Origin of the sequence: Bartonella sp. B1099, assembly GCF_944801835.1 — a bacterium.
In the GTDB taxonomy this organism is placed as follows: domain Bacteria; phylum Pseudomonadota; class Alphaproteobacteria; order Rhizobiales; family Rhizobiaceae; genus Bartonella.
This window is the reverse complement of record NZ_CALYLN010000003.1, coordinates 1-115,343: the sequence shown is the minus strand read 5'-3', so window position 1 is coordinate 115,343 and position 115,343 is coordinate 1. Positions and strand designations below refer to the sequence as shown.

89 protein-coding genes and 2 pseudogenes (1 of these 91 running past the window's edge) are annotated in these 115,343 nt (G+C 37.7%); 46 read left to right on the top strand and 45 right to left on the bottom strand.

Annotation, left to right across the window (positions count from 1 at the left end; genetic code table 11):
* Both NNJ73_RS09090 and NNJ73_RS09085 read left to right on the top strand, forming a co-directional pair.
* On the top strand, positions 1-645 hold the 3' portion of the coding sequence (locus NNJ73_RS09090; protein ID WP_254493782.1) for a folate-binding protein YgfZ. It extends 228 nt beyond the left edge of the window; 645 of the gene's 873 nt are visible here — the last part of the coding sequence; the start codon falls outside the window, past its left edge; its stop codon occupies positions 643-645.
* A complete protein-coding gene (locus NNJ73_RS09085) occupies positions 638-1,255 on the top strand; it encodes a YfbR-like 5'-deoxynucleotidase (protein ID WP_254493781.1) in 618 nt (205 codons plus the stop codon). Before NNJ73_RS09090 ends, NNJ73_RS09085 begins: the two co-directional genes overlap by 8 nt.
* A gap of 594 nt (positions 1,256-1,849) precedes the next feature.
* Here the strand turns inward: NNJ73_RS09085 and panB are convergent.
* The 11 genes from panB to rpoZ all read right to left on the bottom strand — a co-directional run bounded on the left by panB (position 1,850) and on the right by rpoZ (position 11,251).
* Positions 1,850-2,665: a 3-methyl-2-oxobutanoate hydroxymethyltransferase gene (gene panB, locus NNJ73_RS09080; protein WP_254493780.1), complete on the bottom strand. Its 816-nt coding sequence runs from the start codon at positions 2,663-2,665 to the stop codon at positions 1,850-1,852.
* On the bottom strand, positions 2,662-3,522 hold the full coding sequence (gene panC, locus NNJ73_RS09075) for a pantoate--beta-alanine ligase (RefSeq protein ID WP_254493779.1): 861 nt from the start codon (positions 3,520-3,522) through the stop codon (positions 2,662-2,664). Before panC ends, panB begins: the two co-directional genes overlap by 4 nt.
* 28 nt (positions 3,523-3,550) lie before the next feature.
* Positions 3,551-4,297 (bottom strand): DNA repair protein RecO, encoded by a 747-nt coding sequence (recO, locus tag NNJ73_RS09070; protein ID WP_254493778.1) that lies wholly within the window; start codon positions 4,295-4,297, stop codon positions 3,551-3,553.
* A gap of 7 nt (positions 4,298-4,304) precedes the next feature.
* Complete coding sequence (era, locus tag NNJ73_RS09065; protein ID WP_254493777.1) at positions 4,305-5,210, bottom strand: GTPase Era; 906 nt, start codon at positions 5,208-5,210, stop codon at positions 4,305-4,307.
* Positions 5,203-5,910 (bottom strand): ribonuclease III, encoded by a 708-nt coding sequence (rnc, locus tag NNJ73_RS09060; protein WP_254493776.1) that lies wholly within the window; start codon positions 5,908-5,910, stop codon positions 5,203-5,205. Before rnc ends, era begins: the two co-directional genes overlap by 8 nt.
* Entirely contained in the window at positions 5,891-6,703 is an 813-nt protein-coding gene (gene lepB / locus NNJ73_RS09055) for a signal peptidase I (protein ID WP_254493775.1), read from the bottom strand. The genes rnc and lepB overlap by 20 nt, the downstream gene beginning before the upstream one ends.
* A gap of 80 nt (positions 6,704-6,783) precedes the next feature.
* Positions 6,784-7,185, bottom strand: a complete 402-nt coding sequence (acpS, locus tag NNJ73_RS09050) for a holo-ACP synthase (protein ID WP_139413014.1) — start codon at positions 7,183-7,185, stop codon at positions 6,784-6,786.
* Between the two features lie 20 nt (positions 7,186-7,205).
* Positions 7,206-7,796, bottom strand: a complete 591-nt coding sequence (locus NNJ73_RS09045; protein ID WP_254493774.1) for a DUF2062 domain-containing protein — start codon at positions 7,794-7,796, stop codon at positions 7,206-7,208.
* Between the two features lie 107 nt (positions 7,797-7,903).
* Entirely contained in the window at positions 7,904-8,482 is a 579-nt protein-coding gene (pyrE, locus tag NNJ73_RS09040; protein WP_005773772.1) for an orotate phosphoribosyltransferase, read from the bottom strand.
* A gap of 16 nt (positions 8,483-8,498) precedes the next feature.
* Positions 8,499-10,721: a bifunctional (p)ppGpp synthetase/guanosine-3',5'-bis(diphosphate) 3'-pyrophosphohydrolase gene (locus tag NNJ73_RS09035; protein WP_254493773.1), complete on the bottom strand. Its 2,223-nt coding sequence runs from the start codon at positions 10,719-10,721 to the stop codon at positions 8,499-8,501.
* 131 nt (positions 10,722-10,852) lie between these two features.
* Positions 10,853-11,251 (bottom strand): DNA-directed RNA polymerase subunit omega, encoded by a 399-nt coding sequence (gene rpoZ / locus NNJ73_RS09030; RefSeq protein WP_254493772.1) that lies wholly within the window; start codon positions 11,249-11,251, stop codon positions 10,853-10,855.
* A gap of 565 nt (positions 11,252-11,816) precedes the next feature.
* Here rpoZ and NNJ73_RS09025 point away from each other — a divergent pair.
* A complete protein-coding gene (locus NNJ73_RS09025; protein ID WP_254493826.1) occupies positions 11,817-12,485 on the top strand; it encodes a uracil-DNA glycosylase in 669 nt (222 codons plus the stop codon).
* Between the two features lie 24 nt (positions 12,486-12,509).
* Here NNJ73_RS09025 and smpB read toward each other — a convergent pair whose 3' ends face one another.
* Entirely contained in the window at positions 12,510-12,986 is a 477-nt protein-coding gene (smpB, locus tag NNJ73_RS09020) for an SsrA-binding protein SmpB (protein ID WP_254493771.1), read from the bottom strand.
* 18 nt (positions 12,987-13,004) lie between these two features.
* Entirely contained in the window at positions 13,005-13,889 is an 885-nt protein-coding gene (gene dapA, locus NNJ73_RS09015) for a 4-hydroxy-tetrahydrodipicolinate synthase (protein ID WP_254493770.1), read from the bottom strand.
* Positions 13,890-14,141: 252 nt separating this feature from the next.
* Here dapA and NNJ73_RS09010 point away from each other — a divergent pair, with 252 nt between their 5' ends.
* Positions 14,142-16,232, top strand: coding sequence for a lytic transglycosylase domain-containing protein (locus NNJ73_RS09010; protein ID WP_254493769.1), 2,091 nt, complete (start codon positions 14,142-14,144; stop codon positions 16,230-16,232).
* Positions 16,233-17,251: 1,019 nt separating this feature from the next.
* Here the strand turns inward: NNJ73_RS09010 and NNJ73_RS09005 are convergent.
* A complete protein-coding gene (locus NNJ73_RS09005) occupies positions 17,252-18,031 on the bottom strand; it encodes an energy transducer TonB (RefSeq protein WP_254493768.1) in 780 nt (259 codons plus the stop codon).
* Between the two features lie 254 nt (positions 18,032-18,285).
* On the opposite strand from NNJ73_RS09005, the gene NNJ73_RS09000 reads away from it, so the two are divergent.
* From NNJ73_RS09000 to NNJ73_RS08980, 5 genes are all read left to right on the top strand, one after another.
* Positions 18,286-20,463: a TonB-dependent hemoglobin/transferrin/lactoferrin family receptor gene (locus NNJ73_RS09000; RefSeq protein ID WP_254493767.1), complete on the top strand. Its 2,178-nt coding sequence runs from the start codon at positions 18,286-18,288 to the stop codon at positions 20,461-20,463.
* 265 nt (positions 20,464-20,728) lie between these two features.
* Positions 20,729-21,772 carry a hemin-degrading factor gene (locus NNJ73_RS08995; RefSeq protein ID WP_254493766.1) on the top strand — a complete coding sequence of 348 codons (1,044 nt, stop codon included), beginning with the start codon at positions 20,729-20,731 and terminating at the stop codon, positions 21,770-21,772.
* Between the two features lie 11 nt (positions 21,773-21,783).
* On the top strand, positions 21,784-22,689 hold the full coding sequence (locus NNJ73_RS08990) for a hemin ABC transporter substrate-binding protein (protein WP_254493765.1): 906 nt from the start codon (positions 21,784-21,786) through the stop codon (positions 22,687-22,689).
* A gap of 20 nt (positions 22,690-22,709) precedes the next feature.
* On the top strand, positions 22,710-23,789 hold the full coding sequence (locus NNJ73_RS08985) for an iron ABC transporter permease (RefSeq protein ID WP_254493764.1): 1,080 nt from the start codon (positions 22,710-22,712) through the stop codon (positions 23,787-23,789).
* Complete coding sequence (locus NNJ73_RS08980) at positions 23,786-24,619, top strand: heme ABC transporter ATP-binding protein (protein ID WP_254493763.1); 834 nt, start codon at positions 23,786-23,788, stop codon at positions 24,617-24,619. Before NNJ73_RS08985 ends, NNJ73_RS08980 begins: the two co-directional genes overlap by 4 nt.
* A gap of 386 nt (positions 24,620-25,005) precedes the next feature.
* On the opposite strand, the gene NNJ73_RS08975 is transcribed toward NNJ73_RS08980, so the two are convergent.
* Positions 25,006-25,980, bottom strand: a complete 975-nt coding sequence (locus tag NNJ73_RS08975; RefSeq protein WP_254493762.1) for a phage tail protein — start codon at positions 25,978-25,980, stop codon at positions 25,006-25,008.
* 1,379 nt (positions 25,981-27,359) lie between these two features.
* Between NNJ73_RS08975 and thiC the strand changes: the two genes are divergently transcribed.
* From thiC to NNJ73_RS08930, 9 genes are all read left to right on the top strand, one after another.
* Positions 27,360-29,180: a phosphomethylpyrimidine synthase ThiC gene (gene thiC / locus NNJ73_RS08970; RefSeq protein WP_256478114.1), complete on the top strand. Its 1,821-nt coding sequence runs from the start codon at positions 27,360-27,362 to the stop codon at positions 29,178-29,180.
* Positions 29,177-30,127 carry an FAD-dependent oxidoreductase gene (locus NNJ73_RS08965; RefSeq protein WP_254493761.1) on the top strand — a complete coding sequence of 317 codons (951 nt, stop codon included), beginning with the start codon at positions 29,177-29,179 and terminating at the stop codon, positions 30,125-30,127. The genes thiC and NNJ73_RS08965 overlap by 4 nt, the downstream gene beginning before the upstream one ends.
* A gap of 3 nt (positions 30,128-30,130) precedes the next feature.
* The gene (gene thiS, locus NNJ73_RS08960; protein ID WP_254493760.1) at positions 30,131-30,328 is read left to right on the top strand and encodes a sulfur carrier protein ThiS; all 198 of its coding nucleotides are present in this window, start codon (positions 30,131-30,133) and stop codon (positions 30,326-30,328) included.
* Positions 30,329-30,333: 5 nt separating this feature from the next.
* On the top strand, positions 30,334-31,107 hold the full coding sequence (locus tag NNJ73_RS08955) for a thiazole synthase (RefSeq protein WP_254472778.1): 774 nt from the start codon (positions 30,334-30,336) through the stop codon (positions 31,105-31,107).
* Positions 31,104-31,709, top strand: coding sequence for a thiamine phosphate synthase (locus tag NNJ73_RS08950; protein ID WP_254493759.1), 606 nt, complete (start codon positions 31,104-31,106; stop codon positions 31,707-31,709). Before NNJ73_RS08955 ends, NNJ73_RS08950 begins: the two co-directional genes overlap by 4 nt.
* Entirely contained in the window at positions 31,700-32,458 is a 759-nt protein-coding gene (locus NNJ73_RS08945; protein WP_254493758.1) for a hydroxymethylpyrimidine/phosphomethylpyrimidine kinase, read from the top strand. The genes NNJ73_RS08950 and NNJ73_RS08945 overlap by 10 nt, the downstream gene beginning before the upstream one ends.
* A 387-nt stretch (positions 32,459-32,845) precedes the next feature.
* The gene (locus NNJ73_RS08940; RefSeq protein ID WP_254493757.1) at positions 32,846-33,685 is read left to right on the top strand and encodes a uracil-DNA glycosylase family protein; all 840 of its coding nucleotides are present in this window, start codon (positions 32,846-32,848) and stop codon (positions 33,683-33,685) included.
* A 69-nt stretch (positions 33,686-33,754) separates the two neighbouring features.
* On the top strand, positions 33,755-36,382 hold the full coding sequence (gene pepN / locus NNJ73_RS08935) for an aminopeptidase N (protein WP_254493756.1): 2,628 nt from the start codon (positions 33,755-33,757) through the stop codon (positions 36,380-36,382).
* Between the two features lie 286 nt (positions 36,383-36,668).
* Positions 36,669-38,990 (top strand): PAS domain-containing sensor histidine kinase, encoded by a 2,322-nt coding sequence (locus tag NNJ73_RS08930; protein ID WP_254493755.1) that lies wholly within the window; start codon positions 36,669-36,671, stop codon positions 38,988-38,990.
* Here the strand turns inward: NNJ73_RS08930 and NNJ73_RS08925 are convergent.
* The gene (locus NNJ73_RS08925; protein ID WP_254493754.1) at positions 38,977-39,522 is read right to left on the bottom strand and encodes a methylated-DNA--[protein]-cysteine S-methyltransferase; all 546 of its coding nucleotides are present in this window, start codon (positions 39,520-39,522) and stop codon (positions 38,977-38,979) included. The two genes, NNJ73_RS08930 and NNJ73_RS08925, sit on opposite strands and share 14 nt — an antisense overlap.
* A 705-nt stretch (positions 39,523-40,227) precedes the next feature.
* Between NNJ73_RS08925 and carB the strand changes: the two genes are divergently transcribed.
* From carB to NNJ73_RS08910, 3 genes are all read left to right on the top strand, one after another.
* Positions 40,228-43,713 (top strand): carbamoyl-phosphate synthase large subunit, encoded by a 3,486-nt coding sequence (gene carB, locus NNJ73_RS08920; protein ID WP_254493753.1) that lies wholly within the window; start codon positions 40,228-40,230, stop codon positions 43,711-43,713.
* 258 nt (positions 43,714-43,971) lie between these two features.
* The gene (locus NNJ73_RS08915) at positions 43,972-44,181 is read left to right on the top strand and encodes a cold-shock protein (protein ID WP_005773801.1); all 210 of its coding nucleotides are present in this window, start codon (positions 43,972-43,974) and stop codon (positions 44,179-44,181) included.
* A gap of 322 nt (positions 44,182-44,503) precedes the next feature.
* The gene (locus NNJ73_RS08910) at positions 44,504-45,706 is read left to right on the top strand and encodes a pyridoxal phosphate-dependent aminotransferase (RefSeq protein ID WP_254493752.1); all 1,203 of its coding nucleotides are present in this window, start codon (positions 44,504-44,506) and stop codon (positions 45,704-45,706) included.
* Positions 45,707-47,374: 1,668 nt separating this feature from the next.
* On the opposite strand, the gene NNJ73_RS08905 is transcribed toward NNJ73_RS08910, so the two are convergent.
* The gene (locus tag NNJ73_RS08905; protein ID WP_254493751.1) at positions 47,375-48,280 is read right to left on the bottom strand and encodes a LysR family transcriptional regulator; all 906 of its coding nucleotides are present in this window, start codon (positions 48,278-48,280) and stop codon (positions 47,375-47,377) included.
* Between the two features lie 42 nt (positions 48,281-48,322).
* Positions 48,323-49,279 (bottom strand): thioredoxin-disulfide reductase, encoded by a 957-nt coding sequence (gene trxB, locus NNJ73_RS08900; RefSeq protein ID WP_254493750.1) that lies wholly within the window; start codon positions 49,277-49,279, stop codon positions 48,323-48,325.
* A 326-nt stretch (positions 49,280-49,605) separates the two neighbouring features.
* On the opposite strand from trxB, the gene NNJ73_RS08895 reads away from it, so the two are divergent.
* Entirely contained in the window at positions 49,606-51,000 is a 1,395-nt protein-coding gene (locus NNJ73_RS08895) for a TrkH family potassium uptake protein (protein ID WP_254493749.1), read from the top strand.
* A 1,186-nt stretch (positions 51,001-52,186) separates the two neighbouring features.
* Here the strand turns inward: NNJ73_RS08895 and NNJ73_RS08890 are convergent.
* Together NNJ73_RS08890 and greA are read right to left on the bottom strand one after the other, a co-directional pair.
* On the bottom strand, positions 52,187-53,245 hold the full coding sequence (locus NNJ73_RS08890) for a glycosyltransferase family 4 protein (protein ID WP_254493748.1): 1,059 nt from the start codon (positions 53,243-53,245) through the stop codon (positions 52,187-52,189).
* A gap of 14 nt (positions 53,246-53,259) precedes the next feature.
* Positions 53,260-53,733 (bottom strand): transcription elongation factor GreA, encoded by a 474-nt coding sequence (greA, locus tag NNJ73_RS08885; protein ID WP_005773808.1) that lies wholly within the window; start codon positions 53,731-53,733, stop codon positions 53,260-53,262.
* Positions 53,734-54,068: 335 nt separating this feature from the next.
* Between greA and NNJ73_RS08880 the strand changes: the two genes are divergently transcribed.
* From NNJ73_RS08880 to NNJ73_RS08870, 3 genes are all read left to right on the top strand, one after another.
* A complete protein-coding gene (locus NNJ73_RS08880) occupies positions 54,069-54,374 on the top strand; it encodes an SH3 domain-containing protein (RefSeq protein ID WP_254493824.1) in 306 nt (101 codons plus the stop codon).
* 275 nt (positions 54,375-54,649) lie between these two features.
* A complete protein-coding gene (gene uvrB, locus NNJ73_RS08875) occupies positions 54,650-56,785 on the top strand; it encodes an excinuclease ABC subunit UvrB (protein ID WP_254493747.1) in 2,136 nt (711 codons plus the stop codon).
* Positions 56,786-57,688: 903 nt separating this feature from the next.
* Positions 57,689-58,411: a BA14K family protein gene (locus NNJ73_RS08870; RefSeq protein WP_254493746.1), complete on the top strand. Its 723-nt coding sequence runs from the start codon at positions 57,689-57,691 to the stop codon at positions 58,409-58,411.
* A gap of 64 nt (positions 58,412-58,475) precedes the next feature.
* Here the strand turns inward: NNJ73_RS08870 and NNJ73_RS08865 are convergent, their stop codons facing one another.
* The gene (locus NNJ73_RS08865; protein WP_254493745.1) at positions 58,476-59,126 is read right to left on the bottom strand and encodes an MBL fold metallo-hydrolase; all 651 of its coding nucleotides are present in this window, start codon (positions 59,124-59,126) and stop codon (positions 58,476-58,478) included.
* Positions 59,127-59,278: 152 nt separating this feature from the next.
* Between NNJ73_RS08865 and NNJ73_RS08860 the strand changes: the two genes are divergently transcribed.
* Both NNJ73_RS08860 and NNJ73_RS08855 read left to right on the top strand, forming a co-directional pair.
* Positions 59,279-59,983 carry a response regulator gene (locus NNJ73_RS08860; protein ID WP_254493744.1) on the top strand — a complete coding sequence of 235 codons (705 nt, stop codon included), beginning with the start codon at positions 59,279-59,281 and terminating at the stop codon, positions 59,981-59,983.
* 7 nt (positions 59,984-59,990) lie between these two features.
* A complete protein-coding gene (locus NNJ73_RS08855; protein ID WP_254493743.1) occupies positions 59,991-61,331 on the top strand; it encodes an ATP-binding protein in 1,341 nt (446 codons plus the stop codon).
* Positions 61,332-61,377: 46 nt separating this feature from the next.
* Here NNJ73_RS08855 and NNJ73_RS08850 read toward each other — a convergent pair whose 3' ends face one another.
* A complete protein-coding gene (locus NNJ73_RS08850; protein ID WP_254493742.1) occupies positions 61,378-61,878 on the bottom strand; it encodes a YbjN domain-containing protein in 501 nt (166 codons plus the stop codon).
* Between the two features lie 379 nt (positions 61,879-62,257).
* Positions 62,258-62,515, bottom strand: coding sequence for an accessory factor UbiK family protein (locus tag NNJ73_RS08845; RefSeq protein WP_254493741.1), 258 nt, complete (start codon positions 62,513-62,515; stop codon positions 62,258-62,260).
* A gap of 286 nt (positions 62,516-62,801) precedes the next feature.
* Between NNJ73_RS08845 and lgt the strand changes: the two genes are divergently transcribed.
* The 4 genes from lgt to NNJ73_RS08825 all read left to right on the top strand — a co-directional run bounded on the left by lgt (position 62,802) and on the right by NNJ73_RS08825 (position 67,192).
* Entirely contained in the window at positions 62,802-63,680 is an 879-nt protein-coding gene (gene lgt / locus NNJ73_RS08840) for a prolipoprotein diacylglyceryl transferase (RefSeq protein WP_254493740.1), read from the top strand.
* Positions 63,655-64,770 carry a class I SAM-dependent methyltransferase gene (locus NNJ73_RS08835; RefSeq protein WP_254493739.1) on the top strand — a complete coding sequence of 372 codons (1,116 nt, stop codon included), beginning with the start codon at positions 63,655-63,657 and terminating at the stop codon, positions 64,768-64,770. Before lgt ends, NNJ73_RS08835 begins: the two co-directional genes overlap by 26 nt.
* 56 nt (positions 64,771-64,826) lie before the next feature.
* Positions 64,827-65,606, top strand: a complete 780-nt coding sequence (gene pgeF, locus NNJ73_RS08830) for a peptidoglycan editing factor PgeF (protein WP_254493738.1) — start codon at positions 64,827-64,829, stop codon at positions 65,604-65,606.
* Positions 65,607-66,259: 653 nt separating this feature from the next.
* Positions 66,260-67,192, top strand: a complete 933-nt coding sequence (locus tag NNJ73_RS08825; RefSeq protein WP_254493737.1) for a ribose-phosphate pyrophosphokinase — start codon at positions 66,260-66,262, stop codon at positions 67,190-67,192.
* On the opposite strand, the gene NNJ73_RS08820 is transcribed toward NNJ73_RS08825, so the two are convergent.
* Positions 67,189-68,688, bottom strand: coding sequence for an ATP-binding protein (locus tag NNJ73_RS08820; protein WP_254493736.1), 1,500 nt, complete (start codon positions 68,686-68,688; stop codon positions 67,189-67,191). The genes NNJ73_RS08825 and NNJ73_RS08820 overlap by 4 nt on opposite strands.
* A gap of 286 nt (positions 68,689-68,974) precedes the next feature.
* Here NNJ73_RS08820 and NNJ73_RS08815 point away from each other — a divergent pair, with 286 nt between their 5' ends.
* Positions 68,975-69,604, top strand: a complete 630-nt coding sequence (locus NNJ73_RS08815) for a 50S ribosomal protein L25/general stress protein Ctc (protein ID WP_254493735.1) — start codon at positions 68,975-68,977, stop codon at positions 69,602-69,604.
* Between the two features lie 76 nt (positions 69,605-69,680).
* Positions 69,681-70,262, top strand: coding sequence for an aminoacyl-tRNA hydrolase (pth, locus tag NNJ73_RS08810; RefSeq protein ID WP_254493734.1), 582 nt, complete (start codon positions 69,681-69,683; stop codon positions 70,260-70,262).
* A 353-nt stretch (positions 70,263-70,615) separates the two neighbouring features.
* Here the strand turns inward: pth and NNJ73_RS08805 are convergent, their stop codons facing one another.
* Positions 70,616-71,359, bottom strand: a complete 744-nt coding sequence (locus tag NNJ73_RS08805) for a L,D-transpeptidase (protein ID WP_254493733.1) — start codon at positions 71,357-71,359, stop codon at positions 70,616-70,618.
* Between the two features lie 251 nt (positions 71,360-71,610).
* Here NNJ73_RS08805 and ychF point away from each other — a divergent pair, with 251 nt between their 5' ends.
* A complete protein-coding gene (gene ychF, locus NNJ73_RS08800; protein ID WP_254493732.1) occupies positions 71,611-72,714 on the top strand; it encodes a redox-regulated ATPase YchF in 1,104 nt (367 codons plus the stop codon).
* A 175-nt stretch (positions 72,715-72,889) separates the two neighbouring features.
* Here ychF and NNJ73_RS08795 read toward each other — a convergent pair whose 3' ends face one another.
* The 4 genes from NNJ73_RS08795 to petA form a co-directional block, all read right to left on the bottom strand.
* The gene (locus NNJ73_RS08795; RefSeq protein ID WP_254493731.1) at positions 72,890-73,330 is read right to left on the bottom strand and encodes a PRC-barrel domain-containing protein; all 441 of its coding nucleotides are present in this window, start codon (positions 73,328-73,330) and stop codon (positions 72,890-72,892) included.
* A gap of 110 nt (positions 73,331-73,440) precedes the next feature.
* Positions 73,441-74,334, bottom strand: coding sequence for a cytochrome c1 (locus NNJ73_RS08790; RefSeq protein WP_254493730.1), 894 nt, complete (start codon positions 74,332-74,334; stop codon positions 73,441-73,443).
* Positions 74,328-75,584, bottom strand: a complete 1,257-nt coding sequence (locus NNJ73_RS08785; protein ID WP_254493729.1) for a cytochrome b N-terminal domain-containing protein — start codon at positions 75,582-75,584, stop codon at positions 74,328-74,330. The genes NNJ73_RS08790 and NNJ73_RS08785 overlap by 7 nt, the downstream gene beginning before the upstream one ends.
* A gap of 4 nt (positions 75,585-75,588) precedes the next feature.
* On the bottom strand, positions 75,589-76,137 hold the full coding sequence (petA, locus tag NNJ73_RS08780; protein WP_139412966.1) for a ubiquinol-cytochrome c reductase iron-sulfur subunit: 549 nt from the start codon (positions 76,135-76,137) through the stop codon (positions 75,589-75,591).
* 488 nt (positions 76,138-76,625) lie between these two features.
* On the opposite strand from petA, the gene NNJ73_RS08775 reads away from it, so the two are divergent.
* Positions 76,626-77,102: a tRNA (cytidine(34)-2'-O)-methyltransferase gene (locus NNJ73_RS08775; RefSeq protein ID WP_254493728.1), complete on the top strand. Its 477-nt coding sequence runs from the start codon at positions 76,626-76,628 to the stop codon at positions 77,100-77,102.
* A gap of 687 nt (positions 77,103-77,789) precedes the next feature.
* On the opposite strand, the gene NNJ73_RS08770 is transcribed toward NNJ73_RS08775, so the two are convergent.
* Positions 77,790-79,043, bottom strand: a complete 1,254-nt coding sequence (locus NNJ73_RS08770; RefSeq protein WP_254493727.1) for a CCA tRNA nucleotidyltransferase — start codon at positions 79,041-79,043, stop codon at positions 77,790-77,792.
* Between the two features lie 250 nt (positions 79,044-79,293).
* Here NNJ73_RS08770 and NNJ73_RS08765 point away from each other — a divergent pair, with 250 nt between their 5' ends.
* The 5 genes from NNJ73_RS08765 to NNJ73_RS08745 all read left to right on the top strand — a co-directional run bounded on the left by NNJ73_RS08765 (position 79,294) and on the right by NNJ73_RS08745 (position 87,903).
* Positions 79,294-80,325: a MoxR family ATPase gene (locus tag NNJ73_RS08765; protein WP_254493726.1), complete on the top strand. Its 1,032-nt coding sequence runs from the start codon at positions 79,294-79,296 to the stop codon at positions 80,323-80,325.
* Positions 80,326-81,237: a DUF58 domain-containing protein gene (locus NNJ73_RS08760; protein ID WP_254493725.1), complete on the top strand. Its 912-nt coding sequence runs from the start codon at positions 80,326-80,328 to the stop codon at positions 81,235-81,237. It begins immediately after the preceding gene.
* Positions 81,234-84,032 (top strand): DUF4159 domain-containing protein, encoded by a 2,799-nt coding sequence (locus NNJ73_RS08755; protein WP_254493724.1) that lies wholly within the window; start codon positions 81,234-81,236, stop codon positions 84,030-84,032. Before NNJ73_RS08760 ends, NNJ73_RS08755 begins: the two co-directional genes overlap by 4 nt.
* Entirely contained in the window at positions 84,029-86,125 is a 2,097-nt protein-coding gene (locus NNJ73_RS08750) for a hypothetical protein (RefSeq protein WP_254493723.1), read from the top strand. Before NNJ73_RS08755 ends, NNJ73_RS08750 begins: the two co-directional genes overlap by 4 nt.
* 893 nt (positions 86,126-87,018) lie before the next feature.
* On the top strand, positions 87,019-87,903 hold the full coding sequence (locus NNJ73_RS08745) for a metallophosphoesterase (RefSeq protein ID WP_254493722.1): 885 nt from the start codon (positions 87,019-87,021) through the stop codon (positions 87,901-87,903).
* Between the two features lie 1,404 nt (positions 87,904-89,307).
* Here the strand turns inward: NNJ73_RS08745 and NNJ73_RS08740 are convergent.
* The 12 genes from NNJ73_RS08740 to NNJ73_RS08685 form a co-directional block, all read right to left on the bottom strand.
* Entirely contained in the window at positions 89,308-90,132 is an 825-nt protein-coding gene (locus NNJ73_RS08740) for an outer membrane protein (RefSeq protein WP_254493721.1), read from the bottom strand.
* A gap of 771 nt (positions 90,133-90,903) precedes the next feature.
* Positions 90,904-93,849 (bottom strand): bifunctional [glutamine synthetase] adenylyltransferase/[glutamine synthetase]-adenylyl-L-tyrosine phosphorylase, encoded by a 2,946-nt coding sequence (locus tag NNJ73_RS08735; protein WP_254493720.1) that lies wholly within the window; start codon positions 93,847-93,849, stop codon positions 90,904-90,906.
* A 74-nt stretch (positions 93,850-93,923) separates the two neighbouring features.
* Complete coding sequence (locus NNJ73_RS08730; RefSeq protein WP_254493719.1) at positions 93,924-95,306, bottom strand: HAMP domain-containing sensor histidine kinase; 1,383 nt, start codon at positions 95,304-95,306, stop codon at positions 93,924-93,926.
* Positions 95,303-95,989 carry a response regulator transcription factor gene (locus NNJ73_RS08725; protein ID WP_254493718.1) on the bottom strand — a complete coding sequence of 229 codons (687 nt, stop codon included), beginning with the start codon at positions 95,987-95,989 and terminating at the stop codon, positions 95,303-95,305. Before NNJ73_RS08725 ends, NNJ73_RS08730 begins: the two co-directional genes overlap by 4 nt.
* A gap of 81 nt (positions 95,990-96,070) precedes the next feature.
* Positions 96,071-97,582, bottom strand: coding sequence for a Do family serine endopeptidase (locus NNJ73_RS08720; protein WP_254493717.1), 1,512 nt, complete (start codon positions 97,580-97,582; stop codon positions 96,071-96,073).
* A gap of 172 nt (positions 97,583-97,754) precedes the next feature.
* The gene (locus NNJ73_RS08715; RefSeq protein WP_254493716.1) at positions 97,755-98,225 is read right to left on the bottom strand and encodes a cytochrome c-type biogenesis protein; all 471 of its coding nucleotides are present in this window, start codon (positions 98,223-98,225) and stop codon (positions 97,755-97,757) included.
* 1 nt (position 98,226) lies between these two features.
* Complete coding sequence (locus tag NNJ73_RS08710) at positions 98,227-100,206, bottom strand: heme lyase CcmF/NrfE family subunit (protein WP_254493715.1); 1,980 nt, start codon at positions 100,204-100,206, stop codon at positions 98,227-98,229.
* Positions 100,207-100,213: 7 nt separating this feature from the next.
* The gene (gene ccmE / locus NNJ73_RS08705) at positions 100,214-100,693 is read right to left on the bottom strand and encodes a cytochrome c maturation protein CcmE (RefSeq protein ID WP_254493714.1); all 480 of its coding nucleotides are present in this window, start codon (positions 100,691-100,693) and stop codon (positions 100,214-100,216) included.
* A 268-nt stretch (positions 100,694-100,961) separates the two neighbouring features.
* The gene (locus NNJ73_RS08700; protein ID WP_254493713.1) at positions 100,962-101,738 is read right to left on the bottom strand and encodes a tetratricopeptide repeat protein; all 777 of its coding nucleotides are present in this window, start codon (positions 101,736-101,738) and stop codon (positions 100,962-100,964) included.
* 266 nt (positions 101,739-102,004) lie between these two features.
* Entirely contained in the window at positions 102,005-103,423 is a 1,419-nt protein-coding gene (locus NNJ73_RS08695) for an ATP-binding protein (RefSeq protein WP_254493712.1), read from the bottom strand.
* A complete protein-coding gene (locus NNJ73_RS08690) occupies positions 103,420-104,088 on the bottom strand; it encodes a response regulator transcription factor (RefSeq protein ID WP_254493711.1) in 669 nt (222 codons plus the stop codon). Before NNJ73_RS08690 ends, NNJ73_RS08695 begins: the two co-directional genes overlap by 4 nt.
* 18 nt (positions 104,089-104,106) lie before the next feature.
* Positions 104,107-104,343 (bottom strand): hypothetical protein, encoded by a 237-nt coding sequence (locus NNJ73_RS08685; protein ID WP_254493710.1) that lies wholly within the window; start codon positions 104,341-104,343, stop codon positions 104,107-104,109.
* 347 nt (positions 104,344-104,690) lie between these two features.
* Here NNJ73_RS08685 and NNJ73_RS08680 point away from each other — a divergent pair, with 347 nt between their 5' ends.
* The 5 genes from NNJ73_RS08680 (at position 104,691) to NNJ73_RS08660 (ending at position 110,574) form a co-directional block, all read left to right on the top strand.
* Positions 104,691-106,841, top strand: a complete 2,151-nt coding sequence (locus NNJ73_RS08680) for a transglycosylase domain-containing protein (RefSeq protein WP_254493709.1) — start codon at positions 104,691-104,693, stop codon at positions 106,839-106,841.
* Between the two features lie 17 nt (positions 106,842-106,858).
* Positions 106,859-107,455 (top strand): DUF1214 domain-containing protein, encoded by a 597-nt coding sequence (locus NNJ73_RS08675; RefSeq protein ID WP_254493823.1) that lies wholly within the window; start codon positions 106,859-106,861, stop codon positions 107,453-107,455.
* On the top strand, positions 107,448-107,987 hold the full coding sequence (locus NNJ73_RS08670) for a hypothetical protein (protein ID WP_254493708.1): 540 nt from the start codon (positions 107,448-107,450) through the stop codon (positions 107,985-107,987). Before NNJ73_RS08675 ends, NNJ73_RS08670 begins: the two co-directional genes overlap by 8 nt.
* Positions 107,988-108,631: 644 nt before the next feature.
* Positions 108,632-109,432, top strand: coding sequence for a DUF1499 domain-containing protein (locus tag NNJ73_RS08665; protein WP_254493707.1), 801 nt, complete (start codon positions 108,632-108,634; stop codon positions 109,430-109,432).
* A gap of 971 nt (positions 109,433-110,403) precedes the next feature.
* Entirely contained in the window at positions 110,404-110,574 is a 171-nt protein-coding gene (locus tag NNJ73_RS08660) for a hypothetical protein (protein ID WP_254493706.1), read from the top strand.
* Positions 110,575-111,075: 501 nt separating this feature from the next.
* Here NNJ73_RS08660 and NNJ73_RS08655 read toward each other — a convergent pair.
* Positions 111,076-111,669 (bottom strand): hypothetical protein, encoded by a 594-nt coding sequence (locus NNJ73_RS08655; protein ID WP_254493705.1) that lies wholly within the window; start codon positions 111,667-111,669, stop codon positions 111,076-111,078.
* Between the two features lie 243 nt (positions 111,670-111,912).
* Here NNJ73_RS08655 and NNJ73_RS08650 point away from each other — a divergent pair, with 243 nt between their 5' ends.
* Positions 111,913-112,521 (top strand): ABC transporter transmembrane domain-containing protein, encoded by a 609-nt coding sequence (locus NNJ73_RS08650; protein ID WP_254493704.1) that lies wholly within the window; start codon positions 111,913-111,915, stop codon positions 112,519-112,521.
* On the opposite strand, the pseudogene NNJ73_RS08645 reads toward NNJ73_RS08650, so the two are convergent.
* Positions 112,489-113,463: pseudogene (locus tag NNJ73_RS08645) on the bottom strand (portal protein); the annotation flags it as partial. The gene NNJ73_RS08650 and the pseudogene NNJ73_RS08645 overlap by 33 nt on opposite strands.
* Positions 113,448-113,747 (bottom strand): annotated as a pseudogene (locus NNJ73_RS08640) (PBSX family phage terminase large subunit); the annotation flags it as partial. The pseudogenes NNJ73_RS08645 and NNJ73_RS08640, both read right to left, overlap by 16 nt.
* Between the last annotated feature and the right edge of the window lie 1,596 nt (positions 113,748-115,343).

Here is a 115,343-nt window from a genome sequence, read left to right as displayed (position 1 = left end):
GCCGATACACTCTACAAGCGTCTGTTGCTCTATAAACTGCGTAAAAAAGTAGAAATTACACAACCATTACAAGAGCTTATTACAGTTTCTTGGAAGAATAAATCAGATACTTTAAGTTTTGATTCAAATTTTGTTGATAAACGCTTTCCACAACAAGAAAAAGTAATACGAATCTATAGCAAAGTTCCTTTTTTGGCTTCAGAAAATTATGACACATGGAATCAATTGCGAATTCGTTATGCAATTGCAGAAAGTGATCAAGACTATGAAGTCGGCAAAGTTTTTCCTCATGATATTAATTACGATCAAATCAATGGATTAGCATTCAACAAAGGATGTTATATTGGACAAGAAATTGTTGCACGAATGCACCACCGACGTGCAGCACGTCGCCGTATCTTGATTGTAAAAGGCCAGCGTGATCTCCCCCCTCAATCGAGCCTTGAAGCAGGAACAAAAGTACTTGGACACTTGGGAACATGTGTTGCAAATGAGGCTCTCGCTTTAATGCGTATTGACCACGTCAAAGATGCCATGGATCATAACATTCCCTTTACTGTAAAAAACATTCCTGTCACTATAAGCATTGCTGAAAATATGAATTTTACCTTTCCTGAAAGTACGATAGAAAATACACATGGCTAAAGCTGAATTATTAAAAAGTGGAGAAGCACGCGCTTGGCAAAGAATGCTCTCTGGACGCAGACTTGATCTTCTCAATCCTTCTCCTTTTGATATTGAAATTGAAGATATTGCTCACGGACTTGCGCGTGTAGCACGTTGGAATGGTCAAACACGAGGAGAGTATGCCTATTCTGTTGCACAGCATTCACTTTTGGTTGAACAAATATTTCAAAAACTTTTTCCACAGTCGCTGAAGCATGAATGTCTCTGTGCTCTTCTTCATGATGCACCAGAATATGTCATCGGCGATATCATTTCACCCTTTAAAGCTGTCATAGGAAAACAATATGAACGCATTGAAAAACGCATCCAAGATGCAATCCACATGCGCTTTTCTCTTCCCGTTGATCTTTCTCAAAAACTTTTAAAAAAAATTAAACAAGCCGATCGTATTGCGGCATATCATGAAGCGATCACATTTGCTGGATTTAATACAGAAGAAGCCCTTCGCTATTTTGGCTCTCCCAATAATATTTCACCCGATGATCTAAATTTACAGCCCTCCTCTACTCAACAAATTGAAAACGCATTTTTAACGCGCTTTAATGACTTAGATGGCCAAAAATTATAGACTCTTCGCATTGTTGATTTTTTGTCATTACAGACTCATCACACTGATTTATAATAATAATTTATCGTTTTTTTTTATATTAAATGAGTCCCCCCTCATATGGTAAGACTCACTCATTTCAAATCTATTTATCTTAAATCAATCAAAATCATTTGCTCGCATATCATAAGCAAGGAAAGCCCTAAGGATAAAAACTGTACAAGAAGATTAAAAATGCCGCTTATGAGCCCTCTCAAGTGGCAAGCGCTCATCAGCAACATTGGTAGTTAGCACAATGTGTAATGCTACCCACTTGTTTTTTATGAAGCGTAAAAATGGTCGTACTTTCTAAATTTTATACAGTTCCTGAGGGCTTTTCCATTATAGTATTCACGAGTGCCGTCGCAAAATAGAATGAGGTGTCTAAATATTTCTTTTAAAAAGTACGTAAATTAGCATTCCAATGACATTCTGTTTTACATCAGAAGACTGCCTCCATTAAAGCAATAAAAAAATCACAGCTAAAATTTCATACAAAAATATATGAAATAATGCACATTCATTACAAAAATAAACAAATGTTCTCTTATCGAACTTTTTCGCTTAAGCTAAGATTTATTTCAGTTTATAAACTTCCCTATCCGTTGGAAAAGAACGGGATGTAACATCCTCTGCATAGTTTTTGATTGCGGTTTTCATGGCTTGTTCAAGGCCTCCATAACGGCGTACAAATTTGGGTACGTGAGCACCATAGCCCAACATATCTTCCATCACCAAGACTTGTCCATCACATTGATTAGATGCGCCAATACCGATTGTTGGAATAGAAAGCTTTTCTGTCAATTTTACGGCTAAAGGTTCGACAATCCCTTCCAAAACAATAGCAAAAGCTCCAGCCTCCTCAATCGCTGCTCCGTCGTCTTCAATTCTTTGCCAATCACTCTCTTTCCGTCCTTGTGTTTTAAAACCACCAAAACGATTGACCGCTTGGGGAGTAAGACCAATATGTCCCATCACTGGTATGCCACGTTTACATAAAAAATCTATTGTTTCTGCTATATAAACTCCACCTTCAAGCTTAACGGCCCCACACCCCGTTAGTGCAAGAATACGCGATGCATTTAAAAAAGCCTGTTCTTTACTTTCTTCATAAGAACCAAAAGGCATATCAATAACGACAAGAGCTTTTTGAGATCCACGCACCACAGCCTGCCCGTGTAAAATCATCATATCTAAATTAACAGGAAGCGTTGTCTCAAACCCATATACCACCATACCAACGCTATCACCAACCAAAAGGATATCGCAATAGGGGTCAGCAATCCGCGCAGTATAAGCTTGATAAGCTGTTAAAGAAACAATCGGCTGTTGTCCCTTTCTTTCGCGTATTTGAGAAGATGTTATACGCTTTACAGTTTTATGTACACTCATTTTCCACCCTTCTCTTGCAATATGTATTGATCAATAAGTCTTACCTCGCCAAAGCGAACAGTAAGAAGTAAAACCGCTGGTTTATTCAATGTTCCTTTGACCTCGCATAAAGTTTCCATATCCCGTAAATCTATTGCTTCAACGATTGCACGCGTTTCTTTTTGTAAAATATTGCGAACAATTTTGCATAGCTTATCAACCGACCGCTCACCTTCATGGTAAAGCTTTTCAGCAGCTTTTCCACTTTCAAGAATAATTTTGGCGGCTTTACGATCTTCTAATGTTAAAAGTTTATTCCGCGAAGAGTAGGCAACACCATCTGCTTCACGTAAAATAGGGACTCCAATAATTTCAACAGGAAAAGCTAAATCTTCAACCATACGCCGAATAATTAAAATTTGTTGAAAATCCTTTTCTCCAAAAAAAGCTTTATCGGGCTGAACAATATTAAAAAGCTTAGCAACCACACTCGTTACACCACAAAAGTGCCCTGGACGTAATTTTCCCATCAACATACCTGATAATTTTTCCACTTGCACAATTGTATCATTTCCCAAGGGCCACATTTCATCTACAGAAGGCGCAAAAACACATTCAACACCCGCTTTTTCCAATAAAGCACAATCGCTTCTCAAGTCTCTTGGATATTTATCAAAGTCTTCATCAGGTCCAAATTGCTTTGGATTGACAAAAATAGAAACCAATACGCGATCACACGTTGCTTTTGCACGCTGTACTAATGCTAGATGCCCCTCATGAAGAGCTCCCATTGTTGGAACAAAACCAATTGAAAAGCCTAAACTTCGTTCTTCTGAAGTATATTGGCGAACTTCAGCAATTGTCTTTAAAATTTTCATTTTCCCATTCTATTCAATTATAATCACATCAAAAAATGAATGCCTGTATACCAAATCGACGCTCAAACAACTGTATCAAATTCATGCGCACTGATGGCTGTTTTATATCTCGTGGCTCCCAGACATGACGCATAAGAAAAAAACCCGTTAAGTTAAAACCATTTATTATATCCCTAAAATCAGTAGGACGAGTCGTTCTTTGCACAAGAAACTGTGGAAGAATAAGAAGCTTTTTTTTCCAAGGTTCCCCTGCTTCTTCACAGACAGCCCGTCCGGATTTTGGCGATACGTAATAAAGTTTTTCCTGACGACCTGTTACAGCACAACAAGATAAATCAAGACCAAAACCAAGTTCTTCAAGAAACCGCATTTCAAAACGTACCAGCAATTCCGCATTTATAAAGGATTCATCAAAATTCCGCATAAAAAGGTGTAAAATATCATATAAAGTGGGGTGCGGATCACGCTCAGGAAGAAGCCGCAAATGAAAAGCGATCAATTGCAAAGCATAAAGCGCTTCTGGTAGACAGATTAATCGTGCCGCATGTAAATCAAGTGCTTCAAGGCGAAAAAGTCCCAAATGTTCTTCTAAACGTGCACTCCATTCAGCCTCCACAAAATTTCCGGGCTGAAGAAGAGCAGCCATACGACGCGAACGCCCTCCTTTTACCACGCCCATATAACGACCGCGTTCGCGCGTCATAATCTCAAGAATAACACTTGTTTCACCATATTGGCGTGCTCCAAGAATAACTGCTTGTTCTTTCCACTTCATTTTTTCATTATTTTAAAAAATCCAATCCCATTTCGCGATAACGTTCTGGATCGGTATCCCAGTTATTACGCACTTTCACAAAGAGAAAAAGATGAACCTTTTGATCCATAATTTCCATAAGCTCCTTGCGTGCTGCTTGACCAATCGTTTTAATTGTATCGCCTTTTGCTCCTAAAACAATTTTCTTCTGACTCTCACGCTCTACATAAATAACTTGATTAATTTTAACGGAACCATCTGAACGCTCTTCAAAGCTTTCTGTTTCAACCGTTGAGGAATAAGGAAGCTCATCATGAAGACGAAGAAAAAGTTTTTCACGCGTAATTTCAGCAGCAAGATGACGCATGGGCATATCGGAAATTTGATCTTCCGGATAATACCATGGCCCCTCCTGCATCATGTTACTCAACGCATGAAGTAAATCCTTGCAACCAGAACCATTTAGAGCAGAAATCATAAATGTTTGCGCAAACTTTACACGTTCATTTATTTGAGTGGTTAACGCTAAAAGAGATGATTTAACAACTGTATCAACCTTATTGAGAACAAGAACTTTTTCTTGTTTCATAGTGTTTACACTCTCTAACATCATCTCAACTTCATCCGAAAGACCACTTTGAGCGTCAATTAAAATGAGCAGAACATCAGCGCTCTTAGCCCCTCCCCAAGCAGCAGAGACCATGGCACGTTCTAACCGCTTATGGGGACGAAAAACACCCGGAGTATCGACCAACACAATTTGCACATTATCATGAATAACAATACCACGGATTAAAGTTCGTGTTGTTTGTACCTTATGCGTTACAATTGAAACCTTTGTTCCGACCAATTGATTAACCAATGTCGATTTACCGGCATTAGGCATACCGATAAGCACGACAAACCCAGAACGCGTTTTCATAACGTCACTCATGATCGCTTTTTCCTACGTTTTTCCATACTCCCTCTCGTCGCAAAATTTTTTCAGCGGCCATTCTTTCAGCATATCGTTTAGAGCTCCCCTGCCCAATCTCTGAAGCAAAACCTGAAATACTAACCTCTACCATAAAAACAGGATCGTGATCTGGACCTGAACGTTTGATTACCTGATAATGTGGCTGTGCATTGCCTTGGATATGCGCCCATTCTTGTAATTCTGTCTTAGCATCACGTCGAGCTGCATTCATTTTCTTTGCCCGACTTTGCCAATATTTTTGAATAAAAGGACGAACGCTTTCCAATCCTCCATCAAGATACATAACAGCAATCAAAGCCTCTACGACATCTGCATGCATATTGATGAGTCGACGCCCTTCAAAATTTCTCATCTCAAAACCAACTTGGATCATATCAGGTAGCCTCATTTCACGTGCAATATCAGCACATGTCTGCGCATTAACCAGATGATTCAAACGGACTGATAATTCACCTTCACTTGCTTTCGGGAAAAGTTGATACAGCATCTCTGCAATCAAAAGTCCTAGAACCCGATCTCCTAAAAATTCTAATCGTTCATAATTCCCTTGTTCCGAATCTTGCACACTCGCGTGTGTTAATGCTCTTTTTAATTTCTCTTCATCTTTAAAACGATGCCCCGTCAGCTTGCAAAGCTGATCAATCACGAGACGTTTCATCGTTTTTTCCTTGTTTGATAAGCGGCAAATCATGAACCTTATTTATAAAAGAAAACAAACGTTTCCAACGTACATCAAATGGCCAGCGCCAAATCTGCCAAGCACTTGAACCGTTACTGATAGAAAAGAAAATCACGCTCGCGCGACCAATAAGATTTTCTTCTGGAACATAGCCTACATCCAAACGACTATCATCTGAATTGTCACGGTTATCTCCCATCATAAAATAATGCCCCTGAGGAACCTCAAAGACTTTCGTATCATCAACTTTTGGGATGAAAGCTAAATCAAGCGTATCGTAGCGAACACCATTCGGCAATGTCTCGCGATAGACCTCAACAGGATAGTTCACTTCCGTTATATCAGAATTATCAATCTCTCCCATAAAGTGACGTGAAACAGCCTCATCATTAATATAAAGAACACTTTGACGAACTTGTATACGATCACCTGGCAGCCCAACAACGCGTTTTATATAATCGATCTTTGGATTACTTGGTAAACGAAAAACGACCACATCTCCCCGTTGAGGTTGAGACGCCCAAATACGTCCAGAAAAAAGGGGCGGTGAAAAAGGAATGGAAAAATGAGAATACCCATATGCATACTTAGAAACAAAGAGATAATCCCCCACAAGCAAAGTAGGACGCATGGAACCGGAAGGAATACTAAAAGGCTGGAAAAAAAGTGTCCGAATAAACGCTGCTAAAAGCAGAGCCTGTGTTAAAACAGAAATTAATTCAAGAACCCCACCTTTTTTTTCTTTTTTATGCACTTTATCTTTTTGGACCATCACCAACTGCCTTCCCATCACAAATATAACTTTTTTTCATCATAATATTCAAATAACAAAAGCACAATCTCTCACGCCATCTATCCACGTGGAAGTGCTTCAATAATAACAAATGCCTGCGCCCAAGGGAAATCATCTGTTATACTGAGATGAATAACCGCCTCATGATGAGGAGGTAATAGCTTTTGAAGTTGCCCTTGCGCACGATTTGTTAATTGCATGATTGGTTTCCCAGAGGGCAGATTAACCACCCCCATGTCTTTCCAATTGATACCACAAGCGATTCCCGTCCCTAAAGCTTTAGCACACGCTTCTTTAGCGGCAAATCTTTTCGCATAAGAAGAAGATTTCTTTTTGAGATTTTCGGACCTATTCCTTTCAATATCCGTAAAAATGCGCTGGATAAAACGCTCGCCATAACGAACCAACATTCTCTCAATACGTCGTATATCAACCAAATCATTTCCAAGACCAACAATCATAAGATATTATCCGATCTTTCTTACGATGAACGCTTCTTTAAACGCCTTTTTTTTATAATCTTTTGATATCGCTTTTGTTTAAAACGAACCGTTGCTCTGTAAACACCTATATAAGATAAACCACCAAAAACAACACCTAAAAGAGTTCCTCCTAAAATCATAGGACTCATAATTGTATCCCATGCCCCTTTAAAAAGGAGAGAGAGATTTGACACTGTCAAACCGTTAAAAAGAGAACGAATTTGAGAAAGAGAGATCTCATTGACATCGCTAAAAAGCGATAAACAAAAATACCCTACTTTATAATCAGCCATGACAATCAATAAAAATGTGAGTGGATTAGAAAAAACCGTCCCAATGATTGCAGCCGCAAAGTTTGCACGCAAAATCCAAGAAAAAAATATTGCCAAGATAATATGCACCCCGAAGACAGGAGAACAGGCTAAAAAAATACCAATAGAAAACCCTAGTGCAACCTCGTGCGGTGTTGCTGATATACGCAAAATACGTTTATAGATGTAAGAAAATGAGCGGGAAAATGAACGACGCGGCCATAACCAAAGTCGAATACGCGTTACAAGATCTACTGGTTCTCGACGACGAAAAAGCATATGACTCTCAATATACATCTTTTGATGATAAAATAATCTATATCATCCAAATTAATTTTTTTAAGTTTTTGCATAAAAAAAAATAGAAAGACAATTAAATATTTCGACTAAATGTTTCGACTGCCTGGTTTAATCGCTGGAAGAGCAGAAAGATCTGCAGGAAGTTCATCACTCGCATAAGAAGCGATCTCATATTCAGCTAGCGCAATCAACGGAACGCCAACATCAACCTTACCACCAGAACGATCAAGGATGCATGCACTTGCCAAGACCTCTGCTCCTGCTGCCGCCAACGCCTCAACGGTCTCACGAATAGAAAGACCCGTTGTCACAATATCTTCAACAATAACAACCCGCGCACCCTTCTTGATTTCAAAGCGACGCAATTCAAAGACGCCATTGACACGCTCTACCCAAAGAGAAGGAACACCAAGGTGACGTGAAGTCTCATAGGAAGGAATAAGACCACCAATTGCGGGACCAACAACATAATCAATTTGTTCCTTGATAGATTCTTTGATTTTTTCAGCCAATCCACGACAGAGCTTTTCCGTCAAATCAGCATGCATAAACACTTTTGCCTTTTGCATATAAGTTGCACTATGGCGTCCCGATGTTAAAATAAAATGCCCTTCTAGAATAGCATCTGCTTGTTTAAAAATATCAATGACATCTTGTGTATTCATTGTAAAATCTTCCTTGTTATCCATGAACCCGACGTACTGTACTAACTGAATCTGCCTTTTTTAACTGAGAAAAAATACGATTCAAATGTTTTAAATCCCAAACTTCCAAATCAATCATCATTTCTGTAAAGTCTGGTGCTGTTCGGATTAAAGATAAATTTTGAATATTGGCATCGTTAGCAGAAATTATTTGCGTAATTTCAGCTAACGAACCAGGACTATTGACAATCAAAATATTTATTCGTGCAGGAAAACGTTCATTCATTTGGGCATCAATATCCCAGCGGACATCAATCCATCGTTCTGGCTGATCATCATAGGCCATCAAAGCCGAAGACTGAATTGGATAAATAACAATCCCAGCGCCTGGTTGCATAATACCAACAATCCGATCCCCAGGCACTGCTCCTTCTGGTGAAAAACGGACGGGTATATCTCCACGGGTTCCTCGAATAGGTAAGGCTTTAGATTGTTGATTCTCAACCATCGTATCCTTTTCATTTTCCGGAACTTTAAAAATCATCCCTTGAGCATTTTCAATATTGAACCACCCTTCTTCCCCAGGCTTAAAAGATGACTTTTGTACCACACGCTCTTGATAATCAGGATAAACCGCTTTAATCACATCAGCGGAAAATAACTCTCCACGCCCAACAGCAGCCAAGACATCCTCTACATCTTTACGTGCCAAACGTGGCAAAACTTTCTTTAAAATATCTTTTGAAAATTGTTTTCCCATATATTCAAATGAACGCTCAAGAATACGATATCCTAAGCCTGAATATTGCTTACGCACCGCTGCTCTGCTTGCGCGTCGAATAGCTGAACGTGCTTTACCTGTGACAACGAGAAATTCCCACGCAGCTGGCGGAATTTGAGCGTGTGAACGGATAATATCAACTTCATCACCATTTTTTAATTTAGTCATTAAAGGCATAATACGGCCATTGATTTTTACGCCCACACAAGAATCGCCGATATCTGTATGAACGGCATAAGCAAAATCAATAGGTGTCGCGCCTTTAGGAAAAGCAATTAATCGACCTTTTGGCGTAAAACAAAAAACTTGATCTTGAAAAAGCTCAAGTTTTGTATGTTCTAAAAATTCTTCCGGATTATCTCCATCAGATAAAGATTGTATCGTTTGACGTAACCATGCATAGGCATTCGTTTCGCTTGATAACTTCGAAGTCGAATAATTGGAACCCTGCTCTTTATATATGGAATGGGCAGCAACCCCATATTCAGCAACTTCATTCATGGCAGCCGTTCTAATTTGCAATTCAACGCGTTGTCTCGAAGGTCCCACAATGGTTGTGTGAATAGAACGATAATCATTTTGCTTTGGTATGGAGATATAATCTTTAAAACGACCAGGAACCATCGGCCAAGTCGTATGAATGACACCAAGAGCACGATAACAATCATTCACGGATTCAACAATCACACGAAATCCAAAAATATCCGATAACTGTTCAAAAGATAATGCTTTACTTTCCATTTTGCGAAAAACGGAATAGGATTTTTTCTGACGGCTTTTAACATCTGCTTTAATGCCATTTTCCAAAAAAAGTTTTGTCAATTCATTTTCAATTGTGGAAAGCAAATCACGATTACGCTTTGATAATTCAGAAAGTCGATTGGTAATCGTACGATGGCCTTCTGGATTTAAATAAAAGAAAGAGAGATCCTCTAATTCCTCGCGCATATCCTGCATCCCCATACGGCCTGCAAGTGGCGCATAAATATCCATTGTCTCCTCAGCAATTCTTCGACGCTTATCATCGCGCATAACACCAAGGGTACGCATATTATGAAGGCGGTCTGCAAGTTTAACTAAAAGAACACGGACATCATCAGAAATGGCAATAAGAAGTTTACGAAGATTTTCTGCCTGTACAGCTTTCTTTGATACAAGATCAAGCTTATTAAGCTTTGTAAGCCCCTCAACCAACTTCCCGATTTCAGAACCAAAAAGCTGATCAATTTCTGCTCGTGTAGCACTTGTATCTTCAATTGTATCATGCAAAAGAGCAACAGCAATCGTCGCCTCATCCAACCGCATATCCGTTAAAATAGCAGCAACTTCCAAAGGATGAGAAAAATAAAGATCACCTGAAGCACGCTTTTGATGTGCATGCTTTTTCATTGCATAATCATAAGCTCTGTTTAAAAGAGCCTCATCTACGTCAGACTTGTAACGTTGAACACGCCCAACAAGCTCACACTGACGCATCATACGAGCATATCCTTTATCTTTTCACACCCCTACTCACCCTTATTGAACACGCCTTATCAATAAAGGACAAGAAAAATAACCGCTCCTTATATGACAATCTATCTTCACTCCTGTAATATCAACCGCCGTAATTAATAGTCATCACTTTTTTCTGGAACGACCAAACCTTCAATCCCCGCTAAAAGCTCTTCTTCTGACATATGATCAAATGAAGTTCCTTCTTCTTGCGATGATGTATTAAAAACACTTTCAGCTTCACTTGAATGGGTGATAAATTCACTTGCCATTTCTGGCTCATCTACTTCCACATGCTTTTGTAGCGAATGAATAAGATCTTCTTTTAAATCAGCAGGCGACAACGTTTCTTCTGCTATTTCACGCAAAGCAACAACTGGATTTTTATCATTATCACGATCGACTGTAATTTGCGCTCCTTGTGAAATCTGACGCGCCCGATGACCTGCTAAAAGTACCAATTCAAAGCGGTTATCAACTTTATCAATACAATCTTCTACCGTTACGCGGGCCATTTATGCCTCTTTCTCAAATAAAAAAATTTAATAGTGGATTAGGAGAGTATATACAATAATCAAAATAAAACACAAGAAAAACAACACACGCTTTCATATTTTTTGCTTAAAGAACTTACTTGAGAAAATTCTTGGAAACTTTATAAAAAAATGTATATCCTATTCATGCTTGTTATCAAAGCTGCGCTTCAAACAATTCCAATAGATTAGATTTGAGCAAAGGAAGGTGTTTCTTGACAAAATATCTCTTTGAGGTCTTTATTCTTTTAACAGAAAAACCAGCTCTTAACAATCCTTTCTAATAACAACAATCTTATGCATACTTTTTATGATACTATATTTATGAAAGACGGAATTTTTTCTTTAAACATTATATATATTGTACTCTTATTCATCGAATGAATTACGGAAAGATTGCCTTTCGTTCCATCATTATTAGCCATAAGTTCATATTAAAATTTCTTCTAAAACAGTTTATTGATATTTTGGATTTTTTATCAAAACATGATCCATCATATACGCCATAAAAGACTTAAAAGAATAAAAACAATTGATGCCTAACGTCATGAACAGCCCATTAACATCGCTTTGCCCAGAGCCCCCAAAAAATTGCAATTTATGCCCTAGGCTCCATCAGTTTATCGCTGACTGGCGTGTGAAAGAACCAAGTTGGCATAACGCACCGGTCCGCCCTTTCTTTCCCTATAAAGGAGCAGACACAACGCGTCTTCTCATTGTTGGTCTTGCTCCTGGATTACGCGGAGCCAATCGAACTGGACGTCCATTTACGGGTGATTATGCTGGGCACTTACTTTATTCTACTTTGAAAAAATTCGGATTTGCCCGAGGAACTTTTGAAGAAAGAGCAGATGATACTCTTGAACTGATTGATGCTGCAATCGTTAACTCTGTTCGTTGTGTTCCACCAGAAAACAAACCCACCGGTGCGGAAATTAATACGTGCCGCTCTTTTTTTTCGCCTCTTTTAACAAATCTTCCCAAACTTAAAGTCGTTATTACCTTAGGTACCATTGCACACCATTCAACCGTACGCGCTCTTAATGCAAAAGTTTTAGCGCATCCTTTTGGACATGGCACAATCAATAACATTGGTAGATTACGCATCTTTTCCAGCTATCACTGTTCTCGTTATAATACGAATACAGGCCGCTTGACAGACGCTATGTTTCACCAAATTTTTCAAGAGGCAAAAACATACTTAGATCAATGCTAAATCAATAAAGCATATCCAAGCTGATCATCCATATCTTTTTAAAAGTCTTGCTTTTTCACGTCCCCAATCACGTTTTTTTTCCGTTTCGCGCTTATCATGAAGTTTTTTTCCACGGGCTAGAGCAATCTCTAACTTAACGCGCCCACATTCATTAAAATAAAGTTTGAGAGGAACAAGTGTCATTCCCTCACGGGATGTTGCATTAAAAAAACGTGCCATCTCACGTTTTGAAAGTAATAATTTACGCAAACGTCGCGGCTCATGATTAAAACGATTAGCCTGCGTATATTCAGGAATATAGCTGTTGACTAACCATAATTCCCCATTTTCAAAACTGGCATAGCTTTCAGCAATATTAGCATGATTAGAACGTAAAGACTTTACTTCCGCTCCTTGAAGAACAAGACCCGCCTCAAGATTATTCAGAATTTCAAAATTAAAACGTGCTTTACGATTGTCAGCAATTATTTTTCGCACAGACGCGTTCTTTTTTTTATTCATGGCTTTGTCAATATCATTTTATGCTTTTAAAAGACCCGCATGACTAAGAGCTGCATCAATAACCTTCTTGGTGCTCTGTGTTAATGGAACAATCGGAGAACGCACAGTTTCACCACAAAACCCTAATTTTGCAGCAGCATATTTAATCCCTGCAGGGCTAGGTTCAATAAACACAGCTCGATTGAGAGGCATGAGGCGATCATTTAATTCCCGTGCTGTTTTATAATCCCCATGAAAACAAGCGGCTTGAAGCTCTGCACACAGTTTTGGAGCAACATTGGAGGAAACTGAAATACATCCGACACCTCCATGGGCATTAAAACCTAATGCTGTACAATCATCACCAGAAAGCTGCACAAAATCTTTGCCACATTTTTCACCTTGTTCACTCACGCGCTCAATTCTGCTCGTTGCATCCTTAATACCAATGATATTGTTAAAGTCTTGATAAAGGTCTCTCATCGTTTCCACAGCCATATCAATAACAGAACGACCCGGAATATTATAAATTATAATCGGGATAGAAACAGCTTTGGCAATGGAAGAAAAATGCTTATATAAACCAGACTGATTAGGTCTATTATAATAGGGTGTAACAACCAAAACGGCATCTGCACCAGCTTTTTGCGCGTGTTGTGCGAGCTCTATAGCCTCACTTGTGCTATTGGATCCTGCTCCAGCAACAACAGGAACACGCTTTGCGACCTGCTCAACACACAATGCTATAATTCGCTTATGTTCTTCATGACTTAAAGTTGCTGATTCACCTGTCGTCCCAACAGGGCTTACACCGTTAATCCCTTGTGTGATTTGCCATTCAACAAAATCACAAAACGCTTTCTCATCAATTGCACCCTTCTGATCAAATGGTGTAATAAGCGCAGTTATAGCTCCCTTGAGCATGATCAACTCCCTATAATGTTCGCTTTTATTTTTTTAATAATCGCCTTTATAAATTTTAAATAGAGCATAATCTTGCTCTATCATCGAAGCAAGATGAATTTCAAAAAAAGCCTTCATAAGATCAACATATTCTTCCTTAGATTTTGAACATTTCTTTAAAATAAGCCGTCTGTATTAACGTGTTTTTCATGCTTGTATTCTATAAAGCCTTAGGTTTTTTTACAAAAAGCAAGGTCTCAAGGTCTTTTCTCTATGCGTGTATTTTCCACCTCTCTTTTCGTAGCAACCTTTACTACACTTATATTGGCAATAAGAATTTTATTTTCAAATGCCTATGCACAAACACCTCTTTTACATGGGAAAGCACCAATCCCTTTGGCACGCCCTACCGCCCTTACTGTCAAACAAACAGCTCAACCTCTTCAACAAAGACACACGACATCGCACAATACTGCGACACTCAAACAACTAAAAGCTGGGCTAGATGCCCTTGCAAACAATAATATTGCAAAAACAATAAGTCTTCGTAATTCACTGGAAAAACATAGCCTTGATCGTTATATTTTAACATGGGCGCTGGGGCTATCAAACCAAGATAATATACCAAGTTCTGAAATATATAATGCCATCAACATGCTAAAAGGATGGCCCGGTATAGAAACGATGCAACGCAATGCTGAGCGTGCTTTTCTTAACGAAACCAATGTCACACACGCCATTATCCAAAAATTTTCTCATCATCCCCCTCTTACAGCACAAGGTATGGCTCTCTTCGCTAAAGCACTTATTGCGATGGGGCAAACCACTCGTGCTCAACATGTTCTTGCACCGTGGTGGCATAAAACACCGCTTAATGCAAAAGAAGAAGTGTTCGTTCTTAAAAGTGCAAGTGCTGCCTTAAAACCTATAGATCATTTAAAACGCATGCAGTTCATGCTGTATACACATCGTTTTGATTCAGCATCACGCGTTGCAAAATTAGCCCATGCTCAATCTCTTTTTGATGCTTTTGTAGCTGTTGAAAAAAATGATCCTAGAGCAACACAAAGATTACGCGCTGTCGAGAGAATATGGAAAAAAGATCCTCTCTTCCAGTTTGCTCGAATGCGCCACCTTCGGCGAACAGAGCAATATGATGCAGCCGCAACACTTATGATGAAAACAACAAAAGATGCCTTCCATCTTATGAACCCTCATTCTTTGTGGAAAGAGCAACGCGCCCTTTCTCGCGAAATGCTCGATTTAAACAAACCCAAAATGGCTTATCAACTCGTTGCGATGCACACTGGCATGACATCTGCATTAGCCGTCGATGCTGAGTTTCATGCAGGATGGTATGCACTACGATTTCTTCATAACCCTAAATTAGCCATGCAGCATTTTTCACGTATTCCTCAACTTTCTTCTTTACCTTTTTCTGCATCACGTGGATATTACTGGATGGGACGAACAGCAGAAACGCTAGGAGAACATAAAAATGCTCAGCACTACTTTCATCGCGCAGCGCATTTTGGTGCAACTTATTATGGTCAATTAGCCGCTGCACGACTCAACCAAAAAAGGCTTAACATTGTCTTTCCTAAACCAACAAATGCTGAGCGACAACATTTTAGTGCACGAAAAGCTATCAAAGCAATTCAACGTCTTGAAGAAGCTGGCTATACTGATTTTGCTAAAATTTTTTATAGAGAACTCGGAAAAAAAATAGAAAGCCCCGGTGAATTAGCTCTTCTGGCTGTTATGGCAGAAAAAAATGGTGACTATTATACCAGCCTCAAAATCGGAAAAATGGCTGCTTTTCAGGGTAAAAATGTCGGGGCACTTTCTCATCCTCTGGGAGCTATACCGGCTTCTGCTCATATTTCTGTAGAAGAAAAATCGCTTATCTATGCCATTGCACGCCAAGAAAGCGAATTTAATCCAACAGCTATATCAAAAGCAGGTGCACAAGGGATCCTCCAATTGCTTCCTACAACAGCAAAAGCACTAGCAAAAAAATACGCAATCGCATGGTCTCCTAAAAAATTCGGCAGTGATGCTCATTATAATGCAACATTAGGGGCCCATTTTCTCAATGAACAATTGGAACGTTTTAATGGATCCTATATCTTAACGCTTATTGGCTATAATGCGGGGCCCCGCCGAGTCAATGAATGGATAAAACGTTATGGCGACCCTCGAGAACAATCTCTCGATAACGTCATTGATTGGATTGAGCGCATTCCTTATACAGAAACACGGAATTACGTGATGCGCGTCATGGAAAATTATGGCGTCTACAAAGCAAGACTCACTGGGAAAATAGATATAAAAACCGACCTGCTTTCTGGTCGATGGAAATAATATACCTTAACCTTTCCAAATACTCGTACATTCTTAAGAGGATTTTTATTTCTCCCTAAAAGAGTATCGATATACAGACTCACTTGTAACGTGCAAGCTCAGTGATTTTAATAGATTCAGTATCAATAGAGCTGAAATAGGAAAATCCTACGCTATTCTGGGCTCTCATTCCAAATATAAATAATGATCATTATAAATCATCATGTTGCGCAAATAGTTCATTTCTTCTCAATGCATAAACGATAATATTATAGAGATTATCAATATAAGAAGAGTGAAACGAATAGCGTATCCTTTTATTGTTACTTATTCATCAACATTCAAATCTTGTACAATAGCATGTTTTGAAAGTGTTTTTTCTGCTTGCAATATTTCTATACCCCATAGAGGTGCGTTATAACTATACCTGTTTGAATCATCTCTAAAGAAAAAGTATAGACTCATTGAGTAAGACAACCTTAAAGATAAAAAATATCCTCCTGCACCTTCCCTTTTCATTCAGCTTTACGTCTTTCAAACATATTAATATTTTAGGAATGAAGGTGAAACTTTACCTTTTATTTTTCTCATTTTTATGTATAAGCCCATATCCTTCGCACAAAACAGAATATCTAGCCCAAATAGTATGTATTTCTTATGCCTATTTTTGATTTAAAAAGGCATTTTGTAATGTTTCTAAGTTCACATTTCACAACGATGAACCTGAAAAGTGCTTATGAAAATCTTCTCATGAATGGTATATCGATTAGATATATTGCTTTTAATGAGATAAAAGCGATAGCCTTATCATCCCCTCATGCCCAATATTGCAACAGCCCTTTCATGTTAGAGTATTCATAAGAAATATGTTCATTCCTAAAACTTTTTATCTATGTTCTCTCCTGTGTCGTCTTTAAGCGAATGATTTTGATTGATTCAACGTCAAAAAGATCTAGAAAAAACTATATTTCATTCAAATTATAAAATGATGAGTAATCATTCTAAACCAATATATTATCTAAACAGAGCTCCCCATAAAATCAGCTAAATATTAAGGATACTCTAATCGTTTTATTCACTTTTGATGGTGGAGGGGGAGGAAAAGAACCAATACGTTGAAGGGCTGCCATAGCCAATCGATCAAGTTCCGGATCTCCGGCAGAAACGACGACACGGCTAGAAAAAATATTCCCCTGCTCATGCACCCTAAATTCTAACTTCACCATTCCTTTTGCTCTACTGGTACGCTGTCCTACAACATAATTTTTTTGCTTTTCTAATTGCGACTGTACCTTTGCTAACCACTCCATTAACACCATATTTTCAAGCCCTGCGGTACTGCCGCTCTGTCTAGCGGTAGATGAGCGCGCAACCTTTACAGATGACTGCTTTACAACTGTCTTTGGTTTTGTTTTTTTTTCAAATATTTTATCTTCTACTTTTTGAGGAAGAGATTCTTCCAAAGATTTTACTGTAAAATCATCTTTTTCGACAGTATGCTGGAGCTTTTCCGGTTGAATTTCATCCGCCGTTTCCAATATCTCTGGCTCTTGCTCAGCAAGATCCGGCTGTAATAATTCTGATTTTGTGCTAACATTTGATAAATCTGTATTATGATCTGGATTCGAGGAATCTCTATCAGCATCCATATATACACTCTCTTGAGCAAGAGTTAGCATAACCGTCGATGAGAGCATACCGTTACTGACACCAGTCTTTCGAAAATAAAACTGTGCTCCCAATACTATATGTAAAGAAAGAGCGCCAACAAATGCACCAATCCAAAGAGTTGATAACTGCCTCGTATTTGCAAAGTTCATCGTTTCTTCCGCCGCTATTCTAAATGCAATATTGGTCTTTCATCTCATTAAAACAAGCTATTTGGAAATTGCAACTTTTTTCTTGACTGATTTTATCATGTTTAATATGGTTCCTCTGTGATTTTATATTGTTAAATCATTCCTGCTTGGTTGGCTAACTTTTGATAGGGTTAAGTCAAGTGTTTTTACGGGCATTTATATGTAAAGTTTCAAGCTTAGAGAGGGGATGTTTTTAAAAAAGGTTATAATGTGTTATGCGAATAAGACGAGAAAATATCCATAAAAGCTGTGTGATTTTAGGTGTGTTGTCGGTCTGTATACCTTCATTTGTTTTTGCACAAAACAGTGATAAGAATGTCGTGACTGAACTCAAACCAATCCTTATTAAAGGAAAAAAAATAGAAGACGCTTCAAATTCAATAACCATTCTAACTGATCGTAAAACCAATAAGAATATTGATGAAAAACAAATCACTGATGTTTATGATGTGAGTCGTCTTAATCCTTCTGTCTCCTATAACTCAGAAAATAACAGTTTTGTTGTTCGTGGTTTAGATGCAAACCGTGTTCTTACGACAATGGATGGTATTTCTCTTCCATGGTTTAATGATATATTCCGTGGTGGTGGCGGAAACACAACTTTTGATTTTAATGCTCTTTCTACATTTGACACTATTCAAGGATCAGATTCTAGTCTTTATGGTTCTGGTGCCCTAGGGGGAATAATTGCACTGCGGACCCTTAATCCTGAAGACCTTATCGTGGAAGGAAAAAATTGGGGAAGCCTTATAAAAGGTGGTTATCACTCTGTTGATAATAGCTGGCGCATCGATCAAGCTTTTGCTGTGCGCAATTACCGAACATTTTTACTTTTCCAAGGATCTTATGTAGAAGGTCATGAACGCAAAAACATGGGAACCGTGGAAGGATATGGAGAACGCACGCGTAAAAACCCCTCTCACTTTGACAAAAATAACTTGCTTTTTAAAATTCATCAATATTTGAGTGATAATCACCGGCTTGGTTTGACCGCAGAACGTTTTGGTCATAATCGTAATACACATGCATTAGATTCGTCTAAAAGATATGCTCCAGGTTCCGTTTATGAGCGGGATAATAACCTTCGTGAGCGCTTTTCTCTTTCTTATAATTATAATGGTAATGGCGATGCGGTTCTTGATGCGTTTAATGGGCTGCTTTATTGGCAAAGGCAATCAAGTCGTCACGTTATGACTGGCGTTCGTGTTGCAGCTCCCAAAGGCGATTATCTGAGAGATAATTTTTTGCGTAATATCAATTATGGTTTCAATGCTGATGCTCTAAAAAAAGTGGATTTTGGTACTGTTAGCCATATGTTGAAGTTTGCGACAAATGTTTCATCATCTAAATTTCATCACTATTTGTTAGGTAAAGATAATTGTCATATAAAAGAATACGCGCGAGGATGCCTTTTTGTTCCTGCTAATCGATCAGATTCACCAGATACAAATGGTTACAATTTAGGTTTTGTTTTTGAAGATGAAATTGGTTTGGTTGATAACCGTTTTCGTATAACCCCGGGAGTCCGGTACGATTGGTACAAATATGTTCCTCAGAAAACATCTTCTTATGAGAAAGCTCTGATTTCTGATAAATTCCCTCCAGAAAGAAGCGGCTCACGCTTTTCTCCTAAATTGCGCATGGAATGGGATGTTCGGGATCAAGTGACACTCTATGCTCAGTGGGCGCAAGCTTTTCGTGCGCCACGTATTTCAGAGCTTTATGTCTCTTATATCAAACCTTCTGCTTATTACGTGAAAGGAAATCCTGATCTTCAACCAGAAACAAGCAATGGCTATGATGTTGGTCTACGGTATGGAAATGCAAATTTCGGTGCTTCCTTCAATGCCTTTATCAACCAATATAAGAATTTCATAGATACTGAGGATAGAGGGCCATCAGAAGAATTCAAATTTGCGCGTCGGCATTACATGAATCGTTTCCGTGTGCAAATTTTTGGTGTTGAAACAAAAGCACATTTAGTTCTTAAAAATGGTTTTCATGGCTCTGTTGCTCTTGCTTATTCACAAGGAAAAGATCTTGATAAAAAAGAGTATCTTAACTCAATTCCTCCTTTGAAAGCCGTTATCGGATTAGGATATGCAAAAGAGGTTTGGGGAAGCGATATTGCCCTTACTTTAGCAGCCAAACGTGACAAAGTAGCTAAAGAATCTGATTACCAAAAAATTCCAGGATATCATGTCGTTGATATGACAGGGTGGTGGAAACCATTCGGTGAAACAGGACCTATCTTGAGAGCCGGTGTTTATAATCTTTTCAATACAAAATATTGGAATGCATCAGAACTTCCTTCAAGTAAGAGTTCAACACCGAAGGATTATTATAGCCAGCCTGGTCGTAACTTTAAAGTGTCGTTCGTACAAAAATTTTAGTCACTTCTATTAACGATTAGCTCAATAAAATCATATCGATAAAAGGATTAGTTATTGTGTTTCTATTTTCAACATCTTTAAAATTACAAGGATTTGATAGAAAAACTTTAATTCTTTCTGTTTTATCATTTTTTGATTGTTCGGCTGTTGGCGATAGAACATTATTTTGTGATAGATTAAATTCTTAAAAGAATTTAATCTATTGCCTTGGGATTGTAAAATTTGAAAGTTCGTTTTTGAATTAAGTAACATAAAGGTAAAGTCCATGGCACAGACAGCTGAAATGATTCTTCGTTTGCGTGAAGAAAAAAAAGAAATGCGAAACCGCGATTTTGCGGTTTCGATTGGTATATCTGAAGCAGAACTTATTGCCGCCTATTGTACCGTTGGAAAGGCAAAAAGATTACAAGCTGATGTTGCTACTCTCTTGGAAAGTGCTCCTCGGCTTGGAACGGTCATGGTCTTAACACGCAACGAGCATGCCGTTCACGAAATAACAGGACGTTTTGAAAAAATTGTTCAAAATGAACATATTCCTATCACACTTGGTGAAATTGATTTGCGTATTTTTGCAAAACAATGGAAGTTCGGTTTTGAATATGATGTCATTATCCTTGGAAAGCCTGCAAAAAGTCTACAATTCTTTGATGAGCATGGCGTTGCTATTTTAAAAGTCTATTCTAAAGATATGACCAACATGGAAGAGTGGAATAAACTTGTTGAAAAGCTCCTTCTTGAAGATCAATCCTCTGTTCTTGACATTCTTCCCGTTTCTCTTCCAGTTCAATGTGACATAACAGAATTGGATATTGAGAATTTTCGGGATCGTTGGCGTAAAATGACAGATGTACACCAACTTCACGAAATTATTTCCGAATTTAAAATTAATCGGCATCATGCTGTAAAATATGCTGGAAATGAATTTGCCGATGAATTACAGGCAGATGCTGTTGAAATAATGCTTACCCAAGTTGCAAAACAAGAACTGCCTATTATGTGTTTTGTTGGTAATAAGGGGTGTATTCAAATTTTTAGTGGAACTGTAAAAAATATTAAGCAAATGGGACCTTGGCTTAATGTTCTTGATCCAGGGTTTGACCTCCACTTACTTACGTCTGGGATTGCTAGTGTATGGCATGTTCGCAAACCTACCCGTGATGGTTATGTCAGTTCACTTGAAGTTTTCGATAAAAATGATGGTATGATTGTTCAATTTTTTGGCTTGCGTAAAGAAGGTCAAAAAGAGCGTGAGGATTGGCGTGCTTTATTGAAGTCTCTTCCTCCTTATCAAGAATTAGTCGTCGCTTAGAAAGATAAAATATGCTTATACTTCTTTTGCGTAGACACTTCAGTTTTTTTCTTCTTTTTATACTGCTTTCTCTTAGCTTTTTTTCTCAACGTGTCATTGCTGAACCTACCACACATTTTTCTGAAAATGCACGGATTGTTTCCATTGGCGGTTCTCTGACGGAAATTATTTATGCATTAGGCGCACAAGATCAACTCGTTGCCCGCGATAGTACAAGCGTTTATCCTAAAGAAGCCCTCAAACTTCCTGTGCTTGGCTACATGCGTGCTCTTTCACCTGAAGGTGTTCTGTCTCTTGCTCCAGAAGGTATCTTGCTCGTTGAAGGAAGTGGGCCTCCTTCAACAATTGAAATTCTCAAAAAAACATCAATCCCTATCGTGATCATACCAGAAAACTATTCTCGAGAAAGTGTCATAGAAAAAATTCGCCTCGTTGGAAAAGCTATCCATCGTGAAGCACAAGCCGCTGCATTAATTCAAAAAGTAAGCCGTAATTTTGTAGACAATGATGCTCTTTTGGCAAAAGTAACGAAACCAAAGCGTGTCCTTTTCATTTTATCCGTACAAAATGGGCGCGTTATGGCATCTGGAACAGATACAGCGGCTGATGGTATCATAAAACTTTCAGGGGCTATCAATGCCATTACCGATTATAAAGGGTATAAACTTCTCAATAACGAAGCGTTACTAAAAGCAGATCCTGATGCTATTTTGCTTATAACACATAGTGGAAAATCTATTAATCTTGAAAAGCTTTTAGCTATACCAGCAATTCAAGCAACAACCGCTGCCAAAAATCATGCTATTAAACAAATGGATGCTATGTACCTTTTAGGATTTGGTCCACGCACTGCGGATGCATCAAGAGAGCTTATTCATATGCTTTATGGTACAAACCAAAACGATAAAAACGGATAAAATTGGTAGAGAAGCTGTCCATGGTTTATGCGCCTGAAACAGAAAAACATAAAAAAATAAAGCGCGAAAATTTGAGAAAAATACTCTTATTCGGTCTCATAATATTCCTCATCTTTAGTATTTTAAGCGGACTTTTAAATGGCGCTTCAAATGCTTCATTCTTTGATTTTCTTTATAGCCTGTTTACGCAAGAATTTTCTGTCAGTAGAAAAACACGCGATTATCTCATATTTATTGATATAAGGCTTCCTCGTGTTATCTTAGGGCTATTAATCGGAGCAGCTTTGGCTGTCTCGGGTGTTCTGATGCAAGGACTTTTCCGTAATCCTCTTGCAGATCCTGGAATCGTAGGTGTATCAGCAGGAGCCGGTCTTGGCGCTGTTTTAGCCATTGTTGTAGGTTTTGCCTTTCCTATTTCATTTGCACCTTTTCTAGAGCCGTACAAAGTTATCATAGGCGCTTTTTTGGGGGGGCTTTTATCAACGATTGTTCTCTACATAATAGCAACACATCATAGCTTTACCTCTATTGCAACCATGTTGCTTGCCGGTATTGCCCTTGGAGCCTTAAGCAGTGCAGTTGTTGGAACGTTGATTTTTATCGCAAATGACCAGCAATTACGCGATATCACTTTTTGGAGTCTTGGCTCTCTTGCGGGTGCGACATGGCTGAAAGTATGGCTTGTTCTCCCTTTCATCTTTGTTGGTCTTCTTTTAGCCCCCTTTTTATCACGAGCACTGAATGCTCTTGCGCTTGGTGAAGCCGTTGCTGGTCATATTGGCTTCCCAGTTCAGCGCGTTAAAAATATTGCTATTCCCCTTGTCGCTCTTATGTGTGGAAGTGCTGTTGCTGTCAGTGGTGGTATTGGTTTTATTGGGATTATTGTTCCTCATATTTTACGTCAGCTCATTGGTCCTGATCACCGCTATCTCATTCCTTATTCTGCTCTCTTGGGAGCCGCATTACTTATTTTTGCTGATACGTTTGCACGCTTAATTGTTGCCCCCGCAGAATTGCCAATTGGAATTGTAACAGCACTTTTTGGGGCTCCCTTCTTCCTGTGGATCCTTATATGCAAACGAGGAACAGACTTTTCATGATTGAAGCGGTAAATATTTGCGTTCAGCGCGGGAAGAAACAGATTCTTAACCACATTAATCTTCAAGCTAAAAGTGGCGCTTTTACCATCATTATCGGTCCCAACGGATCAGGGAAAAGTACTTTCGTCAAAGCATTAAGTGGAGAAATTCCTTACAGTGGGAAAATAACCTTAAATGGTTATGATGTACGCCAAACAAAGACTTATGAAATGGCAAAAATGCGAGCTGTTTTACCACAATCAACAACACTCGTATTTCCATTCTTAGTCCATGAAGTTGTAGGGCTTGGCCTTTCTGTAAACCAAATTACCATTGCCAAAGCCGAATTACACAATCTTATCCAGGAAGCTTTAGAACGCGTTGATCTTTCTGATTACGGCAACCTGTATTATCATCAATTATCAGGTGGAGAACAAGCGCGTGTACAACTTGCGCGTGTTCTTTGCCAAATCTGGAAACCCATTTATAATGGAGTTCCTCGTTGGATGATATTAGATGAACCTATTGCTAGCCTCGATATTCAACATCAAATTATCGTTATGGACATTGCAAAACAATTTGCCCATTCTGGTGGTGGCGTTCTTGCTGTTCTTCACGATCTCAATCTCGCAGCACATTATGCAGATAACATGATCTTGCTCAAGAAGGGTGAGATTTATTGCGAAGGAAATGCCTCTGCCGTTTTGACAACACAAAATCTCCGCAATGTTTATCATTGTTCCTTAAACGTTTCTGAATTACCTAAAGAAGATATCCCATTTATACTCCCTCAAACAGCATCCTCCTGTGAAGTTAGATCTCAAAGCTATCGGCTTCAATCTAAAAATTAAAATCCATGAAAAAAATAAAATACGAAAAGATCCAAGAGTCTGTTTTATTTTTAAATGAACCCTTTTCTCTAAATCCATAGAAGATTTATTTGTGATTTCAGTGGCATTATTTTTTTCATAACGCATGTGTTTTAGCTGTTTTTATCAATAGATAAATACTGATTTATAATGATCATTTACCTCCCTCTATAGCCAATAAGAAGATCAAATATGATCATATTTTTCACTTTTCTTCCTCTATTTTAAAAATTGTTTTTTTGACTCTCTTAAGTATCATATAAACCGTATAGAGGTTTCCTCTTTAAATATATAAAAAATAACGCGGAATTACTCCGCGTTAATAAAATTTATCAAATGTATATAGATTCTGTATTTCCCAATCATACTCATGATTTTATAGCATAAACGACTGTTGTATTAACAGGGCGCGTTTCAGCCTCACCCGTATGGGCAAGAGTTACCTTGTGTGTATGAGCACCAGCAGAACCTGTTGTTCCTTGAAAGGAAGCATCATAGGTATAACATTTCGGTATTCTCCCATTAATACCATTTAACCATCTAACGCCTTTATACTGAAAATTGTGTGTATGCTCACCTGATTCTTCAATGGTTCCAATATGTGTATGTGATTTTATGCTATCTTGTTGTTCATCTGCAAATTTTCTATCACCATCTAAACCCCGACCATCATCAAAGCCACGTAAAAACATGCCTCTAAAGTCTGGAACTTTAAAAGTTGTATCACTGTCTTTTCCCCATTTATCCCCTATTGCCTTGAATAACTGCGGATAATCTTTGCGCTTATAGACCTTACCATCACATAAAAGCCAACCGGTTGGTATTTCTTGCATAGCAAATGTCGCAATAAATCCAGTAGGAAAACTTTCTATCTTTGGTGGTGTAGGATTTAATAAATACCAACCATCTCGACCTTCCGTTGAAATATTGCCATTATATACCATTTCATAAATACCGTTTGTTTGTAGCTCTCCCCCTTCTAACGGTATAACACCTGTATTCGTCGCTTTATAAATAGGCTTTTCTTCCATGCTATTAACTTTTATTGTCGTCTTGCCAACATTCACGCCATGGGCCTTAAAACGTATGATGATATCATTGTTGTATTTCTTTATCGGTGAAACTGTCTTTAAGGTAATTAATGTTGTTTTATCTTCCGCATTGATTATAAAGCCTGAATCGATAGATCCACCATTATCTGCAAGATATTCACGCACGCGCTGCATCATCGCCCTTGCACTATCATTGACAGAACTAGGCGGCTGGCCTTCTGACCAATTAATAATATTATCTGTATGAGCATTTTCATCAGCCTTTAACGACCAATCGTAAATATTAGACATTATAAATCCCCCATTATTTTCATTGTTTTTCTAATAATTTCTCGTTCTGTGCTTTAAAATGTGTCCATCGCATTGGTACATCATAGCCACTGACCATCCGTATTTTACGCATTCTTTCTCTCTTTACTCCTTTCAATTTAATAAGCTGATTTCATCAGACTTTTTTCATAATATCCGTCTTAATGCTTCCACTTCTCATGTGTAATGTAGCACCTCATCTGATGTTATTTGGTATCTTGTTTTGTTGCTTTGCTATCGTTATACAGTTGTATTTTTAAATCTTGTATCTTGTTGCAAAATTTTACAAATACCGTTCAAACTTTTTCTTACTGTGGATTTCATATAACCATTATTAAATGCAATAACTTGTCATTTGCATAGAAAGTCGCTGATTTAAATTTTTTCATGAGACATTGTTATTTTTTAATTGTTAAGTCTCTCTTTTTATTATGATTTGTATTTAAAAAATTTAAAAGTTAGCTTCAAATTCTTTGCATACCTCATTATGTTTTTATTGACATGAGGGTGCTTTATTCTATTTCATTCAATTTATTTCTGAATTTGTATTACGAGATCAATACGAATGTTTTTTGAACAGAAATCTTGTTCAACCTCAATGCATCATAGAGAATATATTTAAATGATAATTTCCCCCTTCAGTAAACTGAAATACTAAGGAAAGATCACAGACTTTCCTCAAGTCCGAAGGTTGCATCCGATCCGGATATTAAGAAATATACCCTCGCCCCCAAGCGTTTATGAATACATCTCACCAGCTCTTTAAAACCAACGCCCTGTAACCGCCTGCTCTCTTCCCTTACTTAGAACAGCTCTCTCCGCGTATATATTTTATTATAGGTATATTTTTTTTGCAAGAACAATAAATCCTTTTGAACATGATCTCGCAATTATTGGTGTTCTCCTTAATTGATTACGATATAAAAGTAAGCACTCTCGTAAACTATTTTGCTAACTCATCTGCCTCATCAATCCAAACAACAAATGCCCGATTGATTTACATTTTCTACCCCCTCAGCTATCAAAGACAATTTCTTAATATATAAGTTTATCACTTCATAATACCCCTTTTTATTCTTAAAAAATACACCAAAATCGTTTAAAATATATCTTTGTGATTGACAATGTCCGTATTTACGCCAATCATACTAGTGCTAACAGAAGTGTTTATATGGGGGAGTGCAGATATTATTTAGATATTGCATTAATCTTTTCAAAATAAATTTTCTTAAACTTTATTGAAGATCACTGACTATAAAATGTTAGAAACATTTCTTCATTCAAGAATATATAATTGATCATTTGAATATATCCCCATGCCACCTTAGTTTTTGAACTCTGTGTTTAGAAGGAAAAAATTTGTGCCAAAAAATATTCCATCAATCAGTTGCAGCCCCTTTCCCGCCTCACGCAAAATTTATCAACAGAGTCCTCTTTTTTCTGATGTGCGTGTTCCATTGCGTGAAATTTCATTAACCAATGGGAGTGGTGAAAAACCTTTAAATGTTTACGATACTTCTGGTCCCTATACCGACAAAGATGCAATCATTGATCTTACAAAAGGGTTACCCGCAATTGGCTCATCTTGGCTCTCTAGGCGTGATGATACTGAACCTTATCCTGAACGTCCCATTAAACCTGAAGATAATGGATTAACGCGCTCTCCTATACCCGCTTTTGAAAAAAAACGGTCTATTTTGCGCGCAAAAAATGGTAAAGAAATTACACAAATGGCATATGCACGTGCAGGTATTATTACAGAAGAAATGGAATATGTTGCTATACGAGAAAATGAAGGGCTCTCAATAAAAGATCAACAACAAGTGCAACCCAATCCATTGAGTGGAGAAATACCAGAAATTTACACTGCGGAATTCGTTCGGAATGAAATTGCCTGTGGGCGTGCTATTATTCCTCAAAATATCAATCATCCAGAATGTGAACCAATGATTATTGGGCGCAATTTTCGTGTTAAAATTAATGCCAATATTGGCAATTCAGCCGTAACATCTTCAATGGCAGAAGAAGTTGATAAAATGGTTTGGGCTATTCGTTGGGGTGCAGATACAGTGATGGATCTCTCGACGGGGCGAAATATTCACAATATCCGTGAGTGGATTATTCGAAATTCTCCTGTACCCATCGGAACTGTTCCTCTTTATCAAGCTCTCGAAAAAGTACAAGGTATTGCTGAAAATTTAACATGGGACATTTTTCGCGATACTCTTATAGAACAAGCAGAACAAGGGGTTGATTATTTTACTATTCATGCTGGCTTAAGATTACCATTTATTCCAATGACCATTGATCGTGTAACAGGGATTGTGTCTCGGGGTGGTTCTATTATGGCAAAATGGTGTCTTCATCATCATAAAGAAAGCTTTCTCTATGAACATTTTGATGAAATTTGTGATATTGCAAGCACCTATGATATTTCTCTTTCCTTAGGAGATGGATTACGCCCTGGCTCTATTGCTGATGCTAATGATGAAGCCCAATTTGCTGAACTTAAGACTTTAGGAGAACTAACAAAAATTGCTTGGGGAAAAAATGTACAGGTTATGATTGAAGGACCAGGACATGTCCCAATGCACAAAATTAAAGAAAATATGGAACAGCAACTCGATCTTTGTCATGAAGCCCCTTTTTATACTTTGGGACCTCTTACAACTGATATTGCTCCTGGTTATGACCATATTACATCCGCCATTGGTGCGGCTATGATTGGATGGTTTGGAACCGCTATGTTGTGCTATGTAACACCTAAAGAACATCTAGGGCTTCCCGATAAAAATGATGTCAAAACGGGAGTTATCACTTATAAAATTGCCGCTCATGCTGCTGATCTTGCAAAAGGTTTGCCCAGCGCACAATTACGCGATAATGCTCTCTCACGAGCACGATTTGACTTTAGATGGCATGATCAATTCAACCTTTCTCTTGATCCAGAAACGGCTTGTGCCTTTCATGATGAAACAATGCCTAAAGATGCGCATAAATTGGTGCATTTTTGTTCTATGTGTGGACCAAAATTCTGTTCTATGCGTATTTCTCATGATATTCGTGATGCTGCATCACTCAAAAAAACAAAAGGTGAAGGTATGGTTGCTATGGCTGAAAAATATCAAGAAAGTGGTGACCTGTATGTCGAAGCCCCTCAAAAAAAGAGAGTCAACAGTTGAAGAATATTCTTATCAAAGGTGCGGGGGTCGGTGGTTTAACCGTTGCTTTTATGTTACAACAAAAAGGCGCCCATGTTACTGTATCGGCCCCTCCTTCTTCTCCTATAGGAACAGCAAGTTGGTATGCAGGCGGAATGCTTGCGCCTTACTGTGAAAGAGAAAATACTGAACAGATCGTTGAAGATCTTGGTGTACAAGCCATACAATGGTGGTTTAAAACATTTCCAGATCTTGTTATACGAAAAGGAACTTTCGTTGTCGCACCAGCACGAGATAAGGTAGAACTTGAACGATTTTCAGCGCGGACACATCATTATAGAATTATAAACGGTGAAGAAATAGCGCGTCTTGAACCTGATCTTGCAGAACGTTTTAACCATGCGCTTTTTTATGAAAATGAAGCCCATCTTGATCCTCGTAAAGCGCTCATTGCTTTAAAAGAAATCTTGATAAAAAATGGTGCCTGTTTTGTTGATGTCAAAACATCTGAAATAAATTTTGATATGATCATTGATGCAACAGGAATAGCACGTTTAGGAAAAGATAAAAATATACGGGGGGTGCGTGGTGAAATGCTGCTCGTACGCTGTAGGGATATTAAACTTTCCCGCCCCATTCGTCTTCTTCATCCACGCATCCCACTCTACATTGTTCCGCGACAAGATAATATTTTTATGATTGGCGCAACAATGATTGAAAGTGACTTTGACGGTGCCATCTCTGTGAGATCAATGATGGAATTGCTCAACGCAGCCTATACATTGCATCCTGCTTTTGCTGAAGCAGAAATTGTTGAATCTGGCGTTGGAGTCCGCCCAGCTTATCCTGATAACTTCCCTTCTGTATACAAATATGGTAATCATATTTCTATAAACGGATTTTATAGACATGGTTTTCTTTTATCTCCAGAAATGGCAAAACGAGCGGTAAAATTGGCATTGGAATAAAATATGCAAATCTTTGTTAATGGTGAAAAAATTCAAACAGAAACCACTTTTCTCAATCTCTTGCTTGAGGAATTGGGGTATGAAGGAAATTGGCTCGCAACTGCTGTTAATGCGGAAGTTATTCCTGTAGAAGCACGCGACCAATTTATTTTACATGAAGGAGATAAAGTAGAAATTTTAAGCCCAATGCAAGGAGGCTAATATTTATGTTGAATCTTTATGGACGTGAATTCTCATCTCGTCTTATGTTAGGTACAGCGCAATATCCCTCACCTGCTGTTCTTCGTGATGCTGTTCATAAATCGAATACAGAAATTGTAACCGTTTCATTACGCCGCGAAAGCGCTGGTGGCAAACAAGGGGGACAATTTTGGCAATTCCTTCAAGAGCTTGATATAACGATACTTCCCAATACCGCAGGTTGTTACACTGTTAAAGAAGCTGTAACAACAGCCCATTTAGCACGAGATCTCTTCAAAACCTCTTGGATTAAACTCGAAATTATCGGGAATGCCGATACCTTACAGCCCAATGTTTTTGCCCTCATCGAAGCAGCGCAAATTTTAAATAGTGAAGGTTTCCATATTTTTGCCTATACAACCGATGATCTCATTGTTGCTGAAAAACTTTTAGATGTTGGTTGCCAAGTTATTATGCCTTGGTGTGCGCCTATTGGCTCTGCCAAAGGTCCTCATAATACTGATGGACTGCGTTCTATTCGCGCTTATCTTCCTGATGTTACTCTTGTGATTGATGCCGGCATTGGACGTCCATCTCATGCTGCTGTTGCTATGGAAATGGGTTATGACGCAGTGCTTCTTAATACCGCAGTTGCTAAAGCAGGTGATCCTGTCTTGATGGCTGAAGCATTTTCTAAAGCTATCCAGGCAGGGCGTATGGGATATCAAGCAGGCATTCTTGAAGCACGCAATGTCGCCGTTCCTTCAACACCCGTTATTGGAAAAGCAGTATTTTCATGAAATTGGATCCATTTTACCTCATCGTTGATAATGCTGATTGGGTTGAACGCTTGGTTCCTCTTGGTATCAAACTCATACAACTGCGTATGAAAGACGAAGATCTTCAAACAATCCGTCAACATATCAAACGCGCAAAAAACATCTGTGATAAATGGGGAGCACAATTCATAATTAATGATCATTGGCGTATAGCCATTGATGAAAAATGCAATTTTATTCACCTTGGGCAAGAAGATCTAAGTAATGCTGATCTTCCTGCAATTCGCAAAAATGGTATAAGATTTGGTCTTAGCACCCATGATGAACATGAATTGGATATCGCCCTCTCTGTTCATCCTGACTATATTGCTCTTGGTCCTATTTATCCGACAATCTTAAAAAAAATGAAATGGCAACCTCAAGGATTAGAAAAAATCAAACAATGGAGAAAACGGATTGGTGCTTTACCTTTCGTTGGCATTGGTGGTTTAAACCCAGAACGCGCAATAGATGTTTTGAAAGTAGGAGCCAATAGTGCTGCTGTTGTCACAGACATTATCCTCCATAAAAAACCTGAAGAGCGGGTAGAACAATGGCTCAAGGTGACCCAGCCATGGCGTTAACACCTTCTGTTCTCATTGTTGCAGGCACCGATCCAACAGGAGGAGCTGGAATTGTTCGTGATATAGAAACAGCTGCATATTTTCATATCAAAGCCAATTTAGCCATTACTTGTGTCAATGTACAAGATGATCATCACGTTGCTGAAATTGTGCCCATGAATGAAAAACTTGTTGCTGCGCAAATGCGCATTGCCCTAGAGGCTCATTCAATCAGCGCAATAAAAATTGGTATGACAGGAAATCAAGCCATTATAGCAGCAATTTGTCGTGTGCTCGAAGATTATCCCCATATTCCTGTTATTCTTGATCCTGTACTGATTGCCTCATCGGGGGGAAAACTAACAACGGAAAAAATCATAGAAATTATGATCAACCAGCTTCTCCCATATGTTACTCTCTTAACACCAAATAGAGATGAGCTCGCTCTTCTTAGCCAAACCCCACTGGCATTTCATCATGAAGAGACAATACAACAAGCAAAAAAACTTTTGTCATTTGGCGCTCGTTCTATTTTAGTAAAAGGGGGGCATGCAGAGGGACCTCTTGCAATTGATAGCTTCATTGACAAAATGGAAGTCATCAATATTTCTGCTCCACGTTTAAAAGGAACAATGCGTGGAACAGGGTGCATTCTCTCAAGTGCTATTGCAGCCCATTTAGCACTCAATGAATCGCTTATTTCAGCTGTAAAAAAAGCAAAAGCATATACCCATACAGTTCTTTTAACCCATTGTAAAAACAGTTTTTAAATAATATAAGCTTATATAAAAGTAATATTTATGTATTTTATTTATATAAATAATATTTTATACTTAAATTTACTATAAAATATAATTTTCATTAATTATTAAATATAAAGTATAATGATAAATATTTTATTATTTAATCACTTGCATAAAAGTTAAAATTCTTTTACTATGACTAAATTAGTTTGTTTAAAAAGCTAAAATAGCGTATCTAAGTAAATTGTACATTTAACAATGTATATAATCGCGAACTTCCACATTTTATGATGTACCTTTTTTATGAAAAGAGAAAATGCTATCAGCGTTTTTAGGTACGAACAAACAGATTTATAAAACTTGAAGGATAATTTTGTTTGATCTATAAATACTAGATCATTAGAAAAAAATAAAATGTTAAATCAAACGCCGTACTCAATTTCTTATGAAGAACTTTTGAACTTTTATAAAGAAAGTGGTGTGGATGCTGTTCTGACAGACTTGCCTATTGATCGCTTTAAGCAGCTTCCTTCTTCCGAGAGAAAATTAGCACCTGTTGTGAACATTTCTCATAATCAACAAACATCCCCCAAAACATCTCCAACTATAAAATTAGATCATCATCCGCTCCATGACTCGAGGGCTATACAAAACGAACCTGCTGCTATAGAGAGTGCCAAGAATGCAAAAACACTTGATGAATTAAAATCTGCTCTTCTTGCATTTAATGGCTGTTCATTAAAATTGACAGCAAAAAACACCTGTTTTTCAGATGGAACAGCAGGAAGCCCCCTGATGCTTATAGGCGAAGCCCCAGGACGAGAAGAGGATATACAAGGCATTCCTTTTGTGGGAAAAGCAGGAATGTTACTGAATAAAATCCTCGCATCAATTGGCTTAACAAGAAACAATGTGTACATTGCTAATACTATTCCTTGGCGTCCTCCAGGAAATCGTACACCAACACCAAGAGAAATTGCCTTGTGCCGCCCTTTTATTGAACGACACATTTATTTAGCACGTCCTCGTGTGCTTATAGCACTGGGAGGCGTTGCGGCACAGTTCCTTACCGGATCTCAAAATGGGATCATCCGAACACGAGGAAAATGGCATGTTTATGAAAGTGAGGATAATATAAAAATACCTGTTATGCCAACTTTCCACCCCGCTTACCTTCTTAGAACCCCTAGTCAAAAGAAGCTTACATGGATAGACTTCTTAGAAGTAAAAAATCGTCTCAATAGCCTTTTGTAATTCTTTAATCTTCTTTGACACTAAAATTAAAAACCTTCTTTAACTCTTAAAACACGAATGGGAAAAACTATGGAACAGCCAACAACAGCTCTTTATCGTTTGGAAGACTATCAGCCAACCCCTTACGCTATCCCTAAAACACAACTTTCTTTCCAATTGGCACCAACAAAAACCTCTGTTACAGCCATATTGTCTATTGAACCCCGTCATGATACAAAAGAATTAACACCTCTTGTACTTTCAGGCAATGACCTTACTTTAATCTCTGTTGCGATTAATGGTGAGGTATTGCTCCCAAACGCTTATAAAGTTACGCCTTCACGTTTAGAAATTACCACGCCACCAACAGCTCCTTTTACCTTACAATTGGTCACGGAACTAAACCCTGAAAGCAACCGTCAGCTTATGGGGCTTTATCTTTCAAATGGTGTTTATTGCACACAATGTGAATCGGAAGGTTTTCGTCGTATGACTTATTTTTACGACCGCCCAGATGTTCTTTCTACCTATAGAGTGAAAATTGAAGCCGATTCCCAAACAATCCCTATCTTGCTTTCAAACGGTAATCTGATGGAAACAGGAACTTTAGAGAATAATCGCCATTTTGCCGTTTGGGAAGATCCTTATCCTAAACCATCTTATCTCTTTGCTTTGGTAGGTGGTGATCTTGATAAGTTAGAGGACCATTTTACGACTGCATCTGGACGACGTGTCGAACTTGGTATTTATGTAGAAAAAGGAAAAACCAAACGCGCTGCTTATGCTATGGATGCGCTCAAACGTTCCATGCGTTGGGATGAACAATGTTTCGGACGCGAATATGATCTTGATGTTTTCAATATTGTTGCTGTTTCAGACTTTAACATGGGAGCAATGGAAAACAAAGGTCTTAATATTTTTAATGATAAATATGTTCTTGTCGATCCTGAAACAGCAACCGATCAGGATTATAGAAATGTTGAACGCGTCATTGCTCACGAGTATTTCCATAATTGGAGCGGTAATCGTATTACCTGTCGCGATTGGTTTCAACTCTGTTTAAAAGAAGGATTCACTGTTTATCGTGATCAAGAATTTTCATCAGATCAAAATGTACGCAGCCTACAGCGAATTGAAGATGTAAAAACATTAAAAGCGACGCAATTTGTCGAAGATGCAGGACCTCTTGCTCATCCGGTCCGTCCTCGTCAATATAGCCAAATTAATAATTTTTACACCACAACGGTTTACGAAAAAGGTGCTGAAGTTGTTCGCATGATACGAACAATTTTAGGTCCCTCTCTGTTTCGTAAAGGCACTGATCTTTATTTTCAACGGCATGATGGACAAGCTTGTACCATTGAAGATTTTATCACCTGTTTTGCTGAAGTGTCTGGCCGAGATTTCTCCCAATTTATGCTGTGGTATGAACAAGCTGGAACCCCCAACGTAGAAATCGATAGTCATTATCGTGATGGTGTTTTAACAATTCATGCAAAGCAACATATTCCCGCAACCCCACAACAAAATACAAAAAAGCCCATGCTTCTTCCTATTGGATTTGGCTTGCTGGGATCTAATGGAGAACGCCTCGCTTATGAAGCGGAGACAGATATTCAATCAGACGTTATGCTGTTGTCCAAGGAAAGCCAAACCTTTACATTAAAAGGGCTTTGTGAAAAACCTGTTTTATCACTGCTGCGCGATTTTTCTGCGCCAATCATTCTACACACCCCATTCAATGAAAGCGAACTTATTTTTCTTGCGCAACATGATGACAATCATATCAATCGCTGGCAGTCTCTTAATCAATTAATGACACAAGCTTTGATTGAAAGCATTCAAGATAAAACACAGACAAAAGCAACACTCCCCTCTGCTTTGCTAAAGCTGATTGAAACGATCATAACAGATGAAAACTTAGAGCCTGAATTTCGTGCCTTCTGTTTAAATTTACCTAGTGAAGTTGAGCTTGCTCATACAATTGGTAAAAATATTGACCCAGATCGTATTCATTATATCCGCAATCAGTTTTTAGCTTCACTTGCAAAAACACATCAAAAGCTCTTAACAAAGTTCTATGGGCAAATGCAAACCCAAGAACCCTATTTACCAAACACTATACAAGCTGGAAAGCGAGCATTCAAGAATATCATACTGGATTATCTTTCCATCGCCGAAGCCAATCCAAATCGCGCTGCTCTACAATATGCAACAGCTGATAATATGACTGATCGAATGGCAAGTATCGCTGTTCTCGTGAAGCATTTTAATGAAAGTGAGCAGGCACAAAATGCTTTAAATGATTTTGAAAACCGCTATCGGCATGACCCTTTGGTCATGGATAAATGGTTTTCTATTCAAGCAATGGTTGCTGGCGCATCAACACTCGAGAATGTTCAAAAGCTCATGCAACACCCGCTGTTCTCACAAGATAATCCTAATCGTGTACGGTCCTTGATCGGTGTCTTTGCCTCTCATAACCCCACAGGCTTCAACAGAATGGATGGAGCATCTTATCATTTTCTTTGCCAAATCATTTTAGAAATTGACAAAACAAATCCACAGCTTGCTTCACGATTATTAACCATGATGCGCTCGTGGCAACAATTAGAACCCATTCGGCAACAAAAACTTGAAACTGAATTAAAAACAATTGCTGCTGCGCCAAAATTATCAAGCGATGTCGCTGATATCATCAACCGTCTGCTCACTTAAAATAAAAAAATATTTTAAATCAATATGATATTATTTTTTTAAATAAATTCTAAAAACACCTCGATCACCATTAAACCGATAAATAGGCAATCCAAGCCTGTTTATCGGTCATGTTTCAAATACCTTTTTCCTTTTCATATTCCACATTCATAAAAGTAAAATACTTTTTTTTAAAAAAAGACTGGACAGAAGACTCCTGTTTTGATTCACTGCGCTTTGATGGGGTTACTCATGAAGATCGAAGCAATTTTTAAATCACATTATTTCGGAATTAGAGGAACAAGAGATGACTAAATTGGACGCATATAATGCGCCAACGGAAATATATGCTGATTCAAAATCGAGCGCTCAAAATCTTAAAGCGCAGACAAAACCTATTCATCTGCTTTCTGGCTCTGCTTATCAAAAGCTTCTCTTTATTGAACCTTGGTTACGACGCTCACTTCCATTTGTCATTGTCGCATTTCTCATTGTTCTTGCAGTCATTCGTTTTGTATCAATCTATGATTGGCGCAATACAATTGATAAAAGCACGCGTTCTACCCTCACGCTCTTAGCTTCTCATATTACCAATACAATTGATCATGACTTATTGGTTATTTCTCAGAAAGGAAAAGTCTCTGTCCTTTCTCATGATCATTTGCAAAATATCCTCACCACTTTTCGCAATCAAGATCTTATCAATCCCAGCACTCTCATCGCCGTTGTTGATCAAAAAGGCAATATCTTGGCTTCATCTAGTTCAGAAATCATCTTAGGAAAACCTTTACAAGATTTTATCTCTGACAGCATTGCTTTACAATCTCTTGGACAACACGCTGGAATTATGAAAATTACAATAGGCAAGGATACCCCTGCTCTTGCTTCATTTCATCAAACAAAAAACGGGCAATATGGCGTATTCATTAGCGAAAAGATGCAAGATAGCACTATGGAATGGCGCAGATTTTTTTCGCTTAATATAACCCTCTTCATTGGAACAAGCGGTATTATTCTTGTTCTTCTTTATGCTTATTATAATCAACTTTTACGAGCACGTAAGACAGATCTTGTTTCAGAAAAAATTCAAAACCGTATTGATATGGCAATGATGCGTGGGCGTTGTGGATTATGGGATTGGAATATGGCAAGTGGACGCGTCTATTGGTCACGAGCAATGTATGAAATGCTTGGCTATGTCCCTCAAGATGCATTGCTCTCCATTTCCCAAATTAGCGCCATTATCAACCCTAATGATGCCAATTTTTTTGACCTTGCTCAAGAATTAATGGGAGGCAAAAAAAAACATATCGATATCAATGTTCCCATGCGTCATGCTGATGGTCATTATGTATGGATGCGGCTTCGCGCCGAAGTTACTGAAGAAGAAGAACCCCATTTGGTTGGTATTTCCTTCGACATTAGTGAACAACAACAATTGGCTGAACAAACAGCGCAAGCCGATCTTCGTATCCGTGACGCGATTGAAAATATTTCAGAATCTTTTGTCTTGTGGGATGCTGAGGGACGTTTAGTCATGTCCAATAGCAAATTTTGCGAATATGCCGCTATTCCTCAACAAATTCTACAATCAGGGATCCAACGTGCAACCGTCGAAGCCATGGCTCGCCCTGCACTCAGTGAATACCCTCTCAAAGATGACGGTCACGGTAACTTAACCAGTATTCGCCAAACAGCAGATGGTTATTGGCTTAAAATTAATGAACGGCGAACCCAAGACGGAGGATTGGTTTGTATTGGTACGGATATTTCTGAGCTTAAACAACAACAGGAAAAATTTGAAGACAGTGAAAGGCGTCTTTTTTCTTTTATTCAAGAACTCAAACGCACTAGAGGGAGTGCTCAACAACGCGCAACAGAAGTGGAAAAACTTAATAAAAGTCTGAAAGCAGAAAAAGAGCGTGCCGAAAGTGCAAATAAAGCTAAATCAGAATTTTTAGCCAATATGTCTCATGAATTGCGCACACCTCTGAACGCTATTCTCGGCTTTTCAGATATCATGTTACAATCGACTTTTGGCCCTCTTGGTTCACAGCGCTATAAGGAATATATGCATGATATTTACAATTCAGGAACCCATCTTCTAACTCTTATCAATGATATCCTTGATATGTCAAAAATCGAAGCTGGAAGATTTACGCTTGATTGTAAAAATACCGATCTTGAGCCCATTATTAGTGAAGCAGTACGAACGCTTACACCACAGGCTCAAGAAAAAAATATTGCTGTTACAACAAACATTACACCAGAACTTCATGCTGAAGTCGATGGGCGTGCAATGAAACAGATTTTCCTTAATCTCATCTCTAATGCGGTTAAATTTACGCCTTCTGGTGGAAATATCGATGTCTGCGCTTTCAAGAAAAAAAATAACCTTATTTTTAAAATTACCGATACAGGTGTTGGTATTCCGCAATCAGCCATCAAAAAACTTGGGCAACCTTTTGAACAAGTTGAAAATCAGCTGACTAAATCTCATACGGGCTCAGGTCTTGGATTAGCCATTTCACGCTCGTTATTAGAACTACACAAAGGGAAACTTGAAATTACTTCAAAAGAAATGAAAGGAACAACCGTAACGATTATAATGCCCATCACACAAGATTAAATTTGTTTTTAATCTCCTCTGTTTGTTCCCGTTGTAACAAAATCTGTTTCCGTTTAATACCCCAACGATATCCTGAAATAAAACCATTTTTACGGACAACACGATGACAAGGAATAATGATAGCCAATTCATTACGCGCACATGCATTAGCAACGGCACGAAAAGCTTTTGGCATCCCCAAACGACATGCTAATTCCTCATATGAAATTGTTTCACCACACGGTATATCGCATAATTGTGCCCATACTTGCCGTTGAAAAACGGTACCCTTTATATCTAGGGGTAAATTATATTTTTTTACCAACTTAGGCGTTTCTATCATGGCTATAATATGGGCAACCTCTCTCTTAAATGCATTGTCACCCACAACTTGTTGTGCACCACCAAAGCTTACCGTAAACTCCTGTAATAATTGCTCTGTGGTATCTCCTAATGCAGTATAACAAATCCCCTTTTGAGATTTAGCCACTAAAAGTTTTCCTATGGATACATCTTCCAGATAGAATATTTTCTTTTGGGAAATATTCAGCATTTTAACTTTCTCTCTATTTTAAAAAACTTTGAACATAACCTATAATAAAGGGAGAGTAGTTACATCTTTTAAAACCAAACATGATTATCCTGAAATTATCTTCTTCGTTATTGTACTAAAATACACTCTCACGATTTTATGGTCTGAAAACAGACAGAAATTGGCTTTCTTCTTCCCCTAAAAAAAACAAGACTGCAACCAGAGTCAATCTTGAAATAAAACAGCTTTTTCTCTCACAGTTTCCAGCCCTAAACACTTCAATATAGTTCACTTCATAAATTCTCCTGAAATCCTAGATTGAATTTTATCACATACTCTAACAAAAAATACTTCATATATCATTTTCATGCCCTATATCATCCTCTAAACAGCAGTGTTTTACAAAACAAAAAGATAAACTTCCCCTTTCATTTTACGAAACTTCATCAAAACATAATGATTTATGTTTTATTCCCCACGAATGCTTGAATATTCTTGTTTTTTTGAGCACTCTTATTTTCTTACCAAATGTTATCCTTTTGATATACTGATCAGGTAATTCAACCCAAAAAAGGAATTTATTTTCAATTTTATGAAAAAAAGCATGGAAAAGGCATTTTAGTGCTTACTTTCTTTGTCACTTAACTTATAAAATGACTATAGCCTCAAAACTTAAATATTTTTCTTGCCACAATCGTGTACGGATATTTGTCATAGGAAAAAACCATGCCCAAACGCACAGATATAAAATCTATTCTTATCATCGGAGCAGGACCTATTATTATTGGTCAGGCATGTGAATTTGACTATTCAGGCACACAAGCCTGTAAAGCATTAAAAGAAGAAGGATACCGGATTATTTTGGTCAATTCTAATCCTGCCACGATTATGACAGATCCAGATCTCGCTGATGCAACTTATATAGAGCCCATTACGCCTGAGATTGTTGCTAAAATTATTGCTCATGAACGTCCCGATGCCCTTTTGCCCACCATGGGAGGACAAACAGCTCTCAATACCGCTTTATCATTAAAGCGTATGGGGATTTTAGACCGCTATCATGTTGAAATGATAGGAGCCAATGCCGAAGCGATTGATAAAGCGGAGGATCGTGCTTTATTCCGCCAAGCGATGGCAAAAATCGGTTTGGAAACACCACGGTCTATGTTAGCCAATGCCACAGAACTGAAAGAAGAAAATCGCCAGCAACATGCAAAAACGCGTGCTGAACTTAAAGAAAAACTTTCTGGTGCAGCCCTTGAAAAAGCCCTCGAAGAACTTGAACGCAACTGGCGACATACCGAAGTTGATCGCAAACAGCATTATATCGCCCATGCAACAGCAAAAGCAGTTCAAGCGCTTGATGTTGTTGGGCTTCCAGCTATTATTCGTCCTTCATTTACCCTTGGTGGAACCGGGGGTGGAATTGCGTATAATCGCTCTGAATTTTATGAAATTATTGAACGGGGGCTTGAAGCTTCTCCTACAACAGAAGTTTTAATTGAAGAAAGTGTTTTAGGATGGAAAGAATATGAGATGGAAGTTGTTCGTGATAAGAACGACAACTGTATCATTGTTTGTTCTATTGAAAACATTGATCCGATGGGTATTCATACCGGTGATTCGATCACTGTAGCCCCTGCTCTCACCTTAACCGATAAGGAATATCAACGTATGCGCAATGCTTCGATTGCGGTCTTGCGTGAAATTGGTGTTGAAACGGGAGGATCCAATGTACAGTTTGCTGTTAATCCTGAAAATGGGCGTCTCATTGTTATTGAAATGAATCCGCGCGTTTCTCGCTCTTCAGCACTTGCTTCAAAAGCAACGGGTTTTCCCATTGCCAAGATAGCTGCAAAACTCGCCGTTGGCTATACACTTGATGAATTGAAAAATGATATCACAGGTGGTGCGATACCAGCATCATTTGAGCCTTCTATTGACTATATCGTGACCAAAATTCCTCGTTTTGCTTTCGAAAAATTTCCTGGATCATCATCTGTCCTTACGACTGCGATGAAATCTGTAGGAGAGGTCATGGCCATTGGACGTACTTTTCAAGAATCATTACAAAAAGCACTCCGTGGACTTGAAACAGGACTTACTGGTTTTGATGAAATTATCATCCCAGAACATGCTGAAGGTGATGAAAAAAGTTCTATACGCTCAGCCATTGCCATACCAAGTCCTGACCGTCTACGCTATGTTGCTGAAGCTATGCGCGCGGGCTTACCCTTAAATGAAATTCACCAAATCAGCAAAATTGACCCATGGTTTTTAGAACAAATAGCCTCCATCGTTGAAATGGAGCAGCGTATCCGCATCCATGGATTACCTCAAGATCAAGATAACTTACGTATGTTAAAAGCTATGGGATTTTCGGATGCGCGATTAGCTACCCTTACCGGAAAAGAACCCGATGATATCGCCGCTTTACGTAAATCACTGAATGTTAAACAAGTCTTCAAACGGATTGATACTTGTGCTGCTGAATTTTCTTCTCCTACAGCCTATATGTATTCAACATACGAAGTTCCCTTTGCCGGTATAGAGCGCTCAGAGGCACAGATTTCTGAACGCAAAAAAATTGCGATTTTAGGTGGTGGTCCCAACCGCATTGGACAAGGAATTGAATTTGATTACTGTTGCTGCCACGCGGCTTTTGCCCTACGTGATGCAGGCTTTGAAGCGATTATGATTAACTGCAATCCTGAAACCGTTTCAACTGACTATGATACCTCTGATCGTCTTTACTTCGAATCTTTAACAACAGAAGATGTTATCGCTATTTTAGAAGCAGAACAGGAAAAAGGTGAACTCGTTGGAGTCATCGTTCAATTTGGTGGACAAACCCCCTTAAAATTAGCAAGCGCTCTCGAAAAACACAACATTCCCATCTTAGGGACTTCACCTGACGCCATCGATTTAGCAGAAGATAGAGATCGCTTTCAAAAACTATTATTTAAACTTAACTTAACACAACCTAAAAATGGAATTGCCCACTCTATCGAACAAGCACGCCTCATTGCCCATGAACTAGGATTCCCATTGGTTGTGCGTCCTTCTTATGTTTTAGGAGGGCGTGCTATGCAAATTATCCGTGACGAGCGAAGCTTGCAAAATTATTTACTTGAAAGTGTTCCTGAATTAATTCCAGAAGATATCAAAGCTCGTTATCCCAACGATAAAACAGGACAAATCAATATATTGCTTGGTAAAAATCCGCTTCTCTTTGACACTTATCTAACAGAAGCCATTGAAGTAGATGTTGATTGTCTGTGTGATGGCAAAGAAACACTGATTGTGGGAATTATGGAACATATTGAAGAGGCTGGGATCCACTCCGGTGATTCAGCATGTTCTTTACCAGTTCATACGCTCTCACAGAACATCGTCACTGAATTAGAGCGCCAAACAAAAGCATTAGCACAAGCACTTCATGTTCGTGGCTTAATGAATGTACAATATGCCATTAAAGATGACACTATTTATGTCTTAGAAGTTAATCCCCGCGCTTCGCGGACAGTTCCATTTGTTGCGAAAACAATTGGTCGCCCTATTGCTAAAATGGCTGCACGTATTATGGCAGGAGAAACACTGCACAATGCTCTCCAAGCTTATGGTGGATTACCTTCTTCGCAGAAAAAACAACATATTGCCGTCAAGGAAGCCGTGTTTCCTTTTGCCCGTTTTTCAGGTGTTGATACGCTTCTTGGTCCAGAAATGCGCTCAACCGGTGAAGTTATGGGACTTGACTATGAGTTTGCGCTTGCTTTTGCTAAAGCGCAACTTGGAGCTGGTGTAAAACTCCCTAAGGAAGGAACTTTATTCGTTTCTGTAAGAGATGAAGACAAAAAACGCATCTTAAATCCTGTAAAACGTTTAACAGAGCTTGGCTTTTCTGTTGTTGCCACAAGTGGAACACAAAAATTTCTCGCTGAACATCATGTTGAGGCAAAAAAAATCAACAAAGTTCTAGAAGGTCACCCGCATATTGAAGATGCTATTCGTAATCGCCAAATTCAATTGATTTTTAATACAACCAGCACAGCCAGTGCTATCTCAGACTCCAAATCATTACGCTATGCCGCACTCATGCAAAATGTCCCCTATTATACAACAATAGCGGGAGCCAAAGCTGTCGTAGAAGCGATCAAAGCACTCAAAAAAAAGCGTCTTGAGGTACGTTCTCTGCAAAGTTATTTCAGTTGAATTCCTTACCATGTGGAAAAGCACACGCTTTTTGATAGTCTTTCTTGATTTTTTCTTTGTGTAAAAAATAGTAATTAAAGCTTGCTTTTTATGCTAAAGGCTTTTATATGCGGTCTATCGAATTTTCGGTTACGTGACTTTCTTTCCTGTGCGTTCTGCACTTTTGACGAAACTTCTCCCACCTAATTTCGATTTACAACCGTAGTGAAGAATTATATCTTCAGTACACAATATAATTATATATCTAAGGAGTTTCCTATGTCTACAGGAACAGTTAAGTGGTTTAATACAACAAAAGGTTTTGGATTCATTCAGCCTAGTGATGGCAGTGCAGATGTATTTGTACACATTTCCGCCGTTGAGCGTTCTGGTCTAACCAATCTTAATGAAGGGCAAAAAATTTCTTATGATGTTCTTCAAGATCGTCGTTCAGGAAAATTTGCTGCTGGCAACCTTGCAGCCCTTTAAAGTTTAAATTCTGCAATATTTTATTTAAAAATCTTCGTCTATAACGACGAAGATTTTTTTACTTTGTATAAAGCAAAATTGATCTTAACAAAAGAAAACACTGCTTATCTATTTTGCACAATTTATCAAGATATTTCTCTCCTTCCTCTAATACTTTTATAGTCCTTAAGAGAAGAATTCCTTGTCAAAATTCTCAAAAAACAACACTATAAAAAACCATATCAAAGTATTTTAGAAGTTTTTTATTGCATACAATATAATCTCTTATAGAATATCCTTAAAGCAATAATCATCTATTGATATAATATAAGGATTTTTAATTATGGCTTTTATTGCCGACAAGCTGTCTCGTATCAAACCTTCTGCAACAATTGCTGCTTCCCAAAAAGCTCGTCACTTAAAAACATTAGGACGCAATGTTATTGCCTTAAGTGCTGGAGAACCAGACTTTGATACCCCAGACAACATCAAAAACGCGGCCATTGAAGCTATTCGAAGGGGAGAAACAAAATACCCTCCTATATCTGGAATTCCAGAATTGCGCCAAGCAATTTCTGCAAAGTTTAAAAGAGAAAATAACCTTCTTTATCAACCAGAACAAATTATTGTTGGGACCGGTGGAAAACAAATTCTCTTTAATGCATTGATGGCAACTTTGAATAAAGGAGATGAAGTCATCATTCCATCCCCTTATTGGGTGAGTTATCCAGAAATGGTCGCACTTAACGATGGTACGCCTGTCTTTTTAGAAACAAAAGCCGAATTTTCTTATAAACTCCAACCACAAGAGCTTGAAGCGGCCATTACCCCCAAAACAAAATGGTTCATTTTTAACTCTCCTTCAAATCCATCAGGGGCCGCTTATACATATCATGAATTGAAAAAACTCACAGATGTTTTAGTAAAATATCCTCATGTCTCTATCCTTTCAGATGATATTTATGAACATCTCACGTATGAAGGTTTTACCTTTGTGACTCCCGCTCAAGTAGAACCAGCGCTTTATGAGCGTACACTCACAATGAATGGTGTTTCCAAAGCCTATGCGATGACGGGCTGGAGAATCGGTTATGCAGGGGGACCACAAGAACTCATTAAAGCTATGGATATCATTCAAGGTCAGCAAACATCTGGCACGAGTGTTATTTCACAATGGGCTGCTGTTGAAGCACTCAATGGACCTCAAGACTTTATCGCTAAAAATAAAAGTATTTTTCAAGCACGCCGTAATCTCGTTGTTTCCATGCTAAACCAAACTCCTGGCATTCATTGTCCAACACCTGAAGGTGCTTTTTATGTTTATCCTTCTTGCGCAGAACTTATTGGCAAAAAAACACCAAACGGCCAATGTATTCAGAATGATGAAGACTTTGCTATAGCGCTTCTAGAAACAGAAGCTGTTGCTGTCGTCCAAGGATCTGCTTTTGGACTTGGGGCAGCTTTTCGTATCTCTTATGCAACATCAGAAAAATTACTGGAAGAAGCTTGCACACGTATCCAGCGTTTTTGTAACAGTTTAATTTAAAATTTTTAACATCATCTCTTGTGAGAGTTTTTTGCAGAATATCAATCTATCCAACATACTATCGAAAGCTATATTAAGGACAGGGCCTATCGATTCAGCAAAAATATTCATGAATAAACATAACAAAAATAGAAGCTGCAGATAAAAATCAAAAAAATCCAGCAATCAAATAAATGAATCAGTCTGTTGTCATGAGAGATGAAAAACCTGTTTAGCCTCCTCTATCCAATTTATAACACTAAGAAAGACCTCGTGCTTTTCAACATAATCGCCCTGTATAATGAAACCTTTTCTATTACTTGGCTTCCTTTTCGCCAGAAAATGAAGAAAAGTCTATCCTTCTCCGTTGTGTAAATAGTCCAATTTCTCTTAAGTTTTCGCTATTAACCGCTTGATTAACTTTACAGGTTTTATGAACAAGCCTTTAATATTCATCCTCATAAACTTATAAAAAACACTTCATGTATAAAGTTTTACATGCTTTATAGCCCCCTAAAACAGAATTTTATGGTATAATAGAATAAATCTCTTTTAAATTCCTCGTTGAACTTTTAGTCTACCTAACGAATTTTTTTGATATTCATAAATTTTGAAATTTTCTCTTATCAATTTTCCCATGCGTTGCAATTTCTAAGCACTCTTTTAGGAATAAAAAAAAGCCGGACAAATGTCCGGCAAATCTGGAAAATCCTCAGAGATAAAATCAATCTGACAGATCTTCGTAAGGGAACACTCAAGAAAATGCAATGGGAGGCAACATAATCAAGAGATAGCATTCTATGTCATTTTATAAGCAGAAGCACAATAAAGACTTAAGCGTATCTGCTATGCAATAAACACATAGCTCTAATTTTTTCTCAATCTTGTATCTTTTTCATTAAATAGAAAGAGATCATCCTCATACGATTGTCGATTGTCCAATTTTCAATGTTACAATAGCCTTCACATTTGAGAGAATTTATAAGGGATATTTTATCCCTTTCTGCAAGAGTATTTATCCACACAAATGCCCTTCCACCGTATGACCTAAAATGGTTTTAGCAACCTTATGAGGGATATCGGTTGGTTCAAAAAGCTAATCCCGTAAACTAGAGTAAAACCTATGCAAACAAGCTCCAAGTTTATTTTTCTCATATCCTTTGATATACAGCTCTCAGCAAAGTAACTTTAACCTCTAACAGAAAAAAATCTTTGTGAGATAAGAGGTCTGTCTCAAGCCCCCCAACTCGCGACAGCGCTGTGTGGATGTTATAACGATAAAAGCCATTGAACCCCTCCATCTTTGTACTTGTTAAGGAGCCACCCCGGGCACCAACCATCACACATTTTGCCAGCCCCCATGTTTCGACAGCCCTTGGAACTTGAGATGGTTCAAAAGAGCATGCCTTTACAATTTTTATCCACACGTCCTACCCGCTTGTAACGTGCTCGCAAATGAATTGATTGACGATATAAATGGGTTTGGAATGAAAGAAGCTTAAAGTACTCAAGCTTCTAACTCAATATGAATAATGCTATACTATTATAAATCAATAAGTTGTATACTTACAACATCATGCAATGAATGATTTTATTGATTCAATATGGGAAAATTTGAAACAAAAAAATATTACGAGAGCCTTAAGGTGCAAAACAACTCATTGTTGCTTATAAATTAAGGCATGAATATTAAAAAGACCACTGACGCGCTTTTAAAAAAATATAATCTCGAAAAGCATTCAACCTTGCTAAATTCTTTAAATTATAAGGATAACAAAAAAAAGTATCAAAAGAAGGAATATCAACCATATCAGGAAAAAGACGCACCAAGCGCTCATCATTATTGACAATATAATCGGGCAGTACAGCAATCCCAAGATCACGCATAAGTGCATTCTTTATTGAAATAATATTGTTGATTTGTAGAATTGAAACACGCAATGATCCATCACTTCTACCAGCTTTTTCTAACCAATTTAAACCAGATAAATAAGGGGGAACAGGTTCACCAAACGAAATAATACGATGCCCATCGAGCTCAGACAATTTTTCCGGTTTTCCATAATTTGCAATATACTTTTCCGAAGCATAAACATGCATATGAATTGTAAATAATTTTCTTTGTATAAGATCGGGTTGTTGGGGTTGATGGAGGCGAACAGCACAATCTGCATGACACATTGTCAAATCAAGCTCTTCATCGGAAAGTAAAAGCTGAACCTGCATATCAGGGTAAAGACTGAGAAATTCTGGCATACGCTCTGCAATCCACCCAGCTCCCATTCCAAAGGTCGAGGTCACACGTAAATGCCCCCTTGGTTTTGCATAGCTTTCACTTAATTGTAAACGGACACTTTCAAGCTTCATCAAAACATCATGAGCTGTACGATAAAGAGTTTCTCCCTGTTCTGTAAGAATTAAACCACGCGCATGACGCAGGAATAAAGATACCCCAACCTCTTGTTCTAAAGCCGATACCTGTCGGGAAACTGCTGATTGAGATAAATGAAGTTTTTGAGCAGCATGCGTAAAAGATCCTGCTTCCGCTGCAGCATGAAATACCCTCAACTTATCCCAATCCAATGGTGACGCCACAATTAATTCTACCTTTAGATTCTCTATATTCTCAATGAATTATTAACGCTTAGATATCTCTAAAAACCGTTCTGCTTCCAATGCTGCCATACATCCCCTTCCCGCAGCTGTTACAGCTTGACGAAATGTTTCATCTGTTACATCCCCTGCAGCAAAAACACCAGCAATACTTGTTGCTGTTGAATCCGGTGCTGTCCATAAATAGCCGCCTCTTTTTTGTTTCAGTTGCCCTTCAAACAGAGAAACAGCAGGATCATGCCCAATGGCAATAAATATTCCCTCTGCTTCCACTTTCATCTCATGACCTGTTTTAACATTTTTCAAACGTGCCCCTGTTACAATAGCTCCCTTTGTTCCCTGAGCTGGCAGTCCTACAATTTCTTCAACCACATGATCCCAAAGAACACGTACATTATTACAAGCAAATAACCTATCTTGCAAAATTTTCTCTGCCCGAAACTGTTCTCGCCGATGAACCACGCTTACACTTTTTGCTATATGCGATAAATAAAGGGCTTCTTCAACGGCCGTATTTCCTCCCCCTACAACAATAACATCCTTACCCCGATAAAAAAAGCCATCACATGTAGCGCAAGCAGAAACACCACCGCCCATAAAGGTCTGTTCGCTTTCTAAACCAAGCCAGCGTGCTTGGGCTCCTGTTGCAATAATCAGTGCATCACAAGAATATTGTGTCCTTGAATCCCCATGTAAGACAAAAGGATACTTCAATAAATCTGCCTTTGTAATCGTATCATAGACAATTTTTGTCCCCATATTCTCAGCTTGTTTTGCCATTTGTTCCATCAACCATGGTCCTTGAATGGGGGCAGAAAAACCTGGATAATTTTCCACATCCGTTGTAATTGTCAATTGTCCACCCTGCTGCAACCCTGTTACTAATACCGGCCGGAGCATCGCTCTTGCCGCATAAACCGCCGCTGTATAACCAGCCGGACCTGAGCCAATAATCAGTAAACGAATATGCGATTGTAGCATTAAATCCCCTTCATTTTTTACAACTTAATTATTTTACAACTTAATAATTCTATAAATTCTAACGGAATGTAAGTCTTTTAAAAAAATATTTTTCAATAGGCTCAATTGTGTTATATATACTTCTTTTCAAGTTTTATGAAAAGGTCTGATTATCAATTCATCAAGGCATGCTAATGTTAAAGGCTAATCTTTATCCTATAAAGAGAAAAACATAAATTCTTATGAGCACAAAACCATAATAAAAAGAGATACAAAGATAGGGAACGGTCATTTTTCAGTTTATTATCAATGTCTGTGCACGTTTTGCGTTGATCATGGGAGGAGCAATGCTTTTGCCAATTTTGGTGGATTTGCATGACAATAACCGTGATTGGATAATCTTTCTTTATTCTTGTGCCATAACCACCATGTTAGCAACGCTGATTCTTCTAGCAACGAAGGGAGCTACTTGTCGTTTTTCAGCACGGCTTGGCTTTATGCTCACTGTTTGTCTTTGGCTTACAGGAAGCATTGTAGGTGCTTTGCCTCTTTATCTTTCCCCTCTTCCCATTTCTCTCGCAGGAGCCATTTTTGAATCGGTTTCTGGAATTACAACAACAGGCTCCACAGTCCTTTCTGGTCTTGATCATTTATCGCGAAGTATTTTGTTATGGCGCTCTATTATATGCTGGATTGGGGGCATTGGTTTTATCGGTTTAGCCCTCTTGCTTTTGCCTTCATTGCGTGTGGGGGGCGTACGACTTTTTCATATGGAATCATCTGATAAATCTGAAAAAATATTGCCCCGTATCAACCAAATTGCGAATGGAATTATCATTGCTTATGTTGGACTCACATTGGCTTGTATGCTTTCTTATTTTGCTGCAGGCATGAATTTATTTGATGCCATTAACCATGCAATGAGTACAGTAGCAACGGCGGGGTTTTCAACACATGATGCTTCTTTTGGCTATTTTTCTGATACCCCAGCCATCTTAATTATTTCAACAATCTTCATGTTACTTTCTGCTTTGCCCTTCGTACTTTATGTTAAGTTAGTCCTTCCTGGACACTCCAAGCGCTTCCTTGACCCACAAGTGATTGTTTTTCTCCATATCGTTCTCCTTTTCAGCTTTGCTTTAGCAGCGTGGCTACGGTTTCATGATCATCGTGCTTTCCACTTGATTTTCCTTGATGTCATTTTTCATCTTTCATCCATTATTAGCACCACAGGTTACAGTGCTGAAGATTATCAACTTTGGGGACCCTTTGCGCTTGGAATTTTCTTCATTGTTTCTTTTACAGGCGGGTGTGCTGGTTCTACTTCTGGTGGCATGAAAATCAATCGCCTCATTATTCTTTGGCGTATTACACAAACAAATATAGAAAAACTTCTTTCTCCTAATGTCATTGTAAAGGCGCGCTACGATCACTCAAATATATCAAACGATGTTGCTCAAGCCGTTTTGTTTTTTGTCTGTCTTTATATGTTCTGCCTTGTTATCGGCACTGCACTTTTGCTCACAACCGGTCTTGATTTTACCTCTGCCTTTACAGGCGTCTTAACAGCACTTTCAAATGTTGGTCCAGGCTTTGGAGAGATTATTGGCCCCGTTGGCAATTTCTCTACAATCAACGATAATGCCTTATGGATTTTAAGTTTTCTGATGTTAGCTGGACGCCTTGAAATCATAACAATATTCGTCCTTTTTATTCCCGCTTTCTGGCGTGAACAATTCTAATGCACAGAGCATTTTATTTTATCATGATAAAAAAACTAATAAAATAAAAAAGGCGCGAACATTGCGCAGGGTAATATTTAATCTTCAATCAATCAACTGAAAATTTTCTAAAATTTCAAATATCGTATAAATGATTGACATAAAAATATTTCGGAAAAAACAATCAAGTGACAACAGCTTTCAAAGCCGTAACATAACATATGGCACTTTACATGACATTCTTGAGTTTCTTTATCAAATAAAATGGATTTATAGAACATCCTTTTTTACGAATAATCGCTCATGCAAAAAATATGAATATTGGCTGATAAAAATGCTTTTTCTTTAATAAGTCATGGTCTTATAAAAAACAAAATACCATTTACTATAAATTCGCAATCGTATTAAAAAAAAACTCACAGCACTCATCACCCGCATTTCACGACAGTCCTCATGAAAGGCACAAAATGGGTATTATTACACGCCAGTACCACAAAACAAAATATAAATTAACACCACCATATTATTTTCTTTTTATGAATGTTGCAACAGCTTGCATTTCAGACAATTTATAAAAAACTTCTTTACAGCTCTTGTCTTTAATAGTTTTTATCCACCCCATACCATCTTCCAATTGTGATGTGCAAAAGAAAAGCTCTCATTGATTTAATATCAACAGATTTGACATGTAAAAATCTTAAAATATTATTCAAATTGCAAAGGTAGATTATCTATATGAATTGATATATTGATCTTAGATTTATCTTATTATGAATTTGATGAAAATATGTACGACTATCTCATCCATGGCGATACCATCATTATTTTTTTTAAGAGAAGAAAACATTTTTTTGCACTCTATTGGAGTCTTACAAAACAAACAATATCAGGACAAAACTGTTAAGATAGTCCATAAATCTATAGATTTGAGCTAAAACATCGTTTTCTTATTCTAAAATATCACTAGAATAAAAATAGCTTTCCTCCCTTCTCGTATGCTTTATTATAAGCCTCATATCGCTCTCAAGCGTATACATTTTTAATTTTTTTATCCAAATTTTGAAAAATTCTTATAGCATTCTACTAAAGACAAAATAAATTTTGCAAAATAGCATTTATATCTTTGAGCTATTTTTTTGATGATTACGAAATGATCCTTAAGGAACGCACTTTTTATCATTCCTCAAGAAAACTTTCGATATAACATTTAAAGTGTTTTTCCCGCAAACAGTTCTTTGTAAACACTTTCAATCTCGCTTACCTCTTTTTCCAAAGGAAAGTGGGTACGAACATGCGCTAAAGCTTTTTCCCCTGCTGCCAATGTTTTTTCTATATCAGCAAAATAAGGTTCAATGGCTGCCGTTAAAGCTTCCCCATCTCCTGCTTTTACAACCGTTCCTGTTGCTTCTACAACCAATTCTTTATAAGCGCCTGCATCACTCGTTACAACCGCAACCTGTGATGCCATGGCCTCTAATGGTGTTAAACCAAAGCCTTCTGTCCGAGAAGGTGCAATATAAAGCGATAAACGACGATACCACAAAGGAATGTCCAGAATTTCACCAAGAAAAATAATGCGATCATCGAGACCAGCCTTAGCAACTTTTCGGCGTAATTCTTTTTCAAAACGATAATGTTGTTCTGTCGTACGACCAGCGATAAGTGCTGTCCACTCTGGATAGAGTGGTAATAACGCTATCATGGAATCAACAAATAAATCTGTTCCCTTTGAGCTGCGCAAACGGCCAAAACACCCTACCGCATATTTTCCTGGAAATCCTGTTGAAGAAAAGTAATCATCAAGAGTCCGTGGTGGCGTAAAACGCCTCACGTCCACCCCATGCATAATAACCTTATGAGAAACTTCTAGATAAGCCCCCGTACGTGTACTGGTAGCAATAACCCTATCCATACGGCGAATCAACCATTTGGTAAAAGGCTTATGATGACGCTGTGAAGCCGATGTAAAGATAAGTTTCAGCTTCATTTTCAAGATATCGCGCAAAAAGATCCCACAAAGCATCTCAATATTGCGCCTTGCATGCCAAATACGGAACGACTTCCCTTTCGGACTTTTCCAAAGTCCGAAAAGGTCCCAAAAGGCAAGAGCCGGAAATTTTCTTGGTAAGCCAAACCCCAAGGTGGCTATACGCACTCCCTGTTGACGTTGCAGTGGAATAAGCTGAATAATCGTGGATGTTACTCCCGATAAACGCCTTTTAAAGTGGGGCGCAATAATCTCAGTTTCTTCCAAAGACACACGCATAACTATTTAGATATTTAAATGTACTGAACCTTAATGATTTCGTAATTATGTGCACCACCAGGCGCATTCACTTCAATCACATCACCCTCTTGCTTGCCAATGAGTGCACGTGCAATCGGCGAAGAAATAGAGATTTTACCAATCTTTACATCAGCTTCTTGATCCCCTACAATCTGATACACCTTTTTTTCTTCAGTATCCTCATCTAAGAGTTTAATAGTCGCTCCAAATTTGATTTTGTCACCTGAAAGACGAGAGACATCTATAACTTCTGCTCTTGCGATATAATCTTCAAGCTCATTGATACGCCCCTCATTATGACTTTGAGCTTCTTTAGCAGCATGATACTCGGCGTTTTCTGACAAATCACCATGGGCACGCGCCTCAGAAATTGCTTCAATAATTCGTGGACGTTCCTGTTGTTGACGCCAACGCAACTCTTCTTTAAGACTTTCAAAACCAGCTGTAGTCATCGGAACTTTTTCCATAATCCGTCCCTTTCTATTACACGGAAGGTTTAATAAAAATACAAAAAACGGCTTCCAAAATTACTTTTGGAATCCGAAAACTACGATATTTTTCATTATATAGCACAGTATCCCTGTTTTCCATATAAAAATAAATAAAGGGAACAAAACATGCACTAATAGTGTTTAAAACATCTCATTTTGGTGTTTAAAACGTTAAACTTCGCTCTCCTCTTTAAAGTCTTATAAAGAAGAAAGAATTGTATTTTTTTTTGTTTTATCATAGTCTAGCAACAGAAATCATATGGGATATCAAAGAGAGAAGGATAATTTCTAAAGAAATTCTTTGTAGAAAAATGAAAAAAATTGTCATTTTTTTTATGTTTGGCTCTTTCTTTTTAGCCACGACAATATCTAAAGCAGCAGACGCTTTTGTGACAACAAATCTTAATTTTAGAACAGGACCGAGCACTCAGTATGCAGTTTGTGGCTTAATCTCTGCTGGAGAATTAGTTTTTGTTAAAAACTGTGAAGGAAATTGGTGCCATATCCGATATAACGCTCAAATAGGTTGGGTATCATCGCGTTATCTTTCATTTAAAGATGGCAATAACCTTTATCACACATACACAATGTCTTTAGCTCCAAAACAGACCCCATAGGATTATTCTTCATAACAGCCATAATAACTTATGCCCTCTTGAAGATCATCATGGCAAGAATGCAATAATATCCCACGAGCGACCACAAATATGCCCCTATCAAAGAAACATTTCGAAGAACTCGTCTCATAGAAAAAACTTGATCAACATGCTTATGAAAGTGCCAATAAACCAAAACAAACCACTCAATAACGTTTTGCTGTTCTCGTAATAAAATTGTAAAAATTAGTATTTTCTTTAAAATCACCAGCACTTTTCTCTCAAAGGATACAACAATGAAAAATGGTGTTACTGCAACCGTAGAAGCTCTTTCTGCTCTCATTGCTTCAGGTAATCCTCTTTTTAAAAATGGTGCATTATGGACACCTCATCGCCCTATCCGTCCTGAAAAATCTGAAGGTGGTATTCCATTTCAACTCGAAACATCCTTTAAACCGGCGGGAGATCAGCCTCAAGCCATTAAAACTCTGGTTGAAGGAATTGAAAAAGATGAACGTACACAAGTGCTTTTGGGGGTGACTGGCTCGGGAAAGACCTATACGATGGCGAAAGTCATTGAAAAAACACAACGTCCAGCTCTCATCTTAGCCCCCAATAAAACGCTTGCTGCACAACTTTACGGAGAATTTAAAAACTTTTTTCCTCACAATGCTGTCGAATATTTTGTTTCTTATTATGACTATTATCAACCAGAAGCCTATGTTGCACGCTCTGACACTTATATTGAAAAAGAATCCTCTACTAATGAACAAATCGACAGGATGCGCCATGCTGCAACACGCGCCGTTTTAGAGCGTGATGACGTTATCATCGTCGCATCTGTCTCCTGTATTTACGGAATTGGTTCCGTAGAAACCTATACGGCCATGACCTCCCAAATAGAAAAAGGGAACAAACTCAATCAACGAAAATTCCTGGCTGATTTAGTTTCTCAACAATATTATCGACAAGATATTAATTTCATTCGTGGTTCCTTTCGTGTGCGGGGAGATACCATTGAAATTTTTCCTGCTCACCTTGAAGATCGTGCTTGGCGTATCTCGCTTTTTGGTGATGAAGTAGAAAAAATTACTGAGTTTGATCCTCTAACGGGACAAAAAACAGATGACCTTCAATCTATTAAAATTTATGCCAATTCACACTATGTAATACCACGTCCAACCTTAAATCAAGCAATGAAATTGATCAAACGAGAACTCGTTCAACGTCTTGATGAATTGAATGACGCCGGTCGTCTTTTAGAAGCACAACGCTTAGAACAGCGTACAATTTTTGATTTAGAAATGTTAGAAACAACAGGTTCATGTCCGGGAATTGAAAATTATTCACGTTATTTAACAGGACGAAATCCTGGTGAACCACCACCAACCTTATTCGAATATATTCCACTCAATGCTCTTGTTTTTATCGATGAAAGCCATGTCACGATTCCCCAAATTGGTGGCATGTATCGCGGTGACTTTCGCAGAAAAGCCACTCTAGCAGAATATGGTTTTCGCCTCCCTTCCTGTATGGACAATCGTCCTTTACGCTTTGAAGAATGGGACGCTATGCGCCCACAAACAATTGCTGTCTCCGCAACACCTGGACGCTGGGAAATGGAACAATCCCATGGTGTTTTTGCTGAACAAATTATCCGCCCAACTGGGCTTGTTGATCCAGAAACAGAAGTTCGTCCAGCACGTACTCAAGTCGATGATGTTGTCAATGAAATTCGTAAAACAATTCAAAAAGGCTACCGTACATTGGTCACGGTCCTAACCAAACGTATGGCCGAAGATTTAACGGAATATCTCCATGAACAAGGTATTCGCGTACGCTATATGCATTCCGATATTGATACGTTAGAGCGCATTGAAATTCTTCGTGATCTGCGGCTTGGCACCTTTGATGTCCTCATTGGAATCAACCTCCTTCGAGAAGGTTTGGATATTCCAGAATGTGGTTTTGTTGCCATACTAGATGCCGATAAAGAGGGTTTTTTGCGCTCAGAAACCTCGCTCATCCAAACCATCGGTCGTGCAGCACGTAACGTAGATGGTCGCGTTATTCTTTATGCAGATACAATGACGGGCTCTATAGAACGTGCTTTACAAGAAACTCAAAGACGTCGACAAAAACAAATAACCTACAATAAAGAGCACCATATCACACCAACCAGTATCAAAAAAAATATCGACGATATTCTCAATGCAGGAAGTGAAAGCCGCCAAACTTTTACAAATATCTCTCATTTTATCACGCAAAATAATATAGATCGTAACAATTTAGCAAGCCATATTCAATCTCTGGAAAAATCAATGCGTAAAGCAGCAGCGGATCTTAATTTTGAAGAAGCAGCACGATTTCGTGATGAAATAAAACAACTCCAGAAAATAGAACTCGCAATCTCGGATGGACCCTTAAAATAGTATCGCGAACACCTTTCTCCCATGTTCCCCCTTTAACTCTTAAGTGACGTAAATCTTGATGAGGAAGGTTCATCCATAGATATCAACGTTTTGAAAAATCAAAAAAAGAAAAAGATCTTACAAAAATACTTTTAACAAAACGGCAAAAAACAAAGAAACATTTTGTCCAACAAATAATCTAAAAATCTCAAAGACTCTCAAATAAACCTTTAATTTCTGAAAGCCTACACGAAATACTCATAAACGAAACATGCTTTATACTTCAATAAAAATTGTCTCATATAAAGAAAAAAGGATCCATTAAAAAACTCAAATATGAGTCTTTTTAGAAAATTTTCTAAATTCTCAATCAATAATAATAAATTAAAGAGAATATTTTTTATGACCCCAAAAATTTATTTATAAAGATAATTTATCGTTTTTTATAGTGCATAAGAACCAAAAACGCCGTAAAATTTTCTCATTTCAAACCTGTTTATGGTGAAACAAAAAACGTCCGACTTACACCTAATAAAAAAATGAACAATGATCTATGAATTCAAAAATATAACATATCTCCTTATTATAAAAGTATAAGTTTATAATAGTATTAATGATATTTTTGATTCATATTTTTATTTTTTAAGTTATACGGAATCATATAATGCAAGAATTCTCTATCCAATAAAAAGTTTTTTTACTCTTGTAAAAATGAGATTTTATAAAATAATTTTTGTCAATCAACATCAAGAGAATATTTTTTATGAAAAAGGATCTTTATTCTTTGTTTATTTTATCATTTTTTGTCAACCAAATAGCTCTTTATTCGTTTTGTCAAAATAAAGTCAAAAGTTGTTCAGATTATATTCAGTTTGTCACGTGTATGATGTGAAAAAATATGGATTTAAGTTAAGGAGTGTCGCTATGAAAAAATCTAGTAAATTAGCGGTATTATCAGTGGTATCAGCAACAACCGTTTTGATGCCACTCAGTACAGCGCTTGCCAATATGAAATGGATGCATAGTGAAAGTCATATTGATCAACAAATAAATGATATGAGAAGAAGTATGGATAAGCAAATGGAGGATATGAAGAAAGGAATGCATTCCTATTTTCCTTCTTATCATTCTAACAGCCATTCTACTTTTGAAAGATATCATTCTTCTCATACGCATCCCCACCATCATGTTGACCATAAAAGACGAGAACATAATCGTCATCATGTTGAACGCAAAACATATCGTTATGTTGAACGCAAAAAGACAACACATCGTCATATACATGAGCATCATGTAACACGCGATAACTCAGGGGATGCTGTAGCAGCAGGTATTCTTGGTCTCGCAGCAGGGGCGATTCTTGGCAATGTTTTGAAAAAACCAGAACAGCCACAAATTATCTATCAACCTATGCCACAAAGACAGGTTGTGTATCAAGAGGTTCCGCAAGTGGTGTATCAACAAGTTCCACAAACCCAAATCCTTTATGAATCTCAGTCAACAGCCACATACCAGCCGTTCCAGCAACCATGGACTCGTGGATGGCTTCAATATTGCAAGAAAAAGTATCGTTCATTCAACCCCAAAACAGGTACTTTTAGAGGCTATGATGGACAAGACCACTTTTGTTATGCTCCATTGAATTAGTATTTTTGCGTTGCTAAGAAAATTTTAAGTAACCCCAAAAAAACGCTTTAAAGCGTTTTTTTGGTTATATGCTGAGATCTTGAAGAAAAGGATTCCATCGATGCTCATAGCCTATATGGCTTCCAGGACCATGACCACAGATGAAACGAACATCATCGCCTAAAGGCAAAACTTTTTCTCGAAGTGATTTCATCAATTTTTCATGAGAACAAAAAGGAAAATCTGTACGTCCGATAGAACCACGAAAGAGAACATCACCCAATAAAGCAAAGCGTTCTTTTTCATTAAAATAAATAACATGACCAGGAGAATGCCCTGGTGTATGAAAAACCCTGAACACATGTTCAGCAAAATGGACACTATCACCATCTTCTAACCATTGATCCGGAATACACACAGAGGCATCCGTGATACCATAGCTTCTTGCACTCTCAACCACAGCATCCATCACAGGCTTATCATCGCGATGTGAACCGATAATTTTTACGCCAAGTGCTTCTTTTACTTGCATCGCTGCTCCCACATGATCAAAATGACCATGTGTTATCCAAATTGCCTCAACGGTAATACCCATCCTTTTAATGACTTCTTGAATTCGAAGCCACTCTCCACCAGGATCCACTAAAACCCCCACTTTTTGTTCCTTATCAAAAAGCAGAGTACAATTTTGCTGAAAAGGCGTAACCGGAATAATATGTGTACTAAAATGACTCATGAAACCTTTTTCAAAAATAAATCTTTTCAAGCTTCCTTTTTTCAAGCTTACAAGGAACATTTCCTGCCTTCTATAGGATAGCCTGCTCGACAGCTTTATGCAACTTATGTAAAGTTAAATCTTTTGAAAAAATAGTTTAAAGGTTTTGAAGCATGACCAATCACGTTCAAGTTTTGTGTGACGATGCCCCTCACCTTCTTGTGATTGATGACGATACACGTATTCGCAATCTTTTATTTCAGTTTCTCATTAAAAATGGATTTCGTGTTTCAGTTTCAGCCAATGCTGATGAAGCAAGGCGACTGTTGGCAAGTTTAGATTTTGATCTTCTTATCGTTGATATCATGATGCCTGGTGAAAACGGTATCAACCTTACCCATTCACTCCGTCAAACAAAAGATGTTCCTATCCTCATGCTAACAGCTTTATCAGAAACAGACAGTCGTATCCGTGGATTAGAAGCAGGTGCCGATGATTATCTGGCTAAGCCATTTGATCCTCGTGAACTTCTTCTTCGCATCAACGTCATTTTACGACGCGGCTTTCCCCTTAGCCAACCCAAAATTGAGCAAATCGTTTTTGGGCCTTATATTTTTTCAATTTCACGGCGCGAACTCAAAAGGGGAGGAGAAATTATTAAACTAACTGATAAAGAACAAAAAATGATGGTCATTTTTGCCGAAAACGCAGGTGACATCATTCCGCGTCATCAATTTGCAATGGATGACAACACGATCAGTGAACGTGCCATTGATGTACAAGTCAACCGTCTTCGTCGTAAGATCGAAAAAAATCCAGCATTGCCTGTATGGCTCCAAACCGTACGAGGAATAGGGTATAAACTCTCAATTGAATAGGCAAACAATGATCAAAGCTTTAAGAATTTTTTTTCGACGGTTAACGAAAAAGATGCCTAAACGGCTTTATGCACGCTCTTTGATCATTATTATCGCTCCCATGGTGTTACTGCAAACGGTCATTGCTTACGTCTTTATGGAACGTCATTGGCAAATGGTAACGGAGCGTCTTTCAATGGCTGTCGTGCATGATATTTCAGCCATTATTGATATTATTGAAACATACCCGCAGAAAGATAACTATGAAGATATCAAACGTATTGCACAACAACGTATGGGCTTAAACATTTCTATTCTCTCTCCTACCCCCTTACCCCCTCCAGGACCTAAGCCATTTTTTGCAATTCTTGATTATTTTCTCAGTGAAGAAATTACCCGCCAAATCAATCGTCCCTTCTGGATTGATACCGTAGGGGATTCTGATCTTGTTGAAATCCGCATCCATCTTGGCCACAATATCTTGCGCGTCTTTGCACCACGTAGCCAAGCTTATGCTTCCAATACTGCTATTTTTTTAAGTTGGATGGTAGGAACAGCCCTTGTTTTATTGCTGATAGCAATTTATTTTTTACGCAACCAAATAAAACCCATTCAACAATTGGCTGAAGCAGCTGAAAGTTTTGGGCGGGGGCGCCCCTTACCAAAAGGATTTCAACCACAAGGAGCCGATGAAGTTCGTCGTGCTGGTATTGCTTTTTTACGAATGCGCGAACGTATTGAACGGCAAATCGAACAACGCACCATGATGCTCTCAGGTGTAAGCCATGATTTAAGAACTATTCTTACACGTTTTAAACTCCAGCTAGCATTAGCAAATACTGATTTTGATATTAAACCGCTTGAGCAAGATGTCAGTGATATGCAAAATATGTTAGAAGATTATCTTGCTTTTGCCCGTGGCGAAGGAAGTGAAAGTGTCAAGACCTTTGACCTCAACGCTCTTATGCAAAAATTCTCCGACGATGCGCATCTTCACAAACGTCAATTTTCTTATGCCATTGAAGGCCCTACACAAATACAAGTACGCCCTCGTGCGTTCACACGCTTGGTCAGCAATCTTGTCTCAAATGCATTTTGTTATGGAACGACCATTAAACTAATAGCCAACTCTCAAAAAGAATCCTTTATATTGATCATCGACGATGATGGACCTGGAATCCATAAAGATATGCGGACAGAAGTTTTTAAGCCATTCTTCAGAATTGATAGAGCACGAAATCAAGATGCAAGTGGAACAGGACTTGGTCTTTCTATTGCCCAAGACATAGCACGCAGCCATGGTGGCAACATACAATTGGATGAGAGCCCTCTCGGGGGATTACGCGCTATTCTTGATATCCCCCTATGAGCCATCTTTCAGCAAACCGCCTATAAACAATAACCGACTTTATATTTTAGGCATTCCCTACAGTTTCAAACAAAGTGTATTGCAGTGCCTTGTAAGCGCTTTCTCCTGATAAAGCCACCATCTGAAAAGCAACATAATGGCTTTCACAGGCTTTCAGTGCGTGTATCAACAATGTTTCAACCTGTATATGGGATGGATGCACTCCACCAGCCAACAGAAGACCTTGTCGATAAATAACCGAATTATTCCTCTGCCAGTAATCAAAATGTCCCAACAACAACTTTTCATTAATCGCGAGCAATAAGCGTTGTATTTCGGCTGTTCGAGCATTTTCAATAGAAAGATCAAATGAACAAGCCAAATGCAATGCTTCTTGCTCTTCCATCCATGAAAAAGCAAGACGATAATTTGCCCGTTTTCCTTCCACACAAACGCTAATTTCATCTTGGGCATCCCGCTCAAACGACCAATTATATTCACAGGCAATCTGTTCGATAAAGTCAACAGGATGCTCTTTTCTTTCTGTGGCGCAAAATGCAAGCCTCATCACAATCCTCAATCATCTTAAAACATTGTCAACAGAATATAAACCGCTTAAATTGTAACAATATTTTGTCACAATCAGAACTTTTACACCAAACAAATACACATTAAAAACATCGACACTACCCCCCCAGAACACAATAGCGCTCTTTAGGGCAACCTGATAATCATAAAACGAATCATCAAGTATTTTCAGTGTATTGATACAATTTCATAGCGCCAGCCCCCCTGATTCAAAAAAGTGAATTTTACCCCCCCAAAAAATTAAAAATAAACAAATGCTCCGCTCTAACAGACTCAAGATTAAGCATTTTTTAGTTTCACACATCGTATTGAAAAATTGGGGATATTTTTTTGAAGATTCTTTTTTTAGAAAAACTATTCTACTTTTTTCGTGTCTGCTTTTTTTCTAAATCATCAAGACGCTTTTTCAAATCAGCATTATCAGCATGGACTTTCAGCACCATCTCCTTAAAGGTCTCAAATTCTTCACGTGAAACAAGGTCAAGTTTATTGACTATCTTTTCAGCTTGCACACGAAAAGCTGTTCCAGCTTCACGTCGTATACCTTGCGCAACATCAGCGGCATCTGTTGCTAATTTTGCTAATTCATCAAGAATACGGTTTGATCCATTACGCATAACATTTTTCCTTAAATTTTAATATTGACGCACGCATTATAGCGTATTCTCATAACATTTAGATACTGTAATTTGTTCCTTTTACCCTATTTTTACCTATTATGCCGATTTTTCATGACGAGTTTGTTTGAAAATTTTTATATTCCTTTTTATCGCCATAATTTTTTACCACAATGCGAATAGGTGTCTATTCTCCTTCCTGACTTGACCATTGTGCATTCATCTGTCATTTCTGACCATTAGAGTCACTTCATATCCATCTTATACAATGTAAAGTGCTTCATTCATGAACAATCTTGTCTGTCCAGCCATTGCTTTTCCATCTTTTCTTGATCCTGTCATTATCCAGCTAGGCCCCATAGCACTTCATTGGTATGGGCTTGGTTATGTCGTGGGTATTCTTTTTGCTTGGTGGTATGCGCAAAAATTATTAAAAAAACCGTCTCTATGGCATAAAAACCACCCTCCCATGGATAAAGAAAAGATCGGAGATTTCGTTGTCTGGTCTGCCATAAGTGTTGTTGTCGGAGGGCGTTTGGGACAAGTTCTTGTATGGGATCCTCTTTATTACTTCAGCCATCCAAGTGCTATCATTGCCGTATGGGATGGGGGAATGTCTTTTCATGGTGGTCTTATTGGCATTATCATTGCAATGATTTTGTTTTCTCGTAAAAATAACATCAATATACGATCCATGTTTGATATCATTGCTGCCGGTGCGCCTATCGGTATCGGCATTGTACGAATCTGCAATTTCATCAATCAAGAATTATGGGGCAACGTTACCACACAACCTTGGGCAGTTTGTTTTCCTCTAGATCCTTACTATTTACCGCGCCACCCAAGCCAACTTTACGAAGCATTTACAGAAGGATTTTTTCTCTTCACTCTTCTCTTCATTGTTATTTTTGCTTTCAAAGCATTCAAACGCCGTGGGACTGTGTCAGGAATATTTATTATAGGCTATGCAATAGCACGCAGTATCTCAGAAATTTACCGTGCTCCTCAAGAAGATCCAGAATGGTTCTCGACCCTTTTCCATTCTATAGGCTTTACCTATGGCATGGCTTTATCTCTTCCCATGCTTCTTTTAGGGTTTTATCTCCTCCTTCAAGCATTTAAAGACAAATCAACAGAAAATGGCATCCCTCAAAGAAAAAATTAAAGAAATCATCGCATCTCATGGCCCCATTACTGTCAGTGAATATATGACATGGGCGCTCACAGATCCTCAATTTGGCTATTATCAAACACAAACACCTTTTGGGCGCACTGGTGATTTCATAACAGCACCCGAAGTAAGCCAATTATTTGGAGAAATGATTGGCATTTGGATTCTTGCAAATTGGAATGCTCATGGTTGTCCTCAGCCTTTTATTCTTGCTGAAATAGGGCCAGGACGTGGAACTTTGATGGATGACATTTTGCGAACCATCCAAAAGCTTTCGACAACAGCATTTAATGCTGCTGAAATTTTTCTGATTGAAATAAGTAAAAAACTCGCAAAAGAACAAAAAAAGCGCCTTTTCTCTTATCAAAAACAAATCCATAGCATTGAAAATTTTAATCAAATTCCTTCAAAACCTCTCTTTCTCATTGGTAATGAATTCCTCGATACACTCCCCATCAACCAATATATTAAAATCGATGGTGAATGGAAAGAACGCTGTATTACCGTCGATCAAAATGGAGATTTCATCTTTATTGCTGCCCCGCATAAACTTCCTTCTTCTTGTCTACAAACCTATTGCTCTGAAGTCCCTGATGGGACAATTTTTGAACATGCTCCCTTACGACATCAATTCATGCAACAGATCAGTCACCATTTAGTGCAAGTCACAGGTTCTGCTTTGCTTATCGACTATGGTGCTTGTGACCTTGCCTTTGGCGATACCTTGCAAGCACTCTCAAAACATAAATTTCGAGATGTTTTTGATGCCCCTGGTGAACATGACTTAACATCCCATGTTGATTTTTCTTTTTTAAAAAATATAGCTCTTGAACAGGGCTGTTTTGCTGAAATCTTAGAGCAAGGAGAATTTCTTTTTAAAATGGGGCTCATGGAGCGTGCAAAACAACTTGGAGTGGGCAAAAGCGCTTCCTTGCAAGACAAAATCCGCCAAGATATCGAACGGCTTGCTGGCCCAGATCAAATGGGCAAACTATTTAAAGTTTTACATTTCAGTGATAAAAATATATCTATACCCCCAATTTTAATGATCGACAATTGTGTCAATAAGCATATCATTCTCTGAAATGTTCGTCGACAAATAGAAACATCTCATTTCCAATAACCCCATAAGGGACTTTTATGAAGCCTATCCCTCATCCCATCCTTGCAAAAAATCTCTCTACTTTACACACCCATGGGATAAAACATGGATTTTTTACACGTCAAGCTAGTGTTTCAAAAAACTTTCATAGCTTTAATGTCGGAAAAAGATCAAATGACCAACCTGAACATATTGTACAAAATCGTCTTTTGATTGCTGATTATTTTTCTATTGAGGTACAAAACTTAGTCACGGTCAATCAAATACATTCTTCCGATGTTGTCGTAGTCAATCAAGCGTTTATTGACAAACTTCCCAAAGCAGATGCTCTCGTTACCACCACAGCAGATCTCGTTATTGGAGTTCTTACAGCAGATTGTGGCCCAATACTGTTTGCTGATCCACACGCTGGGGTTATTGCCGCAACGCATGCTGGCTGGCGCGGAAGCTTAAATGGAATTATTGAGAAAACAATCGCAGTTATGGAAAAACAGGGAGCCAAAAGACAATCAATAACAGCAGCTCTTGGACCTTGTATTGGCCCACACCACTACGAAGTAACAAATGAATTTTATAACCAATTTATTGAGTGTCACAGCAAATTTCAAAAATATTTTTTAAAAACAGAAAAAATCAATCACTTTCATTTTAATCTATGGGCATTTATTATCAATCAACTCAAAGAAGCAGGCGTTAATGCTTCTTGTGTAGAGCTTTGTACCTATCAAGATGAACAGCATTTTTTTTCTTATAGACGTGCAATACACCGCAATGAACCTGATTATGGGCGGCAAATTTCTGCCATTATGTTGAAATAATTTTTTTTCAAAAAAAAATCAAAACCGCAAACAAAATAATATCGATAAAATAAGTACACTTTTTTCTACAATGCTTTTTTCATAAAAATTTTTATTGGCGTTACAAAACACGAAAACTGTCGCATTGAGAAATAAAACAAATTCTTCTGTTCAACGTTTGCTTATTAATGACCTTTAATACGTCATTATTTAAACATAAAATATCATTGAAGCTATTTTCTAAATCAAGTAGTTGAAAAAAGCTGAACTAAGTGATTTAAAATATCTTCACTGCCTTCACTCTCTCTACAAACAATGACAGATCAATTTTAAAAAATACCTCGAAATACCCAAAAAATAAAAAGCATGACACGCATCAAGATCCGCAAAAGCATCCTTAGAACAAGTAATATATAAAACTTATAGAGATAAAAGATCTTTCTCTATCACAGATCCTCCCGTACAAATAAACCGTACCTTTTGTTTTTTCTTAACAATTTCAATAATTAACTCTACAAGGAACAAAAATTTTGGAAAAAGAGAAAATATACCGCATCGCTCTTTAACAATAATCAATAAAATTGTAAGGCTTTTGTAATTGTTTTCTTGCAATTTAATAAAAAGAAATTAAAAACCGTGTCGCATTCCTACCATGATTATTCAGAGGTTCTACTATGAAACTTTTCTGCGGAAATTCTAATCCACGTCTCGCTGAAGATGTTACAAATTATTTGAACATCCCCTTAGGCAAGGCAACTGTAAAACGCTTTGCTGATCAAGAAATTTTCGTAGAATTGCATGAAAATGTACGTGGACAAGATGTTTTTGTTTTGCAATCTACATCATATCCGGCAAATGATCATTTGATGGAATTGCTCATCATGATTGATGCCCTTCGTCGTTCTTCTGCGCGTCGTATTACAGCGGTGATACCCTATTTTGGCTACGCCCGCCAAGATAGAAAACCTGGACCACGGACTCCTATTTCTGCAAAACTTGTTGCCAACCTGATTACTGAAGCAGGCGCCCATCGCGTTTTAACGTTGGATCTTCATGCAGGACAAATTCAAGGTTTTTTTGATATCCCTACGGATAATCTCTATGCTGTTCCTGTTATTTCTCGCGATGTCAAAATGCATTATTCTCTTGAAAATGTTATTGTTGTTTCACCTGATGTGGGTGGTGTGGTCCGTGCTCGCTCGCTCGCCAAGCGCTTGAACAGTTTGCTTGCTATTGTCGATAAACGTCGTGAACGTCCTGGTGAATCAGAAGTTATGAATATTATTGGAGATGTATCGAGGAAAGATTGTCTTTTGCTTGATGACATTGTTGATTCAGGTGGAACTTTATGCAATGCAGCAAGTGCTCTCTTAAAACAGGGTGCCAATAGTGTCACAGCTTATATCACGCATGGTGTTCTTTCTGGGAGTGCAATCGAACGCATTACCCATTCAGAAATGAAAGAATTGGTTATTACAGATTCAATTATGCCAACAGGAGCCATTGAGAAAGCTCATAATATTCGCGTGTTACCCATTGCTGATCTCATTGGAGAAGCAATCGCTAGAACAGCAGCAGAGCAATCCGTTTCCAGTCTATTTGGTTAAAGTGGTTCTTTGGGATCCCCTGGTGCTGTTTCGACACCAAGATCAGGAAATGCAACAATACGTTGACCACTAAAATGCGTATGAATAACAATGAGTCCGCGTTCTTCAAAGTAGGTTAAAAGCCGACGTGCACGACTTAAAGAGTGTGTCCCATAAAGACGGGCTAAAAATGCATCAGATGGACATGGCTTTCCGCTCAATGCGGCCTGTGCCACATTCAAGAAGACTCCTTGAACATCATCTTCCAAACTTTCTGATATCTGCAAAATATATTTCCAATGTTCACTGACAGCTGTTTGTTCATCGACAAAAGCTTGAGCAATCGCCAATTTACGCCGAAATTGTGAAAGATTAAAAGGAACCTTAGACATACCATGGATGCGGCAACGAACCGAAAAATCTTGATAAAGCACCGCTGTTGAACGATAAAAAGCCTCAGGATCCTCAAGAATTTCCCGAATAACATGTTCTGCTTGACTATTATGCTCAATATCAGAAAATTCAGGAAATAAACTCGGGGGTTCTTCTAAGTCCTCTTGTTTTTTATGCACCACCTCCTCTAATATCTCGTGCATTGATTTTTCTCTCACAGGCTCTCGTATTTGTTTAAATGGCGTTAAAATTTCCTCTGGTGAAGCCGTAAAAACGAGTTCTTTTGCATCTATGTTCTCTGTTGGAAGTGGCATTAATTTAGGGCTAGAAGAGCGTGCTAAAGTTTCAACAGAACCAATGATAATTGGTAAGGGACGTCGTGATAAAGCAGGGCCTAAAGCGATAAAATGTCCCCGCTCAAGATCTCTAAACATTTCCGCTTGACGACGCTCCATTCCCAAAAGATCAGCCGCACGCATCATATCAATATCTAAAAAAGTGCGCCCTATTAAAAAATTTGAAGCTTCAGCAGCAACATTTTTGGCAAGCTTAGCCAAACGTTGTGTTGCAATAACACCAGCAAGACCACGTTTACGTCCTCGACACATAAGATTGGTCATAGCGCTCAGAGAAATTTTACGCGCTTCATCGGAAACTTCCCCTGCCGCTGTTGGCGCAAACAATTGTGCTTCATCGACAACAATAAGCATAGGATACCAATAATTACGTTCCACATCAAACAGTGCTCCAAGAAAAGCCCCCACAGCACGCATTTGTTGTTCAGTATCCAACCCTTCCAGATTAAAGACCACCGAAACCCGATGTTGCCGAATGCGATGAGCAATACGCGTCAACTCTAATTCACTTCGTTGAGCCTCTACAATAACATGACCAAATTTATCGGCCAAAGTTATAAAATCGCCTTCTGGGTCAATCACACAGTGCTGCACCCACTGAGCACTTTGTTCTAAAAGACGGCGTAAAAGATGAGATTTCCCTGACCCAGAATTCCCTTGTACAAGAAGACGTGTCGCCAATAATTCTTCCAAATCCAGAAGTGCTGGCATCGATTTATGCAAAGCACGACTTTCTGACATCTCACCCAAGGCAATCTCAACCTTCATAACATCTCCAGTGTTTGATTTTAAACATATCAGCGCCTATTGGTTGATTCTCTATCCGCACCGCAATTTGTAACATTTCCTCCTTTTTAACGGTAGAAATCATCGATTTTTCCCACAACTCTTGCATCTATGAAGAGTTTGAATTATAGAACAAGCTTCTACGTAGACACCCTTGGAGGCAACGTAGAATGGAGCAATCGCTGTTTTCTAGCGCATATCTTCATATCCATGCAAAAACTGTTATTGTTTTTGAAGGATCTCCAATCATGTAAAAAGGACTTAAATTATGAGTAAAAGCTACACTCTTAAGGCCGAAAAACGCGAGCGGGTTGGTAAGGGGTCCTCCCGTGAACTTCGCCGCAACGGTCTTATCCCTGCTGTCATTTATGGTGAAAAACAACCTCCTTTGGCAATAACAGTTCCCTATAAAGAAATTTTCTACAAAATCCACGCCGGTGGCTTTCGGACCACCATTGCAACAATTGTTCTCGACAAGCAAAAAATTATGGTCTTGCCAAAAGATTACCAATTGGATCCTGTGCGTGACTTTCCACTCCATGTCGATTTCTTACGCATTTCAGCAAAATCCGTTGTAGAAGTGAATATTCCTGTCCACTTCCTCAATGAAGATACAGCACCTGGACTTAAAAAGGGTGGTGTCCTCAATATTGTTCGACACGAAATTGAATGTACAGCTCCAGCAAATGCTATTCCTGAAGCCATCGAAATTGATCTCTCCAGCTACTCTATTGGTGATTCTATTCACATTTCAGCCGTTCAACTTCCAAAAGATGTGACACCCATCATCCAAGATCGGGACTTTACCATTGCAACCATTGCAGCTCCCGCTAGCCTGGATGTCACTGATGAAACTTCCGAACAAGAAAAGGATGAAGACGAAGCGCCAACTTCATAGAACACAACAGGCGGGAATTTTTCCCGCCTTCATTTATGATACGTATACTCCCCTCACACTTTGACTGAAGGTACATATGTGGCTTATTGCTGGTCTTGGAAATCCTGGTTCGCAATATCAAAATAACCGCCATAATATTGGGTTTATGGCTGTTGATGCTATTTATCAGTCCTTTTCTTTTTCTCCATGGTCGAAGAAGTTTCAAGCAGAACTCTCCAATGGTTTTATAAATAATGAGAAAATTTTTCTTATAAAACCGCAAACTTTCATGAATCTATCGGGGCAAGCTATTGGCGAAGCTTTGCGATTTTACAAATTAGATTTAAAGAATTTGATCATCATTTGTGATGAGTTAGACCTATCACCGGGGAAAGTCCGTATAAAAATTGGGGGAGGAAATAATGGACATAATGGTATTAAGTCTATTGATGCTCATTGTGGTACTGACTATTGTCGTCTACGTATAGGAATTGGTCATCCTGGAAACAAAGAACTTGTTCATCAGCATGTTCTAGGAAATTTTACCAAATCTGATCAAGAATGGTTGCCCCCTCTCTTAGATACCCTTGCAAAAAATATTGCTCTCCTTATAAAAGGTGATAAATCTCTCTTTATGAATGAAATTTCACAAATGATAAAAAACAAGAACTTACCCTAATCGCTTATTTCTCTTATCGGCAAAAAATCAACATTTCTCTATAGAAATTTTATATAACGTATTATAAAAATTAATTTTTATAAACTGAATAAAAATGCCAAATATCATAGGTTTATTATCAAATCTATTGATAATGAAGCAATCAAAACCATTGGCTTACACCTCACAAATTGGAAAGGTATACAGATAAAAACTCTTGAAAAAAGAAAGAAAAATGCCTCTTATAAGTCTTACCAAAGGTAAAGCCTGTTGGGGAAACATGAAAAGCTATATTTGTACAAACTTTTTGAAAAAGAGAAGATTGAATAGAAAACCAAAATACTCAAATGGCTCTCTCCAATCTTCTCCTAGCATTAAAAATCATTTGGCTGAATGGTTGACTCTAGCGGATCGTAGCCATCTGATTGTTGACTGTAAACTGTAGGGACACTTCTATTGTTTTGCAACACCACAACACGCGAGCCAACGGGAACACGATCATAAAGATCAATAATATCTTGATTGAGCAAACGGATACATCCGCTTGAAATAGCACGCCCTATTGACCAAGATTCATGTGAGCCATGAATACGGAAAAGTGTATCTTTCCCATTTTTGAAAAGATAAAGTGCTCGCGCGCCCAATGGATTATCGGGTCCTGGTGGCATTCCTTTCCCCAAATGTCCATAACGTTCTGGTTCTCGAGCCATCATTGCTGCAGTAGGCGCCCAATTTGGCCAGCGACGCTTGCGCTGTACAACACCCTCTCCTTCAAATGCTAGGCCTTCCTTACCGACCCCAATTCCATAGCGTAAAGCTTTTCCATTTTCACCAATAAGGTAAAGAAAACATTCTTGCGTATCGATAACCAAGGTCCCAGGTGGATAAGATGTATAATAAATCACTTCTTGTCGCCAAAACTTTGGATCAATTGTTGCAAGATCAACGGCAGGTAACAGATAAGTTTCATTCGTTACAGGACCGTACAAAGCCTGTATTTCTGGTGGAATGTATCGAGCTTGTTGAAAAGAAGCCGATGACATATCTGATTGACGTGTTGTAGCACATCCAGCTAAAGCTAAAAGTGCTGCAATTAAAAAGGCACAACGAGATAACACTCTTCTATTTTCTCCGATTAAACTATTTATGCAGATTTGCGTACCATGAAAAACTTAGCACACTATTAACATTAACTCGAAGTTTTTTTAATTATTAAGTTTTAGAAGAATTTTAAAGGGTAAAAAAAGCAGATTATTTATTGCTGTAGACTTTTTTCTCACTTCTCGCAATACAAAGACTATAACTCTTCTGAAAATATGCTATAAAAATTCTATCTTGAGCATAAAATCAACAGAAAAGAAGGACTCTCATGGGCTTTAAATGCGGTATTGTTGGATTACCTAATGTTGGGAAATCAACTCTTTTTAATGCATTAACAAAAACAGCCACTGCACAGGCTGCCAATTATCCTTTTTGTACCATTGAACCCAATACTGGTGAAGTTGCTGTTCCAGATTTACGAATGAAAAAAATTGCGTCAATCGCTGGTTCAAAAGAAATTATTCCTACACGCATTAATTTCGTTGATATTGCGGGGCTTGTACGAGGCGCGTCAAAAGGCGAAGGTTTAGGGAACAAATTTTTAGCCAATATTCGCGAAGTCGATGCTATTATCCATGTTTTACGTTGTTTTCAAAATGAAGATATTACCCACGTAGAAGGACGTATTGATCCTATTTCTGATGCAACAACCGTTGAAACTGAACTCATGCTGGCGGATCTTGAAAGTCTGGAGAGACGAATCGTACAAATCCGTAAACGAGCAATTGGAAAAGATAAAGAAGCTCTTACAATTCTCCCTGTTATGGAAAAAGCATTAAATATTCTGCAACAGGGAAATCCTGTCCGGTTATTACTCAAAGATATTGCTTTAGATGAACACCATATTCTAAAGAGTTTAAATCTTCTCACTTCCAAGCCTGTACTTTATGTTTGTAACGTAAGCGAAAATGATGCCGCTCATGGAAATAACTTTACCCAAGCAGTTGAAAAAATGGCAATAGAGCATAATGCGCAAAGCATTATCATTTCTGCATCTATCGAAGCAGAAATCACGCAACTGAATGATGCTGAAGCATCAGAATATCTCGATGCTCTAGGGCTTGTTGAGCCAAGTTTAAATCGCCTTATTCGCGCTGGTTATTATTTACTTGATCTCATTACTTACTTTACGTGCGGACCTAAGGAAACACGAGCATGGACAATTACGCGTGGTACAAAAGCTCCCCAAGCCGCCGGCGTTATTCACTCTGATTTTGAGCGCGGCTTCATTCGTGCCCAAACGATTAGCTACAATGACTATATTGCTCTGGGAGGAGAAAGCGGTGCAAAAGAAGCAGGAAAGGCCCGCGATGAAGGAAAAGAATACATTGTGCAAGATGGCGATATCATGTTATTTAAACATAATACTTAAATCTTTATTCTCCCTTAATATTTTAGCATTTTATCTTGAAGATTTTGTAATAAGTCTATAGAAGGGTGTTGCAAAAGCTCCCAAGTTCTTCTGAACTAAAAACCGGTTGCTACCATATTATTACATATTATTATGGTAGCAACTTTTTTATCGATTAAAGAATGAAAATATAAAATTAGCGCATCCAACGCCCTTCATATTTAAATGTTGGAGCGTTTTTTAAAGAATCCTTTGTCGCATTTGTAATAAGTTTCCACTTACCATAATCATTTGTCATCTGGATTGTCTCTGGAGAAACGACCACATAACTCTCCCCTATACCAAGAAAACCGCCAACAGCAATTACAAATCCCGCAATATTATTTTCACGTAGAATAATATCTTTTACTTCACCAATATTTTCATCTTCTATATTATAAACATCGGCGCCTATAAGGCTGGAAGCAACAAAGTCCGTTGCTAAAGGCGTTACATAACGCACAGACTTATCGATCCCCACCTGTACAATACCCGTCGAAGAAATTATTTCATGTTTAGAAGGCATTTCAAAAGACTGAGCATAAGTACTAGAAACCATCAAAATTGACATAAGAGTAGTACATACAATTTTTTTCATTTTAGCATCTCCGTTTTTACTTTGCTTTTACTTTATAAAACCTCAATGCATCATAAACAGATTTGTTCCTTATGCTCTTTATACTTTCTACTCCTTCAAGAGCGGTCACTTTATCCTTTTCTCTTTATTTCCTCTTTTGTTTCTTCCTCCAAACCACACCAAATACGATTTTTAAAAATATAAACAAGTCCTGCAAAAATGATTAAAAATAAAATAACACGAAAACCGGTTTTTTTACGAATTTCCATATGAGGATCGGCAGCCCACATCAAAAAAGCAGAAACATCACGCGCGTAATGTTCAACAGTTTGGGGAGTTCCATCTTCATAAGTAACGACACCATCACTCAAAGGAGGCGCCATGGTTAAAGAATTACTGGCAATAAAATAAGGATTATACCAATAACCATCTGCAACTTCTACCTTCTTTGGTGCTTCCTGGTATCCTGTTAAGAGAGCTGTAATATAATCTGGACCGGCTGTATCATAATGAGTCAAGACATCCGTAATTAAAGCAGGAAATGGCAAAGATACACCACGTGCCCGTGCCATCAATGATAAATCTGGAGGATAAGCACCATTTAAAATAAATCTCGCTTCTTCTTCATTTGCAAAAGGAGAAGGAAAATAATCCGTTGTGACCCCAGGACGTTTAAAATTTTTCCCTTCTCGATTAGGACCATCGCGTACTTCATATTGTGCCGCCAAGGCTTTAACCTGCTCTTGGTCATATCCAAGAGCTTTTAAATGGCGAAAAGCCACATATTTTAGCCCATGGCAGCTGGAGCAAACTTGTTTATAAACCTTTAACCCACGCCGCAATTGTGCCTTATCATAAAACCCAAATGGCCCTGAAAAACTCCATTCTTGTTTTGTAGGAATCCGTAAAGGAAAAGAAGTAAGTTCGTCCTCTTGATCCAATCGATCAGAGGCATGACTAACCGCACTCTGAACAGAAAAACTCAGAGCAACAATAACAATTAATCCAACAAAAATATTTACCATAGTCTCTTTTTTTTCTGTTTTAGATCTTGCATAATCGAAGAGGGAAGAGAACGACTTTTTTCAAACGTAGGCAAAACCGGCAAAATAACCAAAAAGAATATAAAATAATAAACCGTAGCCAATTGCGTCCATAAAAGAATTCTGTCACTTATTTCTCTTGACCCCAGCCAACCAAGAAAAACGACATCAAAAACCAACGCCCAAAAGAAAATTTTATAAACAGGTCGATACCTTGCTGAACATATTTTAGAGCGATCTAACCACGGGACAAAAATTAACACGAGAATCGAGCTGACGAAGAGAACAAAGCCCACAAAAGTTGAAGAAAAAATACCGATATCAAAAGTTATAGCACGCAGCATCGCATAAAAAGGCAAAAAATACCATTCTGGAACGACACGAAGCGGTGCCTTTAAAGGATCGGCCACGCTATAATTTTCGGCTTGCCCCATATAATCGGGCATATAAAACAAAAACCAAGAAAAAAAGATCAGAAAAACAGTAATGGCAAAAATATCTTTGATAAGCGCATAAGGCGAAAACGGTACCGTTTCTTTATCTGATTGTATCGCAAGACCCGTTGGGTTTCCTTGCCCAACACAGTGGATTGCCCAAATATGAAGTCCCACAAAAAGAAGCAAAATAAAGGATAAAACATAATGAAAAACATAAAAACGATTCAATGTTGGTTGTCCTACACCATAACCACCCAGAAGTGTTTCATGTAACCATACTCCCACCAAAGGTATCGTTTTTAAAAGCCCTGCAATCACTGAAGCGGCCGAAATAGACATCATCCCCCAAACAAGCACATAACCAAAAAATGCGATTGCCATCATGATGATATAAATAAAAATCCCTGTGATCCACACCATTTCTCGCATATTTTTATAAGAACCATAATAAAGTCCGCGCGCCAAATGGATATAAACGGCAATAAAAAAAAACGAAGAGCCTACACTATGCCATGGACGAAAGAGCCATCCAAACTGGCCTTCACGCCGAAATCGTTCCCCCGTTTCAAAAGCCAAATGAACATCTGGAACATAATGCAGTGACAAGACAAGACCCGTCAAAAGCTGTGATAAAAGCATAAGGGTCAAAATACCGCCAAATGTATAAAAGTAATTAAGATTACGCGGAACAGGAAAAATCACAAATGCATTATAAAAAAAACGAGGAAGAGGAAAACGCTTATCAAACCAACGGGCAAGAGCACTTTTAGGACAATAAGGAGGAAACCTTGTCATGACCTTATCCTATTTTGAGCAAAGTATCAGAAAGAAATTGGTAAGGGGGGATAGCCAAATTATAATTTGCTGGACCTGAGCGTACTCTTCCAGCGGTATCATAAACAGACCCATGACACGGACACAACCACCCTCCAAATTTCCCCGATTGCCCAAGTGTCACACAGCCTAGATGCGTACAAAGATTAATGACAATAAGCCAATTTTCACGCCCTTTGCCTGCTGAACGCGCAAAATCCGTCGCTTCTTTTTCACCTTCAAGATTAGGATTGCGGGCTTGACGATCTTTTAGAAGACTCAAATTCGTAGCGCGCGCATCAGCGATTTCTTTTGCTGTACGGTTTCTAATAACAACAGGCTGTCCTCGCCACTTTACCGTCACTGACATCCCCTCTTCAATACCAGAAAGGTCAACCTCAACAGAAGAAGATGCCAAAACAGCCTCATCTGGACGCAACTGACGGACAAAAGGCCACGCAACAATCCCCATTCCAACTGCTCCTGCAACAGCTGTTACTAAAAACAGAAAATCCCGCCTCGTCTGCTCACCCATCGCCTTAACTTCAAAGAGACACTTTGTTAAAACATCCTTTTATCATACCCTCTCCTCTTGTACAATGCTTGGATCACTTGCGTTGCCTTAACCCATAACATATCCCTATAAAAAACTTCTACTCTTCGTATGATTGACACAAAAAATGAATTTAATGATAATTTATTATTTTACAGAGTGAATAAGAAACAAAAAACACCGTAAGTTTTTTTGTATTTAAAATCTCAGTCCAAATGAATGATCAAACCTCACTAAATATCTTCCTTTTCACCATAAAGAACCCATTCATTTCATGTATTGCTTAATCAAAGGAAATCCCCTAACCAGGAGATTCTCTTTTATCTCAAACAAATCTTTGACCGTAACTTTTTCCTGAAACTTAAACTGCATAAAAAATAAATACAAAAATCATATATTTCTTGACCATATTTTTCGAATAAATTACGGCACTTCTTTACAAAGCTGAAAAAAATCATATTACAGAGAATATGACACTTCATATAGCTCTTTTCCAACCTGATATTGCTGGTAATACCGGAACAATTTTACGTCTTAGTGCTTGTTTTGGTTTACATGTGCACATTATTGAGCCCGCAGGCTTTAATCTGTCGGATCGTAATCTCAAACGTGCAGGATTGGATTATCTCGAATATGCTTCCTTAGAACGACATATGGATTGGCAACATTTTTTAAGCTCTATGAAACACTTTAACCACCGTTTATTGCTTTTAAGTACAAAAGCAAAAACATGCTATACGCAGATAGACTATCAAAAAAATGATGTTTTACTTTTTGGTCGTGAATCAGCTGGCGTTCCCGATTATGTTCATGAAGCTGTCGATTACACATTGAAAATTCCCATGAAAACACAGGCACGCTCTCTCAATCTTGCCATGAGCGTAGCCATAACAACAGGAGAAGCACTGCGCCAAATTGGTTATCATGAAGAAAACTGTAATCTATAAAAACACAACAATTCTATCAAAGCATTAATAGAATGATCGAAATACATAAACTCTGGTCTCCCAATAAGGAGAAAAACCTCATTTTTCAAAAATTTTATAAATCTTAAAAGTACATACTTTTCAACGATACTTTGGGAATAAAGCCTCTAAAAGCTCATAAGCTATCCTATAAGTAATAGTTAAAGCATATAATTCCTGCCATTTCCCAATAATCAAGTGCTGATAAAATAAATAGCTGTAAGATAATATGGCTTAAAAAAAATAAGAAGAACTCTTTAATTAAAGTCACTTTCTCACAAAGCAGCAAACGCCATTGTATTGCTCATTCACACACTTGATTAAAATCAATGTTTCTTAGTGCCCATTGCCTCCATTCCATAGCACCACCTATGAATGATTAAATCCTTCTCATATAAAAATGCATTGAGAATCCTCCTCTTTATGCTCATACAAAATACAAACCGTTATCATTATTCTTTTTATCTGTTCTTATTTTCCAGAATCTTTATCTTTGATATGATTTATTAAGAGGCATTTTTCTCCTATAATCGTTTTTTCTCACACGACTTCCCTCGCTTGTGACGAATAAGGCAATAATTTTGATTGATGTAATATGAACAAGTTTGAAATAAGATAATCTTACGATATTTGGCGCTCTTATTTCATATGAGTAATGGTAACTTGTTATTATAAATCAATTTTTTCTAATAGGGCATGATGATCCATTAAAAATCCACTTTCAATCCATATCATTTCTAGTTCTTTAAGCTTTTTTCCTAGAAGGATACCTTTTGAAAAACCTCTTTTTATTAAATCGTTACCATTAATGGGAAAAGTTGGAATCTGCCATTTTTGAACAAGCTGATAAAGTTTGAGATAATCTTCTTTTTTTTGCAAAGCATCCCCTTTTTCTGGAGTATTGGCATATGATGCAGCCACAGACAAGGATAATTGATCTAAAACCGGCTGTCGCCCATGAAAATAAATCAATTTTTGTACAAAATGATCAGAACAGTTTTGGCTTATTATTTCTAACTCTGCCCATTCCTTTAACCGTGTTGTTTCCTTATGGGAAAAACGCAAACGCTGTGCCATTTTATGAAGACGTATAGGATCAGGAGGAAGAAGACTTTCTAGCCGTAAAAATGGATCAACTTTCCAACCAAGCATCTGTTCTGTTTTCACCAATGCGTGAATTGCATCAATGCCCCATTTTTCTGTTTCAGGAAAAATGAGTGGCAAAATTTTGCTTTGTCGCATCCATAAAAGAGCACGTGTTGGGTCAAAAGCTAAAAGAAGCTTTTTCATTTCTGCCCAAATACGCTCAGAAGAAAGTTTTTTTAAACCGTGTTTTAAACGAACACATGCCTTCAACCCTTGCCCATCAGGTCGCCCCGCTCCATACCACGCAAAAAAGCGAAAAAAACGTAAAATACGCAAATAATCTTCACTAATACGATTTTCTGCAACACCGATAAAACGAACTGTTCGACTCGCAATATCACTCAAGCCTCCTACATCATCATAAAGGTTGCCAGCAGCATCACAATAAAGGGCATTTATCGTAAAATCTCGCCGTTCAGCATCTTTTTTCCAATCACGCCCAAATACCACTTTTGCATGACGACCATCTGTTTCAATGTCGCTGCGAAGCGTTGTGACCTCATAAGAACATGAATGCGCAACCACTGTTATGGTACCAAACGCAATCCCTGTCGGAATAGCTTTAAATCCTGCTTCTTCTACACGTGCAATAATCTGTTGCGGTAAGCAGGTTGTCGCAATATCAATATCACTAATAGGTTGGCCTAATAGTTGATTGCGCACTGCTCCCCCCACGATACGTGCCTCTTCCCCCTCTAAAGATAAAATACGAAGAAGTGTTTGGACATCACTTTGTTGTAACCACGCAGCCTGTTTGAAGTTCTGCCTTATATTCACCCTTTAACCTTTCAAAAAAGTTGTCTTCAATGCTTTCAGAAACTTTCTTCATAAAACAAAGTTTTTAAAACATTCCTTATAAAACAAGCCTCTTTCTTTCAAAGAAACTTTTCTCTATCTATACACGAATATGAAAAAAAAACGGCTTATGATGCTTCTTTTCTTCTCATTTTCTGTTACAAACAATAAGATGTCCATTATCATACAGAGAAAATTACTATTTTTGCGACAAACGCCTTAAGGAAAAAATATGAATCACCGTGATCCAGCATCTAATTCTGTGAAAAAGGTTAATCCCAAACAGGAGGCCCAAGTCATTATTGAGGATATTGATACGGCACACAAAGAATTAGATATTATACAACAAGAAATTGACAAAGTTATTTTTGGGCAAAATCATATCATTGAATATGCTTTAACGGCTATTTTTGCTGGTGGTCATGCTCTTCTTGTCGGTGCTCCTGGGCTTGCAAAAACACGTCTTGTGGAAACATTGGGAACCGTTTTAGGACTTGATGAAAAACGTATCCAGTTTACCCCAGACTTAATGCCATCGGACATTATAGGTTCTGAAATTATGGATTCCGATAAAGAGGGGAAGCGTTCTTTTCGCTACGTTCAAGGTCCCATTTTCACGCAGCTTCTCATGGCTGATGAAATCAATCGTGCCTCTCCACGCACACAGTCAGCTCTTTTACAGGCTATGCAGGAGTATCATGTGACCGTTGCAGGAACCCGTTATGATTTACCACAACCTTTTCATGTTCTTGCAACGCAAAATCCTTTTGAGCAAGAAGGGACCTACCCACTTCCTGAAGCTCAACTCGACCGCTTTTTGATGCAAATTGATATTGACTATCCTGATCTTACAACAGAGCGGCGGATCATTTTAGAAACAACAAAGGAAAAAAAATCAAATGCAAAAGCAATTTTATCCGCCAAAAAATTGCAAAAAATTCAAAATATCGTTCGCAAAATGCCTCTTTCAGAAAATGTGATCGAAGCTATTTTAAAAATTGTCCGCTCAGCCCGCCCTGATAAAGACAATATCCTTGCCAATACTTATGTTTCTTGGGGACCTGGTCCGCGCGCATCACAAGCTCTTTCACTTTGTGTTCGTGCGCGTGCTCTTTATTATGGGCGTTTAGCCCCTTCACTTGATGATGTTGAAGCTTTGGCCTATCCTGTATTACAGCACCGTATGGCGCTTAATTTCTCTGCCCGTTCTGAAGATATAACAGTAAAAGATATTATCAATAACCTTGTGAAAGATGCCCTTTAAATGGCTATTGGCAAAAAAGTTTTACAAAAACCTCCATTGTCGCTGGCAAAAGAGCTGTATAAGGATAATGGCAAAATGCCATATTTCCTTTTACAAGCGCGTCATATTGCCAATACACTGATAACCGGATGGCATGGTCAACGCAAACGCGGTAATGGAGAAAATTTTTGGCAATTTCGCCCCTATATGGAAGGAGAATCCATTACCCGCATTGATTGGCGTCGCTCAGCGCGTGATGAAAATACCTATCTCCGTGAGCATGAATGGCAAATGACACAAACCGTTTGGCTTTGGCCTGATCAGAGCCCATCAATGCATTACTGTTCGCGCTTTTCTAAAATCTCTAAAGGCAATCATGCCATTATTTTAACCCTTGCCTTGGCATCACTTCTAGCACGGTGTGGCGAACATATTGCTATTCCCAACTTAGTACCCCCCACAATGACATCCAATGTCGTAGAACGAATAGCATTTGCTTTAGAAAATCATTCAGATGAAAATTCATTTCCTGATTTTTCAACGATTACACGCTTTTCACATGCCATTATAATGAGTGATTTTCTCGATCACCCTGAAAAAATCATCCAACATTTAACTCCTTTATCGACAAAACAGGTGACAGCTCATTTAATTGAAATTGCTGATCCTGCAGAAGAAAGTTTTCCCTACACAGGTCATACGGAATTTTTTGATCCTGAAACGAAAGAAAAACACATTTTTGGAAAAGCAGAAAATCTTCGTAAGAGCTATTATAAGCTATATCAAGCACGTCGACAAGAATTGGTAAATTTTTGCACACGCCAAGGGTGGTCTTATCACGTCAGTACAACAGATCAACCTTTAACAGAAACCATTTTGCATCTTGCAAATACTATGGGCGACTCTTCATTGCAAAAAAGGAGGGCACTTTGAGTTTTTCTGCTCCCTTTCTGTTATTAGGGCTCTTGTTTCTACCGGTCATATGGTGGCTGTTGCGAATATCCCCTCCACCTCCACGGAAAGAGCTCTTTCCTCCTTTACGATTCTTACCCAAATCAACCCATCAGCAGGAAACAGCAAAACATACCCCTTGGTGGTTGCTCTTGTTGCGTTTAACCATAGCCGCACTGGTTATCATAGCTCTAGCCCGCCCCACTTGGAATCAAAAGCCAATAAGCTTTTCTGGATCTCAACCCCTTGCGCTCATTATTGATAATGGTTGGGCATCTGTAAAAGAATGGAAAAAACGTATCTCTATCGCTGAAATGCTCCTTGCACAGGCAGAAAAACAGCAAAAAAATATTTATCTTGTTGCAACGGCTGAGAATGATATCTCCAATGTGGAACCCGAACCAGCAAAGGTTATAAAACAGCATTTAATACATTTGCAACCGCGTCCTTGGCCTGTAAATCGTGTGCATATCTTAAAAGAATTCAGTAAAATAAACAAAGGAAAGCCTCTTGATATTGCTTATTTAAGCGATGGATTACAAACAAATGACGATGAGCAAACTTTTTCTCTACTTGAAGAATTAAAACCTAGAAACTTCTTGTGGTATTTAGCTGATATTTCTGATTTAATCGGCATAACATCCATAGAAAATAGCAATGGAAATATGGTCGCGCGTATTATTCGCTCAACAACACACGATGCGATGCCCGCTACACTCAGCCTTTACGATTCACACAATAAACTTCTTGGTCAATTTACGAAAAATTTCTCTGTAGGCAAAACAACAGCACTTATTCCTTTTGATGTCCCCCTTGAACTGCGCAACGATATCGCTTGGATAAAAGTCAATAACCAAAACCATGCTGCTGCAACTTTCTTAGTAGACAGCCATAGCAGGATAAGCCGTGTTGCTCTTCTCTCTCCCGATACCAACGAAATGACACAGCCTTTACTTGCTCCGTTTTATTATATTATTAAAGCACTACAAGGTCATACACAGCTTATAACTTCCGGTGGAAGAGAACTTTCAACAGATATTGATCATTTGCTTAAACAAAATCCATCTATTTTCATTATGGGCGACATGGTTAATATCCCTGAAAAAGCAGAGAAAAAGCTTTCTGATTTTGTGAATAAAGGGGGGACACTCATCCGCTTTGCAGGAGAAAAACTCAGTAGTGCAGAACATTACGATAGTCTCCTTCCGGTACCGCTGCGTCAGGGGCAACGTTCTCTTGGAAGTATTATGTCTTGGACAAAACCGCAAAAACTTGCCCCTTTTGCAAAAAATAGCTTTTTCTTTGACCTTCCTTTCCCAGAAGATGTTACTGTCTCGCGCCAAATCCTCGCAGAACCAATCCCAGATCTTTTTGAAAAAACATGGCTCAGCCTTTCGGATGGGACCCCTCTTATTACCGCAGCAAAGCGTGGGAAAGGAACCCTCATTTTCATTCATATTGCCCCTGATCCTACATGGTCTAATCTTCCTCTTTCTGGATTTTTTGCACAAATGTTGCAAAAACTAATCACATTAGGGTCTTTTGAAAACACAAACCCAACACACAGAGAAAAAAGAACAAGGGTACAAAATCCTTGGCGAACTATAGCCGCTGATGGACAATTACAAGTACCGCCCTCTGATGTTGTTCCACTGGTCTTTGACACTCAAAATCCGCCCCGTCCTTCCTATCATATTCCCCCAGGGCTTTATGGTGTCAAAAATGACTTTTATGCGCTTAATCTCTTAACTGATTCATCGCGCTTGAGACAACAATCATCATTGCCAACTTCTCTTAATAAGAACCCTTTGTCTTACGATACAAAAGAAAAAAATCTTATCGGTCCCCTTTTAGGATTAGCCCTCTTATTATTTGCTTTTGATCATTTTCTCATTTTATGGATGGGAGGTATTTTTTCTTTTCATAAACGGCGTAATCTGTTTTTCTTTCCTCTCATCATTCTGATTGGCCTATTTTCATATGATTCAAGGCTTCATGCGCAAACGACAGAAAATCATCATGATAGTGTGCAAGCCGCTGGTGCAACACATCTTGCCTACGTTATAACCAACAATCATGAAATTGATACAACGAGTAAAAGTGGTCTAGAAGCCTTAAGTCAATTTATCGCAGAGCGCACAATGCTTACCCCCGGCTCTGTTAGAGCACTTGATCTCGATAAAGATGAACTCTCCTTTTATCCTCTTATTTACTGGCCAATTGATGTTCAGAGTCCTATACTAACCCCCAAAACCCTTGAAAAAATAAATAACTTTATGAAACATGGAGGAACCATTTTATTTGACACATGCGATCAGATAAAAAGCAATCTTAATCTTGAAGGAGATGCCACTCCAGAAACGCAGAGATTACGAACCATCTTAAAAGGGTTAAACATTCCCTCCATTGAGCCCGCATCAACAGATCATGTTGTTGCGCGTTCCTTTTATATTATGCCAGATTTTCCTGGTCTCTACCGTGGTTCACCTTTATGGGTTGAATCCTCATCAACGAACAAAAAAAATAAAAACTCTCTTGCCAGCGGCGATAATGTAAGTTCCCTGCTCATCACCGCAAATAACTTTGCTGCTGCTTGGGCACTCGATGAAAAAGGGACATGGAAATATCCCCTTGTTCCCAATGATCCAATGCAACGTCTATGGGCATTTCGTGCAGGCTTAAATATTGTCCTTTATGTGCTTACTGGAAACTATAAAGCAGACCAAATTCATGTTCCAGCGCTCTTGGAACGCTTTAAAAGAGAAAGAAGGCAATGATACCACTTTTCACTTTTCAGCCTTTTTTACCACTCTTTTGGATTCTGCTGTTAAGCGGAATATCCATTCTTTTTGTCGTTGTTGGTCTTGTTACACAACGTCAAGGATCTTTATTTCGTCTGATGGCATTGAGCGCTCTCATTCTTGCTTTGCTTAATCCAATGATTATCAAAGAACAGCGTGAACCGCTGAAAAGCACGGTAGGCATTGTCATTGACCGCAGCAAAAGCCAAACTTTTGGAACACGCATAAACGACAGTGATGAAGCGCGCACGCAATTAATCAAAATGTTGGCGCATTATCCACAATTTGAACTGCGTTTTATTGAAGCCGGAAAACTGGCTGATCATCAATATGCCCCCTCAACGAATTTGTTTGATTCTTTAACACAAGCTCTCTCTGATGTACCGCCTTCTCGTTATGCAGGAACTATTTTTATCACTGATGGACAAGTGCATGACATTCCAGAGCTATCAGATCTTCATCATAAAGCCCCCCTTAATGCTCTGATCACAGGACACTCAGATGAATTTGATCGTCAAATCAAGTTTATTTCGCCTCCACGCTTTGCCCTTGTCAACAAACCACAAAAGCTCTCCATTTTGGTAGAAGATCAAGGAATGTCTCAAGAAACAACACCACAGAAAGCTAATATTATACTCAGCGTCAATGGACAAGAAGTTGGCCATTATTCTGTGACTCCTGGTATTATTTTTCAAACTGAAATTATCCTTCCCCATGCTGAAAAAAATATTATCCAAGCGACCACTGAACCTTATAAAGGTGAACTAAGCGTTGAAAACAACCGAGCCATAACAACCATTGAAGGAATCAGAGAAAATTTACGTGTTCTTCTTATTTCAGGTGCCCCTTATAATGGAGAACGAACCTGGCGAGACCTTTTGAAAGGTGACTCTAATATTGATCTTGTTCACTTTACGATTTTGCGCCCCCCCACTAAAGCAGATAATACACCTTTAAGCCAATTATCCTTGGTGGTCTTTCCCACAAGAAAACTCTTTGTTGAAGAGATTAATAACTTTGATCTCATCATCCTTGATGGTTACCAACACTCTGATGTTCTACCTTTAATCTATTATGATTATATCGCCCAATATGTACAAAAGGGTGGTGCATTGCTGATGGTAACAGGACCTGAATTTACCCAAAAAAACTCACTTGCGAAAACTCCTTTAATAAGCATCCTACCAGCATTGCCCAATGGAACTATTATTGAAAAACCTTTTCGCCCCGCGTTAACCAAAGAAGGCGAACGTCATCCTGTCACAAGGGATCTTGCAACACTTAACCTTCCAGCTTCTCAATGGGGACGCTGGCTGCGACAAATTGCTATTCAAGATGCATACAAAGGCACAGCGCTCATGAAAGGCGCCGATGAACAGCCACTTTTACTTCTTTCTCATGTTGATAAAGGGCGTGTAGGTATGTTGCTTTCCGATGAAAGTTGGCTTTGGGCACGAGGTTTTGAAGGTGGTGGTCCTTATGCGGCTCTTTATCGCCGAATTGCCCATTGGCTCATGAAAGAACCGGAACTTGAGGAAGAAAAATTAAGCGCAACCAGCAACCATCATCATTTAACAATTCGCCGACAAACTCTGAAAAACCATCCAGAACCCGCTGAAATAACTTTTCCTTCTGGAAAAAAACAAAAGATCGTCCTTACTAAAGAGCAAGAAGGTATCTTCTCCGCAACTGTAGCCACTGATGAGACAGGGATTTTTACCATCAAAAATGACGATTTAACAATACTTTCTTCTGTAGGGATGCTCGATAATCTTGAATTGTTTGACTTAATTTCAACACAAGAAAAATTAGCCCCCATTATTAAACGCACGGGGGGCTACATCGGACGTTTACACCCTGAAAGAAAAGAAAACATTCATCTTCCTCCACTCAAGCTCATTCAGTCAAAAACAAATCTATCATCTTCCCCAACACATTCAATTATTTTGAAAGAAGCGACAGAAACGCGTTTAATCAATACCTTTTATTTTTCAATATTTTCTGGTTTTTTTGCACTGCTTGTTTGCCTTTTACTGTTGAGCAGCATGTGGTATCGTGAAGGCCGTTAAAAAATCCTGAGATTGCATAGAGTAGTTTTTAAATTAAGCTTATTTATTTGTGTGTTGACTTATTCTTTACAATTAGACAAGACATTGATTTTTAATGATAATTTTTTAATACTGAATAATAACTTCACATATAATAAGTTTTTCTCACTTATAATCCTTTTCATATTAAATCAATTATCATTATTTTCTTCACACCCCTAAAAGAAGTGCTGTATAGATAAAAACCATTGAAGGAAAGAATAAAATTCCTCTTAAGAATTTTCTTAAAACAAGAGTTTTTATAAAATTTTGATGGGATAGTATAACGGTTTTGCTTTACACCTTGTATGAGCGTAAAGATGGTGGTTCATGAATAAACCTTATAAACGAAGCTTTTCATAGCTTTGAAGAATTTTCGTTAAATGAGATCAAAGGCACTGGAAAATATTTTTTCAAAAAAATATGTGAATGGACAACACAATATTTTATTTGGAATATTCCTCTTAAGGCGTTCTGTTTTGCGTGAAAAACATCTCCCATTAAAAACGATATATGGCAGCACATAACCGTAAAAATTCTTGATAAATACAATATATTCTTTTGCATTTTACACTGAACGATTAGATTTTTTCATGATAATGTGTGTTCGTATAAAAGCTGTTTAAAAGTCTTAAAACTTTATGACCATCATTTTAAAATTTATCCCATCATACAAAAGACATATCGGTTGCCAAGAATGATCTGTTGTATCATGCTGTTCTTTTTCATAAAAAATACAAGATAGCATCAATTCTTCAAAGAATTTCCTCTTACTTTCAATAAGCTATTTTTTCTTTTACAATCTTTCTTGCCTTTAAGCACCAACTTATCTTATGTTTGTTCTTTAAATCGTTTTTAATACTCTACGAGCTTTTATGTTTTATCTTGCCCACATATCGGATCTCCATCTTTCTCCTCTCCCACAACCTTCTCTTTTTGAACTTTTTGGAAAGCGTCTTACCGGTTACTTAAATTGGCAAAAAAAACGTAAGAGCCAAATGGCAACAAATGTCCTCGAAGCTTTAATAGATGCTTTGAACAAAACAAAGCCTGATCACCTTGTAATCTCTGGTGATCTTGTAAACCTTGCTCTCGATAAGGAATTTGAACAAGCGCGTCGTTGGCTCCTTACCTTAGGACAACCTCAAGATATTTCTTTGACATTTGGAAATCATGATGCCTATGTCCGCGGAGCGCTCCCAAAAGCATGTATGCTCTTTAAACCTTGGATCACAGGGGACGTGCCTCAAAAAAGTGCCTTTCCTTATATGCGTATTCGCGAAAATGTCGCCATCATAGCTGCTTCTTCAGCCATTGCGACACCTCCTTTTCAAGCTTCTGGTTATTTTGGTAAAATGCAAGCGCAAACGTTACCGCACTTTTTAAAAGAAGCAGCACAGCGCAACCTTTTTCGTGTTGTCATGATCCACCATCCCCCTTTTCCCAAGGCAACGTCTTGGCATAAAAAACTACGAGATATAAAACGTTTTCAAGAGGTTATCAAACACCACGGTTGCGAACTTATTCTTCACGGACATACTCATTTACCCACATTGAAGTGGATTGAAGGACCCATTAAAAAAATTCCTATTGTTGGTGTTCCTTCCGCATCACAAGCTTTTGGTGATAAAAAACCTCCCGCGGGCTTTAACTTATTTTCCATTGAACGCTTACAAAATCAATGGCACTGTCAATTGCAACGTTATAGCGTTATCAGCCCCCAAAACGAGATTGTCTGTACTGAAATAATTAATCTTTAAATACTTCCAAAGTTGTCAAAACAACAAAAAACGAAAATATTTTTACTTCATATCCCTTTCATAAATCATAATTTTATTGTCCTTCTCCTCTTAACAAGACAAAGTTTCATCTTCTTTGTCGACAAATCAATTTCTCTCAGAGGGCTCCATTAATTAACCCCACTTACGTGACTAACTTTATAAACCATTGGTTTACTTCCTTTTCATTCTTAAGGACAAAAATTTCTCCCCTATCTGATCGATAAATAATCTAGATTCTTTTCGTACGGATTTCACCAACCAATTGCCCCTGTGATTTATCGCACAAAGTCCTACAAATCTTGCTTTACACATCATCGCACACTCTCCCTAAAGCATCTCATAGGCAAAATCTTTATCCTCCTATAATCATGATATTTTGTAGGATATAGAGAAGCGCATTTAGCTTCTATACCTAAATATTAATGATGATAAAAAGCCCAATAATAACTAAAACGTATAATTTCAATAATCCATCTCCCTTGTAATTCATAAACAAATGATGTTGATTGATTTATGGTAAATAGATTTGAAATGCCCCCCTACTATTATACGCGACAGTTATTATCGAATATTTGAAAAATTTATAAAAAATAATGGCTTCTATTTCAATAATAGACATAGAGAATAATGTTTTTATATCTCGACAAATGCCTATTTTTCTATCTATTTTTTCCTATAACTCATTTTATAATACTCTTTATTATGATCTATAATAAAGCATAAAATATCTAATAATAATAAAAAATTATAATATGAACTTTTATTATTATTGGAGTTATCTTGCGGATGTAACTTTATGCGACTTTTTTTGTTATTAAATAAAATATTTTATGATAACGCAAAATAGAAAATTCAATTGTATGAGAGGTCTTTCAAATACAATAGAATGTCATTGAGGTGCTTATTCACGCGCTTATTTTAAAGAAGCATCTTTGCTACTCAAGCCCTTTCGCAACGGCTCCCATGAATGCTTTAATGGTAAAGTCCCATTAAGCCCCATATTTTTGTGTTTATGAAGAAGAAACTCGCTACTATTACACACTTTGTCCCCTAATGTTGGAACAATCTTTAGCGCTCGAAACGGTTCATAAAAAATATTTTTATTCTTTCCTTAATGTTTTTATACGCACAGGCTTTCCCAACCTGTAACGTACAAACAAATGATTTTGATTGCTTCAACGTGGAATAGGTTTTAAATGAGAGAACTCTACGATATTATAAATTCTTATTCCACATGAAATAGTAAATTATCTTTATAAATCAAACTATTGTCCAAATAAAATAGTACCTCTCCTCAATAGAGGATTATTTACCAGTACCTACTTGAAAAATAAAAGCCTCATTTTAAAATGAGGCTTTTAAATTGTTTAATTCTGCAAAAAATTAAAATTTATAAGCGACACCCACACGGAAGTCGTTTGTCTTGTAGCCCATTTTAACTTTATCTTGCACAAATTTCTTCTTACCAAAATCTGAATAACGATATTCTGCACGCAAAAGAATATTATCAGTCATTGCAAAATCAACTCCCCCCCCAAGAGTATAACCAATCATGGTCTTTTTTTCGTCATACACCAAATTAGCAAGATCACCCGCTTTATTTTCTGTATTAGATTTGTTAAAGATTATGTTGTTAAGCTGTGTATAAGCAACACCTCCAGCCACATAAGGCATCAAGCGATCAAAAGAAAAACCAAATCTTACTCGTGTAGCACCAGCCCATTTTTGTTTTAAAGTGTGATGCACCACTCCATCAGAGGCTGCCGAATGATTTTCATCATCACTACCTACTGTTATAACTTTTGATTTTGATGCTGATTCTTCAGTTTGACCTTCTTGTGGCAAATTGTGATCTTTTGTACCCTTTTTATTAAACCACATGAGATCTGTATCAATACCTATAATAAAACCATTGTCGATATCAATATTGGAACCGGCATAAATGCCACCAATAAAACCGGAAAGTTTAGGTAAATCTTCCTTTCCAACTGGAGACCATTGTCCTGCATTCTCATCTTTTAAATAACTTGCTTTAATTTTACTTGAAAAGTTGCCGATTTGCCCTCCAAGATAAAACCCTGTCCAAGAAAAAGCAGGCGCTGTAATAACAGGAACAGGCTGTTCAGGAACAACGACATCCGCTGCCTGTAATACAGAAATTGAAATTAAAGAAAAAATAGATGTTGAGATTAAATACTTTGTAATCATAATCGCTCCCCTAAAAGCTAATGTGATACGTAAATAATAATAAATCGTTTCACATTTTTTGCAAAAAATCTATAGCAAAAATGACACAATCATAAAAAATTAAAGTTTATATTTAAATATTAAATTATTATTTTAATAAATAATATTGTAAAAGCTTTTAAATAATCTTTAAATTTCTCTTAAATTGTTACTCTATATTTGCTTTTATAGCTTCATATTTATCATTATTATCCAGCATTATATCAATAATTATATTTTTGAAAAATGAGAAAGATAATCAACAAAAATTGTTGTCTTATTTACTTAAATATCTTCGTAATATTCGTGTTATAAGAAATCATATATAGCCATAATCTTTATAAGATTTTATCTAAATCTGTGTGATAAAAACACTCTTGCACATCTTCTTGTGTTGAAGGACTCTCAATTCATAAATGTATCTGATAGACTACTGCTTTATAAATGAGCCATATGCTTCTATCATACCCATAAGCTAAGCTCACAAAAAGTATTATTTACTAAAAGTCGTCACTCCAGTGCTTTTTGTATGAAGAATAATGCCTAGAATAAGCTTATTTAACAGAAAAACTCTTTCATTACACTTGTGAAACGAATAGAGAAAAATTTTCACTCTCTAAAGCTCTCAAGCGTATAATGAAATACCAAAATTAATATATAAAAAGGGAATGAACAGTTTTTATTATTCTATAATATCTGTTTAGATTTTATCTGAAAATTTCAATACTTTCATAAAATCATTATAAAAGATATTTAATATTTTATAATTTTTGTAAAAATTGAACAGACCAATTGCCCAGTTTCTGCAATTAATTTTTCAACACGAAGCAAATCAGGTTCCCCAACGCTATTTAACAAAAGATCACTTAATCCAGGTGGCATATCATTGGGATCAAGAGGATCACTTAAGCAAAGCCGTATAATTTGACTCAAATTTGTATAGAGACGATAGGCATAATGTAAATCAGCAATACATGACTGATTAAGAAAACTACTTGGTAAGTGATCTAAAATATCTACTGTCGTCGCCCCAATTTGAAACTCAATGACATGCGTAATAAGAGAAAATTGAGCGATAAACTCCAAATCCACAATGCCACCAGACATCGTTTTAAAATCCCATTGATTTTTTGGCGGCTTTTCTTTTGCAATCAAAGAACGCATTTCACATACTTCTCTTGCAACTTCATTCTTATTACGAGAAAGAGCAATAATTGTGCACACTTCATTTTCTAGCTTTTGTAAAAAATCAGAATCTCCTGTAATGCCTCGAGCCCTTGTTAAAGCAAGATATTCCCATATCCATGCTTCTTGACGATAATATTTTTTAAAAAATGGAAAAGAAACAGCAACAGGTCCTTTATTGCCTAAGGGACGTAACCTTAAATCAACGGCATAAAGAACACCTTGGCTTGTCAGTGTGGATAAAGCAGAAACAAGACGCTGTGCTAAACGCGTATAATATTGAGAGATGTAAAGAGGCTTTTCTCCATCAGATATTTCTGCACCATCATCGTGTTCATAAAGCAACATGATATCAACATCCGAACCGGCTGTTAATTCACGACTTCCAAGCTTTCCCATTCCCAATATGCCAACACGTCCCCCTTTAATACAGCCATGAAGACGAGAGAACTCCTCTTGAACGGCAGCAAATGTTTTTGTAATCATAAGATCAGCAAGCGCAGTAAAAGCAAAACCTGCTCTTGCTCCTGTAATTGTACCATTCAAAATTCGAATACCAATCAAAAAACGTTGCTCATCTGCAAAAATCCTTAAATGGTCCAGAATTTCCTCATAAGAGGAAACATCCTCAAGAAAATATTCAAGCCGTTTTTCTAAATAGGTTTTTGTGGGTAATTCTGAAAGAATATTAGGGTCTAACATCCCATCAAAAACATGAGATCTGCGTGTAATAATTTCTGCAAGACGTGGCGCAGCCCCCATGATCAAAACAAGCATATCTAAAAGAGAGGGATTAGACTGCAAAAGACTAAAAAGCTGAATTCCTGAGGGTAAGCCCTGTAAAAAACTATCAAAACGCAACATTGCCTCATCAGCTCGTTTTGTTGCACCAAAAGCTTTCAAAAGAGCTGGTGTTAATTCTGTTAATCTCTCACGCGCTTCAGCGGATTGCGTTGCTTTATAACGACCACAATGGAGGGTACGCATAATACGACAAATATCACTTGCTCTTTCAAAACCTAAACGATTTAATGTTATTAATGTCTCCGGATCATCTTGTTCTCCTGTAAAAACTAAATTGCCAATTTCTAAACCAAGTTCTTGTTCATTCTCAAACAGTGCCGCATAGTGTTTTTCAACAACCTGAAGTGTTTTTAATAAATCACGGATAAAACTGCTCCTGTCTTGATAGCCCATTAAATAAGCAACACTCGTGAATTGAGAAATATCATTTGGAAGAAGATGCGTTTGCTCATCTGCAAGCATCTGAATACGATGTTCTACATTTCTTAGAAAAGCATAACTTTTTATAAGACTATCTCGCGTTTTCTCACTGATCCAACCAAGCGTGTGAAGTTCTTCTAACATTGCAACTGTCTGACGTCCACGTAATTGAGGAAAACGTCCACCAGCAATAAGTTGTTGTGTCTGAACAAAAAACTCAATTTCACGAATACCACCACGACCTAACTTTATATTATGGCCATAAGCAGCAATTTGACCGTAACTTTTATGCGCATGAATTTGACGTTTGATCGAATGAATATCAGCAATCGCTGCATAGTCTAAATATTTTCGCCACACATAGGGAAAAAGCTCTTTAAGAAAATTAAAACCTGCTCTCTTATCGCCGGCCACTGGACGTGCTTTAATCATAGCAGCTCGTTCCCAATTTTGTCCACGCCCTTCGTAATAACGCAAAGCAGTCCTGACGGGTAAGGCCAAAGGTGTTGATCCTGGATCTGGACGAAGACGAAAATCAAGGCGAAAAACATATCCTTCGGCCGTGCGCTCTTGAATGATACGGATTAATCGGCGTACCATTTTAGAAAATACATCAACACTTTCAGAAAGATTACCAATATGAGGAGACGTTTCATCAATGAAAACAATAAGATCAATATCAGAAGAATAATTAAGTTCTCCTGCTCCTAATTTTCCCATCCCTAAAATAATTAAACCACAGTCTTTTTCTGGATTCTCACGGCTCAGCAAATTGATCTTACCATGATCATGCGCTTCTCTTAAAAGAAAACGCAATGCTACACCTAATGCTGCTTCACCCAAACGTGTCAACCAAGCACATGAAACTTCATAAGTAAAAACACCACTCAAATCAGCTAAAGCAATGAGGACATGCACCTCTCGTTTCTTGCACCTTAAAGCAGCCATCAATGAAGTTTCATTGATAGATTTCTCCTTATCAATAACCGTAATATCATCGATAATTTCGCTTATCCTTGTTTCTATATCAACATGCAATAAAGGACTAAGATATGATGGATTGGCAATTAAAACCTCACGCAAAAAAGGAGATAAGGTCATAACCGAACGGATAAAATTAATCTGCGTTCCATTCTCTGAAATGATGGAAACAAGCGGTTCTAAACCTTCTTTCCTTGCTTGTTCTGCCATGTCTTTTAACCATTGGGAACCACTTTCATTGAGAGGGCATAAAGGGAGAAGCTGTGTTTTTAAAAAAGCTTGTTTCGTCTGATCTCCCTTGAAAAGCATTTTGCCTTCCTTTCTATTGCATTATACTTTTAAAATAGTCGTTCCGTATGAAAATAAAAAAGTAAAAAATATCTTTAAGGAAATAACAAGACAGCTCTAAGTCCTGGATTTGCATTTTCAAGTAACAATTCACCCCCGTGTAGCTTCATAACTGCTTTTGCTATACTTAAACCAATCCCAAAACCAGGTTGTGTACGGCTTTCTTCAAGACGAACAAATCGTTCTGTTACTTTCTCACGTTTATCCTCTGCTATTCCTGGACCATTATCGCTTACAACAACTAATAAATGTTCATCACGATATTCCATTGATAAGCAAACCTTCGCTTTCCCTCCATCTTTAGATGCATATTTAATCGCATTATCGATAAGATTAAAAATTGTTTGCGCAACAAGTTCACGATTCAATTTAAGCTCTTTATCAAAGATATCTCCTAACTGAAGTAAAACACCTGACTCTTCAGCAAAAGGTTCGTAAAGTTCAACGGCATCTTCAAGGATCAGTTTCATATTCATCATCTCAAGATGCTCAATTGCACTGCTTGCTTCAATGCGTGAAATCATTAAAATCGCATTAAACGTACGAATAAGTTGATCTGATTCAACAATAACACTCTCAAGAACCTGACGATATTCAAGCTTTGTCTTATTTCCCGAAAGTGCCTCTTCAGCACGATTTCTAAGACGTGTTAACGGTGTTTTTAGATCATGAGCAATATTATCTGATACTTGACGTAAACCAATATTTAACTCTTCAATGCGGTCTAACATAACATTAAGATTCGTTGATAATCGATCAAACTCATCCCCTACCCCAGAAACCGGTAAACGCCCACTGAAATCACCATCCATCAAGCGCCGTGATGCTGCCGTGACCTGATCAATCCTTTGTAAAGCTCTCCTGCCAACAAAAAACCATATGAGTAAAGCACCTCCCACCATTGCAGCAAGTGCAATGATTACAGCTTTACGAATAACCGCCGCAAAACGTTCGGGCTCATCCAAATCGCGTCCTATAAGGATTTTCATAGCATTAGGTAAATCAAAAACAACCGCCAAAGCGCGATGTTCACTTGTTTTGCCATGTTCTCCAAAACGGGAATACAAAAAGGAAGTAGAAATAAAACCACTCTGTTGCAAAAGACCTAATTCAATACGTGCTACATTGCCTGCTAAAATACGCCCCATAGGATCTGTAACAAGATAAAGAAATGCCCCTGGTTGTCTTGAACGATAATCTATCGTACGCATTAATAAAGAGAGCCCCCCATAATTATAAGCATTTTCGATATACTTTAATTCTTCATGTAAAGCCTGTTCTGTCTGCTCTTTTAACAGAGAAGCAGAAAATGCTGTCATATAAATAGAAAGACCTGTTGCCACCAATCCAAACAATAAAATGTAAAGTGCTGAAAGCCTTAGCGCAGTCGTGCGCATTATATTCATCAAACGATTCATGCTTTGTTATCTGGTGCTTTCAGCATATATCCAGCGCCACGCACCGTATGAAGAAGTGGAATATCAAAGTCTTTTTCAATTTTTGCTCTCAAACGCGATATATGAACATCAATGACATTTGTTTGCGGATCAAAATGATAATCCCAAACATTTTCCAAAAGCATCGTGCGGGTAACAACCTGCCCCGCATAGCGCATTAAATATTCAAGGAGACGAAACTCTCGTGGTTGCAATAGAATGTTTCTATCTCCCCGTTTTACCGTATGGGCTAACCGATCAAGCTCAAGATTGCTTACGCAATAAACAGTTTCTGCTTCTTTAGGATTCTTCCGCCGTTGTAATACTTCAACACGCGCAAGAAGTTCAGAAAAAGCATAAGGCTTTGTCAAATAATCATCCGCCCCTGCACGCAAACCCGTCACACGATCATTGACTTGCCCTAAAGCTGAAAGGATAAGAACCGGTGTCTCATTGCCTTTAGCACGCAATTGTGAAATAATAGAAAGACCATCACGATGCAAAAGCATCCGATCAACAACCATAACATCATAATTTTCTGTTTCAGCTAAAGCGTATCCCGTATCACCATCATAGGCAACATCAACGGAATGCCCGACCTCTAAAAAAGCTTTTTCGAGATAACGTCCTGTTTCACGATCATCTTCGATAACGAGTATTTTCATAAAACGCATCTCCGTTATTGTTATAAAATTGCATTGTAGGACAGAAATCTACAAAATCTCTGTCCCACTGATAATAAAGTGCTATTTTTTGAAAATTGGAAGAGCGACAAAACGATTTTGATCATTTGTTCGCACTTGTAGAAGTATCGCCTTTCGTCCTAACTGCTGAGCATTTTCGATTGTACTGATAATATCAGAGACTTTTTTAACCGGTTTATTATTCACTGTCACAATAACATCACCTGGGCGGATTCCCTTATCGGCAGCATCTGAATCCGAATCCACATCTGTTACAACCAATCCTAAACCATCCTCAGAAGGAGCAACAATTAACCCATAATCTTCCAATGTTTCATCTGAATTACCCCGTTCATTTAAATATTTTAAACTTTCTTTCTTACCTTCATTTTCAGGCATTGCAGCAAGTTTAACTTTGATCTTTTTCTCCTTACCGGATCTAAAAATCCCTAAAGTCACAGTTTCTTCCGGACTCATATTTGCAATACGCTTTGCCAAGTCACGAGAATCATTAATTTTTTCATCATTCACTGAAATAATAACATCACCTGCCTTGATACCAGCCTTTGCTGCTGGTCCTTTTAATGGATCTGTAACCAAAGCACCTTTTGCTTCTTGCAAACCTATCGAATCAGAAATTTCCTTCGTTACTGGCTGAATCATAACCCCAAGCCAACCACGTTGAACTGAACCTTTTTCGATAAGCTGTTGCACAACCTGTTTCGCTGTCCCTGCCGGAATAGCAAAAGCGATCCCCACATTGCCTCCTGAAGGAGAAAAAATCGCTGTATTAACGCCAACAACTTTGCCATTCAAATCAAAAGTTGGACCTCCAGAATTTCCTCTATTAACAGCAGCATCAATTTGAATAAAATCATCATAACTACTGGTACCAATATCTCGTCCACGGGCTGAAACAATCCCTGCTGTCACAGTTCCACCAAGGCCAAATGGATTACCAATAGCAACAACCCAATCACCAACGCGAAGCTTTGAATCATTTCCAAAATCAACATAGGAAAATTTTCTTTTGTCATTTACTTTTAGGACCGCAAGGTCAGTTTTTGGATCTTTCCCAATGAGCTTTGCATTCAATTCTGTACCATCATCAAGAACAACAGAATAACTTGTGCCTTCAGAAATCACATGATCATTGGTCACAATATAACCATCAGACGAAATAAAAAAACCCGATCCAAAAGCGGTAGGACGGAGTCTTTGTGAATGATGTGGAAATTTATTTTTAGGCTTATCGAAATCATAAAACTCTTTAAAAAGCCTTTTTAAAGGATGTTGATCTGGTAATTGATCAATCCCTGGACCACTAAAAAAGTTGCTAAAGAACCAATCTTCTTTCTTTTTATTGCTCTTTACTTGCACCGCAACAACCGCTGGTTTCACTTGAGCGACGATATCTGCAAATCCCTGTTGTTGCACTAACGAAGTAAATACAGAACTTGCATGAGCCTTTGTCGTCCATAAGCTTGATGTACATCCACTAAAAAACAGTGCACTCTCCAATACTGCGGAAAAACTTACTGCGACAAATGTTTTAAAGAAAGTTTTTTTTAACATTTACTCTATGCTCCTATTCAATCATACTTTCTATCCCAATCTGATCACCTATAAAATACCAGACCTTACCGTTTTCTGTCTAAATTGTTAAAGTTTTGTAAGATTTTAGTATCCACCAATATCATTTACAATAAGGTTGATTGCTCATTGCAGATGAGCTAAATTTTTCCCTCTATGTAGTATCTTTTTGACTATAATAGCGTTTTTGACTGTTTTTCCCCGTTGCATTTACAATCATTATTTTCTCACGGTTATACCGTTTTAACTGGAAAAATATGACACTTGCACCAATGATGATAATCATCAAAGGCGAAAACCATAAAAACCAAGTTGTTTTATTCAATGGTGGTTTTAAGAGAATGAATTCACCATATCGCTCAACAAGAAAGTCAATCACTTGCTGATTGCTATAGCCCATTTTTAATTTTTCCCGAATTAAAAGCCTTAAATCTCGTGCTAGAGAAGTATCTGAATCATCAATTGATTGATTTTGACAAACAGGACAACGTAAATGCGATGAAATATCGCGCGCGCGCCTTTCAAGAACTGTATCTTTTAAAATCTCATCCGGCTCTACTGCTATCGCTAATCGAAAAGGAAACATTGCGATTAAAAAACATAAAAGCCAAAGAATTTCTTTCATCTCAATGTCCTCTCCTAAAATTTAAAATAAGCAACACTCTCTTGTGGGCTCCAGTGCGAAACCAATACCCCAGAAGGGAAAAAAATCCTCCCATAGCCATCATGAATGCCCCTAACCAAATACATATTATATAAGGCTTCCACCATATGTGCACAACAAGACCCCGATTATTGAGATGTCCCGGAACAATATAGAGCTGCGATAAGCCATAATTTTGAAGACCAACTTCCGTTGTTGATGTATTTTGGCTTGAATAAAATCGCTTTGAAGCTGTGATATGACCCACAATTTTTTTATTTTCATATATTTTAAAATAAAACTCCATTGCCGAATAATTCGAACCAAAACGATTATCCACGGTATCAAAATGAAGCGTTTTATCCGCTATCGTCACCCACTCTCCTATGTTCATGGTTAAAATACGTTCTTGACCAAAACTTGCCACACAAATAATACCAAATAATGTAACGCCTAGTCCCATATGCGCCATTGCTGCACCAAAAACTGACCATGGTAATCTTATAAATCTCTTAACCCGCACCCCAAAAGTTACCTTGTGATGCCCGCTCTTTCCCCACAGATCCGCTAAACTGCCAAAAAAAACAAACAGTGAAAGCCCAATGCCTAAAAATGCAAGAATATCACGCATAGATGTCGCGTAAAATATTATAAAACAGACGATACCAACCAAGATAAAAACAAACCACAACCGTTCAGAAACTGCGAGAAAATCACCACGTTTCCATGCCATCATTGACCCAAACGGAACAAGTAACAACAGCAAAAGCATGAGTGGTCCACAGGTGAGGTTAAAAAAAGCAGCCCCTACAGAAATTTTTTGCCCTGTTAACATCTCAATAAAATAAGGATAGAGCGTACCAATCAATACTGTTGCGGTTATTGTTGTCAGTAACAAGTTATTTAAAACAATAAACCCTTCGCGCGAAATTGGTTGAAAAAATCTTTCTGTTTTTAAAAGAGGGATGCGTAAGGCAAAAAGAAGAAAAGCGGCTCCCGTAAAGAAAAATAAAAGTGCAAGAATTGCTTTCCCTCGCGCTGGATCAACAGCAAAACTATGAACAGATATTAAAAGACCAGAGCGAACAAGAAATGTTCCTATCAGAGAAAGAGAAAAAGTGAGCAGTGCTAAAAACAAAGTCCAACTTTTCAATATTCCTCGTTTTTCGAGAACAAGAGTAGAATGTAAAAGAGCTGTTCCGGAAAGCCAAGGCATAAACGAAACATTTTCAACAGGATCCCAAAACCAATATCCTCCCCATCCTAGCTCATAATAAGCCCAATAGGAGCCAACCATAATCCCCAACGTCAAAAAACACCAAGAAAGTAGAAGCCAAGGACGAACCCAATGCGCCCAAATCCTATCAATATGCCCCATAATCAATGCTGCAACAGCAAAAGAAAAGCAAAGTGAAAAACCAACATAACCTAAATAAAGAAGGGGAGGATGAATCGCTAATGCGATATCTTGTAAAAGAGGATTGAGATCATTTCCCTGTAATGCTGGTGGATTCACACGTAAAAATGGGTTGGATACAAAAAGAATAAATAAAAGAAAAGCGCTTGTAATCCAACTTTGGCAAATTAAAATAAGTGTCTTAAAATCTTCTGGCAAATATTGGCTAAAGAAGGCCATTAATGCACTAAAAAAAGTAAGACTTAAGACCCATAACAACATAGAGCCTTCGTGGTTACCCCAAACACCTGTGATTTTGTAGAGCATCGGTTTTTCTGAATGAGAATTCTCAACAACATTCAAAACAGAAAAATCAGAGACAACATGAGCGTAAATCAGCACTAAAAAAGAGAAGAGTAATAATGTGAAAGTGATATATGTGAGAGGAATAGCTGTTTGCCTTAACAAACGCTCTTGTCTCCAAAAACCTAAAGCAGGTAAGAAAGATTCTAATAAGCTTACGGCAAATGCTGCGGCTAAAAAAATATGACCCAGTTCGACAAGCACAATCGAATTATTTCTCCATACTGTAATATTTTTTCAAGCGATCAGCGGTTTCTCTAGGCATATAAGTTTCATCATGTTTTGCTAAAATACGCGTTCCTATAAAAAAACCCTGTTTATCGAAATGCCCTTCTACAATTACCCCCTGACCTTCACGAAAAAGATCCGGTAAGGTACCATTGAAAATCACTTTTTCATGTTTTGTGTTATCCGTTACAAAAAAAATAACGCTACTCTCTCCAATATATTCAACTGTCCCCTTTTCAACAAAACCGCCCAAACGCAAAGGGCGCTCGGTCAAAATATCTTCTCTTGTAATTTCAGAGGGCATTCTAAAAAAACTGACTGCATGACGCATTGCATACACGATGAGACTTGCTGCAATTGCCATAACCAAACAACACAATAAAATGATCAGTAAGCGCTTTTTTTTTCGCTGCTTTAAAATAAGTTTCAACGAAGCAGAGTTCTTTAAAGATTGATTGTTCATAGACACTCTACAAAAAAATTTTAAACACGTTCTATAAGCATCCATATTTTATTTTTTTAAGAGCTTTGCACATCTTTTCTATAGGTGCAACTTTTTATCTAATACCTCACCTTTGCCAACATGCTTATCAATATTTTTCTTCCTTTTTTAGTTTTTACACCAATTTTTATTTACTCTATAACAACTTGTGCTGGGCTCTTGGCATTCTTCATTTCTGCTCTTCAACCTCCTTCATCTATCCCTTCCTCTTCCAGAATGATCACTTCTCTTATCTTTCTAATTGACGACGATCACTTTTCTTTGTTGATTCACTTGATGAATCACGTAACTGAATCATCATTTTTTCAACCCGTGAGCGTCCTGCAAAATTTTTAGGCATTGTATCAAGAAAGCTTTGTAAAAACTGCACTGCCTGCGCCGTTTTTCCGGCTTGATGAAATGCATCGGCCAACAAGAGGCGCGGATAAAAATCTGTTGGCGCTAAATCTGCTGCTTTTTGAAAAGCTCTTTGTGCCTCTTGTGTTATCACTCCCCCTTCATAACCAACCAATGCTAAACCATATCCTACAAGCCTTGGTGCTGTTTCTCCATTCAAACGAAGGGCATCTAAATAAGTATTCACAGCTTCTTGAAAATGGCTTTCTTCGAGATACCCTACCGCTAACGCATCGGCTAACTTGCCATCATGAGGAGAGCGAAAAAAAAGCGCTTGCAGACGAACAAGCTTTTCTTGCTTACTGAGAAGTTTAGGATTCTTAGCCATTAATTCGCTAAAAAAATAACTTTTTACTTCTGGATTACCCGTTAGCCCATAGATACTCCAAGTCATAAGAAGAACAAACAAAACACTAAGCGTTTTAAGAATATTTCTTTTTTTAGAATGCCTATAAAACTTATAAGACTCAACTGTATTCATCTGACTTCTATAACCATCCATGGTCTGAACTTGCCATTTTTTCTTTACTTCATCATCAAAATCTAGTGAAAGAAAAAGAATAATTGCCAGAACAGTGAGAAAAAATGCTGCAAAAATGAAGAAGAGCATATCATTTTTTTCCAATACAAACAGAAGATAACTCGCTTACCTTTACCCTCTTCATGAGAAGAGTAATGTGAAATGATAAAAATTTATCTTTTTATGAAGAACATCATAAAATCTATCTTTCATTTCTCTCAATAGATCAAACAAGGCTTTATTTTCATAGTTTGATTATAAATACGAATCTTCTGAAATGCTTCCCTCCTTTTTTGTATTGTCTAAATATTTCTTTACAAAGTTTATAGACATTTTCTGCTTAAGGAGAAAATATATTATTCTCCCATTTTGGGTAATAAAACTTTTGTACACAGCCCCCCCAAGACAGAACGCGATAAAAAGAGAGTGCCACCATATTCATTGACCATATCTGAAACAATTGCTAACCCTAAACCTGTCCCCGGTTTACTTTCGTCAAACCGCCGCCCTCTTTTTAACGCTTCATCAATTTTATCTTCTGTTAAACCAGGACCATCATCTTCAACAAAGATACTAAAATATTTTTCTTCTTCAAGGTTTTCTTCTAAACAACAAGAGATCAACACCTTTGCGCGAGACCACTGAGTAGCATTTTCAATCAAATTCCCTATAATTTCTTCTAAATCTTCCTTTTCTCCAGAAAAAACAATATCATCAATATCCATAATAAATTCAATTTGTTTGTCAGGATTAAGCTTTTTCATCACCCGCACTAAACGATCAACCACACTGCGAACAGATGTATGATAGACAATACTATCACATTGTGCGGCAATCCGCGCCCGCTGAAGATAACGATTGATTTGAGCTTGCATGATTTGCGTTTGCTCTCTCAACAAAAAAGCCTTTTTTCCAGGCATCTTATCTGTCTCATTCATAATCACGGACAGAGGTGTCTTCAATGAATGTGCGAGATTACCAACCTGTGTGCGAAATCGATCAATAATACGCTGATTATTCTTAATGAGAGCATTCATCTCTTGGGCAAGCGGCATGATTTCGCTAACGAAATCAGTATTCACATAGTGAACTCTTCCTTCTCGTATATCATTCAATGTGCGTCGAATAAGCTTCAACGGTTGAAAACTAAAGAAAATAAGCGCAATATTAATCAGAACACTCCCAATGCCAAAACTCCAAAGAAAAACTTGCAAAGTTCGCTTAAATTCCTTTACTTGAGCGTGCGCTTCATCAATGTTCCCAACAAGCCGAAAGCGTGCAATATGATTTTTATTATCAAGAACAACATCACTCTCAATCACTTGGAGCTTTTGACCATTCTTTCCCTTTATCCGATAAGAGCGAAAGAATTTATTGTCAAAAGGTATATCGAGATCGCTGGGTGTAAAGATCTCTCCTGTTCCCAATGAGGGGGAGGTCAATCTTCCTTTTAAATTATGGGATATCGCAACAACTTCCCAATACCATCCCGTTGTTGGATCAGCATAACGAATGTCATCAATTCCAGATCCTCCTTTCAAAGTGCCGTCCGAATCTACCGTCACTGTTGCAATCAAACTGTAAAGTTGAGCAGAAAGAATACGCTCTAGACTCTCTTCAGTTGAACGCTTATAAAATAAAATACTCACTGCAGAAATCGATAAAAGAGAAATAACAACCCATAGAGTTGATAGGATCATAACACGTAAACTGAGCGATCGCGTAATGACAAAAAAGAATTTCTGAAACCAATTATCCTCTTTTAAAACATTCATTCATCACCTAGCGTTTTCACGCGATATCCCATTCCTCGAATAGTCTCAATCAAATCCACGCCAAGCTTCTTGCGTAACCGCCCGACAAAAACTTCCACCGTATTCGAATCCTTATCAAAATCCTGATCATAAAGATGCTCGGTCAGCTCTGTTCTTGAAATGACCCTATCACAATGATGCATGAGATAGGACAGAAGTCTGAATTCATAAGATGTTAGTTTAATCAATTGACCATCCACAAAAACACGAGAGGTCTTCGTATCCAATAAAACATTTCCGCAACATAAGGCGCTTGTTGCATGTCCTGTCGCACGACGAATGAGTGCCCGCAAGCGCGCCATCAATTCCTCCAAATGAAATGGCTTCACAACATAATCGTCAGCCCCTGCATCAATACCGCATACCTTATCAGACCAACGATCTCGTGCCGTTAGAATTAAAACAGGCATGGTGTGCCCTTCTTGACGCCATTTTTCAACAACACGAATACCATCAATCTGCGGTAAACCTATATCAAGTATCACCGCGTCATAAGACTCTGTACTCCCTAAAAAATAAGCCTCTTCACCATCGAAAGCACTATCGGAAACATATCCTGCACGTTTTACAGCTTCTGCCAATTGATGATTGAGATTTCGATCATCTTCGGCAATTAAAATACGCATGACAATATCTACCAAATGCTAATTGGCGGGAACCACAACCTCAACGCGTCGCAACTTTTCACCATTATGGGCTGGGATAACAACCACAATTGCACACATATCCCTTCCATCCTCAACAACCAGTTTTGAACGGACGAGAACCCCCTTCTCCTGAGTTGCAACCTTTTTACCCACCTCAGTACAACCAGCAGCCATAACAGAATCGGCTCCTAAAAAAGATGCTATTATCACGAACAAGAAAATTTTTTTCATCATAGATATTTCAATAACCTATCTTCTTAATCTTCTGATAAGATACAAGAAATAATGTTTTTTTTCAGGTCAATTTAAAAACCAAAAATGAAAAATAATTTATCCTCTGTCTTACAGAATAACGTATTAATATTACTCCAAATTTTTAAAAATTCAAAATAAAATATTTTTAATAATGACAATAAAGTTTATTGGATAAAATAATAAAATCTTAATACACAGTCTTAAAAGAAATGAATAATTCTCCAATAAATTCTTTCTCTGTATCACTATAGAAAAAAAATACTTCTACTCCATATAATTTTTATAGATTTGTTTGGTTGTATTGCTTTGCCATAGGCTCTTTTTAAATGTTTAAATTTTTTAAAAAAAAGAAAGGACAACAGCATAAGCCATTTCACAGCCCTACGCTTATCGAATTAGATGCACGATTAGATACAGCGCTTTATCGCATTCGTTCTGCAAACAGTTTTTTCTGGAAAAAGGCAAAAATCATCTCACAAAATTTTCATCTTCAAGGATGGAAACGCTTTATCGTTGAAGTTTTCGATGAAATACTCACATTAGGGTTGATAGGCTTTACTCTTTTTACCATTTTTGGCATTTCTGTTTTTGAACTAACCAAAACAGATTGGTCTTCTCCACAAAATTTTTCCATTCTTTTTCTCGATCGCTATGGAAATTCCATTGGTCATCGTGGTGCACTGCCGGCGATCTCTGTCCCCGTTGAAGAAATGCCTGACACCGTTATTAAAGCGGTTCTCGCTACAGAAGACCGTCGTTTTTTCGATCATTGGGGCATTGATTTTCAAGGACTTACACGGGCAATTTCACAAAATATGCACGCTAAAGGCGTGGTGCAAGGTGGTTCAACTCTTACACAACAATTGGCAAAAAATTTATTCTTAACAAATGAACGCACGATAACACGTAAAATCAAAGAAGCTTATCTTGCTCTTTGGTTAGAGGCAAATTTTAGCAAAAAACAGATTTTGCAACTTTATCTTGACCGTGTCTATATGGGAGGAAATAATTTTGGTATTGCAGCAGCAGCAAAATTTTATTTTGGAAAAAACATACGTCATATTTCTTTAAATGAATCGGCGATGTTAGCAGGGCTCTTTAAAGCGCCAACCAAATACGCTCCTCATAGTCATCTCTTTGCGGCTCAAACACGTGCCAATGTTGTCCTTTCTAATCTTGTTAACAGCGGCTTCATGACGGAGAGCCAGATTATCAACGCACATCGCCATCCTGCTCGGGCACTTCCCCAAATAGACAATAATCAGCCTGACTATTTTCTTGATTGGGTATTCGAGGAAGTCAAAAAAATGCGTGATCAACTTCCAAGTCATCGTTTAATTATTCAAACAACCCTTGATCCAGAACTTCAAAAAGTAGCAGAAGAATCAATTGCCTATCATTTACATCAATATGGTCAACAATATCGCGTAACACAAGCCGCCACTGTTATACTTGACAATAACGGTGCTGTATGTGCAATTGTTGGAGGAGTGGATTATAAAAAGAGTCAATTTAACAGAGCAACACAAGGCGGACGGCAAACTGGGTCTTCATTTAAACCTTATGTTTACGCAACCGCACTGGAACACGGTCTTTCACCTTCAACAATTGTTTTAGATGCCCCTATCAATTGGGGCGGTTGGACACCTAAAAATAATTCTGGTCGTTATCTGGGAAAAATTGATTTGGCAACGGCTTTAGCCTTTTCCATTAACACAGTTCCTGTTTACCTCACCTATCAATATCTTCACCGCGATACAAAACCCATTATAGATCTTATCAAGAGTATGGGGATCAACGCGCATATTTTATCACACAAAACGATGGTTCTTGGTACTTCCAACATGACCCCCATGGATCAAGCAACGGGCTTTAATGTCTTTGCGAATGGTGGAATAGCTGGTAATCGTCATGGATTCACACAAATCAGAACACTCGATGGTCATTTAGTGTGGGATTTCGAGCATAACGGAAAAAAACTACACCGAGTTCTCAGCAGTCAATCAGCGGCTTATATAAACCAAATGATGGTGGGCGTCACAACACGAGGATCCGGTAAGCGTGCTGCTCTACCCATGACACTTGTTGCTGGAAAAACTGGAACATCACAATCCTATCGCGATGCTTGGTTTGTGGGCTTTACGGGTAATTATACTGGCGCAGTATGGATGGGAAATGATAACTTTTCACCCATGAATCGTGCTTTTGGGGGAGGCGTTCCTGCCATGATATGGCATCGCATCATGCTCGCTGCACACCAAAATATCATGCTCAAACAGCTCTACGGTGTTAAAGATTCTCTGCTTCCTTATCAGCCTCAAACACCCTCCTCCCATACAGATTCTGAATTTTTTTCCCCAATACCCTCTACGCTTTCTCCTGAAACATTGAACATCGTGCGCTTGATTAATAAAGATCTGAAAAAATCCTCTACATTCTCTTTAAAAATGAAAACAACTGGAGATTCAACATTTTGAATTCAAAATATTCACTGATACTTTTTAATATAACCATTTTCTTTTTTATCTTCACTTTTTCCATTTTATGTGGAACACTGAGTGTCGGCTATGTGCTCAATTCCTTTCCTCATTTTGGACGCTTTACAATTGGAAAATGGGGTGCTTACCCACAAGTAGGCACCACCAATATGGATCCTTACACCCGCGCCCGCACTGCCAAACAAGGCATTGTTTCACTCGGACGCACTGAAGGTATTCAATTCCAGATTTGGCAAGATAATCAAGGGCGCCCACTCCACCCTCACTGTCATTATTTGCTCAAAGGCACCATCCCTGAAACCCGTCTTTTTACCCTTTATACAGCTGACAAATCCCTTAAACCCTATATTTCATCAAAAGAAATACCTTTTGAACTCCACACGAACGCTATTACTTATGAGCATGATGGCGAATTGCGTATCCATATTTCACCTACACCGCAAGCCGGCAATTGGCTTGCAACCATTAGTCAAAAAGAATTCGGGCTTATTCTCACCTTATACGACACCTCAATCATCTCCGCAACGGCATTAAAAAAGCTCACCATGCCCTCAATAGAACAAATCCCATCAGGACAAATAAATTGTGACTAGATTTATTCATACCGCACTGCTCGCCATCATTGGCGCTATTATCGTTCATATTTGCGTTCTCTTTCTGATCCCCACTTGGGCACAAAATAATATATGGACAAGCCTTAAAAAATCTGGAGCCCCTTATCAATTTGTTGATTTTACTCCCGATAATCCTATTCAACAATCTGCTGATCCGCTCTTTCTTCTTAAAGTCTGCAGATTTAATCTTGAAAATGGACCTGTTCATTTAAAGGCTTTGAAAACACAACAATTTTGGTCACTGGCAGCCTACACACACGACGGAATTATTTTTTACAGCCTTAATGACCGAACAGCCCCTGATGCGACACTCGACCTTATCATTGGAAAACCCATACAAATAATAGAACTCAAAAAGTCAAAACCTAAAATAAATGCTAATTCAGTTTTAGTTGCTAAAAATTTAAATGAAGGTTTTGTCATTTTACGTATTTTTGCCCCCTCTTCCCTTGCAAAAAAAGAAAGTGAAGCTTTTCTTTCATCAGCGACCTGCCACATATTTTATGAATAAAAATATCTTCACTTTTACAGCAACTTACTTTTTAGTAAAAACGAAACAAAACCTATCAAAGCAGTCATCTTTTTCCTCTATGAATCGAATATTCGAATTTAGATTTGTCTGATTTTGATCCCTCATTTTTTATTGAGTGAGATAAAGTATTTTCAATCTTCTCACAATAGCCCTTTATTGAAATACAACTCCGCCACACATGTATACCTACAGATGTATACAGAAAAAATCAGCCCATTGTTGATTATCAAATATGAGATAGAATGAAATCTCTGTTAAACACACTTATGTTATATTCGATAGGCACTATCCGATAAAAAACTGCACACAACTAGAGAAAAAAAGAAGGGTAAAGTTCTCAACAAATATACTGATACCAATAATAAAACTTGTTATTTGAGTTTATTGCTATTTATTGACAAACATTCTCCTAAAATTCAATCAATGATAGAATAAAGTGCTGTAAAAAACACTTATTCCCTTCAATGAAAGCCCTAAAACAATCGCCAAAAATTGATGAAATATCACGCATCCTTGATCTCAAAAATAAGTGCTTTACTTTTGTCTTATGAGCAAAAACTTTTGTAGGATATGTCATCTGAAGAAACTTTGCTTATAGTTTACAGTCGAGGGGAAAAAACTTTATGAAAAAGAGATATGTTCGGTTAATTTCAAGAGCAGCGGTATGGTCCCCTCGATTTGGAGGATTAGCGTTTTTTATTTTATTATTTTCGGTCATCTTACAACGTTTTTCCGTCATTCATGTAACCGACTTTATAATTTTAACCAGTATCTCTACTGGCTGTGTGATTATTTCTGTTTTTCTCGCTATTAAAGCACTTCATAGTTTGTGGGTCTATGGAGCTCTAGGGGGAATGAAAGCTTTAAAGGGAATACTTTATTCACTCATAACTGCAACACCATTGGTATTATTTTTTGGACTTTGGTTTACCTTACCTGCTCTCTACGATGTTTCTACCGATACACAAAGACCACCGGCTTTTTTTCGCACAATGCGCCCCAGTGATGCTTTACCACTCAAAAGTGTTTTGCTTGAACAAGAAACATTACAAAGGTCACAATGGCCAGAAATGTCGGGGCGCCGTTATAATGGCGCACCTGAACGCATTCGCGAATCCGTTCTCAATGTTTTGGCTGCGTATGATTGGCCTATTGTAGCGCAACGAGAATTTAAAGGCGAAGAAAATGAGATTTATATTGAAACGAGAGCTAAAACTTTTTACCTCGGTTTTATTTCAGACATCGTGATCCGCTTAACTGATGAAGGTGATACCACCTTTGTTGATATGCGTTCTGCTTCTCGTTATTTGCCAAGAGATTTGGGGACTAATGCTGCCTTTATTATCGATTTTATGGATGCCCTTGATACAGAAATCGCTTCACTTCCTCTCTCACCAGATGATAGTAACAATCAAGAGAGATAAAGCACTTTATTTCATAAAAATTGCTTACTTTTCAATGAATATGATACATAAGAAAATAATCTTTTTTTAAATCTATAAACTAACAATCCTTATACAAAAGACAATAATCTCAAAACGACCCATTCTTGAAATAATTAAAAAGATTTAAAAACAGCAAATAAAAAACAGAAATATTTATTATAATAATATTAAAGTCTCTGTCCAACTGTAATAAGTAAATATTTTTTAAAAGCTTAATAGTATTAAAATAATAAATAAATTATTATTCATATAAATAACGTAAACAAATAAAAAATGTCATAGTCAATAATATAATAAATATAATGAACAAAAATGTGCTTAACAAAATTTTTTCAAAATTTCTTTATTACTATAACCTTTAAATTTATAATGTAAAAACGCTGCATAGAAAAATATAAATAAATAACATGTATAATATAATTATTGAAAATAAAGCTTATTTAAGCTGATATAATATGAATATTATATATATGAAACATCTTATTTTAAAGTATATTTTATATAAAATAATTTATTATAATAAATAAAAATCATTTATCACGAGTAATTTTTTTAATTACATTATAATACATAAATTTAAATTATAATATAATTCTATATTATTTTAAAATTCCCATATATTCAATTAATAAATTTGCAGCATAATATAATATGAAAAACCTAATTGTTGTTAATATTGTTCTTTTTATACTCCAGATCTCACCTTTAAATCTATTGTAAAAAAACATGAAAAATCCATATATAAACGTTGCCAATAAGGAGCTAGTAAAAGTATTCATAACAAAAAAATCCAAAATAAAATATCTATTATCATAAACAAAAACATCCCTGAAATCAGTTGAGCCATAGCTTTAAAGATGTTTATAATATCACTGATCTCAGAAATATCTTTCTCGCTATTTTCTAAATAAATTAGAAACAGTGTTCCTCCACTTTATGGATGGCATTCATTGTATTTATCTGCTAAGGTGTCACCAGCTCCCGCTAATCCACCTCCTATTGCTCCATTGACAAAGCCAGAACCGACACTTCTCAGCCCAGAAAAAATACCTCCGACTGTACCAGCAATACCTCCTATTAAGCCTCCTACGAGGCCGCCTGCACCTGATGCTTGGGAATGAGCGTCTGCGCTACAATAATCTTCTTCTGGAAAAAGCCAACTTTTTGGTTGTGAGTTAAAACTTTAATCATCTGATGATGCATGCTATTTAGCAAAAAATCAAATATAATTTGTAAAAATATATAAATTATAATAAATAATAAAATAATGATAATAAAGTAATTCTATATTATTTTAAAATTCCTATATATTTAACTAATAAAATTCCAGAATAATATAATATAAAAAACCTAATTGTTGTTAATATTATCCTTTTTATACTCCAGATCTCACCTTTAAATTTATTGTAAAAAAACATGCAAAGTCCAAATCCAATTGCTGTTACTAAGGAACTAATAAAAGTATACATAACAAAGAATCCAAAATAAAATATCTATTATCATAAAAAAATATCCCTGAAATCAGTTTAGCCACAGCTTTAAAATATGTTTATAATATCACTGATCTCAGAAATATCTTTATCGTTATTTTCTAAATAAATTAAAAACAGTGTCCCTCCACTTTACGGATGACATTGTTTGTACTTATCCTTAAAACCGACAAGAGCTCCTCCTATTCCGCCTCCTACGACTCCTTCCGGACCAGCTAATGCACCAATTAATGCTCCTGGGATTGCCTTTATGGCTGCTGATTCGATATAATCGCTTACTTCACAACTTGGATTCGGATGGCATTCATTGTACTTATCTATCAAACCGTTAGCAGCTCCCAGTGATCCGCCTAATACTACACCTGGACCAGTTACGAAACTAGCTGCTGCTCCTATGCCTCCGTGTATGGCAGCTGCTTCAACATAATCGCTTACTTCACAACTTGGTGGCGTATGGCATGCATTGTATTTATCTGCAAAAGCGTCACCAGCTCCTGCTAGTCCACCTCCTATTGCTCCATTGACAAAGCCAGAACTGACACCTCCCGGTCCAGAAAAAATACCTCCGATTGCACTAGAAATACCTCCTATTAATTGTCCGATGATGCCGCCTTCACCTGTTGCTTGGGAATAAGCGCCTGCGCTACAATCATCTTCTTCTGGAAAAAGCCAACTGTGTGGTTGTGAGTTACTACTTGAATCATTTGATGAGCTTGAACTCCCCATTTTAATCCTCCTAATATCTATTTAAAAAACTGCATCACAATGATACAGTGGGAACTGTCATTATTATGCTGTTTAACGAATGTCAAATATAGTTTTAAAAAATATAAATATAAATAATAAATACATTATGTTTATATTATATTCTCACAAACTGTATATTTTAATTAAGCAATAATAATATTTACAATACTGTTAAAATATGCGACATCCATCGCTCTTTCTCTTAAACAAACATAAATTCAAATGAATCATACACAAGAAAAACCTGTAGCCTTCTCTTGGTTTACAAAAACAACAAAGAAATATATTTATTATGTCATCGAACTCAGTTGCGTTGCTATTGTTTTGCGTTTACTAGGCTTAGTAAACCCTTTTATTTTTCAAGCAATTATTGACCGCATTCTCCCTTTTCAGCGCCTTGAAAGTCTCTATGCTATCATTATCTTGATGGTTGCTATCATGCTGTTTAGCACTGCTCTTAGCACTCTATCAGGTTACCTAGGCACTTATTTAGCCAATCGGCTTACCCTAGAATTTGGACGGCGTATTTACACCCATCTTTTAAGCCTCTCCTTGTCTGGGTTACGTCATTGGAAAGTGGGGGAACTGTTTTCGCGTATTGGAGAAGTTGATACAATTCGCGGGTTTCTAACAGGAACCATCGCCACAACTGTCCTGAATGTTCTGTTTGCAATTATTTATCTTGCTGCACTCTTTTCCATTAGTCCGAAACTTACCTTTATTGTTCTTATCATTTTGCCCTTACAAATGGGCTCTTTGGCATCGGTTGGTCCCTTTTTACGCCGCCAATTACGCCGTACATTCCCAGCCAAGCTGCCCATCAGGCGCTAACGGTTTATCAGGCTTTGCTAAAAGACGCCGTCCCAAAAAAGCGCGTCTTACCACTTTTTTATGGAAACACACCCCTTGTAGTTGTAGTACGACCCTTTGAAGCTGTTCGAACTCTTGTTTGCTATAACTGCGCATCTGTCCTGTTTGAAGATCAGGCGCCTTGAAATAAGCTTCGTATTCAAACCAACGGCATTCAACAAGTGTAACATAGCGTTTTCCAGCAAATGACTCTGATGATGAAAGGGTATTGGAATCCTCATGATAGGCATCAAGTGATGCACGATACTCCTCACAAGCGGTTGTATCATCAATTGCCCAATCGGCATGAAGATCTTCAACTGCCACATCAGGAAAAAGACTTTTAGCATCCTCAATGGTTTTACGGTCAACATACCACATACGCTGCGCATCAATGAGATTGGGTCTTACGGCATTCGCATCCCATACCATTTTCAACGGATCTAAACGCTGGACAGCGGGAGTTCCTTCAGGATCTGTTTCATAATCAAGTCTGGTATCTGTCCAGCCCATGCCACAAATGATCATATCCTGAAAAGCATCGGAATCGGCATATTCCGCCTCTGCCTCATCACGAAACCATTCTGCTGCTCCGGTTAGCAATTCATTAGATATGGCTGCTCCCACTTGCCGTGGTTGAAACTGCACTTCACGCTTGTTGTTACGCTCTGCCCCAACAATTGCATTAACAAGGGGTGCAATGCGATTAAAGGTCATGACGGGGCGCCGCTGCGCCTTTAAAACCGCAAGATCTTCCTCTGCCCATTGACGACCATTATAAAAATCAAAATCTTCACGCGCCTGTTCACGCCATTCATTAACGTGTTCAATATCTTCCTTATACCAAGATTTTAAGCGCCTATAGAGTTCATATTCATCAAAACATGTCGTTTTTTTATAGTTATGACTTAGAATGCCATCCATGATGCCGCTTCTCTTTCCATAGTGCGATAACGTTCTTGTTGCGGTTTAATAAGTGGTGCTTCATAAACAATGCACATAAGACCAAAGGCATCCGCACCATGACTGGACCAATCATGCTCTGCCCCCAAACCAATGCCCCGCTTCTCATCCCATTTTTCATGATACCAACTGAGTGCCTTACGACCCGCTACTGTTGTCTCTTCATTAAACCAAACAGAGGGCAAGATACGGCGCACTGCCTCTATCCGCATTTTGACCGCACCTGCCCCTTGATTAGGGATCACATATTATATAAAAATATAAAAAAATCAATATATTATGTAAATAATTTTATATACACCCCCATCAGAATCCATCCTTTTATACGTGATTCATTTGACCATTTTTTATAAACAATTGCCATGTATGAATAGACCATAAAAAGCAAATCATGATGTAAATATTATAACGCATGTGTGCATTCAAATAAAATGAAAAGCAGTTATCATTTATAACAGTTCATAAATTTTATGATACGTTTTATCATTCACAAATCGCATTATTAAAAATTTAGTCGTTTGGAATTATCGATAACATAAAAAAGAATGATGTGTATTTTGCTCTTTTTTGAGCGAAACCTTAAAAGGAAAATAATCGTTTGAAACTTTTATAAGCTTATAGGTTTTAATTCATAAGGGGGCATAAAATATTTAAAGATAAGATCAGTTTTATAATCACGGTATTTTTTTACCGAGGTACGAAATAGCAGATATGAAATTCAAAACATTATATCTTATGATCAAAAGCCTTTTTATAACGTTGCAAGCGAGCTATCAACAAACGTTTTAAAAGTTATAGTTTAAAAGCACTGAGCCCAAATTTGGAGGCACCTATTGAAACAAAGATAAGCAAGCAAAATTCAAAATCGTTGTAATCTCAAAACATGGGATTTTACTCAATTTTTAGAAAAAACGGCATTGTTTAAAGAATGCTCTATTCTAAAGATAACGAGATCAAATTTGAGCTGGTTAATTTGCAAAGAAATTATATGTTTGAGTGCAAAATGAAAATACACTTATGAGAATCTCTTTAAGGGAATGTTTAAACGTTTGAAACATAAAATGAGATCTTTATAAGAAACGTTTAAAACCTCTTTTTATAACAGCTATAATTTAGTTATCATTTGCTCTTAAGAACGTTTCATTTACGAAAAAAAGAAGATCTAGATTTTATAGCAGAGCAAATCTTGAAATCTTTACATTCTATAAAAAAAGCATTTGTTTATTTGTCTTATGAAAAGCTACTTTTAAAAACCAACGCGCGTAAATGTAAAAATGGGTTTTGTTATAGACATTTCACTTAATACATATTTGCTTTTAATTGTCTTAATAAACCTACAAAGCATTTTAATACGTTTTTATTTTAGAATGTCAGTTATTTGAATTCACTCAACTCAATTTTGAGCTTAGTATTTTAAAACGTTTTAAAGAAGCATTGTGATTATGTGCTTCGTTTCAAATGAATCTCTTTAAAGAAAAGGCGTTATTCTTAATACGTTTGATAGTCATAAAAGCGTTTATAGGCTCTAAATTACTCTCTCATTCAAATAAGTGTTATCAAGATCATACCCATCATTTATGTTCCTTTTGATAAGTTTTCATAAAAACAATAAAGCGCTTGCAATATAATACGTTTTGTATATAGGCATTCATTGTTAATTTCGTTTGTATGAATTATTTGCACATACCTCTATTGAAAAGCCGCGTCGTATTAAGGCACGGCTTTCTTTTTGAATTCTCTCTTTTATGATACGTTTTAAACAATGCTTATAATGCATTTATAGCCATAAAGAAGGCACTCACATACTATTATTTGTTTTATTTCTCAATCTTTACAACCTC

Coding starts and splice junctions, on each gene's coding strand:
- NNJ73_RS09010 (WP_254493769.1), top strand. CDS start 14,142: ATGCGTGTATTTTCCACCTCTCTTTTCGTAGCAACCTTTACTACACTT.
- trxB (WP_254493750.1), bottom strand. CDS start 49,279: ATGCTACAATCGCATATTCGTTTACTGATTATTGGCTCAGGTCCGGCT.
- NNJ73_RS08835 (WP_254493739.1), top strand. CDS start 63,655: ATGGCATCCCTCAAAGAAAAAATTAAAGAAATCATCGCATCTCATGGC.
- NNJ73_RS08855 (WP_254493743.1), top strand. CDS start 59,991: ATGATCAAAGCTTTAAGAATTTTTTTTCGACGGTTAACGAAAAAGATG.
- NNJ73_RS08715 (WP_254493716.1), bottom strand. CDS start 98,225: ATGAAAGAAATTCTTTGGCTTTTATGTTTTTTAATCGCAATGTTTCCT.
- NNJ73_RS08850 (WP_254493742.1), bottom strand. CDS start 61,878: ATGAGGCTTGCATTTTGCGCCACAGAAAGAAAAGAGCATCCTGTTGAC.
- NNJ73_RS09005 (WP_254493768.1), bottom strand. CDS start 18,031: ATGAACTTTGCAAATACGAGGCAGTTATCAACTCTTTGGATTGGTGCA.
- NNJ73_RS08845 (WP_254493741.1), bottom strand. CDS start 62,515: ATGCGTAATGGATCAAACCGTATTCTTGATGAATTAGCAAAATTAGCA.
- NNJ73_RS08990 (WP_254493765.1), top strand. CDS start 21,784: ATGCTTATACTTCTTTTGCGTAGACACTTCAGTTTTTTTCTTCTTTTT.
- lgt (WP_254493740.1), top strand. CDS start 62,802: ATGAACAATCTTGTCTGTCCAGCCATTGCTTTTCCATCTTTTCTTGAT.
- pth (WP_254493734.1), top strand. CDS start 69,681: ATGTGGCTTATTGCTGGTCTTGGAAATCCTGGTTCGCAATATCAAAAT.
- petA (WP_139412966.1), bottom strand. CDS start 76,137: ATGGGTGAGCAGACGAGGCGGGATTTTCTGTTTTTAGTAACAGCTGTT.
- NNJ73_RS08720 (WP_254493717.1), bottom strand. CDS start 97,582: ATGTTAAAAAAAACTTTCTTTAAAACATTTGTCGCAGTAAGTTTTTCC.
- NNJ73_RS08940 (WP_254493757.1), top strand. CDS start 32,846: ATGTTAAATCAAACGCCGTACTCAATTTCTTATGAAGAACTTTTGAAC.
- lepB (WP_254493775.1), bottom strand. CDS start 6,703: ATGGTCCAAAAAGATAAAGTGCATAAAAAAGAAAAAAAAGGTGGGGTT.
- ychF (WP_254493732.1), top strand. CDS start 71,611: ATGGGCTTTAAATGCGGTATTGTTGGATTACCTAATGTTGGGAAATCA.
- NNJ73_RS08950 (WP_254493759.1), top strand. CDS start 31,104: ATGAAATTGGATCCATTTTACCTCATCGTTGATAATGCTGATTGGGTT.
- NNJ73_RS08680 (WP_254493709.1), top strand. CDS start 104,691: ATGTTTAAATTTTTTAAAAAAAAGAAAGGACAACAGCATAAGCCATTT.
- pgeF (WP_254493738.1), top strand. CDS start 64,827: ATGAAGCCTATCCCTCATCCCATCCTTGCAAAAAATCTCTCTACTTTA.
- NNJ73_RS08985 (WP_254493764.1), top strand. CDS start 22,710: ATGGTTTATGCGCCTGAAACAGAAAAACATAAAAAAATAAAGCGCGAA.
- era (WP_254493777.1), bottom strand. CDS start 5,210: ATGAGTGACGTTATGAAAACGCGTTCTGGGTTTGTCGTGCTTATCGGT.
- NNJ73_RS08690 (WP_254493711.1), bottom strand. CDS start 104,088: ATGCGTATTTTAATTGCCGAAGATGATCGAAATCTCAATCATCAATTG.
- NNJ73_RS08700 (WP_254493713.1), bottom strand. CDS start 101,738: ATGCTCTTCTTCATTTTTGCAGCATTTTTTCTCACTGTTCTGGCAATT.
- NNJ73_RS08890 (WP_254493748.1), bottom strand. CDS start 53,245: ATGCGTGTGTCTTTGGAAGAAACTGAGATTATTGCGCCCCACTTTAAA.
- NNJ73_RS08740 (WP_254493721.1), bottom strand. CDS start 90,132: ATGATTACAAAGTATTTAATCTCAACATCTATTTTTTCTTTAATTTCA.
- panB (WP_254493780.1), bottom strand. CDS start 2,665: ATGAGTGTACATAAAACTGTAAAGCGTATAACATCTTCTCAAATACGC.
- acpS (WP_139413014.1), bottom strand. CDS start 7,185: ATGATTGTTGGTCTTGGAAATGATTTGGTTGATATACGACGTATTGAG.
- NNJ73_RS08995 (WP_254493766.1), top strand. CDS start 20,729: ATGGCACAGACAGCTGAAATGATTCTTCGTTTGCGTGAAGAAAAAAAA.
- NNJ73_RS09025 (WP_254493826.1), top strand. CDS start 11,817: ATGAACAGCCCATTAACATCGCTTTGCCCAGAGCCCCCAAAAAATTGC.
- NNJ73_RS08775 (WP_254493728.1), top strand. CDS start 76,626: ATGACACTTCATATAGCTCTTTTCCAACCTGATATTGCTGGTAATACC.
- recO (WP_254493778.1), bottom strand. CDS start 4,297: ATGAAGTGGAAAGAACAAGCAGTTATTCTTGGAGCACGCCAATATGGT.
- NNJ73_RS08760 (WP_254493725.1), top strand. CDS start 80,326: ATGGCTATTGGCAAAAAAGTTTTACAAAAACCTCCATTGTCGCTGGCA.
- NNJ73_RS08945 (WP_254493758.1), top strand. CDS start 31,700: ATGGCGTTAACACCTTCTGTTCTCATTGTTGCAGGCACCGATCCAACA.
- NNJ73_RS08650 (WP_254493704.1), top strand. CDS start 111,913: ATGAATCATACACAAGAAAAACCTGTAGCCTTCTCTTGGTTTACAAAA.
- NNJ73_RS08870 (WP_254493746.1), top strand. CDS start 57,689: ATGAAAAAATCTAGTAAATTAGCGGTATTATCAGTGGTATCAGCAACA.
- NNJ73_RS08975 (WP_254493762.1), bottom strand. CDS start 25,980: ATGTCTAATATTTACGATTGGTCGTTAAAGGCTGATGAAAATGCTCAT.
- NNJ73_RS08665 (WP_254493707.1), top strand. CDS start 108,632: ATGAAAAAGAGATATGTTCGGTTAATTTCAAGAGCAGCGGTATGGTCC.
- NNJ73_RS08865 (WP_254493745.1), bottom strand. CDS start 59,126: ATGAGTCATTTTAGTACACATATTATTCCGGTTACGCCTTTTCAGCAA.
- NNJ73_RS08860 (WP_254493744.1), top strand. CDS start 59,279: ATGACCAATCACGTTCAAGTTTTGTGTGACGATGCCCCTCACCTTCTT.
- NNJ73_RS08815 (WP_254493735.1), top strand. CDS start 68,975: ATGAGTAAAAGCTACACTCTTAAGGCCGAAAAACGCGAGCGGGTTGGT.
- dapA (WP_254493770.1), bottom strand. CDS start 13,889: ATGCTCAAGGGAGCTATAACTGCGCTTATTACACCATTTGATCAGAAG.
- ccmE (WP_254493714.1), bottom strand. CDS start 100,693: ATGAACAATCAATCTTTAAAGAACTCTGCTTCGTTGAAACTTATTTTA.
- thiS (WP_254493760.1), top strand. CDS start 30,131: ATGCAAATCTTTGTTAATGGTGAAAAAATTCAAACAGAAACCACTTTT.
- NNJ73_RS08955 (WP_254472778.1), top strand. CDS start 30,334: ATGTTGAATCTTTATGGACGTGAATTCTCATCTCGTCTTATGTTAGGT.
- NNJ73_RS08745 (WP_254493722.1), top strand. CDS start 87,019: ATGTTTTATCTTGCCCACATATCGGATCTCCATCTTTCTCCTCTCCCA.
- NNJ73_RS08925 (WP_254493754.1), bottom strand. CDS start 39,522: ATGCTGAATATTTCCCAAAAGAAAATATTCTATCTGGAAGATGTATCC.
- NNJ73_RS08825 (WP_254493737.1), top strand. CDS start 66,260: ATGAAACTTTTCTGCGGAAATTCTAATCCACGTCTCGCTGAAGATGTT.
- NNJ73_RS08735 (WP_254493720.1), bottom strand. CDS start 93,849: ATGCTTTTCAAGGGAGATCAGACGAAACAAGCTTTTTTAAAAACACAG.
- rpoZ (WP_254493772.1), bottom strand. CDS start 11,251: ATGGCCCGCGTAACGGTAGAAGATTGTATTGATAAAGTTGATAACCGC.
- NNJ73_RS08795 (WP_254493731.1), bottom strand. CDS start 73,330: ATGAAAAAAATTGTATGTACTACTCTTATGTCAATTTTGATGGTTTCT.
- NNJ73_RS08685 (WP_254493710.1), bottom strand. CDS start 104,343: ATGATGAAAAAAATTTTCTTGTTCGTGATAATAGCATCTTTTTTAGGA.
- NNJ73_RS08790 (WP_254493730.1), bottom strand. CDS start 74,334: ATGGTAAATATTTTTGTTGGATTAATTGTTATTGTTGCTCTGAGTTTT.
- NNJ73_RS08785 (WP_254493729.1), bottom strand. CDS start 75,584: ATGACAAGGTTTCCTCCTTATTGTCCTAAAAGTGCTCTTGCCCGTTGG.
- NNJ73_RS08910 (WP_254493752.1), top strand. CDS start 44,504: ATGGCTTTTATTGCCGACAAGCTGTCTCGTATCAAACCTTCTGCAACA.
- carB (WP_254493753.1), top strand. CDS start 40,228: ATGCCCAAACGCACAGATATAAAATCTATTCTTATCATCGGAGCAGGA.
- NNJ73_RS08750 (WP_254493723.1), top strand. CDS start 84,029: ATGATACCACTTTTCACTTTTCAGCCTTTTTTACCACTCTTTTGGATT.
- NNJ73_RS08880 (WP_254493824.1), top strand. CDS start 54,069: ATGAAAAAAATTGTCATTTTTTTTATGTTTGGCTCTTTCTTTTTAGCC.
- uvrB (WP_254493747.1), top strand. CDS start 54,650: ATGAAAAATGGTGTTACTGCAACCGTAGAAGCTCTTTCTGCTCTCATT.
- NNJ73_RS09045 (WP_254493774.1), bottom strand. CDS start 7,796: ATGCTTTTTCGTCGTCGAGAACCAGTAGATCTTGTAACGCGTATTCGA.
- panC (WP_254493779.1), bottom strand. CDS start 3,522: ATGAAAATTTTAAAGACAATTGCTGAAGTTCGCCAATATACTTCAGAA.
- NNJ73_RS09085 (WP_254493781.1), top strand. CDS start 638: ATGGCTAAAGCTGAATTATTAAAAAGTGGAGAAGCACGCGCTTGGCAA.
- NNJ73_RS08725 (WP_254493718.1), bottom strand. CDS start 95,989: ATGAAAATACTCGTTATCGAAGATGATCGTGAAACAGGACGTTATCTC.
- NNJ73_RS08895 (WP_254493749.1), top strand. CDS start 49,606: ATGCTTTTGCCAATTTTGGTGGATTTGCATGACAATAACCGTGATTGG.
- NNJ73_RS08980 (WP_254493763.1), top strand. CDS start 23,786: ATGATTGAAGCGGTAAATATTTGCGTTCAGCGCGGGAAGAAACAGATT.
- pepN (WP_254493756.1), top strand. CDS start 33,755: ATGGAACAGCCAACAACAGCTCTTTATCGTTTGGAAGACTATCAGCCA.
- NNJ73_RS08655 (WP_254493705.1), bottom strand. CDS start 111,669: ATGGGGAGTTCAAGCTCATCAAATGATTCAAGTAGTAACTCACAACCA.
- greA (WP_005773808.1), bottom strand. CDS start 53,733: ATGGAAAAAGTTCCGATGACTACAGCTGGTTTTGAAAGTCTTAAAGAA.
- NNJ73_RS08765 (WP_254493726.1), top strand. CDS start 79,294: ATGAATCACCGTGATCCAGCATCTAATTCTGTGAAAAAGGTTAATCCC.
- pyrE (WP_005773772.1), bottom strand. CDS start 8,482: ATGAATACACAAGATGTCATTGATATTTTTAAACAAGCAGATGCTATT.
- NNJ73_RS08730 (WP_254493719.1), bottom strand. CDS start 95,306: ATGAATCGTTTGATGAATATAATGCGCACGACTGCGCTAAGGCTTTCA.
- smpB (WP_254493771.1), bottom strand. CDS start 12,986: ATGAATAAAAAAAAGAACGCGTCTGTGCGAAAAATAATTGCTGACAAT.
- NNJ73_RS08820 (WP_254493736.1), bottom strand. CDS start 68,688: ATGAAGGTTGAGATTGCCTTGGGTGAGATGTCAGAAAGTCGTGCTTTG.
- rnc (WP_254493776.1), bottom strand. CDS start 5,910: ATGAAACGTCTCGTGATTGATCAGCTTTGCAAGCTGACGGGGCATCGT.
- NNJ73_RS08695 (WP_254493712.1), bottom strand. CDS start 103,423: ATGAATGTTTTAAAAGAGGATAATTGGTTTCAGAAATTCTTTTTTGTC.
- NNJ73_RS08930 (WP_254493755.1), top strand. CDS start 36,669: ATGACTAAATTGGACGCATATAATGCGCCAACGGAAATATATGCTGAT.
- NNJ73_RS09000 (WP_254493767.1), top strand. CDS start 18,286: ATGCGAATAAGACGAGAAAATATCCATAAAAGCTGTGTGATTTTAGGT.
- NNJ73_RS09035 (WP_254493773.1), bottom strand. CDS start 10,721: ATGATGCGTCAGTGTGAGCTTGTTGGGCGTGTTCAACGTTACAAGTCT.
- NNJ73_RS08915 (WP_005773801.1), top strand. CDS start 43,972: ATGTCTACAGGAACAGTTAAGTGGTTTAATACAACAAAAGGTTTTGGA.